This window comes from Microbacterium sp. 10L49 (assembly GCF_056395125.1).
On the sequence record NZ_JBFTIW010000004.1, the window covers coordinates 1 to 110,895 of the forward strand.

Annotated in this window: 106 protein-coding genes and 6 tRNA genes (1 of these 112 only partly in view); 71 read left to right on the forward strand and 41 right to left on the reverse strand. The window is 69.7% G+C overall.

The window, feature by feature from the left end; genetic code table 11:
- Positions 1-1,262, reverse strand: a 1,262-nt coding sequence (locus AC1DCT_RS13030; protein ID WP_477429678.1) for an HNH endonuclease signature motif containing protein, incomplete at its 3' end; no start/stop codon positions are given.
- 207 nt (positions 1,263-1,469) lie between these two features.
- Complete coding sequence (locus tag AC1DCT_RS13035) at positions 1,470-1,868, reverse strand: RidA family protein (protein WP_440734943.1); 399 nt, start codon at positions 1,866-1,868, stop codon at positions 1,470-1,472.
- A gap of 111 nt (positions 1,869-1,979) precedes the next feature.
- Here AC1DCT_RS13035 and AC1DCT_RS13040 point away from each other — a divergent pair, with 111 nt between their 5' ends.
- From AC1DCT_RS13040 to AC1DCT_RS13085, 10 genes are all read left to right on the forward strand, one after another.
- Positions 1,980-2,171 carry a hypothetical protein gene (locus AC1DCT_RS13040; protein ID WP_441978314.1) on the forward strand — a complete coding sequence of 64 codons (192 nt, stop codon included), beginning with the start codon at positions 1,980-1,982 and terminating at the stop codon, positions 2,169-2,171.
- Positions 2,172-2,273: 102 nt separating this feature from the next.
- Entirely contained in the window at positions 2,274-3,485 is a 1,212-nt protein-coding gene (locus AC1DCT_RS13045; RefSeq protein ID WP_477230566.1) for a sensor histidine kinase, read from the forward strand.
- Complete coding sequence (locus AC1DCT_RS13050) at positions 3,482-4,144, forward strand: response regulator (protein WP_477429679.1); 663 nt, start codon at positions 3,482-3,484, stop codon at positions 4,142-4,144. The genes AC1DCT_RS13045 and AC1DCT_RS13050 overlap by 4 nt, the downstream gene beginning before the upstream one ends.
- A 366-nt stretch (positions 4,145-4,510) precedes the next feature.
- Positions 4,511-4,843, forward strand: coding sequence for an SHOCT domain-containing protein (locus AC1DCT_RS13055; protein ID WP_477429681.1), 333 nt, complete (start codon positions 4,511-4,513; stop codon positions 4,841-4,843).
- Positions 4,844-4,973: 130 nt separating this feature from the next.
- Positions 4,974-5,714 carry a GntR family transcriptional regulator gene (locus tag AC1DCT_RS13060; RefSeq protein WP_477429683.1) on the forward strand — a complete coding sequence of 247 codons (741 nt, stop codon included), beginning with the start codon at positions 4,974-4,976 and terminating at the stop codon, positions 5,712-5,714.
- Positions 5,715-6,006: 292 nt separating this feature from the next.
- Positions 6,007-8,193, forward strand: coding sequence for an alkaline phosphatase family protein (locus AC1DCT_RS13065; RefSeq protein WP_477429685.1), 2,187 nt, complete (start codon positions 6,007-6,009; stop codon positions 8,191-8,193).
- A gap of 71 nt (positions 8,194-8,264) precedes the next feature.
- Complete coding sequence (locus AC1DCT_RS13070) at positions 8,265-12,140, forward strand: LamG-like jellyroll fold domain-containing protein (protein WP_477429687.1); 3,876 nt, start codon at positions 8,265-8,267, stop codon at positions 12,138-12,140.
- A gap of 67 nt (positions 12,141-12,207) precedes the next feature.
- Positions 12,208-12,678 carry a hypothetical protein gene (locus AC1DCT_RS13075; protein WP_477429689.1) on the forward strand — a complete coding sequence of 157 codons (471 nt, stop codon included), beginning with the start codon at positions 12,208-12,210 and terminating at the stop codon, positions 12,676-12,678.
- Positions 12,675-13,118, forward strand: coding sequence for a hypothetical protein (locus AC1DCT_RS13080; RefSeq protein ID WP_477429690.1), 444 nt, complete (start codon positions 12,675-12,677; stop codon positions 13,116-13,118). Before AC1DCT_RS13075 ends, AC1DCT_RS13080 begins: the two co-directional genes overlap by 4 nt.
- A 168-nt stretch (positions 13,119-13,286) precedes the next feature.
- A complete protein-coding gene (locus AC1DCT_RS13085; RefSeq protein WP_477429692.1) occupies positions 13,287-15,206 on the forward strand; it encodes a S53 family peptidase in 1,920 nt (639 codons plus the stop codon).
- A gap of 208 nt (positions 15,207-15,414) precedes the next feature.
- Here AC1DCT_RS13085 and AC1DCT_RS13090 read toward each other — a convergent pair whose 3' ends face one another.
- Complete coding sequence (locus AC1DCT_RS13090) at positions 15,415-16,143, reverse strand: response regulator (RefSeq protein WP_477429694.1); 729 nt, start codon at positions 16,141-16,143, stop codon at positions 15,415-15,417.
- The gene (locus AC1DCT_RS13095; RefSeq protein ID WP_477429696.1) at positions 16,140-17,882 is read right to left on the reverse strand and encodes a sensor histidine kinase; all 1,743 of its coding nucleotides are present in this window, start codon (positions 17,880-17,882) and stop codon (positions 16,140-16,142) included. Before AC1DCT_RS13095 ends, AC1DCT_RS13090 begins: the two co-directional genes overlap by 4 nt.
- Before the next feature lie 187 nt (positions 17,883-18,069).
- On the opposite strand from AC1DCT_RS13095, the gene AC1DCT_RS13100 reads away from it, so the two are divergent.
- The 11 genes from AC1DCT_RS13100 to AC1DCT_RS13150 all read left to right on the forward strand — a co-directional run bounded on the left by AC1DCT_RS13100 (position 18,070) and on the right by AC1DCT_RS13150 (position 27,053).
- Entirely contained in the window at positions 18,070-18,927 is an 858-nt protein-coding gene (locus tag AC1DCT_RS13100) for an ABC transporter ATP-binding protein (RefSeq protein ID WP_477429698.1), read from the forward strand.
- Complete coding sequence (locus AC1DCT_RS13105) at positions 18,924-19,835, forward strand: ABC transporter permease (protein WP_477429700.1); 912 nt, start codon at positions 18,924-18,926, stop codon at positions 19,833-19,835. Before AC1DCT_RS13100 ends, AC1DCT_RS13105 begins: the two co-directional genes overlap by 4 nt.
- A 69-nt stretch (positions 19,836-19,904) precedes the next feature.
- On the forward strand, positions 19,905-21,005 hold the full coding sequence (locus tag AC1DCT_RS13110; protein ID WP_477230554.1) for an ABC transporter substrate-binding protein: 1,101 nt from the start codon (positions 19,905-19,907) through the stop codon (positions 21,003-21,005).
- Positions 21,006-21,244: 239 nt separating this feature from the next.
- Complete coding sequence (locus tag AC1DCT_RS13115; RefSeq protein ID WP_477429702.1) at positions 21,245-22,336, forward strand: metallophosphoesterase family protein; 1,092 nt, start codon at positions 21,245-21,247, stop codon at positions 22,334-22,336.
- A 129-nt stretch (positions 22,337-22,465) separates the two neighbouring features.
- Positions 22,466-23,092: a dihydrofolate reductase family protein gene (locus AC1DCT_RS13120; RefSeq protein ID WP_477429704.1), complete on the forward strand. Its 627-nt coding sequence runs from the start codon at positions 22,466-22,468 to the stop codon at positions 23,090-23,092.
- Positions 23,089-24,003 carry an NAD-dependent epimerase/dehydratase family protein gene (locus AC1DCT_RS13125; protein WP_477429706.1) on the forward strand — a complete coding sequence of 305 codons (915 nt, stop codon included), beginning with the start codon at positions 23,089-23,091 and terminating at the stop codon, positions 24,001-24,003. The genes AC1DCT_RS13120 and AC1DCT_RS13125 overlap by 4 nt, the downstream gene beginning before the upstream one ends.
- 53 nt (positions 24,004-24,056) lie before the next feature.
- The gene (locus tag AC1DCT_RS13130) at positions 24,057-24,653 is read left to right on the forward strand and encodes a TetR/AcrR family transcriptional regulator (protein ID WP_477429708.1); all 597 of its coding nucleotides are present in this window, start codon (positions 24,057-24,059) and stop codon (positions 24,651-24,653) included.
- Positions 24,654-24,655: 2 nt separating this feature from the next.
- Positions 24,656-25,078: a hypothetical protein gene (locus tag AC1DCT_RS13135; RefSeq protein WP_440734977.1), complete on the forward strand. Its 423-nt coding sequence runs from the start codon at positions 24,656-24,658 to the stop codon at positions 25,076-25,078.
- A 6-nt stretch (positions 25,079-25,084) separates the two neighbouring features.
- Entirely contained in the window at positions 25,085-25,927 is an 843-nt protein-coding gene (locus tag AC1DCT_RS13140) for a DUF6597 domain-containing transcriptional factor (RefSeq protein WP_441978333.1), read from the forward strand.
- Between the two features lie 44 nt (positions 25,928-25,971).
- Positions 25,972-26,328 carry a metalloregulator ArsR/SmtB family transcription factor gene (locus tag AC1DCT_RS13145; protein WP_441978334.1) on the forward strand — a complete coding sequence of 119 codons (357 nt, stop codon included), beginning with the start codon at positions 25,972-25,974 and terminating at the stop codon, positions 26,326-26,328.
- Positions 26,325-27,053, forward strand: a complete 729-nt coding sequence (locus tag AC1DCT_RS13150) for a DUF2071 domain-containing protein (RefSeq protein ID WP_441978335.1) — start codon at positions 26,325-26,327, stop codon at positions 27,051-27,053. Before AC1DCT_RS13145 ends, AC1DCT_RS13150 begins: the two co-directional genes overlap by 4 nt.
- An 85-nt stretch (positions 27,054-27,138) precedes the next feature.
- On the opposite strand, the gene AC1DCT_RS13155 is transcribed toward AC1DCT_RS13150, so the two are convergent.
- The 3 genes from AC1DCT_RS13155 to AC1DCT_RS13165 all read right to left on the reverse strand — a co-directional run bounded on the left by AC1DCT_RS13155 (position 27,139) and on the right by AC1DCT_RS13165 (position 31,102).
- Entirely contained in the window at positions 27,139-28,509 is a 1,371-nt protein-coding gene (locus AC1DCT_RS13155; protein WP_440734980.1) for an MFS transporter, read from the reverse strand.
- Positions 28,510-28,680: 171 nt separating this feature from the next.
- Positions 28,681-30,015: a DUF222 domain-containing protein gene (locus tag AC1DCT_RS13160; RefSeq protein WP_477429711.1), complete on the reverse strand. Its 1,335-nt coding sequence runs from the start codon at positions 30,013-30,015 to the stop codon at positions 28,681-28,683.
- A gap of 103 nt (positions 30,016-30,118) precedes the next feature.
- Positions 30,119-31,102, reverse strand: a complete 984-nt coding sequence (locus tag AC1DCT_RS13165) for a DMT family transporter (RefSeq protein ID WP_477429713.1) — start codon at positions 31,100-31,102, stop codon at positions 30,119-30,121.
- A gap of 39 nt (positions 31,103-31,141) precedes the next feature.
- On the opposite strand from AC1DCT_RS13165, the gene AC1DCT_RS13170 reads away from it, so the two are divergent.
- Complete coding sequence (locus AC1DCT_RS13170) at positions 31,142-31,645, forward strand: MarR family winged helix-turn-helix transcriptional regulator (protein ID WP_477429715.1); 504 nt, start codon at positions 31,142-31,144, stop codon at positions 31,643-31,645.
- Positions 31,646-31,672: 27 nt separating this feature from the next.
- On the opposite strand, the gene AC1DCT_RS13175 is transcribed toward AC1DCT_RS13170, so the two are convergent.
- Positions 31,673-32,272 (reverse strand): GNAT family N-acetyltransferase, encoded by a 600-nt coding sequence (locus AC1DCT_RS13175; protein ID WP_477429717.1) that lies wholly within the window; start codon positions 32,270-32,272, stop codon positions 31,673-31,675.
- A gap of 153 nt (positions 32,273-32,425) precedes the next feature.
- Between AC1DCT_RS13175 and AC1DCT_RS13180 the strand changes: the two genes are divergently transcribed.
- Positions 32,426-32,677 carry a hypothetical protein gene (locus tag AC1DCT_RS13180; protein WP_477429718.1) on the forward strand — a complete coding sequence of 84 codons (252 nt, stop codon included), beginning with the start codon at positions 32,426-32,428 and terminating at the stop codon, positions 32,675-32,677.
- Between the two features lie 54 nt (positions 32,678-32,731).
- Here AC1DCT_RS13180 and AC1DCT_RS13185 read toward each other — a convergent pair whose 3' ends face one another.
- The 8 genes from AC1DCT_RS13185 to AC1DCT_RS13220 form a co-directional block, all read right to left on the reverse strand.
- Entirely contained in the window at positions 32,732-33,361 is a 630-nt protein-coding gene (locus tag AC1DCT_RS13185) for a dihydrofolate reductase family protein (protein ID WP_477429720.1), read from the reverse strand.
- A gap of 74 nt (positions 33,362-33,435) precedes the next feature.
- Positions 33,436-34,281, reverse strand: a complete 846-nt coding sequence (locus AC1DCT_RS13190; protein WP_477429722.1) for a DUF6597 domain-containing transcriptional factor — start codon at positions 34,279-34,281, stop codon at positions 33,436-33,438.
- A gap of 285 nt (positions 34,282-34,566) precedes the next feature.
- The gene (locus AC1DCT_RS13195) at positions 34,567-35,418 is read right to left on the reverse strand and encodes a hypothetical protein (RefSeq protein ID WP_477429723.1); all 852 of its coding nucleotides are present in this window, start codon (positions 35,416-35,418) and stop codon (positions 34,567-34,569) included.
- A 50-nt stretch (positions 35,419-35,468) separates the two neighbouring features.
- Entirely contained in the window at positions 35,469-36,668 is a 1,200-nt protein-coding gene (locus tag AC1DCT_RS13200) for an AAA family ATPase (RefSeq protein ID WP_477429725.1), read from the reverse strand.
- Positions 36,669-36,871: 203 nt separating this feature from the next.
- Positions 36,872-37,408, reverse strand: a complete 537-nt coding sequence (locus tag AC1DCT_RS13205) for a DUF1643 domain-containing protein (protein WP_477429727.1) — start codon at positions 37,406-37,408, stop codon at positions 36,872-36,874.
- Positions 37,409-37,700: 292 nt separating this feature from the next.
- Positions 37,701-37,773: transfer RNA gene (locus tag AC1DCT_RS13210), tRNA-Phe, on the reverse strand.
- Between the two features lie 78 nt (positions 37,774-37,851).
- Positions 37,852-37,925, reverse strand: a tRNA-Asp gene (locus AC1DCT_RS13215).
- A gap of 27 nt (positions 37,926-37,952) precedes the next feature.
- Positions 37,953-38,025, reverse strand: a tRNA-Glu gene (locus AC1DCT_RS13220).
- A gap of 256 nt (positions 38,026-38,281) precedes the next feature.
- Here AC1DCT_RS13220 and AC1DCT_RS13225 point away from each other — a divergent pair.
- Positions 38,282-39,637, forward strand: a complete 1,356-nt coding sequence (locus AC1DCT_RS13225; protein ID WP_477429729.1) for a peptidoglycan DD-metalloendopeptidase family protein — start codon at positions 38,282-38,284, stop codon at positions 39,635-39,637.
- A gap of 106 nt (positions 39,638-39,743) precedes the next feature.
- Here the strand turns inward: AC1DCT_RS13225 and ppa are convergent, their stop codons facing one another.
- A complete protein-coding gene (gene ppa / locus AC1DCT_RS13230; protein WP_440734989.1) occupies positions 39,744-40,235 on the reverse strand; it encodes an inorganic diphosphatase in 492 nt (163 codons plus the stop codon).
- A 161-nt stretch (positions 40,236-40,396) separates the two neighbouring features.
- Here ppa and tilS point away from each other — a divergent pair, with 161 nt between their 5' ends.
- The gene (tilS, locus tag AC1DCT_RS13235) at positions 40,397-41,386 is read left to right on the forward strand and encodes a tRNA lysidine(34) synthetase TilS (protein WP_477429731.1); all 990 of its coding nucleotides are present in this window, start codon (positions 40,397-40,399) and stop codon (positions 41,384-41,386) included.
- A gap of 67 nt (positions 41,387-41,453) precedes the next feature.
- Here the strand turns inward: tilS and AC1DCT_RS13240 are convergent, their stop codons facing one another.
- Positions 41,454-42,062, reverse strand: coding sequence for a DUF937 domain-containing protein (locus tag AC1DCT_RS13240; protein WP_477429733.1), 609 nt, complete (start codon positions 42,060-42,062; stop codon positions 41,454-41,456).
- A 120-nt stretch (positions 42,063-42,182) separates the two neighbouring features.
- On the opposite strand from AC1DCT_RS13240, the gene hpt reads away from it, so the two are divergent.
- The 11 genes from hpt (at position 42,183) to lysS (ending at position 52,611) form a co-directional block, all read left to right on the forward strand.
- Positions 42,183-42,734 (forward strand): hypoxanthine phosphoribosyltransferase, encoded by a 552-nt coding sequence (gene hpt / locus AC1DCT_RS13245; RefSeq protein ID WP_477429735.1) that lies wholly within the window; start codon positions 42,183-42,185, stop codon positions 42,732-42,734.
- Positions 42,735-42,856: 122 nt separating this feature from the next.
- The gene (ftsH, locus tag AC1DCT_RS13250; RefSeq protein ID WP_477429737.1) at positions 42,857-44,860 is read left to right on the forward strand and encodes an ATP-dependent zinc metalloprotease FtsH; all 2,004 of its coding nucleotides are present in this window, start codon (positions 42,857-42,859) and stop codon (positions 44,858-44,860) included.
- Positions 44,861-44,863: 3 nt separating this feature from the next.
- Positions 44,864-45,472: a GTP cyclohydrolase I gene (folE, locus tag AC1DCT_RS13255; RefSeq protein ID WP_440734994.1), complete on the forward strand. Its 609-nt coding sequence runs from the start codon at positions 44,864-44,866 to the stop codon at positions 45,470-45,472.
- On the forward strand, positions 45,469-46,260 hold the full coding sequence (folP, locus tag AC1DCT_RS13260) for a dihydropteroate synthase (RefSeq protein WP_477429738.1): 792 nt from the start codon (positions 45,469-45,471) through the stop codon (positions 46,258-46,260). Before folE ends, folP begins: the two co-directional genes overlap by 4 nt.
- A gap of 66 nt (positions 46,261-46,326) precedes the next feature.
- Positions 46,327-46,719 carry a dihydroneopterin aldolase gene (gene folB / locus AC1DCT_RS13265; RefSeq protein WP_440734996.1) on the forward strand — a complete coding sequence of 131 codons (393 nt, stop codon included), beginning with the start codon at positions 46,327-46,329 and terminating at the stop codon, positions 46,717-46,719.
- Complete coding sequence (gene folK, locus AC1DCT_RS13270; RefSeq protein WP_477429740.1) at positions 46,716-47,270, forward strand: 2-amino-4-hydroxy-6-hydroxymethyldihydropteridine diphosphokinase; 555 nt, start codon at positions 46,716-46,718, stop codon at positions 47,268-47,270. Before folB ends, folK begins: the two co-directional genes overlap by 4 nt.
- Positions 47,267-47,782, forward strand: a complete 516-nt coding sequence (locus AC1DCT_RS13275) for a DUF3180 domain-containing protein (protein WP_440734998.1) — start codon at positions 47,267-47,269, stop codon at positions 47,780-47,782. The genes folK and AC1DCT_RS13275 overlap by 4 nt, the downstream gene beginning before the upstream one ends.
- Positions 47,783-47,837: 55 nt before the next feature.
- A complete protein-coding gene (locus AC1DCT_RS13280; protein ID WP_477430496.1) occupies positions 47,838-48,443 on the forward strand; it encodes a PH domain-containing protein in 606 nt (201 codons plus the stop codon).
- Positions 48,440-50,296, forward strand: coding sequence for a PH domain-containing protein (locus tag AC1DCT_RS13285; RefSeq protein ID WP_477429742.1), 1,857 nt, complete (start codon positions 48,440-48,442; stop codon positions 50,294-50,296). Before AC1DCT_RS13280 ends, AC1DCT_RS13285 begins: the two co-directional genes overlap by 4 nt.
- Complete coding sequence (locus AC1DCT_RS13290) at positions 50,293-50,982, forward strand: DUF2520 domain-containing protein (protein ID WP_441975470.1); 690 nt, start codon at positions 50,293-50,295, stop codon at positions 50,980-50,982. Before AC1DCT_RS13285 ends, AC1DCT_RS13290 begins: the two co-directional genes overlap by 4 nt.
- 102 nt (positions 50,983-51,084) lie before the next feature.
- Entirely contained in the window at positions 51,085-52,611 is a 1,527-nt protein-coding gene (lysS, locus tag AC1DCT_RS13295; RefSeq protein ID WP_477429744.1) for a lysine--tRNA ligase, read from the forward strand.
- A 93-nt stretch (positions 52,612-52,704) separates the two neighbouring features.
- Here lysS and AC1DCT_RS13300 read toward each other — a convergent pair whose 3' ends face one another.
- Complete coding sequence (locus AC1DCT_RS13300) at positions 52,705-53,976, reverse strand: DUF4192 family protein (RefSeq protein WP_477429746.1); 1,272 nt, start codon at positions 53,974-53,976, stop codon at positions 52,705-52,707.
- 270 nt (positions 53,977-54,246) lie between these two features.
- Positions 54,247-55,101, reverse strand: a complete 855-nt coding sequence (locus tag AC1DCT_RS13305) for an SDR family oxidoreductase (protein ID WP_477429748.1) — start codon at positions 55,099-55,101, stop codon at positions 54,247-54,249.
- A gap of 94 nt (positions 55,102-55,195) precedes the next feature.
- On the opposite strand from AC1DCT_RS13305, the gene AC1DCT_RS13310 reads away from it, so the two are divergent.
- The 4 genes from AC1DCT_RS13310 (at position 55,196) to AC1DCT_RS13325 (ending at position 58,191) form a co-directional block, all read left to right on the forward strand.
- Entirely contained in the window at positions 55,196-55,552 is a 357-nt protein-coding gene (locus AC1DCT_RS13310) for a winged helix-turn-helix transcriptional regulator (protein ID WP_477429749.1), read from the forward strand.
- Positions 55,553-55,656: 104 nt separating this feature from the next.
- A complete protein-coding gene (locus tag AC1DCT_RS13315; RefSeq protein WP_309336988.1) occupies positions 55,657-55,833 on the forward strand; it encodes a hypothetical protein in 177 nt (58 codons plus the stop codon).
- Positions 55,834-55,939: 106 nt separating this feature from the next.
- Positions 55,940-57,400 (forward strand): cardiolipin synthase, encoded by a 1,461-nt coding sequence (gene cls / locus AC1DCT_RS13320; RefSeq protein ID WP_477429751.1) that lies wholly within the window; start codon positions 55,940-55,942, stop codon positions 57,398-57,400.
- Between the two features lie 71 nt (positions 57,401-57,471).
- Positions 57,472-58,191, forward strand: a complete 720-nt coding sequence (locus tag AC1DCT_RS13325; protein WP_477429753.1) for a hypothetical protein — start codon at positions 57,472-57,474, stop codon at positions 58,189-58,191.
- Positions 58,192-58,197: 6 nt separating this feature from the next.
- On the opposite strand, the gene AC1DCT_RS13330 is transcribed toward AC1DCT_RS13325, so the two are convergent.
- On the reverse strand, positions 58,198-59,193 hold the full coding sequence (locus AC1DCT_RS13330; RefSeq protein WP_477429755.1) for a diacylglycerol/lipid kinase family protein: 996 nt from the start codon (positions 59,191-59,193) through the stop codon (positions 58,198-58,200).
- A 133-nt stretch (positions 59,194-59,326) separates the two neighbouring features.
- On the opposite strand from AC1DCT_RS13330, the gene serS reads away from it, so the two are divergent.
- From serS to AC1DCT_RS13360, 6 genes are all read left to right on the forward strand, one after another.
- Positions 59,327-60,664 (forward strand): serine--tRNA ligase, encoded by a 1,338-nt coding sequence (gene serS / locus AC1DCT_RS13335; RefSeq protein ID WP_477429756.1) that lies wholly within the window; start codon positions 59,327-59,329, stop codon positions 60,662-60,664.
- Positions 60,661-61,509, forward strand: coding sequence for an HAD family hydrolase (locus AC1DCT_RS13340; protein WP_477429758.1), 849 nt, complete (start codon positions 60,661-60,663; stop codon positions 61,507-61,509). Before serS ends, AC1DCT_RS13340 begins: the two co-directional genes overlap by 4 nt.
- A 136-nt stretch (positions 61,510-61,645) precedes the next feature.
- Positions 61,646-61,730: transfer RNA gene (locus AC1DCT_RS13345), tRNA-Ser, on the forward strand.
- A 59-nt stretch (positions 61,731-61,789) separates the two neighbouring features.
- Entirely contained in the window at positions 61,790-63,046 is a 1,257-nt protein-coding gene (locus AC1DCT_RS13350) for an LCP family protein (RefSeq protein ID WP_477429760.1), read from the forward strand.
- 27 nt (positions 63,047-63,073) lie between these two features.
- Positions 63,074-64,321, forward strand: coding sequence for an LCP family protein (locus AC1DCT_RS13355; RefSeq protein ID WP_440735011.1), 1,248 nt, complete (start codon positions 63,074-63,076; stop codon positions 64,319-64,321).
- A gap of 64 nt (positions 64,322-64,385) precedes the next feature.
- A tRNA-Ser gene (locus AC1DCT_RS13360) sits at positions 64,386-64,474 on the forward strand.
- Positions 64,475-64,539: 65 nt separating this feature from the next.
- Here AC1DCT_RS13360 and AC1DCT_RS13365 read toward each other — a convergent pair.
- The 3 genes from AC1DCT_RS13365 to AC1DCT_RS13375 all read right to left on the reverse strand — a co-directional run bounded on the left by AC1DCT_RS13365 (position 64,540) and on the right by AC1DCT_RS13375 (position 68,471).
- Positions 64,540-64,923 (reverse strand): MmcQ/YjbR family DNA-binding protein, encoded by a 384-nt coding sequence (locus AC1DCT_RS13365; protein WP_477429762.1) that lies wholly within the window; start codon positions 64,921-64,923, stop codon positions 64,540-64,542.
- Between the two features lie 147 nt (positions 64,924-65,070).
- Positions 65,071-66,747, reverse strand: a complete 1,677-nt coding sequence (locus tag AC1DCT_RS13370) for a purine-cytosine permease family protein (protein ID WP_477430497.1) — start codon at positions 66,745-66,747, stop codon at positions 65,071-65,073.
- A 185-nt stretch (positions 66,748-66,932) separates the two neighbouring features.
- Positions 66,933-68,471, reverse strand: a complete 1,539-nt coding sequence (locus tag AC1DCT_RS13375; protein WP_477230526.1) for an APC family permease — start codon at positions 68,469-68,471, stop codon at positions 66,933-66,935.
- Positions 68,472-68,721: 250 nt separating this feature from the next.
- Between AC1DCT_RS13375 and AC1DCT_RS13380 the strand changes: the two genes are divergently transcribed.
- The 11 genes from AC1DCT_RS13380 (at position 68,722) to AC1DCT_RS13430 (ending at position 81,431) form a co-directional block, all read left to right on the forward strand.
- On the forward strand, positions 68,722-70,371 hold the full coding sequence (locus tag AC1DCT_RS13380) for a circularly permuted type 2 ATP-grasp protein (RefSeq protein WP_477429764.1): 1,650 nt from the start codon (positions 68,722-68,724) through the stop codon (positions 70,369-70,371).
- Positions 70,365-71,294 carry an alpha-E domain-containing protein gene (locus AC1DCT_RS13385; RefSeq protein WP_477429766.1) on the forward strand — a complete coding sequence of 310 codons (930 nt, stop codon included), beginning with the start codon at positions 70,365-70,367 and terminating at the stop codon, positions 71,292-71,294. The genes AC1DCT_RS13380 and AC1DCT_RS13385 overlap by 7 nt, the downstream gene beginning before the upstream one ends.
- Complete coding sequence (locus tag AC1DCT_RS13390) at positions 71,291-72,136, forward strand: transglutaminase family protein (RefSeq protein ID WP_477429768.1); 846 nt, start codon at positions 71,291-71,293, stop codon at positions 72,134-72,136. The genes AC1DCT_RS13385 and AC1DCT_RS13390 overlap by 4 nt, the downstream gene beginning before the upstream one ends.
- Before the next feature lie 170 nt (positions 72,137-72,306).
- Entirely contained in the window at positions 72,307-72,573 is a 267-nt protein-coding gene (locus AC1DCT_RS13395; protein ID WP_441975484.1) for a cupin domain-containing protein, read from the forward strand.
- A 57-nt stretch (positions 72,574-72,630) separates the two neighbouring features.
- The gene (locus tag AC1DCT_RS13400) at positions 72,631-73,083 is read left to right on the forward strand and encodes a hypothetical protein (protein ID WP_441975485.1); all 453 of its coding nucleotides are present in this window, start codon (positions 72,631-72,633) and stop codon (positions 73,081-73,083) included.
- Positions 73,084-73,301: 218 nt separating this feature from the next.
- Entirely contained in the window at positions 73,302-74,561 is a 1,260-nt protein-coding gene (locus tag AC1DCT_RS13405) for an ABC transporter substrate-binding protein (RefSeq protein ID WP_477429770.1), read from the forward strand.
- Positions 74,562-74,612: 51 nt separating this feature from the next.
- Positions 74,613-75,560, forward strand: a complete 948-nt coding sequence (locus tag AC1DCT_RS13410; RefSeq protein WP_441975487.1) for a carbohydrate ABC transporter permease — start codon at positions 74,613-74,615, stop codon at positions 75,558-75,560.
- Positions 75,560-76,456 (forward strand): carbohydrate ABC transporter permease, encoded by an 897-nt coding sequence (locus AC1DCT_RS13415; RefSeq protein ID WP_477429772.1) that lies wholly within the window; start codon positions 75,560-75,562, stop codon positions 76,454-76,456. The genes AC1DCT_RS13410 and AC1DCT_RS13415 overlap by 1 nt, the downstream gene beginning before the upstream one ends.
- Positions 76,453-77,718: a family 1 glycosylhydrolase gene (locus AC1DCT_RS13420; RefSeq protein ID WP_477429774.1), complete on the forward strand. Its 1,266-nt coding sequence runs from the start codon at positions 76,453-76,455 to the stop codon at positions 77,716-77,718. Before AC1DCT_RS13415 ends, AC1DCT_RS13420 begins: the two co-directional genes overlap by 4 nt.
- A 29-nt stretch (positions 77,719-77,747) precedes the next feature.
- On the forward strand, positions 77,748-79,259 hold the full coding sequence (gene arfA / locus AC1DCT_RS13425) for an arabinosylfuranosidase ArfA (protein WP_441975490.1): 1,512 nt from the start codon (positions 77,748-77,750) through the stop codon (positions 79,257-79,259).
- Positions 79,260-79,328: 69 nt separating this feature from the next.
- Positions 79,329-81,431 (forward strand): RICIN domain-containing protein, encoded by a 2,103-nt coding sequence (locus AC1DCT_RS13430; RefSeq protein WP_477429776.1) that lies wholly within the window; start codon positions 79,329-79,331, stop codon positions 81,429-81,431.
- A 97-nt stretch (positions 81,432-81,528) separates the two neighbouring features.
- Here the strand turns inward: AC1DCT_RS13430 and AC1DCT_RS13435 are convergent, their stop codons facing one another.
- A complete protein-coding gene (locus AC1DCT_RS13435) occupies positions 81,529-82,536 on the reverse strand; it encodes a LacI family DNA-binding transcriptional regulator (protein WP_477429778.1) in 1,008 nt (335 codons plus the stop codon).
- A gap of 216 nt (positions 82,537-82,752) precedes the next feature.
- Here AC1DCT_RS13435 and AC1DCT_RS13440 point away from each other — a divergent pair, with 216 nt between their 5' ends.
- Together AC1DCT_RS13440 and AC1DCT_RS13445 are read left to right on the forward strand one after the other, a co-directional pair.
- The gene (locus tag AC1DCT_RS13440; protein WP_441975493.1) at positions 82,753-83,577 is read left to right on the forward strand and encodes a sugar phosphate isomerase/epimerase family protein; all 825 of its coding nucleotides are present in this window, start codon (positions 82,753-82,755) and stop codon (positions 83,575-83,577) included.
- Positions 83,574-84,698: a Gfo/Idh/MocA family protein gene (locus AC1DCT_RS13445; RefSeq protein WP_477429780.1), complete on the forward strand. Its 1,125-nt coding sequence runs from the start codon at positions 83,574-83,576 to the stop codon at positions 84,696-84,698. The genes AC1DCT_RS13440 and AC1DCT_RS13445 overlap by 4 nt, the downstream gene beginning before the upstream one ends.
- A 119-nt stretch (positions 84,699-84,817) precedes the next feature.
- Here the strand turns inward: AC1DCT_RS13445 and AC1DCT_RS13450 are convergent, their stop codons facing one another.
- A complete protein-coding gene (locus AC1DCT_RS13450; RefSeq protein WP_441975495.1) occupies positions 84,818-85,432 on the reverse strand; it encodes a TetR/AcrR family transcriptional regulator in 615 nt (204 codons plus the stop codon).
- A gap of 146 nt (positions 85,433-85,578) precedes the next feature.
- Between AC1DCT_RS13450 and AC1DCT_RS13455 the strand changes: the two genes are divergently transcribed.
- The 3 genes from AC1DCT_RS13455 (at position 85,579) to AC1DCT_RS13465 (ending at position 87,867) form a co-directional block, all read left to right on the forward strand.
- Positions 85,579-85,788 carry a DUF1653 domain-containing protein gene (locus AC1DCT_RS13455; RefSeq protein WP_440735029.1) on the forward strand — a complete coding sequence of 70 codons (210 nt, stop codon included), beginning with the start codon at positions 85,579-85,581 and terminating at the stop codon, positions 85,786-85,788.
- Positions 85,789-85,837: 49 nt separating this feature from the next.
- On the forward strand, positions 85,838-86,947 hold the full coding sequence (locus AC1DCT_RS13460) for an FUSC family protein (RefSeq protein WP_477429782.1): 1,110 nt from the start codon (positions 85,838-85,840) through the stop codon (positions 86,945-86,947).
- Between the two features lie 113 nt (positions 86,948-87,060).
- A complete protein-coding gene (locus AC1DCT_RS13465) occupies positions 87,061-87,867 on the forward strand; it encodes an isocitrate lyase/PEP mutase family protein (protein WP_477429784.1) in 807 nt (268 codons plus the stop codon).
- 64 nt (positions 87,868-87,931) lie between these two features.
- Here the strand turns inward: AC1DCT_RS13465 and AC1DCT_RS13470 are convergent, their stop codons facing one another.
- From AC1DCT_RS13470 to AC1DCT_RS13505, 8 genes are all read right to left on the reverse strand, one after another.
- Positions 87,932-88,900 (reverse strand): aldo/keto reductase, encoded by a 969-nt coding sequence (locus AC1DCT_RS13470; RefSeq protein ID WP_440735032.1) that lies wholly within the window; start codon positions 88,898-88,900, stop codon positions 87,932-87,934.
- Positions 88,897-89,277 (reverse strand): MerR family transcriptional regulator, encoded by a 381-nt coding sequence (locus tag AC1DCT_RS13475; RefSeq protein WP_440735033.1) that lies wholly within the window; start codon positions 89,275-89,277, stop codon positions 88,897-88,899. Before AC1DCT_RS13475 ends, AC1DCT_RS13470 begins: the two co-directional genes overlap by 4 nt.
- Before the next feature lie 51 nt (positions 89,278-89,328).
- Entirely contained in the window at positions 89,329-89,724 is a 396-nt protein-coding gene (locus AC1DCT_RS13480) for a VOC family protein (RefSeq protein ID WP_440735034.1), read from the reverse strand.
- A gap of 76 nt (positions 89,725-89,800) precedes the next feature.
- Positions 89,801-90,517: a DUF624 domain-containing protein gene (locus AC1DCT_RS13485; RefSeq protein ID WP_477429786.1), complete on the reverse strand. Its 717-nt coding sequence runs from the start codon at positions 90,515-90,517 to the stop codon at positions 89,801-89,803.
- Complete coding sequence (locus tag AC1DCT_RS13490; protein WP_477429788.1) at positions 90,514-91,422, reverse strand: carbohydrate ABC transporter permease; 909 nt, start codon at positions 91,420-91,422, stop codon at positions 90,514-90,516. The genes AC1DCT_RS13485 and AC1DCT_RS13490 overlap by 4 nt, the downstream gene beginning before the upstream one ends.
- Positions 91,422-92,348, reverse strand: coding sequence for a carbohydrate ABC transporter permease (locus AC1DCT_RS13495; protein WP_441975501.1), 927 nt, complete (start codon positions 92,346-92,348; stop codon positions 91,422-91,424). Before AC1DCT_RS13495 ends, AC1DCT_RS13490 begins: the two co-directional genes overlap by 1 nt.
- Before the next feature lie 93 nt (positions 92,349-92,441).
- Positions 92,442-93,716, reverse strand: a complete 1,275-nt coding sequence (locus AC1DCT_RS13500; protein ID WP_477429790.1) for an ABC transporter substrate-binding protein — start codon at positions 93,714-93,716, stop codon at positions 92,442-92,444.
- Positions 93,717-93,782: 66 nt separating this feature from the next.
- Positions 93,783-94,802 carry a hydroxyacid dehydrogenase gene (locus AC1DCT_RS13505; protein ID WP_477429792.1) on the reverse strand — a complete coding sequence of 340 codons (1,020 nt, stop codon included), beginning with the start codon at positions 94,800-94,802 and terminating at the stop codon, positions 93,783-93,785.
- A gap of 143 nt (positions 94,803-94,945) precedes the next feature.
- Here AC1DCT_RS13505 and AC1DCT_RS13510 point away from each other — a divergent pair, with 143 nt between their 5' ends.
- The 3 genes from AC1DCT_RS13510 to AC1DCT_RS13520 are packed head-to-tail and all read left to right on the forward strand — an operon-like array spanning position 94,946 to position 100,118.
- Positions 94,946-96,967, forward strand: coding sequence for a heparinase II/III domain-containing protein (locus AC1DCT_RS13510; RefSeq protein WP_477429794.1), 2,022 nt, complete (start codon positions 94,946-94,948; stop codon positions 96,965-96,967).
- Complete coding sequence (locus AC1DCT_RS13515) at positions 96,964-98,136, forward strand: LacI family DNA-binding transcriptional regulator (RefSeq protein ID WP_441975505.1); 1,173 nt, start codon at positions 96,964-96,966, stop codon at positions 98,134-98,136. The genes AC1DCT_RS13510 and AC1DCT_RS13515 overlap by 4 nt, the downstream gene beginning before the upstream one ends.
- Positions 98,133-100,118 (forward strand): DUF2264 domain-containing protein, encoded by a 1,986-nt coding sequence (locus AC1DCT_RS13520; protein ID WP_477429796.1) that lies wholly within the window; start codon positions 98,133-98,135, stop codon positions 100,116-100,118. Before AC1DCT_RS13515 ends, AC1DCT_RS13520 begins: the two co-directional genes overlap by 4 nt.
- A 25-nt stretch (positions 100,119-100,143) precedes the next feature.
- On the opposite strand, the gene AC1DCT_RS13525 is transcribed toward AC1DCT_RS13520, so the two are convergent.
- The 3 genes from AC1DCT_RS13525 to AC1DCT_RS13535 all read right to left on the reverse strand — a co-directional run bounded on the left by AC1DCT_RS13525 (position 100,144) and on the right by AC1DCT_RS13535 (position 103,332).
- Positions 100,144-100,974, reverse strand: coding sequence for a VOC family protein (locus AC1DCT_RS13525; protein WP_477430498.1), 831 nt, complete (start codon positions 100,972-100,974; stop codon positions 100,144-100,146).
- A gap of 111 nt (positions 100,975-101,085) precedes the next feature.
- Positions 101,086-102,369, reverse strand: a complete 1,284-nt coding sequence (locus AC1DCT_RS13530; RefSeq protein WP_441975507.1) for an alpha/beta fold hydrolase — start codon at positions 102,367-102,369, stop codon at positions 101,086-101,088.
- Positions 102,370-102,609: 240 nt separating this feature from the next.
- Positions 102,610-103,332: a FadR/GntR family transcriptional regulator gene (locus AC1DCT_RS13535; protein ID WP_441975508.1), complete on the reverse strand. Its 723-nt coding sequence runs from the start codon at positions 103,330-103,332 to the stop codon at positions 102,610-102,612.
- Positions 103,333-103,475: 143 nt separating this feature from the next.
- Here AC1DCT_RS13535 and AC1DCT_RS13540 point away from each other — a divergent pair, with 143 nt between their 5' ends.
- From AC1DCT_RS13540 to AC1DCT_RS13550, 3 genes are all read left to right on the forward strand, one after another.
- Positions 103,476-104,933, forward strand: a complete 1,458-nt coding sequence (locus AC1DCT_RS13540) for a GntP family permease (protein ID WP_441975700.1) — start codon at positions 103,476-103,478, stop codon at positions 104,931-104,933.
- 15 nt (positions 104,934-104,948) lie between these two features.
- Positions 104,949-105,479, forward strand: a complete 531-nt coding sequence (locus AC1DCT_RS13545; RefSeq protein WP_441975509.1) for a gluconokinase — start codon at positions 104,949-104,951, stop codon at positions 105,477-105,479.
- 89 nt (positions 105,480-105,568) lie between these two features.
- Complete coding sequence (locus AC1DCT_RS13550) at positions 105,569-106,279, forward strand: GntR family transcriptional regulator (RefSeq protein WP_440735046.1); 711 nt, start codon at positions 105,569-105,571, stop codon at positions 106,277-106,279.
- Positions 106,280-106,283: 4 nt separating this feature from the next.
- Here AC1DCT_RS13550 and AC1DCT_RS13555 read toward each other — a convergent pair whose 3' ends face one another.
- Entirely contained in the window at positions 106,284-107,135 is an 852-nt protein-coding gene (locus AC1DCT_RS13555; RefSeq protein WP_441975510.1) for an SDR family NAD(P)-dependent oxidoreductase, read from the reverse strand.
- A gap of 135 nt (positions 107,136-107,270) precedes the next feature.
- Between AC1DCT_RS13555 and AC1DCT_RS13560 the strand changes: the two genes are divergently transcribed.
- Both AC1DCT_RS13560 and AC1DCT_RS13565 read left to right on the forward strand, forming a co-directional pair.
- Positions 107,271-107,924, forward strand: a complete 654-nt coding sequence (locus AC1DCT_RS13560) for an asparagine synthase (protein WP_477429798.1) — start codon at positions 107,271-107,273, stop codon at positions 107,922-107,924.
- A gap of 114 nt (positions 107,925-108,038) precedes the next feature.
- Positions 108,039-108,111 (forward strand) — tRNA-Arg (locus AC1DCT_RS13565).
- A 142-nt stretch (positions 108,112-108,253) separates the two neighbouring features.
- Here the strand turns inward: AC1DCT_RS13565 and AC1DCT_RS13570 are convergent.
- Together AC1DCT_RS13570 and AC1DCT_RS13575 are read right to left on the reverse strand one after the other, a co-directional pair.
- Positions 108,254-108,655: an ester cyclase gene (locus tag AC1DCT_RS13570; protein ID WP_477429800.1), complete on the reverse strand. Its 402-nt coding sequence runs from the start codon at positions 108,653-108,655 to the stop codon at positions 108,254-108,256.
- A 53-nt stretch (positions 108,656-108,708) separates the two neighbouring features.
- Positions 108,709-109,488 carry an SDR family NAD(P)-dependent oxidoreductase gene (locus AC1DCT_RS13575; protein ID WP_440735049.1) on the reverse strand — a complete coding sequence of 260 codons (780 nt, stop codon included), beginning with the start codon at positions 109,486-109,488 and terminating at the stop codon, positions 108,709-108,711.
- Between the two features lie 58 nt (positions 109,489-109,546).
- Here AC1DCT_RS13575 and AC1DCT_RS13580 point away from each other — a divergent pair, with 58 nt between their 5' ends.
- Complete coding sequence (locus tag AC1DCT_RS13580; protein ID WP_477230505.1) at positions 109,547-110,221, forward strand: TetR family transcriptional regulator; 675 nt, start codon at positions 109,547-109,549, stop codon at positions 110,219-110,221.
- 12 nt (positions 110,222-110,233) lie between these two features.
- On the opposite strand, the gene AC1DCT_RS13585 is transcribed toward AC1DCT_RS13580, so the two are convergent.
- Positions 110,234-110,895 carry the 3' portion of a trans-sulfuration enzyme family protein gene (locus tag AC1DCT_RS13585; RefSeq protein ID WP_477429802.1) on the reverse strand. It continues 538 nt past the right edge of the window, so 662 of the gene's 1,200 nt are visible here — the last part of the coding sequence; the start codon falls outside the window, past its right edge; its stop codon occupies positions 110,234-110,236.

Below are 110,895 nucleotides of genomic sequence, written 5' to 3' on the forward strand. Positions count from 1 at the left end.
CACGTGGTCTGGTGTTTGAGGACGTGGTGTCGGCGGCAGAGTCCGCCGAGGTTGCCTTCTTCGGTGGCGCCGCCGTAGGCGGCGTCGATGGTGTGGTCGAGGTCTTGGGCGGTGGGTGGGAGTCCGCAGGTGGGGAATCGGCAGCGGGAGTCGCGGGCGTGCAGGAGCCGGCGCAGGTCGGTGTTGGGCCGGTAGTGGTCGACGGCGAGGATCGCCCCGGTGATCGGGTGCGTGAGCACGCGTTCCCAAGCGACGGCGTTACCGGCGAGGATGCGGGCGGTGTGCGTGTCGATGGGTTGCCCGCCGGCGAGTTCGGCGGGCTGCTCCACCCGGACACCGAACGCGGAGCCAACCGTTGTGCTGGTGGTCATCACCGTGAAGACGGGGACCGTGACTTCGACCCGTGCCTGGATCGCGGACAGCAACCCCGCGGTCGTGTCGTGCCCGGACGCGGCACCCGTGAGGAGGGTGTCGGCGCAGAGGTCCGCGCGGAGCTGGCCGACCGTGCGAACATCTCCCGGGTCGCCGAGCCCGTCCGGATCCGGGGTGAGTCTCGCGGTCTGGTATTTCGACGCGGCCGCGTTCGCCTTCTGCACAATCCGGGCCTGCTGCGTGAGCCGATCGTAGATCCCATCGATCACCGCGGCGGCGTGGATCAACCCGAGCATCTTCTGCCCGTCCGGGAGTTCTTCCCGCCACACGGTGCGCTTCTCCTGCGCCTCCCGATGCCGTTCCGTCAACGACCGCGGCGCGAGCCGTTCCGCAACGCGCTCCACGACCCTCTTCGCCCGGTGCGGGGTCTCACCCTCGCAGGCCGCGACGGCTGCCCGCTCGAACTCGGCACGCACCTCATCGCTGTCCAGGCGCGCCCCGGCGTCTTGGATGAGCCGCACGTGCGCGGCGTTGATCCGCGCGTCCGTGAACGCCTGCATCGTGGCGGGAAACTTCGTCATCAGCTCCGCGGCGCGCACCATCCGCCCCTGCACGACCCGGTCCGACACATGCAGCACCGCCGCCAGCTCCGCGGCCACGCTGCGCGCGGCGAGATCCACCGACTCACCCCGCACCCCGGACGCACCGTCCGCGGCGGCGAGGTCCTCCGCGAGCCGCTGGGCGACCGCGAGGTGTGCTTCCTTCAACGCTTGCAGGCGGGTGATCGTCGCCTCGGTCGTCTGCAGCCCGTCCACGAGCGCGGCCAGCACGAGCACCGGATCCACCGGGTCCACCCCGGGATCCAGAACCGTGCCGGTCGAGCTCGTCATACCCCCATTCAACCCGGGGGCACCGACATTCCAGGCTCGAAAAGAGCCAGATCAGATCTGGAAAAGATCACGAACAGGTCACAAGATCCCAGTCGCCGCTGGCCTCTGTCGCAGAGCCCCTCGAAGAGCCCGACTCGCGGGCCTTTCGTCTCGCCTTCGACTCGTCCACGGCCCGGGCAGCCACCAGAGTTCGCCGGATCCAGCGGCTCAGGGCGCGAGTGCCGCGACGGCGCCGATCTCGACGAGTGCTCCGGGCACGCCGAGTCCTGCCACGCGGGCCGCGGTGACGAGCGGCGGTGCTCCTTCGCGCGCGAGCTTCGGGCCCACCGCGCCGTAGGCCGCGCGCAGATCCGCGTCCTGGTGGATCAGCACGGTCCAGCTCACGACATCGGCGAGGGTGGCTCCGGCGGCGGCCAGCGCGGCGGCGGCGTTGTCGAGGGCTCGTGCGGACTGCACGGCGACGTCGTCCGAGACGACTGCGCCGGTCTCGTCGACGCCGTTCTGGCCGCCGACGTGGATCGTCGTGGAACCCGGCGGGATCACGGCGACGTGGCTGAACGCGGGGCTGTTCACGAGCCCCGGGACGTGCGGGTAGGAGATGCTCATGCCCGCGAGCGTAGTCACGGCATCCGACATCGCGTCAGGCCCCTCCGGAGACGGGTCGAGGCCGCCTGGCGCGGCGCGATAGACTCTAGAGGCTCAACAGGAGGTTGCCCGGTGATCCTTCACTACATCGTGTTCGGAATTCTGTTCCTCGGCGGATTCGCGCTGCTGGGCATCGCCCCCGGCCTGCCCGCCTGGCAGGGCCCGGTCTTCGTCGCGGGCATCCTTGCGATCAGCCTCGCCCTCGCGTACATGATGCGCGAGCCGGGCGGCGCCACCAAGCGCTCGCGCTCCTGGGAGAACTGAGCTCCGCTCCCGCTCGGCTTCGCGGCACTACTCCCTCGGGAGTACTCCGGAAGCACACCGCCGACGGATCCGCCGCGCGCGAGGCGCGATTAGCATCGGAGGATGCCGGATCAGCCGCTCGATGACACCTCGACGGCGTCGGCGGCGTGGTTCGGACCCGACACCGGACGGATCCCGGCCGGACCGCCGCCGCGGGTCCGCCTGATCGCACCCGTCGTGCTGTGCCTGCTCGTGCAGGTGCCGGCCTCCCTCTGGGTTGCCGCGCACGCCGATCACGGACTGCATTGGCGGATCCTGCTGCATCTCGCGCTCGCGGTGGCAGGGCCGCTCGCACTGCTCGCCGCGCGGCGATTCCCCGGCCCGACCGTCGCCGTCGTCTCCGGGCTCGCCCTGCTCGACGTGCTCACGACGCCCGTCTACGGACCGCCCTACCTCGCCCTGGCGTTCGCGATCGCGCTCGCCGTGGCCCGCGGAGCCGCCGTCTGGGCGGCCGCCTCGGTCGCGACGGCGTGGGTCGCCGCGATCCTCGTCGGAGTCATGATCGGCCGGATCTGGCATCCGGGGCTCATCGTCGCGGCGACGCTCGCGCTCGCCGCCAGCTTCGCCGTCGGCGCCTTCGTGCGCACCCGCGGCGCCAGGATGGCCGCGCTGCGCGCCGACGCGCAGCGCCATCGCCGCAGCGCAGAGGAGCGCGAGCGGGTGCGCATCGCGCGTGAGCTGCACGACGTGCTCGGGCATGCGCTGTCGCAGATGAACGTGCAGGCGAGCGTCGGACTGCACCTGTTCGACCGCGATCCGGAGCAGGCGCGCACCGCGCTGCAGAACGTGAAGGACACCTCCAAGCTGGCACTGGAAGAGGTGCGTGGCGTGCTGGGCGTGCTCCGCGACGGTGAAGTGCCGCTCGTCCCGCAGGCCGAGCTCGCCGAGCTCCCCCGGCTCATCGCGGGCCTGACCGCGCCCGGTCTGGACATCGCGCTCGACGACCGCCTCGGCGACCACGCGCCCAGTCGAGCCGTGCAGTTCGCGGCGTACCGCATCGTGCAGGAAGCACTCACAAACGCCGTGCGGCACGCGCACGCCGCGCACGTGCGGGTGGTGCTCGAGCGGCGAGAGGATCCGGATCCCCGCCTCGTCGTCGCGATCGAGGACGACGGCCGCGGCTTCGGAGACGCCGACCCGACCGCGACGGGGCACGGCGGCGTGCTGGGCATGCAGGAGCGAGCGGCGCTGCTCGGCGGCCGCATCGAGCTCGGCTCCGCGGACGGCGGAGGGGCGCGCATCGTCGCGACCCTGCCCTGGGGGCGGGCGTCATGATCCGGGTCGCGCTCGCGGACGACCAGCTGCTCGTGCGTGCGGGATTCCGCGCTCTGCTCGATGCCGAGGACGACATCGAGGTGCTCGTCGAGGCCGCGGGTGGCGAGGAGCTGCTGCGTCGGATCCGCGAGACGCCGGTCGACGTCGTGCTGATGGACATCCGGATGCCGGAGGGCGACGGGCTGTGGGCGACCGAGGAGATCGCCGCGGATCCGCGTCTTGCCGGAGTGCACGTCGTGATCGTGACCACGTTCGAGCTCGACGACTACGTGGCGCGCGCGGTGCGGGCCGGCGCTGCCGGCTTCCTCGTGAAGGACACCGAGCCCGCCGATCTCGTGCGCGCCGTGCGGGTCGTCGCGGCGGGGGATGCGCTGCTCTCGCCCGGCGTGACCCGGCGGCTGCTCGAGCGGCTCGCGGTGGGCCTGCGCGAGGCGCCGGGATCTGCCGCGCTCGACGGGATCACCGAGCGCGAGCGGGAGGTGCTGCGCCTCGTCGGATTGGGGCTGACCAACGACGAGATCGCCGAGCGTCTGTTCCTCAGCCCGCTCACCGCGAAGACCCACGTCTCCCGGATCATGGCGAAGCTGCACGCCCGCGACCGGGTGCACCTCGTCGTGATCGCCTACGAGACCGGCCTCGTGGCTCCCGGCTGGCAGTAGCGGATCCGGATCCGGAGAGCTTCCGGCGACCTTGATCCCGCAGCCCTCTTCTGTTCGGTCGCACTTCTTCTGTTCAGGTCGCACTTCTTCTGTTCAGGTCGCACTTCTTCTGTTCAGGTCGCACTTCTTCTGTTCAGGTCGCACTTTCGGCTCACACAGCAAGGGAGTTGCCGCAGTTTCTGCGACCTGAGTTCCGCTGGCGGCTGGCAGCTGACGGCTGGAAGCAGGTGGCCGGTGCGGATCCGGATCCCTACTCCCTGGGGAGCAGGCGGAATCACTCCCCGGGCCGGATTCGCCGGAGGGTGCGGATCGCGAGGCTGGAGGCATCGGTCGAGATGCGGCCGATCCGATCGAAGGAAGGGCATCATGCTCGCAACCGTCGCGGCCGTCGCCGCGCATCCCGGCCACATGGGGTTCCACCCGTTCTGGCCCGTCTTCATCATCGGCCCGCTGATGTTCCTGATCATCGTGGGCCTGCTCGTCGCCCTCCTCGTGCGCCGGCGCCGCTGGGGCGGGCCGGGTCCGTGGGGCTGGCAGGGTGCTCCGGGAGCAGCCGGCGGGCAGGCCCCGTGGGCGGCCAAGCCTCAGAGCAGCGGTGCGGAGCAGGTGCTCGCGAGCCGCTTCGCGAACGGCGACATCGACGAGACCGAGTACCGCGCGCGGCTCGAGGTGTTGCGCGCGAACCGCCCGGAGGCCTGAGTCGACGACCGGGACGTGAGTCCGATCGGTGGCCCGCCGTGCCTGCGCATGGCGGGCCACCGGCGCGCGTGAGCGAGAATGGGGGCATGCTCCGGCCGCCGATCCCTTCTCCTGTATGCGGGGGCGGGAAGTGACGGAGGGCGCTCGCGAGAGCTCGCGCACGGCGCAGATCTCCGCGGACCTGCGCCGGCGGATCTCCGAGGGCGGCTTCGCCGCCGGCACCCGCCTGCCGAGTGAGGCGATGCTGAGCGCCGAGTACGGCACGACGCGCAGCGTGATCCGCGGGGCGCTCGCCCGTCTCGCCCGCCTCTCGCTGGTCGTCTCCCGGCCGCGCGGCGGATGGATCGTCCAGGCCGCGCACCAGACCCAGGGCTTCGCGCGGATGCAGTCGTTCACGGAGTGGGCGAGCGAGGGAGGGCGCGTCCCAGGCGGTGCGATCACCTCCCGTACCGTGGGGCCTGCGGATGCCCGCGAGGCGCAGCTGTTCCGCATCAGGCTCGGTGAGCCCCTGCACCGGTTCGTGCGGCTGCGCACGCTGGACGGGCTGCCCGTCATGATCGAGCGCTCGGTCTGGGCGCCGTGGGTGGCCGAGGTCATCACACGGGTGCCGGACGACGTGCGCTCGACCACCGTCGCCCTCGCCGAGGCCGGGATCCGCGTCGCATCGACGAACCACCGGATCGAGGCGGCTGCCGCGACCACCGAGGATGCGGCACTGCTCGGCGTGCGCCGCTCCAGCCCGCTGCTGCAGGTCGGGCGCACGACGACGACCCGCGAGGGGCGGCTCGTGGAGCTCGGGGTGGACCGTTACCGTGCCGGTGCGATCGCGTTCGAGATCGAAGCGGGGCAGACGGTCCGCACCGCGCTCTGAGCGGCGGATGAGCGGGGTCGTTGAGCGAGCCCCGAGCGCAGCGAGGAGCGAGACGAAACGCGGTTCCGACGGGCGGCGGCGTTTCGTCTCGGTCGGCTTCGCCGTCCTCGCTCAACGACCCTGGGGTGGGAACGGCGGAAACGGCCCAGTGTGCACGCTCGGCGGCCGGATCCACGGGTGACGGGGCCGATGCCACCGGCTCGTCGTCCGGCGTTCACCCGCTGTTCCCCTCGGCTTGCTCTCCTCGAGGTCGGCGCCCGCTCCGGGGTGCCCCGTCGTCCCGAGGAGCGTCATGTCCAGCGAGCCCGTCCCGTTCAGCCCGGATCCGTACGAGCGCCCGCGAACCGTCCCCGACGAGGTGCTGCACAGCGGCATGACCCGTCGCGGCATGCTGCGCGCTCTCGGCCTGCTGGGCGGTGCCGCCGCCGTGGGCGCCGGATTCGGCGCAGGGGCGGCCGCCCCGTCGGCATCGGCCGCCGAGGGCGCGGGTGCCGTTGCCGCGGGCGCCTCGCGCGTCTACGCGCTGCCGGAGGGGTTCTCCGGCGACATCACCGACATCAAGCACGTGGTGATCCTCATGCAGGAGAACCGCTCGTTCGACCACTACTACGGCGCGCTGCCCGGTGTGCGCGGCTTCGACGACAAGCAGGCCCTGCGCTTCCAGAACGGCACCGACGTCTTCTCCCAGCCGCAGGGCTCCTCCTTCGTCAAGCCCAGCCGGGTGACCACGGTCGCCGGCACCACCACGGGTCTGGACCACTCGTACTCGGGCGGCACGTCGGCGTGGGCCGGCGGACGCTACAACAACTGGATCGGGGCCAAGGGCGCCAACACGATGCACTACGTCTCCGGCGAGGAGATCCCCTGGCAGTACTCGCTCGCGAGCGCGTACACGATCTGCGACAACTGGCACTGCTCGGTCATGGGCCCGACCACGCCGAACCGGCTCTACGCCTGGACCGGCACCTCGGGCGGCGTCGTCGACAACGGCGGCGAGTCCAACGGCAACCGCACCTGGCAGACCTACCCCGAGGCGCTGCAGGCCGCGGGCGTCTCCTGGCGGATCTACGTCGACAACTCGAACAACGGATCCAGCTGGGTCGGCGACTACACCGACAACCCGATCCGCGGCTTCAACACCTTCACGACGTCGGGCTCGTCCGCGCAGGACATCGCGAACCGCAACGACGCCGCCAAGAACGCCCCCGGCACGGGCCTGGTCTGGCGGGCCGGGTCCGCGCCCTACGCCTCCACCGGCGTGACCAACAACGACAGCGACGCCAACCTCAACGGCGTGCTGAAGGACTTCATCGCGGCCTGCAAGCCGGGGGCGCAGTATCCGCTGCCGCAGGTCTCCTGGATCGTCGCGCCGTACAGCTGGTCCGAGCACCCCTCGGCCAACCCCGAACACGGTGCGCACTTCTCGAACCGGGTGATCCAGACGCTGCAGAGCAACCCCGACATCTGGAAGAGCACGCTGCTCATCATGACGTTCGACGAGAACGACGGATACTTCGACCACGTCCTGCCGCCGTTCGCCGAGCCGGGCACTCCGGGCGAGTACAACGGATCCACCCCGATCGGATACGGCGCGCGCATCCCGACCATCCTCGTCTCGCCGTGGACGCGCGGCGGCTGGGTCGGCACCGAGACCTTCGACCACACCTCGCTGATCCGCTTCCTCGAGACGTGGACCACCGCGATCGGCACCCCGGCGCTGTCGACCACGATCACCGCCTGGCGCCGCGGGATCAGCGGCGACCTCACGAGCGCGATGGACTTCGCCCACCCCGTGATCGACGTCCCGTCGCTGCCGGACACGGACGCCCTGGTGCAGATCGCCCGCGCGGGCGGCACGATCGGCACCCAGGTGCCGCCGGCAGACAAATGGTCGAGCACGCCGCTCAAGCACCGGCCGCTGTCGTATCACCCGCACGGGGTGTTCGTGGAGGACCGCAAGACGGGCACCGTCAGCGTGCAGCTCAGCCTGGTCGGAGGCCCGCAGGGCAAGGCGCTGAGCCTGCAGGCCTTCCCCGACAAGTACCTGCCGTTCGCGAACACCCCCTACACGGTCACCGCCGCGAAGCCGGCGGCCCACGTCTGGGACGCGACCGCGCAGGACGGCCGCTACGCGTTCTCGGTGTACGGGCCTGACGGGTTCGTACGCTCACACGCCGGCACGGTCCTGCCGGCGGGCCAGAACGGCAGCGCCGTGCCCCGCATCGACGTCGACCTCGTCGCCGGCGAGACGCCGACCGTCGAGATCACGCTGCATAACGACGGCCGCCAGAGCGTGCACTACGCCCTCACGCCCAACGACCACGCCGGCACCGCGCAGCGCATCTGGGTCAAGCCCGGTGCGACCCAGAAGGTGACCTGGCCCACCTCCGAGGGCTACTACGACGTCGTCGTCACCGCCGATACGAACAGCGGCTGGCGGCACCGCTACGCCGGGCGCGTGGCCCAGCTGCCGGCCTGACTGCTGAGCGCCCGACCACGCCCACACCCGATCCGATGACGCCGCCCGCACCCGATCCGATGGAGCCCCGCATGCACCTCCCGTACCGGCGTCTGCGCCGCCTCGCCCTCGCCACCCTCGTGGGCGCCGTCGTCGTCGTCTCGACGTTCGCGGCGACGCCCGCGGCGGTCGCGGATCCGACCCCCGCACCGTCGTCGACCGCATCCCCGGCGCCCGCGCCCACCCCGGCGCCGTCGTCGGCGCCCACCGCGGATCCTGCGCCGGCACCGACCACGCCCGCCCCCGATCCCACCCCGACCGCGGACGCGCCGACCGCGCCCGCTCTGCGCGCCGCCGTGCCGGGGGCGATCTCGCCGGTCGCCGCGTACACCTTCGACACCGACAGCGGCTCGACCGTGAAGGACGTCTCGGGCAACGGCAACGACGCGAGCTGGGTCGGATCCCCGGGCTATCGCCCCGGCGTCTCGGGATCCGCGGCGACGATCGGCCTCGGCACGAACTACGTGAAGCTGCCGCTGATCGCCGGGAAGACCGACGGATCGGCAAGCTTCTCCTACGAGTTCTGGATGTCGGAGCAGAACCGCACGTCGTACGGCACGCTGATGAGCAACCAGGACTTCGCGTCCTGCAACAACGCGGGTCTGACGCTCTACAACCAGACCACGCAGGGCGTGCTGCAGGCGTGCTGGGGCACCACGGCAGGCGGGACGAAGCGCTACCTCAACGGCGCTTCTCCGAACATCGCCGGATCCTGGCACCATGTCGCCGTCACGGTCGACCGCACCGCGAACGTCATCATCGTCTACACCGACGGAGTCGAGACCAAGCGCTCCGCCGCGGGCGAGGTGACGGCGTCCACGAACCTGAAGAGCGGCTTCGCGTTCAACATCGGCGGCTTCAGCGGCAGCGAGAAGGACGTGAGCGACGGCTACGTGAACGCCGCGATCGACGACCTGCGCTTCTACAACGCCGTGCTGCCCTCGGCACAGGTTGCCGACGACTACGCCGCACTCAAGCCGGACAGCGGCAGCTACACGGTCGCCTTCGACGGAAACGGCGCGACCTCGGGCGCCATGGCGGCGCAGACGTTCACGATCGGCACGGCCTCGACGCTCGCGGCCAACGCCTTCGTCCGTCCCGGCTACCAGTTCCAGGGCTGGGCGCTGAGCGCGAAGGGGCAGGTCGTCTACGCCGACGGGCAGTCGGTCGCCGACCTCACGGTTCGCGCGAACACCACGGTCACCCTCTCCGCGATCTGGAGCCGGCTGCGCGCGCCGGGCGACGCGGTCGCGCCATTCGCCTCCTACGACTTCGAGACCGGAGACGGCACGGCGATCCCCGACTCCTCGGGACGCGGCAACGACGCGATCTGGTCGGGATCCCCCTCGTACGTCGCGGGCACCGCGGGCAAGGCGGCTTATGTCAACGCGCCGGAGGGCAGCACCCGCGGCGTGAACTTCTTCTCCCTGCCCCTCGTGCCGGGCCACACCGACGGCTCCGGCAGCTTCTCGTACACGTTCTGGCTCAAGGAGGCCTCGTCGAGCTCGGACTCGCCGATCGTCTCGAACCAGGACTTCCGGCACTGCTACAACCGCGGCGCGACGCTCTACAACACCGCGGGCAGCCCCGGCATCCTGCGCGGCTGCTTCGGTCAGAACGGCACCTCGATGACGCAGAACTACGTCGCGGATGCGAGCCGCACGTCCGTCATCGGATCCTGGCACCACGTCGCCGTGGTGGTCGACCGGTCCGCGAGCACGATGACCACGTTCGTCGACGGCGAGCAGACCGCGCAGAGCACGAGCCTCGGCTCCGGCTTCTCCCTGGTCAGCGGCTATCCGTTCCGGGTCGGGGCGGAGGGATCGCTGCTCGACGACGGCGACGGCTTCGTGAACGCCACGATCGACACGTTCGACTTCTACGATCGGGCGATCTCGGCCGCGCAGATCCAGAACGACTACATGGCGACGCACTCCGGTGACGTCGTGACGGACGGATCCACGCTCGCGCGCGGATTCGTGTCCGGCGTGCTGCGCGCCCCCTCCGTGCGTGCCGGTGGCGCCGTCTCGCAGACCGTCGCCGGCCTCTGGAACGGCGGATCCGTGACCTCGTACACGAAGGTCGAGGGCGACGACTGGCTGAACGTGGACGCGCAGGGAGTCGTGACCGGCACGGCACCGGCGACGGCGCCCGCGGACCCGGGCTTCCTCACGGTCGAGGCCACCGACGGCAGGACCACCGCGCGCATCGAGGTCGAGGTCCCCGTGGTCGCGGCCGACGCCGCCGCGCCCTTCGACGCGGTGACCTGGAATCTCTGGGATGCCGGCGGGCACGTCAACGACGCCGCGCTGAAGAACCTCGCCGTGATCGCCGAGAACGGCTTCGACGTGATCGGCGTGCAGCAGGACGGCGGCACCGCCGCGACCGCCCTCGCGAAGGCCCTCGGCTGGAACGCGCTCGAGGGACCGGGCGGGGTCGGACTGATCTCGCCGCACCCGCTCAGCGCACGCACCGTCGTCGGCGACCAGCCCGGCCTGGGCGCGACAGTGGACGTGCTCGGGCGCAAGCTGCGGGTGTGGACCATGGGCCTTGACCGCACCGGCTACGGGCCGGATTCCGCGTGCCTGGCCGGCATGACAGACCCGGCGGCCCTCGTCGCGGCGGAGCGCGGCAGCACCCGCTACGCCCAGGCCGATGCGCTCGCCACGGCGATCGCGACGGAGACGGCCGCGGCGACCCCCGTCGTGGTCCTCTCCGACCTGGAGTCGCCCTCGGGCGCGGACTGGACCGCGGCGACCGCCGACGCGCACTGCGGCGTCGGTGCCGTGGACTGGCCCGTGCCCGCCCGCCTGCAGCAGGCCGGACTCGCCGACGCCTATCGCACCGCGAACCCCGACGCGGCCGCCGACCCCGGCGACACCTGGTCGCCGCTCGTCGTGAAGACGCCGTCGGGTGCCGATGAACCGCAGGACCGCATCGACACCGTGCACTACGCCGGCTCGGCGCTGCGCGTGCTCGGCGCGAACACGGTGGTCGCAGGCTGGCCCTCGCCGACCGCGGTGCTGCGCAACGCCTGGGCGAGCAACCACCGCGCCGTGGTGGCCTCGTTCGCGCTCGGCAAGGCCGCTCCGGATCCGTCCTCGCTGCCCGCCGTGGTCGGGAGCGCCGCCGGCCGCACGGTCAGCCTGCACACCGTCCCCGCGGGTGCCGTCGGCATCGAGTACCGCGTCGACGGCGCCGCCTGGCAGGGCTACACCGCGCCGTTCGCCGTGCCGGGCACGGCCGCCGCGCTCGTCGAGTACCGCGCGACCGACCAAGGTGTGAGCGGGCCGGTCTCGAGCCTCTCACTCGCGGCGACCGGTGCCGACGCGGCGCAGGACGTGCAGCCCCTCGGCACCGCGAAGACCGTGCTGCGCGGCGAGGCCATCACCGGCCTCGGCGCGCGGGTGGTCGACGCAGCCGGCAACGGCGTCTCCGGAGTCGATGTGGTGTTCACGATCTCGGGTGGCGCGTTCGCTGGGGGAGCGAGCACGGCGACCGTCTCGAGCAACGCCGCCGGCATCGCCGTCGCACCGGGTGCGACCGCCGCGACGGCCGGAACCGTGACGATCACCGCCGCGTTCCGCGACCGCACGACGACGCTGCCTCAGATCACGGTGGTGGACCCGGTCGCGACGCTGACGGCCGACGTGAAGGTCACGCCGGTCGTGGTCTCGGGCAAGGTCGTGCTCACGGTCGCGGTGACGAACACCGGGTCCACGGCGACCGACGTGAAGATCGCCACGAAGTACGGCACCAGGACGTATCCGGCGGTCGCGCCCGGCGCGACGGTGTCGTACGGGTTCAGCACGATGCTGGCCTCGATCCCCGCGGGTACCGCGACGGTCACCCTGACGAGCGGATCCGGCATGGCCACGATCCCGACGCCCTACCCGGCCGCGCGATGAGCACCGGCACCGGATCCCGTCCGCGGCGCACCCGACGCCGCGGAGACACCCACCAGGAGGCAGCACCATGACGACACAGATCACGACGACGCCCGGAGGCGAGGGCATGCGGGGCGACCGCGGCTGGACCCGGCGACGCACCCTCGTCGCCGGCGCCTGGTCGGTGCCGGTCATCGCGGCGGCGGTCGCGCTGCCGCAGGCCTCGGCCTCGGCCGCGATCACGATCGACCTCCTCGGCGCCGTGGACGACGCGCAGACCTACCCGTTCTCGGCCGCGGGGGACACCGCGCCGCTGATCTTCCAGGTGGCGGGCTCCGGCCCGATCCCGGCGGACGGCACGGCGGAGCTCGTGAACGCCGGCGGGATCGCGTCGTGGGACGAGTCCGTCCTCCTGCAGGGCGCTCTGGCCTCCGCCCCGATCGACACCGACGGCACCCTGATCCTCCCGATCGTGGCGCTCGCCGCGGGCACCTTCCCGGTGCTGGTGCACGTGGGGTCGGTGAGCCGCACTTTCATGGTCACGCTGGAGCAGGCGTGATCCGCACCCGTGCCCGCCGGGCAGAGGTGACCGGGCTCGCGCTGCTGGCGGGGCTCCTTCCGGCGCTGCTGACCGGATGCACCGCGAGCGGTCCTGGCGCGGCGAACCCCTCGTCCTCGTCCTCCGCCGAGGCCGCGGCCGAACAGCACGGCCCGGCGATCCGGCTCGTCTCCCCGGACGGTGCGGTGCACCTCGGCGACGAGGTGCGGGTGGTCATCCGCGCGACCGACGACGGTGCGCCCGTCACGGGCCGCGATGCGACCTTCGAGGTGGTCTCCGGGCCGGCGACGTACCCGGGTGGCTTCGAGACCTCGGCCACGGATTCCGACGGCGTGGCGAGCTCGCTCGGCCTGCACACGGAGGGCGCGGGGCGGGTAACGATCAGGATCGCCGTCGGAGAGGTCAGCAGTGATCTGACGATCGACGTCGCCGGCTCCTGAACCGAACTTCGAACGGCGGGAATGCGCCGGCTGGGAGAACCCGATGCGTGCGCTGTGAGGCTGGCTCCGACGGGCCGGACCCTCTCGCGTCGCTCCGCCGCCCGGGAATAGCATCGCCCTCGGTCAGCGGCGACCGCCGCTGGCCGAACCAGAGTCTGGAGATCCCGGATGCGTAGAAAAGTCCTCGGCGTCACCCTCGCGGTCGTCGCCACCGTCGCCGCCACCTTTGCCGGAGCAGGCGCCGCGAGCGCCGCGCCGCCGCCCCCGAGCCCGATCCCGAACTCGACGCCGGGCTGGCTCAGTCACGCGACCAAGGGCGGGCCGGCGAACGGCGCCGTGAGCGCCCGGGTGTACCTGGCCCCGGCCGGCGGCATGGACGCGCTCTCGGCGCTCGCGACCGCGGTCTCGACGCCCGGATCCGCGCAGTACCGGAAGTTCCTCTCCGCAGATCAGTACCACGCGAAGTTCGACGCTCCTCAGGCGACGGTCGACGCGGTCACATCCTGGCTGCAAGGGGCGGGCCTGAAGACCACGGTCGATCCGAGTCACCGCTATGTGGACGTCAAGGGCGGCGTGGGCAACGCGAACAAGGCGTTCGGCGTGACGATCTCGAACTACACGCACGACGGGCTCACGGTGCAGTCGCCGGACGGTGCCGCGACCACCCCCGGAGCCCTCGCGGGCGCGGTCATCGCCGTGGACGGCCTGGACACGACCCCGTCGCTCGTCGAGCCGAAGACGCAGAAGCCGGCCCCGCCGGACGGCGGATTCCGCAACTCGCCGATCTGCGGCACGACCTACGGATCCGCGAACCCCGGCAACCTCGCGACGCCGGACGGCACGGTGCTCCCGGCCTTCGACGGCAAGACGCTGCCGTACTCGCCGTGCGGTTACACCGGTCCGCAGCTGCGCAATGCCTACGAAGCCGGCCTCACGGGCGGATACGACGGCACCGGCGTGACGGTCGCGATCACCGATGCCTACGCCTCGCCCACGGTCGAGGCCGACGCGAACAAGTACGCGACGGACACGGGTGACAAGCCGTTCGCCGCCGGCCAGTTCTCGCAGAACGTGCCGAACGCGTACACGAACGTGAACAGCAACAAGTCCAACCACCAGTGCGGGATGGCCGGCTGGTACGGCGAGGAGACGCTCGACGTCGAGGCCGTGCACGCCATGGCTCCGGGCGCGAACATCCGCTACTACGCGGGTAAGAGCTGCATGGATCCGGATCTGCTCGACACCTTCACGCGCATCAACGACGAGAACGTCGCGAACATCGTGACGAACTCGTGGGGCGGCGCGGGCGATGTCGTGAAGCCGTCGCTGCTGCTCGCCTACCAGACCGCGTTCCTGCAGGGCGCGACCCAGGGCATCAGCTACGTCTTCTCCAGCGGCGACGACGGCGACGAGGCCGCACGCCTCGGCTCGGCGCAGACCGACTACCCCGCTTCGGATCCGTATGTCACGGCCGTCGGCGGCACGTCGACCGCGATCACGGATGCGGGCCTCACCGGCGAGACCGGCTGGCAGACGTCGAAGTACGTGCTGCAGGACGGCGCCTGGACGCTGAGCACCGACTTCCTGTACGGCGGAGGCGGCGGCTACTCGTCGAACATCGCCGAGCCGCAGTACCAGAAGGACGCCGGTATCGTCAGCCCCAACGGCGGGCGCGCGGTGCCGGACGTCTCGATGGACGGCGACCCCACCACGGGCATGCTCGTCGGTCAGACGCAGACCTTCACCGGCGCTGCCGCGTACGACACGTACCGGATCGGCGGCACGAGCCTCGCGTCGCCGCTGTTCGCCGGCATCACGGCGCTGAAGATCCAGGCGAACGGCGGCATCGGCTTCGGTCTGCTGAACCCGATGATCTACGGCGCCCACGGCCAGGGCTTCCACGACGTCACCGGAGCGGGCATCGACGAGGGTGCGATCCGCGTCGACTACGCGAACGGCCTCGACGCCACGGGCGGCTACGTCTACTCCGTGCGCACGTTCAACGGCGCCACCTCCACCCAGACCGTCGGCACGGGCTGGGACACCGAGACCGGCTGGGGCAGCGCCCGCGCCGGCTGGGTGCAGTAACCCCTCACACCAGAACGCTGAACGAGGCGCGGTTTCCCCCGGGAAGCCGCGCCTCGTCTCTTCCCACAGGGGCGTTGAGCGACACTTCGACTCGCTGCGCTCGCTCAGTGCGGGTCTCCGCGAGACGAAACGCGGCGCCCTTGCGAGAGCACCGCGTTTCGTCTCGGTCGCCTTCGGCGTCCTCGCTCAACGACCGGAAAGCGCGGCCTCAACGACCGCGATTGCTCCGCACCACGTAACGGTGCTCCGGGCGGCCGGTGCTGCCGTAGCGCAGCTCGAGACGCACGAGGCCGGACTGCTCGAGCTGCGTGAGTGCGCGCTGCGCCGTCGTGCGACTGATGCCGATCGCCGTCGCGATCTCCTGCGCAGACACGTCGGTGCGCCGCGCGGCCACCGCGTCGAGCACCGCCTGGAGGGTGGGGGCGAGCCGGCGGCCCTCCTCGGGCGCCGCCGCGGGTGCAGGCGCCGGGCGCAGCAGGTCGAAGAGCCGGTTCACGTCGTCCTGGGTGGCCTCATCGCCGAGCGCGGCGATCCGCTCCTGAGCATGCCGGAACGCGGTGAGGCGCTCGGCCAGCTCGGCGTACCCGAACGGCTTCACGAGGTAGTGCAGCGCGCCGAGCTGCACGGCCCGCCGCACGGTGGCGAGGTCGTTCGCGGCGGAGATCACGATCACCGCGGGCGCGGTCCCTGAGCCCGTCGAAAGATCCGGATCCGCGAGCAGCTGCCGCACGACGTCGAGTCCGTCGCCGTCGGGGAGATAGACGTCCATCAGCACCAGGTCGGGACGCAGCTCCCGCGCCTGCCGCAATGCCTCGGCGGCGGATCCGGCCTGACCCACCACGCGGAAGCCGGGCACGGCCTCGACGAAACCGACGTGCACGCTCGCGACGCGGAAGTCGTCGTCGACGACCAGCACCATGGAGTCAGCGAGCGTCATGGCGTGCTCCCGTCGGTCGTTGAGCGAGCAAAGCGAGACGAAACGCGGTGATCTCGGGGAGGCGACGTTTCGTCTCGGTCTGCGTTTCGTCTCGGTCGCTGCGCGTCCTCGCTCAACGACCGTTCGGCGTCCTCGCTCAACGACCCCGAGGCGGACTCCGCGGAGCGGGGGATCACCACGGTGAACGCGGCGCCGCCATCGCTCGTCACCGACACCGTGCCGCCCAGCCGGGAGGCGGTCGTGTGCACCAGCGACAGGCCCAGCCCGCCGTGCCGGGCCAGCGAGCCGCGCTTGGTCGTGTAGCCGCTCTCGAAGATGCGCGGCACGGAGCCGTCCGGCACACCCGGGCCGTTGTCGGCGACCCGCACGGTCAGCGCCTCCGGGCGCTCGACGATCGCCACGGTCACGCGGCGCGGGGCGGGGGAGTCTGCCAGGGCGTCGAACGCGTTGTCGATGAGGTTGCCCAGGATCGTGACGAGCGCCTGCAGCCGGTCGGACGCGGATCCGAGATCGGTCTCGGGGGCGATCGTCAGATCGATGCCGCGCTCGTTCGCCTCGGCCGCCTTGCCGAGCAGCAGGCCCACGATCATGGGAGCGCCCACGTGCGTGCGCAGGGTGCGGTCGAGGTCGGCCGAGGTGCCGCGGATCTCGTTGAGATACTGCAGCGCCTCTTCGGTGCGCCCCAGCTCGAGCAGCCCCGCCACCGCGTGCATCCGGTTCGAGAACTCATGCTGCTGCGCGCGGATCGACTCGGCGAAGCTGCGCTCGCCGTCGAGCTCCTGGGTGAGCCCGGTCACCTCGGTACGGTCCTGCAGGGTGAGCACCGCGCCGTGCGGCCGCCCGGCCAGCGTGACCGGCATGCGGTTGAGCACGAGCACGCCCGCGTCGGTCACGGCGATCGCGTCCTTCACCTCGGTCGTGCCCGTGAGCGCCTCGCGGATCGGGCTCGCGACGAGCACATCGTCCAGGCGGCGCCCGCGGGCTCCCTCGGGCAGGCGCAGCAGGCGCTGGGCCTCGTCGTTCACGACCGTGATCCGCCCGGCGGGATCGATCGCGATCACGCCCTCCCGGATGCCGTGCAGCGTCGCCTCGCGCTCCTGCAGCAGCCGGGCGATCTCGTCGAGCTCGAGCCCGAACGTGCGGCGCTTCAGCAGCGCCGCGAGCCCGAACGACACCGCCGTGCCGATCGCGAACGCCAGCACGATCCAGGTCGCGTAGATCGGCAGCTGTCCGAGCAGCTCCGCCGCGACGCTCGACTCCCTGATGCCGACCGACACCTCGCCGATGACCGTGCGCGTCGAGCCTTCGAACACCGGCACCCGTGCGTTCGCGGTCGTGCCGGTCGCACCGATGTCGGTGCTGCGATGAACTGCGCCGTCGCGCGCCACGACGTCCTCCGACACCTTCTGCCCCACGAGGCCGGGGTTCGGGTGCGAGTGCCGCACGCGGTCCATGTCGATGACCACGACGTAGGCGGCACCCGTGCGCTGCTCGGTCGCGGTGGCGAGCTGCTGCACGTCGCCGTCGCAGGTGGAGCCTCCGGAGGAGAGGCAGTGCTGCACGGCCGGCATCTCGGCGAAGGTCTGCGCGATGTCCGCGGCGCGGTCCTGGTAGTCGCTGGTGAGGTTGGCGCGCGCGGTGACCGCGAACAGCACGAACCCGATCAGCAGGGAGGCGCTGAGGATCGCGACCTGAGCCAGCAGGATCAGGCTCGACAGTCTTCGGATCCGTCGTCGCATCACACCGGATTCTCTCACCGCCGCCTCGGCGTCGGCCGTGCACAGAACGCCCAAAAGGTGCGGCAACGCCCGAAACGTCGGGCAACGCCCGCAAGCGCGACAGCGAGGCGGGCCGGCGGCGAACATCGATCCATCGCCCGGCGTCGTCGCCGCGGCGAGCAGACACAGACAGAGAGGTCTTCGTGCCATGAGCGATACACGTTCCCCAGGCGCCGGCCGCGCCCCCGATGTCGGCGGACCCGCCGCCGGCATCGAGATCGTCGGCCTCACCAAGCGCTTCCTCACCCCGAAGGGCGACACCTTCACCGCGATCCGCGATGTGACGCTGACGGTCGAGCCGGGTCAGTTCTGCGCGATCGTCGGGCCGACCGGCTGCGGCAAGTCGACCACGCTCGCGCAGGTCTCGGGCCTCGAGAAGCCGTCGGCCGGATCCGTCAGCGTCGGCGGTCGCATCGTCGACGGCATCACGCAGGGCGTCAGCTACATGTTCCAGGCGGACTCGCTGTTCCCGTGGAAGACCGTGCTGAACAACGTCATGGTCGGCCCGGTGCTCACCGGCATGCCGAAGAAGGAGGCCACGGTGCTGGCCCTCGACTGGCTGCGCCGCGTCGGGCTCGCCGGTTTCGAGGACCGCTACCCGCACCAGCTCTCCGGCGGCATGCGCAAGCGCGTCGCGATGGCGGCGGCGCTCATCAACCGGCCGCGGATCCTGCTCATGGACGAGCCGTTCGGCGCGCTGGACGTGCAGACCAAGGCGATCATGCAGACCGAGCTGCTGCAGCTGTGGGAAGAGCTGCGGCCGTCGGTGCTGTTCATCACGCACGACCTGGACGAGGCCGTCGCGCTCGCCGACCGCGTCGTCATCATGACTTCGAGCCCCGGCACCGTGAAGAACGTGTTCGACATCGACCTGCCCCGCCCCCGCGGCGACGTGCAGCAGATCCGCCACGAGGGTCGCTTCCTCGAGCTTCAGGGTCAGATCTGGGAGTCCCTGCGCGAAGAGGTCGACCGTGCGTACGCCCAGACCGCGGCGGTGGCAGCATGACCGCCGCGACCGTGCGGGTGTCCGCGGACGCCGCCGGACGTCCCTACACGAACCCGCTGAGCGCACCCGAGCAGAGCGAGGCCGAACTGCAGGCCGCGGGACGTCGCGCCCGCCGCCGCCACACCGTCTGGGTGTGGGTCGGCCGGATCGGGCTCGCCGTCGTCGTGCTCGGCGGCTGGCAGCTGTTCACGGCCATGGGCTGGGTGGACAAGTTCTTCTTCGGCCAGCCCTCCGCCGTGTGGGACAGCCTGGTGCACCTGTTCACCGTGGGTACGGCTTTCGGATCCATCTGGGAGAACCTCTGGGTCACGGTGCAGGAGGCGCTGCTGGGCTTCGCGGTCGGCACGCTCGCCGGCATGATCGCCGGCATCCTGCTCGGCAGCAACCGGTATCTGGCAGAGGTGTGCGGTCCGTACATCAAGATCATCAACGCGATCCCGCGCATCGTGCTCGGCTCGATCTTCATCGTCGCGTTCGGTCTCGGAATGCCCGCCAAGGTGCTCCTGGCCGCGGTGCTGGTGTTCTTCGCCGTCTTCTTCAACGCCTTCCAGGGCGTGCGGGAAGTGGATCCGAACCTCGTCTCGAACGTGCGGGTGCTCGGGGCATCGCCCCTGCAGGTCGCCCGTCACGTCACGATCCCCTCCGCGATGACGTGGATCATCGCGAGCCTGCACACCGCGTTCGGCTTCGCCATCATCGGCGCGCTGGTGGCAGAGGTGCTCGGCGCGCAGCGCGGCATCGGCCTCATCATCAGCCAGGCGCAGGGATCCTTCGACCCGAACACGGTGTTCGCCTGCATGGTCATCATCGCCGTCTTCACCCTCGTCGCCGAGTACCTGATCTCGCTGCTCGAGAAGCGGGTGCTGCGCTGGCGCCCGCCGACGCGGTCCGAAGCCTCGTCGATCTGAACCCCCTCCCCTCGCAATCCCTCCTCACCAGGAACGCCGGCCCGATCGGCGCAACGAAAGGAAACCCACATGAACAAGCGCGGCATCGTCGCCGTCGCGGCGGCCGGAGCACTGATGCTCGGTCTCGCAGGCTGCAGTGGCGGCACATCCGGATCCTCCGGATCCAGCACCACGGCGGCCGGCAACGGCACCCCTGAGACCGTGAAGATCATGGTCGGCGGCATCGACAAGCAGATCTACCTGCCGTACAAGCTCGCCGACCAGCTCGGCTTCTACAAGAAGTTCGGCGTGAACGTCGAGCTCTCCACGGAGCAGAACGGCGGCGTCGGCGCCGAGGACGCGATGATCTCCGGCCAGGTCGACTTCGCGGGCGCCTGGTACAACCACACGATCGAGCTGCAGCCGAAGGGCAAGGAGGTCATCGACGTCGTGCAACTGTCCGGTGCCCCCGGTGAGCGCCTGATGTGCACCGACAAGAGCGGCGTGAAGAGCGCGTCCGACATCAAGGGCAAGAACATGGGCGTCACCGACTTGGGCTCGGGCACCGACAAGCTCACCCAGTTCATCGCGCACAAGGGCGGGGTGTCCACGAGCGACTACCAGACCGTCGCCGTGCACGCCGGCGCGACGGCGATCGCCGCTCTCAAGCAGGGCTCCGCGGACTGCGCGATGACCACGCAGCCGACCGTGACGGCGCTCACCTCGCAGAACGTCGCGCACTCCGTCGTCGACCTCGCCAGCACCGAGGGCGCGCAGAAGGCGCTCGGCGGGGCGTGGCCTGCAGCCGGCCTCATCGGCAACGCGTCCTACGTGAACAAGCACAAGGACGCCACGCAGCGGGTCGTCAACGCCCTGGTCGCCACGATGCACTGGATCGACGAGCACTCCGCGGCCGACATCGCGAACAAGCTGCCCGCCGAGTACGTCAACAACTCCACGATCACCAAGGACCAGTACATCGCCGGTCTCACCACCGACAAGGGCCAGTTCCTGCCCGACGGCATCATGCCCGCCGGCGGCCCGAAGACGGTGCTCGACATGGAGAAGCAGCTCGGCCTGGACACCTCCAAGATCGACCTGAGCAAGACGTTCACGAACGAGTACGCGCAGAAGGCCAACAAGGACGCCGGCACGAAGGTGACCACCAAGGCGGCCGGTTCCGACGGCTGAGCCGGATCCGACTCCTCCACACGGCTGAACAAGGATGCCGGGCGCTCCCCAAGGGGCGCCCGGCATCCTTGCGTGGAGCGCGGGTCCTCGCGGGATCCGGCCCAGTGCGCACACTCGGCGCGGCGATTCGACTGAACCGGCGGATCGAGGCCGTGATGTCGCCGTCCGTTCACGCGCTGTTCGGGTGTCTTTGCTGATCTCGAAAGCGACAGCCGATCCTCGGACAGCAAAGGACCATCGTGATCTCTCGACGCTCACTCATCACCTCCGGCGCCGCGGCCGGAGCGCTCCTCGCCGTGGAGTCGGCCGCATCGGCCTCGGCGCGGCTGCTGCCCGCCGGTAACGGCAACGGCACGGGGCCGGGCAACGGCAACGGACAGGGCAACAACGGAAACGGAAACGGCAACGGTGGCGGATCCGTCACCACCTTCAACGTCATCAGCGACATCCAGGGCGATCTCGCCGACTTCGCCGTGGCGCTGCAGGACATCGCGCAGATCAACCCGGGCGGCAAGGGCATCGCGATCGCCGGAGACATCACCCCGCGCGGCTACGACTTCGAATACGCGAAGGTGAGCAAGGTGCTCGCCGCGAACCCCGCGCCGAAGTCGCTCGCCTGGGCGATCGGCAACCACGAGTTCTACGTGCCGAAGTACCCCGACCCGAACACGCTGGCCCAGGCCACCTGGCCGAACGGCACCACGGAGGACTCGCTCTTCAAGAGCTTCTACAACTTCGCCGGTCGCAGCACGATCTACAACGAGCAGGTCTTCGGCGACGTGCCCGTGCTGATGATCGGCACCGAGAAGTACATGCACTACCACGACACCACCCTCTGGGATGAGGTGTGGATGAGCGATGCGCAGTTCGCCTGGCTCGAGGACAGGCTCTGGTACTGGCGCGACCGCAAGCGCCCCGTCATGGTGATCAGCCACCACCCGCTGCCGAACACGGTCTCGGGCTCTCGGAACAAGCTCTACATGTCCGACTACCTCCAGACCGACCGTGTGCTTGATCTGCTGGGTCGCCACCCCGACGTGTTCCTGTTCACCGGGCACACGCACTGGGATCTGGCGCTCTCCGACTGGTACGCGCGCCGGATCGTCGCGGGCACGGGCAACCTCGACGGCTTCAACGTGGTGAACACCGGCGCCATCCAGACCGGCTGGACCGACAACGGCTCGGGTGGCGAGTCCGTCGTGCCCGGCGGGTTCAACCAGGGTCTCCAGGTCGAGGTCGGCGCCACCTCCGTGACGATCAAGGCGCGCGACTTCCAGCGCAAAGAGTGGATGAAGCAGATCCGGATCCCGCTGTCCACGCAGTGGTCCTGACGCGTCGCTGACGAAGGGCCGGATGATCCCCACGCGGATCTCCGGCCCTTCCTCATGCGCGTTCTGTTCAATCGCCTGCCCGGTGGTCCTTTCTATCGTCGGAGTCATCCACGAGCAGGAGGTTCGATCATGAGCAAGGTCATCTGCGGTCTGTCCGTCTCCGTCGACGGATTCATCACGGGCCGCGATCCGCGCCCCGGGCACGGACTCGGCGACGGCGGGGTGCTGTTCGACTGGTACGGCAGCGGCGACGTGCCGAGCACCGTGTTCGCCGGGTTCCGGCTGTCCGCCCCGAGCGCGCGGGTGTTCGATGCGCTCGCGTCGCGCGTCGGCGCGAGCCTGGCCGGGCGCACCACGTACGCCGACTCCGATGACTTCGCCGGCGGGGCGCCGCATCCCACCGCTCCGCTCGTCGTGCTCTCGCATGAGGCGTTCCCGCCGGCGAACGCGCGTCAGACCATCGTGAGCACGGGGCTCGCCGACGCGGTGGACACGGCGAAGGCCCTCGCCGACGGCAAGGACGTGGGGCTCATGGGCGGCGTCCTCGCCACGGAGGCGCTCAAGGCGGGGCTCGTCGACGAGCTCATCCTGCACCAGGTGCCCGTGCTGCTGGGCGCCGGCCGTCGGTTCTTCCACGAGCTTCCGCAGCACATCGCGCTGCGGATCCACGAGGTGGTGGCCGCACCCGACGTCACGCACTTGCACTATCTCGTCGAGCACGCCGGAGGCGCCGCGGTGGGGGAGGGCGCACGATGATCCTCGTCACGGGCGGTCTCGGGATGATCGGCGCGCACACCGCGGCCGCGCTGGCCGACCTGGGCGAGGAGGTGGTGATCACCGCGCATCGGCGCTCCGACGTGCCCTCGTTCCTCGCCGGCCGGGTCATCGTCGAGACCGTGGACGTGGCCGACCGCGATGCGTTCCTCGCGCTCGGCGACCGGTACAGCATCGGCGGCGTCGTGCATCTCGCCGGCAGCATTCCGGAACCGGATCCGATCCCGTACTTCCGGCGCGATTCGGCGGCATTGTTCGCCGCGCTCGAGGCCGCGCGGACCTGGGGCGTCAACCGGTTCGCGGTCGCCGGCAGCATCAGCTCCTACGAGGGGCGCGAGGAGCGACCGTGGACGGAGGGCCTCGCATTGCCGCTCGCCGTCCCGCCGCATCCGATCGCGGCCTTCAAGAAGGCGGTCGAGCCGCTGACCCTGTTCGCTCTGTCGGGCACGGGTGTGCAGCCGGTGCTGCTGCGGATCGGCAGCACCTGGGGGCCGCTGATGGATCCGGAATCGCCGTTCAATCCGGTGCCGTCGACGGTGAGCGCCGTGCTGCGCGGCGAGCGTCCGCGCCCGCTGCCCGCCGGCGCCGGGGACTTCGGTTACGCGCCGGATTCTGGTCGCGCGATCGCGCTGCTCATGACGGCGCCCTCGCTCGCGCACACCGCGTACAACGTGTCGAGCGGCGTTCCGTTCACCGCTCGCCAGCTCGTCGACGCGCTGAACGCCGCGCTGCCCGGAGCGGGGATCGAGTCGACCGCACCGACGGCGACAGTGGAGGACGCGCCGTACCTCGACGTCACCCGGATGCGCACGGAGACCGGCTTCGAGCCTGCGTTCGATCTGTCCGGCGCGGTTGCGCACTACGTCGAGTGGCGGCGCGAGAACGCCCGCTGACCGGGGATCCATTGATCCTTGCTTAAATTACTCAATTGAGTAATTATGGACCCATGACACCGACGCGCAGTTACCGCACGACGCAGGAGCGCCGCGCCGAGATCATCGAGGCGACGATGCGGGTGCTCGCGGAGCAGGGGTTCGCGGCCGCGTCGTTCGCCCGGATCCGGGAGGTCGCCGAGCTCAGCAGTACTCGCATGATCTCGTATCACTTCGCCGACAAGGCCGCGCTCATGGGCGCGCTCGTCGAGCACGTCGTGCAGCAGGCTGCCGCCGTCATGGTCCCCGCGATGGAGGCGGAGCCGACGTGGGCGGGCAAGCTCGCGGGGTACCTCAGGTCCAACCTGCGCTTCCTCGCCGACAACCGGCTGGCCGCGCGCGCCGTGATCGAGGTCATCCGCAACGCCCCGCGGGCGGACAACGGCCTTCGTGAGGACACGTCGGCGCTGCTGCTCTCGCTGCTTCTCGCGCAGGGGCAGGAGGCGGGCGAGTTCCGCGTCTTCGACACGCTGGTGATGGCGCGCTCCATCCGCGCCACCATCGACGCATTCGCGATGACCATGCCGTCGGGGGAGGCGGCGACCGCGGTGGCGATCGACGAGATCGTCGCCCTGTATCACCGGGCCACTCGCCCGGAAGGAGGAGCTTGATCATGACTCTCACCGTCGACCGCCTCGCTGCGGTCCGCCCGACGCTCGACACCGTGCGCCGGCTGTGGTGGCTGTGCGCCGCGGTGTCGGTGATCGCTCTGGCCGCCGCGGCGGTCCTTGCGATCGTCGACCCCGCCGAGGTGAACTGGGTGGTGTGGCTGCGCGGATCGGTCGTCGCGGTGGCGAGCCTCGTGTTCGTCGTCGTGACGAGGGCGGCGGCGCGCGGCAGCCGTCGGGCCTTCACGCGGATGCGGTGGATCTCGATCATCGCGCCGATCGGGATCGGCCTGATCATCGTCTCGCCGGACTCGGGGTACCCGATCTGGATGAAGATCGAGCAGGGGCTCATCGGGATCCTGATCGTCGCGATCGCCGTTCTGCTGAACCGCCGCCAGACGCGAGCGGCGTTCCCCAAGGAGAACTGAGGCGCGATGGCCGACACCTACCGCGAGCGGGCGCCGAGTGCGGCGCTCGCCGGGGTGGTGCGCACGATCTGGGTGCAGCACGTCGGCGACGCGCCCGCCGTCCACCGTCATCTGCCCACCGGTGGGGTGGAGATCCACGTGGCGGTCGGCGGGCCGGCGCGGCTGCTCGGCCCGCTCACGGGGCATCGGCTCGAGGTCATCCCGCCGGGCACCACGATCCTCGGCGTGCGGTTCCGCCCGGGCGGTGCACCGCCGTTGCCGATGCCGCTCGAGGAGCTCGTCGACCAGAGCGTGCCCCTTGTGGAGGTGTGGGGCGACCTTGCCGAACGTCTGCTCGACGATGTCGCCGCGTCCGGCGCCGTCGACCGAGGGATCGCTCTGCTCGAGGCGTTCCTGCTGCAGCGATTCCGGGTCGGCAGGGCGGCTGATCCTCTGCTGCGCGCCGCGGTCGAGGCGCTGATGCCCTGGCGTCCGGTCGAGGTCGGCGCGGTCGCCGCAGACGTGGGGCTGTCGGAGAGTCAGCTGCGGCGGCGATCGCTGAGCGTGGTCGGGCTCAGCCCCAAGGTGCTGCAGCGCACCCTTCGGTTCCAGGGGTTCCTCGCCCTCGCCCAGGCTGGCGCGACGCCCAGCGGACGCGTCGGCGTCGACGGCATCGCCGGCCTGGCGGTGGACGCCGGGTATGCGGACCAGGCGCATTTGAGCCGAGAGTGCTTTCGCCTCACCGGGCAGACGCCCCGCGAGCTGCTGCACGGCGACGTCGAACGCTGCGCCTGCGGACACGACCACTCCGCGTCGTACCGTCCGTTCCTCGCCGGGCGGTTCGGCGGTGTCCGTGCGGTGGATGCGTGAGCAGTGCATTGTTCGCTATTTAGCTCAGGTGCTAGATTGCGCTCATGAGCGAAGCGGAGAACAGCGCGTTCGAGGCACTGGCCCATCCGACCCGGCGGCAGATCCTGCAGGATCTGAAGGACGGGGAGCAGGCGGCAGGGGAGATCGCGGCGCGGTTCGCGGTGAGCGGTCCGACGATCTCCCGGCATCTGCGGATCCTCCGTGGTGCCGGCCTGATCGTCGAGCGGCGTGACGCGAACCGGATCCTCTACTCCCTCGCCGGCGACCGGCTCGCCCTGTCGATCGGCGACTTCCTGTCCACGGTCTGCCCCGAACAGATCGTGCTGCGGGAGGTGCGAAAGCGGCGCCCGTCCGATGGTGATCCCGGCGGCACCGGCGAGCACTCGGCGGTGACGGCGTGAGTGTCGTGCCCGGAGTGAAGGCGCACCTGCGCCGCCGCCTGCTCGTGAGCTACCGGCTCGATCCCGACATCGCACGGACGCTCGTGCCCGCACCGCTGCGCCCGCAGCTGATCGACGGGCAGGCCATCGGAGGCTTCTGCGTGCTCGGGCTCGACGCGATCCGGCCTCGCTGGTTCTCGGCACGTCTCGGTCTGCGTTCCGAGAACGCTGCGCATCGGATCGCGGTGGAGTGGGATGAGGGCGACACCGTGCGCACGGGCGTGTTCATCCTGGAGCGCCACAGCTCGGCCTGGCATCCGGTGCTGTTCGGAGGCCGGCTGTTCCCCGGGGTGCACCGCCGCGCGCGATTCGCCGTCGACGAGCACGGTGGCCGCTACGCCATGGGCATGGACGCCTCGGGGGAGCATCTCGATGCGGACGTCGAGGTCGGCGGTGCCTGGACGAGCGCCTTCTTCGGCTCGGTGGACGAGGCGTCGGCGTTCTACCGCTCCGGGCGGATCGGCTGGTCGCTCGGTCACGACGGTCGCACCCTGGAGGCGGTCGCGCTCGCCGCGGAGGAATGGGCGGTGGAGGCGGCCCAGGCGCACAGCGTGCACTCGTCGTTCTTCGATGCGCTGCCGCGAGGGTCGGCCGTGCTCGATCACGTCGTGGTCATGCGCGATCTCGACATCACGATGGAGGCTCCGGCGACCGCCGTCGGAGCGTCGCGGCCGCTCGCGGTCTGAGCCGTTCCCTCCGGACGTCGCCCGCGGGACGCTCATGCGAAAGGCCGCCGGCATCGCAGCGCCGGCGGCCTTTCGCGTTTTGCTCTCAGTGTCGTGAGACGGCGGGATCCACGGATCTGGTCTGCTGTGCTAGGCGCGAGCGGTCGTCCGCGTCGAGGGCGCGCAGATCCGCCCCCTTCGTCTCGCGGGCGGCGGCCACGGCGACCAGCGTGATCGCGCAGGCGATCGCCACGTAGATCGCGACCGGCACGCTCGACTTGTACTGCGCGAGCAGGCTCGTTGCGATGATCGGCGCCAGCGAACCGGCGAAGATCGACGTGACCTGGTAGCCGAGGCTGACGCCGGAGTACCGCATCCGGGTGGGGAACATCTCCGCCATGATCGCGGGCTGACCCGCGTACATCGCGGCGTGGAAGACGAGGCCGAGAGCGATGGCCGCCCAGATGACGATCGGGTTGGCGGTGGCCATCATCGGGAAGGCGAAGAAGCCCCAGGCGGCTCCGAGCACGGCGCCTGCCGCGTACACCGGCTTGCGACCCCAGCGGTCGGAAAGCCGCCCGAACAGCGGGATCACGAGGAAATGAACGACGTGCGCTCCGGCCAGGATGAGCAGCGTCGCCGACGTCGCCTCCTTGACGGTCTGCGTGAGGTAGACGATCGAGAAGGTGACCACCACGTAGTAGAGGATGTTCTCCGCGACGCGCAGTCCCATCGCCACGAGCACGCCGCGGGGGTAGCGGCGCACGACCTCGAGGGGTCCGAAGCTCTGGGAGGCCTCCTGCTCCTGCGCCGCCTTCATCTCCAGGAAGATGGGGGCCTCGGTGACCTTGGTACGGATGTACCAGCCGATGAGCACGATCACGGCCGAGAGCCAGAACGCGATGCGCCAGCCCCAACCGAGGAATGCGTCCTGCGGCAGCGTCGCGGACAGTGCGAAGAGCACGAGCGTGGCGAGCAGGTTGCCGACCGGCACCGCGGCCTGCGGCCAGCTCGCCCAGAAACCGCGCCGCTCGCGCGGGCTGTGCTCGGCGACGAGCAGCACGGCGCCGCCCCATTCGCCGCCGATCGCGAAGCCCTGCGCGAATCGGAGCAGCACCAGCAGGACCGGTGCGAGGTACCCGACCTGGGCGAAGCCCGGCAGGCAGCCGATGAGGAACGTCGCGGCGCCGATGATCAGGATGCTGGCCTGCAGCAGCTTCTTGCGCCCGTACTTGTCGCCGAGGTGGCCGAACACGATGCCGCCGAGCGGGCGGGCGATGAAGCCGATCGCGTAAGTGACGAACGCCGCGATGATGCCGCTGAACGGGTCGTCCGACGGCGGGAAGAAGACGGTGCCCAGCACGAGCGTCGACGCCGAGGCGTAGAGGAAGAACTCGTACCATTCGACGACCGTGCCCGCCATGGAGGCGGCCACGACCCGGCGCAGGCCGGTGGGGGAGGCGGTCTCGTACGCCATGTGTGCTCCTTTGCACGATCAGAGAGGTCTGTCGGTTCTCCAGCCTGAGACGACTTCGCCATTGCGACAATGCCCATATGCGGCGGACGGAGTGTGCACGAATGCACATCGATCCGTTCTAGCGCAGAGCAGGATCGGGTCGGGGCCGACGACGACGCCGGGGGTCGCCGATCAGGCGACGTATTCGGTGCGGGCGCGTCCGCCGAGGCGGGGTGGACTGTTGGTGCCGGGTGGTGGCAGGAACCAGACGTTGGCTCTGATCCCGGTGCCGTCGATGCGGATGGTCCAGTCGTTGTCGTGGATGAGGTGATGGCAGGTCGCGCACAGCAGGACCCCGTTACTGAGGTCGGTTTTGCCGTGGTCGCGTTTCCACCAGGCGATGTGGTGGGCCTTCGTCATCCCGGGTGGGAGTCCGCAGAACGCGCATCCGCCGTCGCGTTCTCGCAGGGCGAGTTTCTGTGGGTCGGTGAACAGGCGTCGGCGTCGTCCCCAGTGCAGGATCTCCCCGTTGCGCCCGCAGAGCCAGTCCTGCACGACCCCGCCGGCGCCCATGCGGCGCACGGTGTCTATGCCGACGGGCTGGTCGATTCCGTCGATGAGCCCGTACCCGGTCCCGTTCGCGAGGTCGGCGGCGTTCACGCGGACGATCACAGTCGCCCCGTTCAACGTCTTGCTCTTCAGACAGGTGAGGGCGTGCTCGGCGAAGTGCACGAGCGCGTCGGCCTGGATCTGCCCCACGGTGCGCCGATCCGTCTCGGCCAGGGCCGGGTCGCGGTCGCGCCTCGCGGCGAATTCGGCAGACACGTATCCTTCGATCGCGGTCTTCACCGCCCCGGCCCGGGCGGGCTCCAGGACGGCGTTCAGATGCAGCATCCCGTCCCGTTCGAACATGCTCAGCGACGCCCGCGCCCGCGCCTCGTCTTCGCGCGGTGCGACACCATCCGGATCCAGGTACGCCTCCATCCGGGTGATCATGCGCCGGACCTCGTCCAATGACAGCCCGGGCGCCTTGGCGGCGAGCAGGCCTTCCGCCTCCGCGGCGATCGCCCGGCCGACTTTCGGGATCATCCGATCCAGGAACCCGACCAGCATGCCCGCGGCGACCGCCCCGATCCGCCCCGCCCCCAGCGCCTCCCGCACGGCGGGGAACTTCGCCGGCAGCACCTCCCCGATCAGATTCGTCCGCGGCGCGGTCGCCTCCCCGACCTTCACCAGCCGGACCGCATCCCCGGTCGATGCGCCCGTGGTCGTGGCAATCAGCTGCGCCGGGCTCCGGTATCCCTGCTGCTTCGCCAGGCTGTCCGGACCCAACTCGCGCCGGGACTCGTACGCGATCCCCGCCGCGACCTCCGCATGCACGCCGTCCGCGGTTCGCTTCACCAGGCCCAGCGCGTCGTTCACCGCCACCAGCTGCGCCCGCGACAACTCCGACCCAGACACTGCCTCACCCCACGCCGCCGCCAGAAGCCGGGTGGCTTCCAGAAGCGGATCGAGGGTGCTGGTCATGCTCCGATTCTACCAAGAATCGAACATTTCTTCTATGTTTTCGAATATCGATTTCACCCCAGATCTGGGGATTCTCTGTGCGGCTCGCGTCTTGATGGTGCGTCTATCTCCCCCGGGGCGGGGGCGCGAACTCCTTCACGCCTCGAGTCGTCCCTGTCAACAGATCCCAGAGCGAGCTGACGAGGGACGACGTGGCGGACGGGAGCGCTGCTGCGGCGCGCGCTCGCCGTCGTCGCGCCGCGAACCCGTCCAGCACGAGTGGCGCGGCGATGCCGATCAGGACCAGCGCCAGTCCGGCGAGCTGCCGCCCCTCGAGCACCTCGCCGGCCACGAGCACGCCGAGCAGCACGCCGGTGACCGGGTTGAGCAGACCGACGAGACCGACGGTGCCGGAGGGCAGGTGCTTGAGCGCTGCGAACCACGCGACGTTGGCGACGGCGGTCGCGACCAGGGTCAGGTAGCCGTACGCGGCCAGACCCGCGCCGTCGACCACGGGCGGCGGGCCCTCGACGACGGCCGCGAACGGGATGAGTGCGAGGCCTCCGAAGACGAGCTGCCAGGCGGTGGACGGGAGGATCCCGACCTCGGCGTTCCAGCGCTTGGCGAGGATGAACCCGATCGACGACATCGCCATCGCGGCGATCGAGGCGATCACGCCGCGAGGGTCGACGGAGTTCGTGGTGCCGAGCAGCATCAGCGCGACGCCGCCGATGCCGACGAAGGCGCCGAGCAGGCGCAGGATTCCCGGTCGTTCACGCAGGATCGCCCAGGCCGCGAGGGCGATCGCGACGGAGGAGGTCGCCATGATCGTCGACGCGATGCTCGTGGGCAGCAGCTGCGCCGCGGCGTAGACGAGCACGAAGAAGGCCCCGACGTTGAGGGTGCCCAGCACGGCGGACTTCCACCACCAGGAGCCCCGGGGGAGCCGTCGGACCAGGGCCAGGAGCAGCAGCCCGGCGGGCAGCGCGCGGATGGCGGCACCCCAGATCGGCGAGTCGGGGAGCCATTCGCGCGTGACGAAGTAGGTGCTGCCCCAGGCGATCGGAGCGATCATCGCGACGACGAACCAGCGCCAATTAGTTTCCATGGAAGACACTATAGCTTCCACGGAAGATATAGTGAAGGGATGACGGAGATCGACGACCAGGTGACGCGGATCCAGCAGGCGTGGCGGCGGGAGCGCCCCGATCTCGACGTGACCCCGATCGGCACGATCGGGCGCCTGCACCGGCTGGCGCTGGCGCTGACCGAGGAGCTCGTCGCCGTCTATCGCGAATACGGGCTGTCGGAGGGCGACTTCGACGTGATGGCCGCGCTGCGCCGTTCCGGCCGGCCGTACGAGGCGAGCCCCACGGACCTGGCGGCCTCGACCATGATCACGAGCGGCGGGATGTCGAAGCGCCTGGACCGGCTGGAGGGCGCCGGGCTCGTCACTCGGCGGGCCGGATCCGGAGACGGACGCGGCCGGGTCGTGGCGCTGACGACGAAGGGCAGGGAGCTGATCGACGCCGCCTTCGCCGATCACGTCGCGAACGAGCAGCGGCTGCTGGCGATGGTGCCGGCCTCGGAGCGGAAGGCGCTGGAGGCGACCCTGGCCGGCTGGCTTGCGCATTTCGAAGCCCGGGACTGACCCCGGCGGTAGGTGCCACCCGCGGGATCAAGTGGTCTCGACGATCCGAGCGACCACGCACCGGTGCGGTGAGATGGCGCGCACGCGGCGGAATCCGTGCTTCTCGAACGTCGGCATGGTCCCGGTGTGCAGGAAGGATCCGGAGACGCGACGGTCGTCGGTCTCCTCGGGGTAGCCCTCCACGGTGCCGCCGCCGAGATCCGCGATGGCCGTCAGCGCGCCGCCGAGGGCAGCCGACGCGACGCCTCGCTTGCGGTGGCCCTTGCCCGTGAAGAAGCAGGTGACCCGCCACTCGGGGAGTGTCGTGAGGCCCTTCTCGTATGCGCGGCTGCTCTTGATTCGCGGCACCTCGGCCGGGCTGCCGAACTGGCACCACCCCACGCAGGCGTCGCGGTCGAACACCAGCGCCGCGTGGGTGGTGCCCGCGGCGACCCGTTCTCGCTTCTCAGCGCGGTTCCGCTCCGCGGTGCGCGCGGGGTCGTTGACGTTCACGTGGAACCCCATGCACCAGCATCCGCCCCAGACGCCGCCGTTGGCCTCGACGAGGGCCGCGAACGCGTCCCACGTGTCCTGGCCGAGCAGCCGGACGGCCAGCCCGTCGGAGGTCTCGTGGAGGACGTCGCTCATCGTCCCATTCTGAGACCGCGGCCACGGCGGGATCCAGTGCGGCGTCAGGGGGCCGGCGCCGTGCCCGAACGGACCCGAACGGTTGTCAAGGGGGTGACGGTGCACTGGTCCCGGACCTACCGTGGCGAAGAGGGGAGCAGGTGAGGAGGAACCATGGACAGTGAAGCGCTGCGGGGAGACGGCAATGGCGACCCGAACGAGCAGAATGAGGGACGGTACACGGACAGCGACGGAAAGCCCGTGACACGTCGCTCCCTGCGCGGCCGCTACACACGGACCGAGCAGGGCGGCCCGGACCGCGAGACCAAGGGCGCTTACACGGACGCGGACCACGCAGACCGCAGCGCCCCGCCGCCTCATTCGGTGCAGGATCGTCCGGGAAAGTACACCCGCCACGACCAGTAGGAGTCGGAAGACCGCCCGCCGATGCGACCCCGGCGGCGCGATCCAGCGCGGTGTTCAGGGACGGTCTGCCGGCACCGTATAGAGGGTGTGCAGCACTCCATCGCCCTGCACGACGACCGTCGGGCCCTCCAGCAGGTGCGGGCCGTCGATCTCTCCGAAGTACGGCCTGCCGGATCCGAAGACGGCGGGGACGACGTCCATCGCGACCTGGTCGACGAGCCCGGCTGCGAACACCTGGCCGCCGACGCGGCCGGCGTTGACGGCGACGATGCGATCGCCTGCCAGATCCTGCGCCACGGCGATCGCATCGGTGATGTTGTCGACGAAGTGATACGAGGCTTCGGGATGCCAGCCGTCCGGCTTGGGGCGGTGGGAGACGACGACCACGTGCTCGCCGGCGGGCGGGCGACCCTCCCAGCCGTCGACGAGGTCGAACAGATGCCGCCCCATCACGATGCAGCCGATCGACTGCCAGAATCCGCGGACGTACTCGGCCGACGCCGGCGACACGCGAAAGCCGCTCCCGGATCCCGAGTGGTCGTGATCTCCCTCTGCGATATCCGGCTCCGAGAGGATCGGGGTGTCCCCGTTGAAGTACCAATCGTGGAGCGGACCGACGCCGTCGTGATCGTCGGCGATGTAGCCGTCGAGGCTCGTCACGCTGTGCATGATCACCGTGCCCATAGTGGGTTCCCTTCGTCGTGCCGGACGCTGACGTCATGATCCTCGCCTGGCGTCTGACGCAGGGCTTGGAAAAATCACTCCGCGGGCATCGGGCCCATGTCGGGCGGGAACGCCGGCTCTTGCGGGAAGCGGCGCCGCAGCGCCAGGTAGTCGGTCGGCGTGCGGCCGGTGAAGTCGCGGAATTCGTTGATCAGGTGCGGCTGATCGAAGTAGCCGGCGGTCTGCGCGAGCTCGGCCCAGGTCGGCGGGGACGACGCGTCGACGGAGAGCACCACTCGGGCGAAGCGGTAGATGCGGGCGAGGCGCTTTGGGGTGACGCCGACCACGGACGTGAATCGGGAGGCGAGGCGGTTGCTGCTGAGGCCGGTCTCGCTCGTCAGGGCGGCGACGGTGCCGGATCCCCAGGACGACTCGAGACGTCGAGCCGCATGCTGGGCTGGCTCCCGCTCGTCCGGAGCGGCATCGACGAGTCGCGACAGCAGTTCTGTCTCGACCAGAGTGAGCCGCGCCGACGGGGAGTCGGCTTCCGCTAGCCGATCGCGGAGCTCGGACAGGCGCGATCCCCACAGCGCGTCGGCGGGCACGCAGCGATCCCGCAGCTCGCCCATCGGTGCGTCCACGAACGGTGCGAGGCCCCAGGGCTTGAGGTGCACGCCGACGACGTTCACCTCACGGCCGTACTCGATCACGTACCGGCGGGTCCAGATCCCGAGGAACCACGCGTCCACCAGCGGCTCGGGTGGGTGTGCACCCGACGGATCATGGAGCACGATCGGATCGCCGAGGTTGATCATGAGGTGGGCGGACGGCATCGGCGGCACCAGCAGCCGGTGCCGGTGGCCCGGGTCGCCGAAGAGGCAGTAGAGGTCATCGACGTAGCGGTCGAGCGGCGGAGCCGGCTTCCTGCCTACGTAGCGCACGCTGCCAGTCTTGCGCGCGGACGGGCTCGGGGACAGCCCTCTGTCGCCGAGGCCAGGTAAGACGAAACCCCCGCGAGGTAGAAGCCACGCGGGGGTTCCTGGAACTCGACCGGTATCGATCCAGTGAGCTTTCGAATGTCAGTTGGATGCTGCGGGGTAGCGGGTGCTCGTTGGTCGCCGTTTGCCGCGTGATTCTGCGGAAACAACCGGTGGTTGGCCGCGGCTGCTTGAGGATGGTTTCAGCGGGGTTCCCGGCACAGAACCGGCACATGGTGAGCGCGAGAGCTAGGCGTTGATTAGATCCCGAAGGCGCTCCGTGTAGGGTGCGGCCCAATCCGCTTCGAAGTCGACCGTGGCGAGGCAGACGCCAATCACATTGCGGTCGGTCGCCGGCGGCAAGGGGCGGGGTGTAGTGCCCTTTTGGACCAGCCATGAGAGGTAATGCGGGAGCCACTTTCCCTTAACAAGTTGGCCTTGGGAGCCCGATTCCTCCGCGTTCTTGACATACGCGTCAGCGGCGGTGAGATACTCGCTCCAGCCGTCGATCATCTGTGCGGGTCGGGCGCAAATGGCCTCAATCAGACTCGGTTCAACTGCTCCGTACTTGTCGACGTTCACAGTGGATCGTTGGGCGAATCGCTGGTCGCCCCAGGCGCAACGGGATGCGGCGAGGCGGAGCACGATCCAGTCGCGCCAGATTTGCGCGAGGGAGATCTCGGGATGCGAGATATCTAACTTTCGAATGAGTTGGCTTGGGAGCCCGAAAATCATTGGTAGAGCACGGTCGAGATCTGCATGCGCGATGATCTCTGCCTCGACGTCGGCGTGCTCTGTGTAGAACACGTGCGCGTCCTCGATTAGATTTTCGCCGAAGCGATCATCGTCGGAATCCATAAAGAAGATGACGTCAACCGTGGTGAATTTATTGGACTGGCGAAGCGCGTCACGTTGCGAAGCCAATTCGTACAGTTTACGAACGTGAGATTTCCCTCCTGCGGTCTTCCCGTCCACGCTGATCAACTCAGCCAGTACGATCTCGACCATAGCGTCGGGCGCGGCCTGCGAAAGTAGGGCTTCGTAGAACGGCGTGTCGAAATCTTTGCCTTCGACTACGGCCCATGCGCGAGTGCGCCCCATTTTTACTCGCTGCAGCCATGACGCGGCGTCGCGAACTAGCTTCCGTCCCATCAGAGCTCAAAGACGCAATGATCGTCTACGTCGATCATTAGTTCGGGGGAGTGCGTCGCGAGTATGAGCTGTGCTTGCGGGTTTACTCGTCGCATTGATGCCACAAGTCGCTTCTGCCAATCAACGTGCAACGACAGTTCTGGCTCGTCAATCATGATTGTGGAGACATCGATAGCGAGAGTCTCAAGAAGAATATGAAGTAGTTGCTTCTCTCCCGAAGAGAGAGCAGATACGGCGATCGACTTGTCGTCGATCATGACAGAAAGTGGATTGCTCGCGTGAAGCACATTGGATAGCTGCAGGTGCTTATTGCCAATATACATTTCGTCAACAACAGATTGGAGTTCTCTTTGGGGCCGCAATACATCATCGACTAGCTTCATGACCGCCTTGATCTTCGCAACGACATGGCGGTTTGGTTCGCTACTATAGCGACTCACGAAGTCACTGCGTCCTAGTGGGAGCTCAAGGCTTTGTTCATTGAGGAAATGTGCAACCAATTCGTAAGCGGCGTCAGGAGTCGTGGGATCGTCCTCGCCAACGGCTCCGTCGATGACGCCTGAGGACTTCCCTCCGAAAAGAATCGCCAGAACTTCTGCCAGCCCTTGCTGCTGGATATCGCGGATCTGCGCAAGGCTTTGACTGCTGTAACGTGTCCACACCGAGTTAACATGACGCGCGAATCGCTCCTCTGTCGACAGGCGTGAGCCCTTTTCAATCCTTGGCTGCTCGACGATGCGCGAGATCGGGAGATAGCGATGAGCGTAGTTGACCAATTTTGCTCGTTGGCTGTCAGGGGCTCGCTTTGAGAGTGTAGTGGGCCATGGGTTTTTGCTCTCCATCGACCTGGCGATTTGGCGAGCGAGGTCCTCATCAAAGTCGAGATGGGATAGCAAGTTCCAGTCCAGTTCAGGTTCGCTTGGCGCTGGAGATTGCTTTTGCTGCTTACCCCGTTCGTAGCGTCGCGTGACGTCGAGATCGCGGCTCTCGGAATGGAATACTACCTCGGCGGATTCGAACGGTAACTTGTCGAGCTCAGCGGTTGAATTCGACAGCGCGGCATCGAGGATGCGAAGGAGCGTTGTCTTTCCCGTTCCGTTTAGGCCCCAGAAAACGTTGACGCTTCGATCGAGGACGTGGTGAATTGTCCCTTTGTGGCCAGCAAGATTCGCAATCTGGAACTCTTTGATGTAAGTCACAAGTGGGTCTCTCTGCAGAGGAAGGCAGGCTTTGAAGCGATCATAGGGGGGTCTTCGGCGCTGAGGAGCGCCCGGACCGCAGCGCCGCGAGGACCGGACGCGCCGCAGGCGGCGCAGCCGGCCGCTAGGCCGGCCTTGAAGGAGCAAAGAAAGTTCTCACAGCTTGGTTGGTGCGCATCACCGGACAAGGCTCAAGCGATGATCTACCTAAGTCCCCGAAGGTACTGGTCCATGTCGAAGCGCTGGAGCGGCGTCCCTCCCCTCACGTAAAGCGGGTGGCGAGGATGCATCTTCAGAGTGGGGGCTCCGAGAGAAACCCAATCGCACCCCGCAGCAGCAGAGATTTTCACGAGATCCTGAAGCAGTGATCGCAAATAGACCCTCTTGGTGATCAAGTTGCCCCAGGCTGCGAGGAGCGTCAGCGGTCGTCCGGCGAGCAGCGCAGCGATATGACGCTCGTTCTCTGACTTCAGGTCTAGACGATGCTCCTCATCCATATCGTCCGGGTTTGTGGCTATCTGCGGGTAGATGTTCAGCATCGTCCAGCTGTCGTAGCCGTTGGCTGCCGCGAAGCTCATCACTCGCTTCACGGTGGGATCCGGAACGCCCGGCACGGCGGTGCTCGGGTTGATGCCGAAGCAGACAAGCGGGTTCCGACCCTGCGTACCTAGAACGAAGCGCGCCGAGTTGTCGGGTGTGCGCTCCCATACCCAAGGGCTCTGCGTTGTCTGCTGCTGCACGCTCCCATCCTCTCCCTGAATGCCGACATCACAACCGCGTTGCGGTGCAAGGGACGCCTACCGGGCGTTAGGCGCATGAGCTACCGGCACCAAACCGGCACAAGCCTCGTGGGCCGGCGCGTTTCGTCTCGCTGCGCTCACTCAACGACCGGAGCGTCGTGCGCTCAACGATCGGACGAGAACGGCCACAGGGGAGCGGCTCAGAAACCGGCTCTCACCGGGGAAAAGACGAAACCCCCGCGATGTAGAAGCTACGCGAGGGTTTCTGGGGTGATTGTAACGATCACCCGTGTGGCTCCGACCGGCATCGATCCGGTGACCTTTCGATTTTCAGTCGAACGCTCTACCAACTGAGCTACAGAGCCGCACAAGCCTGAAGGTGGAAGCTTCTGACCTGCGCCCTATACGACAGGCCTTTCCGAGGAAAGGCCTGTCGCTTGGAGCGACCCTGACGGGACTTGAACCCGCGACCTCCGCCGTGACAGGGCGGCACGCTAACCAACTGCGCTACAGGGCCAGAACTATGAAATTGTATCGGAAAGAGTGACCCCAACGGGATTCGAACCCGTGCTACCGCCGTGAAAGGGCGGCGTCCTAGGCCGCTAAACGATGGGGCCGGAGGCGAACCTCGGGGGTTCCCTTGCCGACGCTCAAGCATAAGGGGTTCTTGAGGGAAAACACCAATCGAGAGCGCGTCGCTCTGGATCCCGGGCGTGTCAAGGCGCACAATGGGAGTTGGTCCCGTCCCGTCCCCGAACGCTCGACCACCAGCCGTCGACCCGAAGAATTCCCGATCCCGAGCGGGATCCGAAGGTTGCTATTGAGGCTGATGTTGTTAGTGTGACATGAGTGAAACCGGCGAAAGGGAGCCGCGTGAACCATCCGAACATCGAAGACGCCCGTCGACCCGGACAGGCGTCGCTCGTTCGGCGTGCCCGCGCGGCGCGCCACGGACGCCGCCGCAGCGGTGTCGCGCTGAGCATCGCCACCGTGGGTGCGCTGATCCTCGGCCTTCTCATGGGTGCTCCGGCCGCCTACGCCGACGACTACCCCAGCTGGGATGACGTGCAGGCGGCGAAGGCCAACGAGGACGCCACCGCGAACGAGGTCGGCCGGATCCAGGGGCTCATCGCCACTCTCACGCAGAACGTGGCAACGACCAAGGCCGCTGCCGATGCTGCGAGCAACGAGGCGTTCGCTGCGCAGCAGGCCGCGAACGAGCAGGCCCGTCGTACCGACGATCTGCAGGCCCAGGCCGACGCGCAGAAGAAGATCGCCGACGACAGCGCCAGCAAGGCCGGCCAGATCGCCGCGCAGTTGTCGCGCGACGGCGGCGACACCACGGCCTTGCAGTTGTTCTTCTCGAAGTCCACGACCAAGACCGACGAGCTGCTGCAGCGCCTCGGCCAGATGGACCGTGTGCTCTCCGGCACGCAGGCCATCTATGACAAGGCCGTGGTGGCCAAGAACACCGCGCAGTCGCTGACGGATCAGGCCACCGCGGCACGCGCCGAGCGCGACCGCCTGTCCCAGGTCGCGCAGGACAAGCTCAAGGCGGCGCAAGCGGCGGCGGAAGCCGCCCAGGCTGCGCTCAACGATCAGCAGACTCACCTCGGCCAGCTGCAGGCGCAGCTCGCCTCGCTGCAGGACACGACAGCCAAGACGGTCGCGGGCTACCAGGCGGGCGAAGCCGCTCGTGCGGCTGCAGAGGCCGCGGCGGAGGCGGCTCGCCAGGCCGCCGCAGAGGCTGCTCGCCAGAACGGTGGCGGCGGTGGCGGCGGGAGCCCATCGGCCGGCAGTGGCGGCTGGGTGCGTCCGTTCGGCGGCTACCAGTCCTCCGGCTACGGTCCCCGCGTGCCCGACTGCAACTCCAACGGCTGCTCGTCGAGCTTCCACGAGGGCGTCGACCTCGCCGACGGCAGTTGCGGCTCGCCGATCTACGCCGCGCACTCGGGCAGTGTGTCGATGGCCTGGTACTACGGCGGCTACGGCAACTACATCCGGATCGAGAACAACGACGGCTCCGGGATGGGAACGGGTTACGGTCACATCGAGTACGGCGGGTTCAACGTCTATCCCGGCGAGTGGGTCAATGCCGGCGACGTGATCGCCTACGCAGGCAACACCGGCGGATCCTTCGGCTGCCACCTGCATTTCGAGGTGTACCAGGACGACTATCCGATCAACCCGATCAGCTTCATGGAGGGCCAGGGCGTCTACATGGGCTGATCCTCGGATCCTCACGCAAGAAGACCCCCGGGCCGCTGAGCGGCGCCGGGGGTCTTCTGCGTATCTGGCGTTCGGTCCCTTCGAGAACCTCAGGGACCGGAACGGGTCAGTGGCCTTCGTTGGCGAAGCGCTCGATGGCCTCGTCGAGGATCCGCTGCGCCTCGGAGGCGTCGCCCCACGCGTCGACCTTGACCCACTTGTTGGGCTCGAGGTCCTTGTAGTGCTCGAAGAAGTGCGAGATCTCCTTCTTCGTGTACTCGGCCAGGTCGTCGACGTCCTGGATGTGCGACCAGCGCGGGTCCTTGCTCAGCACGGCCACGAGCTTGTCGTCGCCACCGGCCTCGTCGCTCATCTTCAGCACGGCGACGGGGCGCACGTTCACGACCACACCGGGGAAGATGGCCTGGTCGAGCAGCACCAGCACGTCCAGCGGGTCGCCGTCCTCGCCGAGGGTGTTGTCGAAGTAGCCGTAGTCGGCCGGGTAGCCGAAGGTCGTGTAGAGCACGCGGTCGAGGTGCACTCGTCCGGTCTCGTGGTCGACCTCGTACTTCACGCGGCTGCCGCGCGGGATCTCGATGACGGCGTCGTGTGCGCCCATGCGTGTGCTCCTCAGAAAAGACGGTTGGATGCCGCGCACAAGCCTACTTCGCGTAAGGATCCTCGCGCGTGGGCCCCGCGCTCACCGGCGTCGCGCGCAGCGGTGCGCGACCGTCGCCCGTGCAGAGGGCGGCCGAGAACCGGTCCGGGTAGCGTGGGAGCGTGCCCTCCCTCTCTCCCGCCGTCGCCGAGATCCGACGTGCTGTGCGCACTGCGCTGGCGGCGCTGCCCGAACGACCGAGCACCGTGATCGTGGCGCTCTCCGGGGGCGCCGACTCCCTGGCGCTCGCCGCGGCGACCGCGTTCGAGGCGCGCGCCGCGGGGATCAGCGTGCGCAGCGTGACGGTCGATCACGGTCTGCAGGACGGATCCGACCGCGTCGCGGCCGAGGCGGCGGCGAAGGCGGCGGCGCTCGGCATCGAGGCACGTGTCGAACGCGTCGTCGTGGCCGAGGCAGGCGAGGGGCCGGAGGCCGGCGCGCGGACCGTTCGCTACGCCGCGCTGCGCCGGATCGCGCGGCGCGAGGAGGCGCCGGTGCTGCTCGGGCACACGCTCGACGACCAGGCGGAGACGGTGCTGCTGGGCCTGGCGCGGGGATCCGGCGCCGGCAGTCTGCAGGGCATGGCTCCCGTGCGGGTCGATGAAGACGGCACCGCGTGGATCCGCCCGCTGCTCGCCGTGCGCCGCGAGACGACGCGGACCGCCTGCGCAGCGGAGGGGCTCGAGCCCTGGGATGATCCGCACAACGCCGATCCCCGCTACCTGCGGGTGCGGGCGCGCGAGCGCGTGCTGCCCGTGCTCGAGGCCGAGCTCGGGCCCGGCATCGCCGAGGCGCTCGCCCGCACGGCCGAGCAGCTGCGCGAGGACGCGGAGGCGTTCGACGAGATGATCCACGAGACCATCGAGGACATCGTGGAACATGCCGAGGCGGGCATCTCCGTCAGCGCTGCCGCCCTCGCCGCGAATCCTGCGGCGCTGCGCAACCGCGTGATCCGCCTTGTCGTGCAGAGCGAGTTCGGGGTCGGCCTGACTCGCACCCAGACCGTGGAGGTCGCGCGCCTCGCGACGGACTGGTCGGGCCAGGGGCCGCTCGACCTGCCCGGCTGCACGGCCGCCCGTGTCGGCGGCCGTATCGTCTTCGCCGCCCGCTAAGAGCCGGAGACGACGGAACGCGACGCCCGGAGGACGCCGCGTTCCGAGGAACGGTCTTGCCGTCGCGTTACTTCTTGCCGCCGAGGAGGCCGCCGATCAGGCCGCCGATGTCGATGCCGCCCGCGCCGCCCGCCGCAGAACCCTGCTGGCCGCCGCCGAACAGACCGCCGAGGCCGCCCAGGACGCTGCCGAGTCCGCCACCACCCGCGGAGGAGCCCTGCTGCTGGCCGCCGCCGAGCAGGCCGCCCAGGATGTCGCCGAGGCCGCCGCCACTGCCGCCCGCGGAGGAGCCCTTCTGGCTGTTCGCGATGAGGCCCATCACGATCGGGGCGAGGATCGGGAGCAGCTTGCCGAAGTCGATGCCGGCCGTCTTCTGGTCGTTCGTCAGGGTCTGCGCGACCTGGTCGGCGTTGTCGCCGAACACGTGCGAGACGATCTTCTGGCCGTCGGCCTCGTCGATGTCGTCCACCGACGCCGCACCGGAGAACCCGTCGTGCTTGGCGAGGGCCGCCTCGATCGCGGAGGAGCCCTCCTGGGTCTCGGCGTTCTTGGCAAGGCCTCCCAGCAGTGCGGCGCCGCCCTCCTGCACCGCCTGGCGTGCGACGTCCTCACTGACGCCGAGTTTCTGGGCGATGTCGCCGATCGGCACCTGGTTGAGGATCTCGTCGATGTCCATGGGACTCCTTCCGTCCGCGACGGGGGCTCGGTTCCCCCAAGCGCAACCCCGCCTCTCCGCTCACAGTAGCGGGCGTGGCACGCCTGCGGGAGAACGGATCCGGTCGCGTAAAATCGATGCATGCGCGCTGCGGACATCCCCGACGATCTGACCGACATCCTCGTCACAGAGGAGGAGATCCGCGCCAAGCTCGATGAGCTCGCGGCGCGCGTCGCCGAAGACTACGCGGGCAAGGATCTGCTGCTGATCGGAGTGCTCAAGGGAGCGGTCATGGTCATGGCCGACTTCGCCCGGGCGCTGCCCTTCTCGGCGCCGATGGACTGGATGGCAGTGTCGAGCTACGGCGCGAGCACGAAGTCGAGCGGCGTCGTGCAGATCCGCAAGGACCTCGACACCGATCTGCACGGTAAGCACGTGCTCATCGTCGAAGACGTCATCGACTCGGGTCTGACGCTGAGCTGGCTTCTGGAGAACTTCGCCTCGCGCGGCGCCGAGTCGATCGAGGTGCTCGCCCTGCTGCGCAAGCCCGAGGCCGCGAAGGTCGAGATCGACTGCAAGTACGTCGGCTTCGACATCCCGCCGGAGTTCGTCGTCGGCTACGGCCTCGACTACGCCGAGCGCTACCGCAACCTGCGCGACGTCGCCGTGCTGGCGCCGCACGTGTACGCGTAAGGTCCTGCCCCTCAGGGGCCGAACGGCAGGCGCCGTCCTGAGCGAGCGGAGCGAGACGAAGGGTACGCCGTGGGCGAATCCCCAGGAGGGCCCCAAGTCTCTCGCGCTACGCTGATCTGATCATGGATGTCAAGAAGATCACGCGCAGTTGGCTGACCTATGTGGTGCTGATCGGCCTGTTCTTGGTCGGCGGTTTTCTGCTGATCAGCAACCTCGGATCCTCCTCGCAGGTCTCGACTCAAGAGGGTCTGGATCTGCTGAAGAAGGGGAGCGTCACGAAGGTCGTCAACACCGACGGCGACCAGCGCGTGGACATGACGCTGTCTGAGGAGTACAAGGGCTCCAAGACGGTGCAGTTCTACTACGTGCAGGCCCGCGCGGCCGACGTGGTGAAGGCGATCGACTCCGCCGATCCCAAGGACGGCTTCAACGACGCCGTGCCGAAGGCGAGCTGGTTCGACGGCTTCCTGTCGATCCTGATCCCCATGGTGCTGCTCGGCCTGCTCTTCTGGTGGCTGCTGTCCAGCGCCCAGGGCGGCAACAGCAAGATCATGCAGTTCGGCAAGTCCCGCGCGAAGCTCGTGAACAAGGAGAACCCGACCGTCACGTTCGCTGACGTCGCGGGCGCCGACGAGGCCATCGAGGAGCTCCACGAGATCAAGGAGTTCCTGCAGGATCCGGGCAAGTTCCAGGCGATCGGCGCGCGGATCCCGAAGGGCGTGCTGCTGTACGGCCCTCCCGGAACAGGCAAGACCCTGCTCGCCCGCGCCGTCGCCGGTGAGGCCGGCGCCCCGTTCTACTCGATCTCCGGATCCGACTTCGTCGAGATGTTCGTCGGCGTCGGCGCCTCCCGCGTGCGTGACCTGTTCACGCAGGCCAAGGAGAACGCCCCCGCGATCATCTTCATCGACGAGATCGACGCCGTCGGCCGGCACCGCGGTGCGGGCCTCGGTGGCGGCAACGACGAGCGCGAGCAGACGCTGAACCAGATGCTCGTCGAGATGGACGGCTTCGACCCGAACGCGAACGTCATCGTGATCGCGGCGACGAACCGCCCCGACATCCTCGACCCCGCGCTGCTTCGCCCCGGCCGCTTCGACCGGCAGATCGGCGTGGACGCGCCCGACCTCAAGGGCCGCCAGCACATCCTCGAGGTGCACGCGAAGGGCAAGCCGCTCGCGAATGGCGTCGACCTCGAGGTCGTCGCCCGCAAGACGCCTGGCTTCACCGGCGCCGACCTGGCGAACGTGCTGAACGAGGCCGCGCTGCTGACGGCGCGCTCGAACGCGCAGCTGATCGACAACCGCGCTCTCGACGAGGCCATCGACCGCGTCATCGCCGGCCCGCAGCGCCGCACCCGCGTGATGAAGGACAAGGAGAAGCTCATCACGGCTTACCACGAGGGCGGCCACGCGCTCGCGGCGGCGGCGATGAACTACACCGACCCGGTCACCAAGATCACGATCCTGCCGCGCGGAAAGGCCCTCGGCTACACGATGGTGCTGCCGTTGGACGACAAGTACTCGGTGACCCGCAACGAGCTGCAGGACCAGCTCACCTACGCGATGGGCGGCCGCGTCGCCGAGGAGATCGTGTTCCACGACCCGACCACGGGCGCGTCGAACGACATCGAGAAGGCCACGTCCATCGCCCGCAAGATGGTGCTGGAGTACGGCATGACCACCGACCTCGGTCCGGTCAAGCTCGGCACCGAGGGCGGCGAGCCGTTCGCCGGCCGCGACATGGGCCGAGGGCGCGAATACTCCGAGACGATCGCCGAGCGGGTGGACACGCAGGTGCGCGCGCTCATCGAGCAGGCGCACAACGAGGCGTACGAGGTGATCAGCGCCAACCGCGACATCCTCGACAAGCTCGCCCGCGAGCTGCTCGAGAAGGAGACCCTGGATCACAACCAGATCGCGGAGATCTTCACCGAGATCCGCAAGCTCCCCGAGCGTCCGCAGTGGCTGTCCAGCGAGGACCGTCCGGTGTCGCTGCTGCCCCCGATCGAGATGCCGCAGCGCGGTGTCGAGGTCGGTGCGGCGGCGGCCGAGGCGGCGCAGCCGTCGACGGAGCGCCGGCCGGGCACCGCGGGCGGCGGGAAGCCGCGCCCCGCGACGGCCTGAGCGATGGCCGTCGATCGGGATCGCGTCGCGAGCCTGACCCGTGAGCTGCTGCTCGCGATCGGTGAGGATCCGGAGCGCCCGGGGCTGAAGCAGACCCCGGCGCGGATGGCCGACCTCTACGTCGAGTTCTTCGCCGGACTCGGTGAGGATCCGGGGGCTCCCCTCGCACACACGATCAGCGTCTCGCACGGCCCCGCCCCCGACACGCTGCCGTCGGGCGCCGTGCTGCTGCGCGGGATCCGGTTCCGTTCGGTGTGCGAGCATCATCTGCTCCCGTTCGCCGGGCACGCGCACATCGCGTACCTGCCGGGCGAGCACGTGGTGGGGCTCGGCGCCCTCGTGAAGGTGGTCGAGATCCTCGCGTCGCGTCCGCAGGTGCAGGAGCGGCTCGGCGAGCAGGTCGCGGATGCGATCGCCTCCCACCTCGATGCGCAGGGTGTGCTCGTGGTGATGGACGCGGTGCACGGCTGCGTCACCATGCGCGGTGGACGTCAGACCGAGGCGTCGACTCTCACGATCGCGGCCCGCGGTGTATACACGGATCCGGTCGCGCGCGCCGAATTGATCGCGCTGATCGGCTCTTCGACGGCCTCAGGGCTCGGCGGCGCATGACCGCGATCTGGGGGATCGTCAACACCACCCCCGACTCGTTCAGCGACGGCGGGCGCTATGCCGTGCCCGACCGTGCGGTCGGGCACGGCGTGCTGCTGCGCGCGCAGGGGGCCGACGTGCTCGACATCGGCGGGGAGTCCACCCGGCCCGGTGCGGTGCGGGTGTCCGTCGCCGAGGAGCAGCGCCGCGTGCTGCCGGTCATCGAGCGCCTCGCCGCGGAGGGGATCCCGGTGAGCGTGGACACCCTGAACGCCGCCACCGCGGTCGCGGCGGTGCGCGCGGGAGCACGCATCGTCAACGACGTTTCGGGTGGACTCGCGGATCCGGAGATGCTCGCGGCCGTCGCCGAAACGGGCGCCGACATCGCGCTGGGGCACTGGCGCGGTCCCTCGTCGGACATGTACGCACGCGCCGAGTACTCCCGGGTGGGACGCGAGGTGGCGACCGAGTTGCGCGAGCGCGTCGAGGCGGCGGCATCTGCGGGCATCGCGCCCTCGCGGATCATCGTGGACCCCGGGGTGGGCTTCGCGAAGACCGCCGGCCAGAACTGGGAGCTGCTGCGCGAGCTTGCCGACGTCGTCGCGCTCGGGCCGCGCGTGCTCGTGGGCACCTCGCGCAAGCGTTTCCTCGCCGACGCGCTGGGCGCTGACGCCGAAGAGGCGCGCAAGGATCTCGCGACGGCCGTGACGAGTGTGCTCGCGGCGCGCGCCGGGGCCTGGGCCGTGCGGGTGCACGACGTCGCCGGGACGCGCGACGCGCTCGCCGTGCTCGGCGCCTGGGACGGCTGAGCGCCCGCGCTTCGCCTGCCGCGGACATCCGCGAGCCTTGTCGTCCCGCCGCCGTAGGCTGGGGGCATGGACTTCCTCGACACGATCACGCTGACCGGGTTGACCGTGTTCGGGCGGCACGGCGTGTTCGACCATGAGCGCGAGAACGGCCAGGACTTCATCGTCGACCTGAGTCTGCACCTGTCGGTGCGTCAGGCCGCGATCAGCGACGACGTCGCCGACACCGTGCATTACGGCGAGCTCGCCGAGCGGGTCGCTGCCGTCGTCGCAGGCGAGCCGGTCAACCTGCTGGAGACGCTCGCCACTCGCATCGCGGACGTGGTGATGGAGGACGAGCGGATCCACGGCGTCGAGGTCACCGTGCACAAGCCGCACGCGCCGATCCCGCTGACCTTCGCCGACGTGTCGGTGACGGTGCAGCGCGTGAGCCACGCGCAGCGCGAATGGAGCGAAGGATGACGCCGACGCACCCGATCCCGCCCGTCCCGCGCGGCCGCAGGCTACCTGTCATCGATCCGAGCCCCGAGGAGGAGCCGGTCGAAGCCGTCGTCGCTCTCGGCTCCAACCTCGGCGACACCACCTCGACCATCGATGAGGCGGTGCGCGCGATCCGCCGGCTGCCCCTCGTGGACGACGTACGCGTCTCGAAGGTCTTCCGCACGGTCGCGGTGCGGCTGGAGGGACCGGATCCGGATGCTCCGGAGTTCGCGAACGCCGTCGCGATCGTCACCACTCGGCTCGCCCCGCAGGTGCTGCTCGGCATGCTGCACGCGATCGAGGAGGAGCACGGTCGCATCCGCGCCGAGCGCTGGGGCGACCGCACTCTCGACCTCGACCTGATCGCGTACGGCGACGTCCGCAGCGACGACGAGCACCTGCTGCTGCCGCACCCGCGCGCGTTCGAGCGCGCGTTCGTGCTGGCGCCGTGGCTCGACGTGGATCCTGATGCGGTGCTGCCGGGACGCGGGCGGGTCTCCGACCTGCTGGCTGCGCTCGAGGACGACTCATGAAGCGGATCTCCCCGGTGGTGCTGTTGGTGCTCGCGCTCGCCGGTGCGGCGGCCGGGTTCCTGCTCGACCACGCGCTGACCACCGCCGGCAGAGCCACCTTCGCCCCGGCCATCCTGCTGCCGATCTTCCTCGTGCTGCTGGCCATCGCCGTGCTCGCGCTGGCGTGGCCGATCCGGCGCAGTACACGGTCGGCGTCGCTGCCACGCGTCAACCCGTTCCACGCTGTGCGGATCGCGATGCTCGCGAGGGCCTCGAGCCTGGTCGGAGCAGGGATCACCGGCTTCGCCGTCGGCCTGGGGGCCTATCTGCTCTCGCGTCCGATCACCCCGCCGATAGGCTCGATCATCGCGACAGCCGTCGCCGCGCTCGTGCTCACGATCGCGGCGGTGATCGCGGAGAGCTTCTGCCTGCTGCCCGGAAACGGGCCCCACGACCCCGACGGCCACGACGGGCCGCGCCTGGAGGACGACGATGACGACCATCCCCGAACCGCCGCAGAACCCGGGCTCTGACGCCGCCGCGCCGCCGACGCGTGCACAGGCGCGCGCCCAGGCCGCCGCCGCGCCCATGGTGCAGGCCGGATCCGCTCCCGCACCGGCCGGGATCCCGGTGCCCGTGCACGCGGCACCCGCCGCTGCCCCGGTGCTCGACGACGGCACCTATCCGGCCCTGCGCACGCCGACGGCCCGCGGCGCGCTCGCGCTGGACGGCGTATGGCACCAGATCTCGCCGAAGTACGTGATCGCCGAGGTGCTGCTGCGCATCCTCCTGCTCGCGGTGATCGCGGTCGGCGCGTACGCCGCCACGACCCTGCTCGCCCAGCCCTGGCCGTGGGCCTGGACGGTGGCGGGCGTGATCGCTGTCGTGGTCCTGTTCGAGCTCGTGATCCTGCCGCGGCAGGCGAGGGCGATCGGCTACATGCTGCGCGCCGACGACATCGTCTTCCGGCGCGGGATCCTGTGGCAGCGCATGATCGCGGTGCCGTACGGACGCATGCAGCTCGTCGACATCACCCGCGGGCCGGTCGACCGGGCGTTCGGGATCGCCAAGCTCAAGCTCGTCACGGCCGCCGCGACCACCGGCGTCGAGATCCCCGGCATGACCGAGGACGCGGCGGAGTCGCTGCGCGACACTCTCATCGACGTCGCCGAGATGCGCCGGACGGGCCTGTGAGCGCGCCCGAGCAGCCGCCGTACGGCTCGCCCCCCGCGCCGGGGCAGGTCGCTTCCTGGGGGAGCCCGCCCGCGCAGGCGCCCGCACAGGCGCCCGGCACGCCCTCGCTGGCCGATGGCGACTGGCACCGGATGCACCCGCTCACGCCGCTCATGAAGGGCGGCCTGGTACTGGTGATCGTGATCGGATACCTGATCGCGAACCTGCGCGAGAAGATCGTGTACTGGTTCATCTCGATGTTCACGCCGGCGCGGGTGCCCGAGTTCGGGGGCGACCCCGTCGATTGGGTGCTGAACAACAACCTGGTGCTGGTGGTGCTGCTGGGCGTGCTCGCCCTGGCGGTGCTGCTCGTGGCGATGTTCTGGCTGATGTGGCGCTTCCACGACTTCCGCATCACCGAGGCGCACGTCGAGGTGCGCAAGGGCGTGATCTTCCGCTCGCACCGCCGTGCGCCGCTCGACCGGGTGCAGGGCGTGAACCTCACCCGCCCGTTCCCCGCGCGCCTGATCGGGCTGGCCAAGCTCGAGGTCGACGGTGCGGGCAACGATGCGAACGTGCCGCTGGAGTACCTCTCCACGGCGAAGGCCGAGTCCGTGCGCGCCGACATCCTGCGCCTCGCCTCCGGGGCACGGCACGCCCGCGACGCGACGCGCGGAGGGGATCCGGCAGCTGCGCGCACGATGCGCGCGCAGCTCGCGGCGTCGATGGACGCCGGCGTCACCGGGCTGATCGCCGGCGTCGACCTCGATGACGTCGCACCGGAGCACGTGCTGCGGATCCCCACCGGGCGTCTCGTGGGTTCGCACGTGCTGTCCGGACTCACGTGGCTCGCACTGTTCGCGGTGATCGTGGGCGGCATGATCGGCACCCTGCCCGCGGTGCTCGCCGATGCGGGGCCGGCCGGCGGCGCGGTCGCGATCGGCATCGCGCTGGCGATGGGCATCCCGCTGCTGCTCGGTGCCATCGCGGTCACCTGGAGCAGGATCGCGCGAGCGCTTCGTTACTCGATCGCCCCCACACCGGACGGCGTGCGCATCACGTTCGGCCTGTTCACGACGGTGACGGAGACCATCCCGCCCGGGCGCATCTTCGCCGTCGAGGTGATGCAGCCGCTGCTGTGGCGGCCGTTCGGCTGGTGGTCGGTGCGGATCAACCGGATGAGCGGCAAGGCCGCGTCCCAGCAGCAGTCCAGCCAGGCGCAGCAGTTCAACATCGTGCTGCCGGTGGGTGCCCGCGCGGATGTGGAGCGCGTGCTCGGGCTGATCCTGCCCGACGTCCCCGCCGACGTGCTGCCGCTGATCTGGGAGCAGGGCGTGCTCGGCCCCGTCGCCGACGACCCGTACACGACGATCCCGCCGCGCGCCTGGTGGCGGCGACCACTGTCCTGGCGCCGGCACGGCGCCGCCCTCACCGACTTCGCGCTGCTGCTGCGCCGCGGCCGGATCTGGCGGCAGCTGGCCGTGTTCCCGCTCGCACGGCTGCAGGGCTTCTCGCTGCACCAGGGCCCGATCGACCGGGCGCAGGGCGTCGCCAAGGCTCAGGCGCACTCCGCCGTCGGCCCTGTGCGGGGCGATGTCTCGGGGCTGGACAGCCAGGCGCTGCTCGGCATGCTGAACACGCTGTCGGTGGAGGCCGCGCGCGCGGCCGCCGCGGACCGGGCGCACCGCTGGGCCGAAGAGCACGACCTGGCGCCCGCAAGCCACGGTCTTCCCGCCGGATATGGCCCCGCCGGCGACAGCCTGCCGGCCGGAGACAGTCTCCCGGCCGGGCACGGCATCCCCGCTGGGCTGGGCGGATCCGCTGGGTCGGGCGGATCTTCAAGCCTGGGCGGATCCGCGGACGGTGCCGCATGACCCGCGCGGGGCGCCTCAACGTCGGCATCATCGGTGCGGGCCATGTGGGGCCGGTGATCGGTGCCGCTCTGGGCGGTGCCGGCCACGCCCTCGTCGGCATCACCGCGGGGTCCGACCCGGACCGGGCGACCGCGGTGCTCCCGGGTGTTGCCGTGATGGGCGCACCCGACCTCGTGCGTGCGTCGCAGCTCGTCGTGATCGCGGTGCCGCACGACCAACTGCCCGGACTGGTGGCGGGCCTCGCCGAGGTCGGCGCCTGGCAGCCGGGGCAGCTCGTGCTGCACACCGACCCCGCCTACGGCACGGATGTGCTGGAGCCGGCGGTGCGCAGCGGTGCGATCCCGCTCGCCGTGCATCCGGCGATCTCGTTCACGGGCACCACGCTCGATCTGCGCCAGCTGCACGCCTCGTACGCCGCGGTGACGGCGCCGGCGATGGTGCTGCCGATCGCCCAGGCGCTCGCGGTCGAGCTCGGCTGCGAGCCGGTGGTCATCGAGGAAGCGGATCGGCCGGCCTATGCCGAGGCCATCTCGACGGCCTCGGAGTTCGCACGCTCGATCGTCGGGCAGGCGACCGGGATCCTGCGCGGGATCGGTGTGGAGAACCCAGGCGGATACCTGTCGGCTCTCGTCTCCTCGACCTTCGACAGGGCGCTGCGCGAAGTCTCCACGGGCGATCCGCTCTGACGCTGCGCTGCGTATGTCCCGGCGTGCAGCCCCGCACTGCACTCGACGGGCGCGAAGGCGCACGCCGGTAGACTTGGCGGCGACTTCCGAGGAGCCCTGCACATGACCGACGCGCCCGTCACCGCGCCCACCGACGACACCGCTGCGGCGGACGACACCTTTGAGCAGCGCGAGGTGCGCCTCGCCAAGCGCGAGCGGCTGATCGCCGATCGTGCGGATGCCGCGGGCGGTGCCTTCCCGGTGGCGGTGCCGGTCTCGCACACGATCCCGCAGCTGCGCGCCGAGTACGGCGAGCTCGAGCCGGGTGCCGAGACGGGAGTGCTCGTCGGCGTCGCCGGACGCGTGGTGTTCAGCCGCAACACCGGCAAGCTCTGCTTCGCCTCGCTGCAGGCCGGTGACGGATCCCGGATCCAGGCGATGATCTCGCTCGCCAACGTGGGGGAGGAGTCCCTCGCGCAGTGGAAGGAGCTCGTCGACCTCGGCGACCACGTGTTCGTGCACGGCGAGGTGATCTCCAGCCGCCGTGGCGAGTTGTCGATCATGGCCGACAGCTGGACGATCGCGTCCAAGGCGATCCTGCCGCTGCCCAACGCCTACGGTGAGCTCAGCGAGGAGGGCCGCGTGCGCAGCCGCTTCCTCGACCTGATCCTGCGCGACCAGGCCCGGAGCACCGTCCGCGCCCGCGCCGCGGTCAACGCCAGCCTGCGCCAGACCTTCACGAGCCACGACTTCCTCGAGGTGGAGACCCCGATGCTGCAGGTGCAGCACGGCGGCGCCTCGGCCCGCCCGTTCATCACGCACTCGAACGCCTTCGACACCGAGCTCTACCTGCGCATCGCGCCGGAGCTCTACCTGAAGCGCGCCGTCGTCGGCGGGATCGAGCGCGTGTACGAGATCAACCGCAACTTCCGCAACGAGGGCGCCGACTCCACGCACAGCCCCGAGTTCGCCATGCTCGAGGCCTACCAGGCGTACTCCGACTACAACGGCATCGCCGACCTCACGCAGGAGCTGATCCAGAACGCGGCGATCGCGGTGGCCGGATCCACCCTGGTCACCTGGGCCGACGGCACCGAGTACGACCTCGGCGGGCAGTGGGCGCGCATCTCGATGTACGACTCCCTGTCCGAGGCGGCGGGGCGCATGTTCACCCCGTCCGACCCGGTCTCCGACCTCATCGCGTTCGCCGAGGCGAACGGGGTCGACATCCCGCCGCATGCCACCCACGGCAAGCTCATCGAGGAGCTGTGGGAGCACTTCGTCAAGGGCGGCCTGGAGCGGCCGACGTTCGTCATGGACTTCCCCGTCGACACCTCCCCGCTCGTGCGTGAGCACCGCTCGATCCCGGGTGTCGTGGAGAAGTGGGACCTCTACGTGCGCGGCTTCGAGCTCGCCACGGGGTACTCCGAGCTCGTCGACCCCGTCATTCAGCGCGAGCGCTTCGTCGAGCAGGCGAAGCTCGCCGCGGGCGGCGACCTCGAGGCGATGCGCGTGGACGACGAGTTCCTGCGCGCGCTCGAGCACGGCATGCCGCCGACCGGCGGAATGGGCATGGGCATCGACCGCCTCCTCATGGCCGTGACGGGTCTGGGCATCCGCGAGACGATCCTGTTCCCGCTGGTGAAGTAGCCGCGACGAGCCTGGCGAAGCAGCCGCGACGACGAGCCTGGTGAAGTAGCACGTCCGCCGCGGGCCTGATCTCGCCGGCCTGATCCGTAGGCGTCACGCTGCGGCGGCGCGGAAGGACCAGTCCGGCAGCATGCCGGCGTCGACCACCGTGCGCAGCAGCTGCGCGAAGGTGAGCTCGGGATCGATGGCCTGAGCCTGATCGAGGTACTGCGCGGCGTGCGTCGAGCGGCCGATCGCCCACGACAACCACGCGGCGGCCGCGAGCGGGCCGCCCCGCACCAGGCGTGGGGCGAGCGTGATCGTGCGGCGGACCAGGGCCAGAGCCACGCCCAGGCGATCGCAATCCGGACGCGGGCCGTGCCCGATCAGGATGCCGGCGATGTCCGGCGGCACGGCGGATCCGCTCAGGCCGTGGCCCAGCTGCGCGGCCAGCGCCTGGTCGCCGCGGTCGATGCTGCTGGCCCACTGCACGAGTGCGACATCCCGCAGTGCCGGACGGTTCAGGATCCACACGAGCGCGGCCGTCGCGAACGGCGACAGCGCCTCGGGTGAATCCAGCACCTCCTCCAGGAACGACGGCAGATCGTCCAGCAGCAGCGCCGTCTCCTGCGTCCTCGGATCCGTTCGCTCCACGGCTGCCGGCGGTGTGCGCCCGGGGGCGGCGGAGCCGAGCACGCGTTCGAGGGCGAGGAGCGCGCGGCCGACGGATTCCGCGGCGAACAGTCCGGGGGACGGCAGGTCGGTGCCGCTGAACTGGTCCGGGGCGGGCCCGGCGAAGCCCGGCACCGAGGGCGGGGCCGGCACTTCGGCCAGCGGATGCGGCGCGGCCTGCGGGTCGCGGTAGTCGGCCCAGGAACCGGGCCCGACGAACAGCGCCTCGACCACGTGCAGACCGCACGCCTCGGCGCGACGGACCAGTCCCTCCACGAGCGACGCGGCGGGCAGCCCTGTGTCAGAGAGCGATGCGTCGCCGCCGGACGCAGCCACGGACGCAAGCCCCGCGCCGGGCGCCGTTCGCGGCCTGGGAGCCGTCTCGTCGGCGTGCACCGCGATCGCCAGCGCATCCGTATCGGGGACGCGGCAGGCCAGTCCGATCGCCGTCGCGGCGAACTCCTCCGCGGTGGGGGCGGGCGTCGAGGCGGCGGGTTCTGTGCCGCCGTGAGCCCGAGTCGACGAGGGTGACGGCTGCCCGGTGGGAGGAGCGGATCCGACGGACCCCGCCGGCAGGTCGAAGCGGAGCGCGCCGGCGGTGCGCGATCCGCGGAAGGGCAGCAGCACCACGGAGTTGCGCGGAGTGAAGCCGGTGAGCACGGGGATGGCGGCGAGCAGCTCGGCGGCGCCCGCGGCATGGACGATCGTTGTCATGGATACACGATGGGCATCCGGCCGGACCCGGTTCCGCGTCAGGAACGGAACAGGGGACAGGATCCGCTCGGCTCCGATTGTGCGGACCGATCGAGTGCTCCTGAGGGCACCAGCGGAAACGAGGGCGGGGAAGTCAGGCCGTCCTGCGCGGCCGGCGTTCGCCCCTTGTCGAACTCGACGAGGGGCGAACGCCGTCTCCGCGGGCCTCCACGGTTCCTTTGGGATCCGTCATGGCGCAGCGGCCCCTATGCGGGCCGGGACCACCGCCGTTCAGATCGCGGCGCGCAAGCCGTCGACGAGGGGGGTCGTGGGGCGTCCGATGAGGCGCGCGAGGGTACCGTCGGACTCCGCGAGCGCGCCGGCACGGATGCCCGCGTCGAGCGTGGTGACGAACCAGACCGTCCCGGAGTCCAGCCCTGCGTCCTCCAGCGCGGCCGCGTGCTCCTCGGCGCTCAGCGGCGTGTACCGGACCTCGCGGCCGGTGATCTCGGTCGCCGCGGCGGCGAGGTCGTCGAAGTTCCAGGCGATGTCGCCGGCGAGCTCGTAGACCTGGCCGAGGTGGCCGTCCTCCGTGAGCACCACGGCGGCCGCTTCCGCGAAGTCGGCGCGGCTGGCAGAGGCGATCCGGCCGTCGCCGACGCTGGCGGCGATGACGCCGGTGTCCTTCGCCCGCGCGACGTCTGCGGCGTAGTTCTCGGTGTACCAGTTGTTGCGGAGGATCACGGCGGGGAGTCCGGAGGCCGTGATCGCCTCCTCGGTGGCCTTGTGCTCCGGGGCGAGCACCAGATCACTGGTCGTCGCCTTCGGGGCGCTCGTGTAGACGAGCTTCGCGACGCCCGCGTTCTTCGCTGCGTCGATCACGGCCTGGTGCTGCGGGGCACGCTTGCCCACCTCGCTGCCCGAGACGAGCATCACGGCATCCGCACCGTCCGCCGCCGCCGCGACGGTCTCCGGCGCGTCGTAGTCGAGAGCGACGACCTGCACGCCCCGCGCCGCGAGGTCGGATGCCTTGGCGATGTCGCGCGCGCCTGCTCGGATGCTCGACGCGTCGACGCCGCGGGCGAGGAGGCTGTCGATGATGAGGCGGCCGAGGTGGCCGGTGGCACCAGTGACGAGGATGGTCATGGCGTTCCTTTCCTAGAGGGTTCGCACGTCGCAACGCATCCCGGAACGGACACCTTCCCGAAGATCGGTACCCACTTTGAGGTAAGGTACCCACATGGTCGTTAGTTTTGCGCAGATCCGCTCCACGCAGGATCGGCTTTTCGATGACGGGTGTCAGACGCGTGTCGTTCTGGACCACATCATGAGCAAGTGGGGCGTCCTGGTGCTCTCGGCGCTGTCGGACGACACCCTGCGCTGGGGCGAGCTGCGCCGTCGGGTCGACGGCATCAGCGAGAAGATGCTCGCGTCCACCCTGCGCACGCTCGCTTCGGACGGCCTCGTGCACCGGGAGTCGCTCCCCACCGTCCCGCCCCACGTGGAGTACAGCCTGACCCCGCTCGGCCACGACCTCATGGAGAGGATGCTCCCGCTCGTCGCCTGGGTCGCCGAGCATGCCGAGGAGATGGTGTAGCGCGCCGGGCACCCGACCGCCGACGTGCACTCCTCGTGCCTCGCGGGCGGAGCGGCGACGGCCGCTCCCAGCGGGCCCACCGGAGCCCCGGGTAGGATCGCAGCATGGACGAATTCTGGGTGGCCGCCGCGTGGTCGGTGATCCCCACGATCGTCGTCTGCGTCGTGTTCTGGTTCGTGCTCCGCGGGATCCTGCGCTTCGACCGCACCGAGCGGCAGACGCATGCGCGGATCGAGGCCGAGGAACGCGCCGCCCGCGGCCTGCCGCCGCGCTCCTCCTGAGCCGCGACTGAACTGCCACTGAGCCGCCTCCGGGCGTTGTCCGCTCCAGCCGCTACTGTGGGACGAAGTCGCCGATCGGCGACTCTTCCCGGGTCAGGAGTGGCGCATGGACCCCAACGTGTGGGCCCTGATCATCGCGGTTGCGGCTCTTCTGATCGACCTCACGATCCGCATCATCGCGATCATCGTCGTGCCGCGCAACCGCCGCCCCACGGCCGCGACGGCGTGGTTGCTGGCGATCTACTTCATCCCGTACATCGGCGTGCTGCTGTTCCTGCTGATCGGGAATCCGCGGCTGCCCCGCGCGAGGCGCAAGAAGCAGGACCTCATCAACGAGACCATCGCCGAGGTCACGAAGGACCTGCATCTGGGGCGCTCCGATGCGGAGATGCCGGAGAGCCTCGCCTCCCTGGTGCGCATGAACCAGCGCCTCGGGGCCCTGCCGCTGTTCGGGGACAACGGCGCGCACCTGATCTCCGACTACCAGGCCTCGTTCGACGCCATGGCCGATGCGATCCGGGACGCGACCGAGTTCGTGCACGTCGAGTTCTACATCCTGCAGTCGGATGCCTCGACGGACAACTTCTTCCGCGCGATGGAGGAGACGGCCGCCCGCGGAGTGCCGGTGCGGGTGCTGCTGGATCACTGGGCGAACCGGTGGAAGCCGCGCTACAAGCAGACCATCGCCCGACTGGACGCGATGGGTGCCGATTGGCACCTGATGCTGCCGGTGCAGCCGTTCAAGGGGCGCACGCAGCGCCCGGACTTGCGCAATCACCGCAAGCTGCTCGTCGTCGACAATGAGGTGGCGTTCCTCGGATCGCAGAACGTCACCGACTCGACCTACAACCTGCCCAAGAACATCAAGCGCGGTCTGCACTGGGTCGACCTGATGGTGCGCGTCGACGGTCCCGTGGTCGGAAGCGTGAACGCGGTCTTCCTGTCCGACTGGTACAGCGAGACCGACGACGTGCCGGACTCGGTCGCTTTCGCGCCGACGGAGAGCGGCAGCGGCGACCTGGACTGCCAGATCGTGCCCTCGGGCCCCGGCTTCGAGGCGGAGAACAACCTCCGGCTGTTCCTCGGCCTGCTGTACGCCGCTGAGCGCAAGATCATGATCGTGAGCCCCTACTTCGTGCCGGACGAGGCGCTGCTGCTCGCGGTCTCGACGGCGTGCGACCGCGGGCTCCAGGTCGAGCTGTTCGTCTCGGAGGAGGGCGATCAGGCGATCGTCTACCATGCGCAGCGCAGTTACTACGAGGCGCTGCTGCGTGCCGGCGTGCGGATCTGGATGTATCGCAAGCCGTACATCCTGCACACCAAGAGCCTCACGATCGACGACGATGTCGCGGTCATCGGATCCAGCAACATGGACATGCGCTCGTTCGGTCTGAACCTCGAGATCTCGATGCTCGTGCGCGGCGAGGAGTTCGTGCGGGAGCTGCGCGAGGTCGAGGACCGCTACCGCTCGCTCAGCCGCGAGCTGACGCTCGAGGAGTGGATGCAGCAGCCGCTGCGTTCCACGGTGCTGGACAACCTCGCTCGGCTCACCTCGTCGCTGCAGTAGCGTGCGGCGCGGGTGATCCCGGGACCGCCCGAGGCATGGTGGCCCGAATCCGCGCTGGATAGCATGAGCGCATGAGGATCCGCACCGCTCTGGCCATCGCGGCGCTCGCCGCGTCCGCGACGATCGCCCTGGCGGGCTGCGCGCAGCTCGAGCCGGTGAGCCCACCCGTGCCGACGGCAGAGTCGACCACAGCACCGGAGCCGTCCACGGATCCGGCGGCGGCCTGGCTGGACGGCGGGCGCGGGATCGGGCTCGTCACCTACGGGTCCTCCTCGCTCGCCTGCACCCCCGTCGCCGAGGACGTGAAGGCCGACGGGCAGACGGTCATGGTGACGCTCGCCGAACCGGATCCGAAGGCCGTGTGCACGGCCGACTTCGCGCCGCGGGCGACGTACATCGGCGTCCCCGAAGGCATCGACGCGTCCAAGGACGTGACCCTGTCGTTCCAGGGCGGCGGCTTCCAGGGGCGGCTTCCCCTCGAGGGGAGCAGCGCGCTCAGCACCGGCGGCAGCAGTGACGGCAAACCCAGTGCCGGTTGGTTCTCCGACAACGGCATCATGCTCCTGACCTGGGGATCCTCGACGTGCCGGCCGGTCGTGACCGATCTGACCGAGAATCAGGACAAGACCGGAGCGACCGTGACCTTCCAGACCGACGCCACCCAGGTCTGCACCATGGACTTCGTGCCCCGGATCACGATGCTCGGCGTGAACGCGCCCGCCGATCCTGCCGGCTACACGTTGACGCTCAAGGGCGACCACCTGGACGGGACGGTCACCGTCATCGGCTGACGTCGGTCAGGCCGGGCTGATCACGTGCCCGGCCGGCACGGCCACCAGCAGCGCGCCCGGGTCGATCCGGCAATGGATCCGCACGGCCTCGCCGAACTCGTCGCCGTCCAGTTCGACGGGGGCGGGCTCGGTGGTGGCGGCATCCGCGTCGCTGCCCTGGAGGTAGCGGATCGAGCCGCCGGATCCGGTGAGCTCGATCATGCGCCTCCCGGCCTTGCTGCGACGCAGCACCGAGTTCTGCCACCACACGGTGCGCCACACCGCCAGCCATCCGAACGGACCGCGCGCCTGGATGACCGCGACGTCGAGGGTGCCGTCGGTGATCGAGGCGTCGGGGATGAGCGCGATGCCCGCGGGCAGCGCCCCGCAGTTCGCGAACAGCATGCTGTGCACCTTGACCGAGTGCAGCTTGAGGTCGTCCACCGCGTACATGATGCGGAACGGCTTCGCGCCGGGCAGGGAGCGCGCGGCGCCGTCGACGTAGGCCACCCAGCCCACGGACTTCTTGAGGCCCGGACGGGTGTTCGCGATCATGTGCGCGTCCAGTCCGATGCCGGCGAGCACGACGAACCCGTGCCTCTGCACGTTCCCGTCCGCGCGGGTCAGTTCCGCCCAGCCGATGTCGACCGGATGGCGGTCGCCGTGGAACACCGCGTCGATCACGGTCGACGGGGTGTCCAGCGCCAGGCCCAGATTGCGGGCGAGGAGGTTGCCCGTGCCGCTGGGAACGATCGCCAGAGGCACGCCCGTGCCCGCCATCGTCTCGGACACGGCGCGGACGGTGCCATCACCGCCGGCAACCAGCACGGCGGCGGCCCCGTCGGCGAGAGCGATGCGAGTGGCCTCCTGGCCGGGATCCTGCACGGAGGTCTCGATGATGAGCGGGGCGTCCCAGCCCGCCTCGGCCGACAGCGTGCGCAGCAGCTCGACGAGCTTCGGCGCATCGGCCTTGACCGGGTTGACGACGAGTGCGGCGCGCGGGCGTCCGGCCTCGTCAGTCATGCGCTCAGCCTAGCCCGCGGCCTCCCGCGCTTCTCTCGATCGAGTCGTCCCCCCGAGCGCGACCTATAGCCCGTGCTCAGGGGGACGACTCGACGCAGGGAGAGGCTCGAAGACGACGCCCTAGACTTGTCAGGTGATCGACCTCGCCCTTCTCCGCGACGAGCCCGAGCTCGTCCGTCAGTCCCAGGCCGCGCGCGGCAACGCGCCGGAGACCGTCGATGCGGCGATCGAGGCCGACCGATCGCGCCGTGCGGCCCTCTCCGCGTTCGAGGAGCTGCGCGCCGAGCAGAACGCGTTCGGCAAGCAGGTCGCGAAGGCGCCCAAGGACGAGAAGGCCGCGCTCGTCGCGCAGGCGAAGGACCTCGCCGAGCGGGTGAAGCAGGCGCAGGCCGCGTCGAACGAGGCCGCGGAGGTCGCGGCGGACGCGCTCGCCGCGATCGAGAACGTCGTCATCGACGGAGTCCCCGCCGGCGGCGAGGACGACTTCGTCGAGCTGCGCCGGGTCGGCGAGACCCCGACGTTCGACTTCGAGGCGCGCGACCACCTCGCGATCGGCGAGCTCCTCGGCGCCATCGACATGGAGCGCGGCGCGAAGGTCTCGGGGGCTCGCTTCTACTTCCTCACCGGCATCGGTGCGCGGCTCGAGATCGCGCTCATGAACCTCGCGCTGGACAAGGCCCTGGCGGCGGGGTTCACCCCGATGATCGTGCCCACGCTGGTGCGTCCGGAGATCATGCAGGGGACCGGCTTCCTCGGCAAGCACGCCGACGAGGTCTACCACCTCGACAAGGACGACGACCTCTACCTCGTCGGCACCAGCGAGGTGGCCCTGGCCGGCTATCACTCCGGGGAGATCGTCGACCTGTCCCGCGGCGCCCTGCGCTACGCCGGCTGGTCCACCTGCTACCGCCGCGAGGCCGGTTCGTACGGCAAGGACACCCGCGGCATCATCCGCGTGCACCAGTTCAACAAGCTGGAGATGTTCGTCTACACGACCCCCGAGGACGCCGAGGCCGAGCACCTTCGCCTCGTCGGCCTGCAGGAGGAGATGCTCACGGCGCTCGGCCTGTCCTACCGGGTGATCGACGTGGCGGCAGGGGATCTCGGATCCAGTGCCGCGCGCAAGTACGACATCGAGGCGTGGGTGCCCACGCAGGGCGCGTTCCGCGAGCTCACCTCCACGTCGAACTGCACCACGTATCAGGCGCGCCGCCTCGACATCCGGCACCGGCCGGACGCGGTGGAGGGCACGGCGAAGACCCAGCACGTGGCGACCCTGAACGGCACGCTCGCGACCACGCGCTGGATCGTCGCGATCCTCGAGACGCACCAGCAGGAGGACGGATCCGTGCGGGTGCCGGAGGTCCTGCGTCCCTATCTCGGCGGGCTCGAAGTGCTCCGCCCGCTCGGCTCCGCATCGGTCCCTGAGCCTGTCGAAGGGGCCGTGGAGGCCGAGGGCTCGAACGCATGACGAACGCCTGGTTCATCGCCCTCGACATCGACGGCACCATCCTGCTGCAGGACGAGACGATGAGCCCGGGCGTCCCCGACGCCGTGGCTCGCGCGCGCGACGCAGGCCACGTGGTCATGCTCGCGACCGGCCGCAGCTGGATGGGCACGCACCGCTTCCTCGACCAGCTCGAGATCCGCCCCGAGTTCGTGGTGTGCTCGAACGGTGCGGTCACCGTGCGACGCATCGGGTCGGCCGCGGAGGCCGCAGCAGGCCTCGCCGTAGACGGCTATGAGCGCTGGAACGTGGAGACCTTCGACCCCTCCGCCGTGCTCGCGCTGCTGCACGACCGTCTGCCCGATGCGCGGTACATGGTGGAGCTCGGATCCGGCCAGCGCCTGTACACGGCCGAGCTCGACGACTGGACGCTCGACGGCGGACGCCAGGTCTCCTTCGCCGAGCTGAGCGCCCAGGAGGTGTCACGCGTGGTCGTGGTCTCGCCGGGCCACGACGAGGACGACTTCCACCGGCTCGTGCAGGACGCCGGGCTCAACGAGGTGTCGTACGCGATCGGCTGGACCGCGTGGCTCGACATCGCGCCCCGCGGCGTGGACAAGGGCACCGCTCTGGCTCGCGTGCGGGAGACGCTCGGCGGCGAGGGCGACCTCGTGATGGTCGCGGGAGATGGCCGCAACGACCTCGGCATGTTCGCCTGGGCGCGCGGTTTCGGAGGTCGCGCGGTGGCGATGGGGCAGGCGCCTGAGGAGGTCAAGGCCGCGGCCGGTGAGGTCACCGGCGACGTCGAGGACGGCGGACTCGCCACGGCCATCGAGCGGATCGTGCTCACCGTTCCCGCGGCCTCCTGATCCTCTTCTGCGCCGCCATCAGGCTTTCACTCAGCGGCCGCCCAGCCGCGTCCGGGCACAATGGAGAAGCGCTCGCAGGGCGCTACCCGGTTCTCCGTTAGACTCGACCCCTGTTCGGCGTGCGCATGCGCGCCGAGGAGAGTTGTCCGAGCGGCCGAAGGACCTGGTCTTGAAAACCAGTGGGCAGCAATGTCCCGTGGGTTCGAATCCCACACTCTCCGCTGAGTGAGCGCAGGGTGGCGCGGTTCACCCCGCTGAACGTGAAAGGCACCGTGTGAGCGTGACGCCCCGATCCCGACGCCCCGTCGCCGGACACGGCCAGCTGCGCCGTCCGAGCGCCTGGAGCCAGCTGATGAAGATCCTCGGCATCGCCATGGCCGTGGTGCTCGTCTCGGGTGTCTCCGTCGCGGCATACGTCGCCTACGACCTGGGCCACACGTTCAGTGCGAATGCGGTCGCCCTGGACGGCGAAGCGTCCGTGCCGCCGGATATCGGTGCGATCAAGGGCGGCGTGAACATGCTGCTCGTCGGAAGCGACATCTGCGAGGCGAAGTTCTCGGCGGAGTTCGGCGATCGCTGCTCGGATCCGGGCAACGAGGGCGAGCGCAACGACACGAACCTGGTGCTGCACATCTCCGACAGTCCGCGCCGGGTGACCGTCATCACCTTCCCGCGCGACCTCATGGTCCCGATCCCGTCGTGCACCGATGCGCAGGGCAATGCGACCAGCGAGATGTCCAAGCAGCCGATCAACGTCACGCTCGAGACGGGCGGGCTGAACTGCGTCGCCCGCACGATCAGCAAGGTCTCCGGTCTCGACATCCAGTTCGCCGCGAAGATCACCTGGGGCGGCGTGATCGAGATCACGAACGCGATCGGCGGCGTCGACGTCTGCATCGCGAACGGCATCGACGATCCCGACACCGCCCTCAAGCTCACGCCGGGCACGCACACGCTGCAGGGCTATGAGGCGCTGCAGTTCCTGCGCACGAGGCACGGCGTCGGCGACGGCAGTGACCTCGGCCGAGGCAGCAACCAGCAGGTGTACATGTCGTCGCTGGCCCGCAAGATGGTGTCCGCCCAGGTGCTCGGCAACCCCGGCACGCTGCTCAAGCTCGCGAACACGGTGATGTCGAACGTCACCCCCAGCACCACCCTGACCAGCCCGACGCTGCTCGTGCAGATCGCGCTGGCGATGAAGGACGTGCCGCTGGACCAGATCAACTTCGTGAACTATCCGGTGCTCACCGACCCGGACAACCCGAACAAGGTCGTGCCGGACACCGACAGCGCGGACCAGCTCTGGGCGGCCCTCGCGGCGAACCAGCCGATCCAGGTCGCCGGTCAGCGCGACGACGCGGTCGTCTCCGCGACGCCGGCGCCGACGGATCCCGCGACGACCGATCCCGCGACGACGGTTCCGTCCGCGACCCCGACGCCCGGCGCGACCAGCGGCCCCGTCGAGCTGCCGAAGAACGTCTCCGGCCAGTCCGCGGCACAGCAGACCTGCTCCAACGGCAACGGCTTCGAAGGCTGAGCAGCTTCCCGACGGTAGCGTGTGGGGATGACTCCCCGCACGCGACGGCCGGTTACCGGGCACGGCCAGCTGAGCCGCCCGAGCGCGGGGAGCCAGCTCCTGAAGATCGTCGGCATCGTCCTGGCGGTGATGCTGGTCTCCGGCGTCGGCGTCGCGGCATACGTCGCGTACGACCTGAGCCGCACCTTCGGAGAGGGTGCGGTCGCCCTCGACGGCGAGGAGTCGGTGCCGCCGGACATCGGCGCGATCAAGGGCGGCGTGAACATGCTGCTCGTCGGCAGCGACGTCTGCGAGGACGACTTCAAAGCGCAGTTCGGCGACCGGTGCTCGGATCCCGAGGCCGGCGGTGAGCGCAACGACACGAACCTTCTGCTGCACATCTCGGACAACCCGCGACGGGTGACCGTCATCACGTTCCCGCGCGACCTGATGGTGCCGATCCCGTCGTGCGTCGACTCGGAGGGGAACGACACGAGCCCCAGGGAGAAGGCGCCGCTCAACGAGGCCATCGGCATCGGCGGCCCGAAGAACGGCCTTGCGTGCGTGCACCGCACGATCAGCGAGGTGTCGGGCCTCGACATCCAGTTCGCCGCGAAGGTGACGTGGGGCGGCGTGATGAAGATCACGGACGCGATCGGCGGAGTCGACGTGTGCGTCGCCAACGGCATCAGCGACCCGGACAACACCGGCCTCGAGCTGGGTCCGGGCACGCACACGCTGCAGGGCTACTGGGCGCTGCAGTTCCTGCGCGTGCGGCACGGCGTCGGCGACGGGGGAGACCTGAGCCGGGGCAGCAACCAGCAGGTGTACATGTCGTCACTTGCGCGCAAGATGGTCTCCGCCGAGGTGCTCGGCAACCCCGGCACGCTGCTGAAGCTCGCGAACACCGTGATGTCCAACGTGACGCCGAGTACCACGCTGACCAGCCCCAGCTTGCTGGTGCAGATCGCGCTGGCGATGAAGGACGTGCCGCTCGACGAGATCAACTTCGTCAACTATCCGGTGTTCGACGACCCGGACAACCCCGGCGTCAAGGTCATCCCGGACCGCGACAGCGCCGACCTGCTGTGGGCGGCGCTCGCCGCGAACGAGCGGATCCAGGTGACCGGTCAGCGCGATGCTGTCGTGCCGGCCACGCCCGCGCCCACCGACCCGACGACGCCGGATGGGGCGACGCCGGCGCCCGGCGAGACGGCCGGTCCCGTCACGCTGCCCGAGAACATCACGGGTCAGTCGGCGAACCAGGAGACCTGCTCGAACGGCGGCGACTCCTAGCCGGTTCGCACCGCCCTCGCGGACCCGTTAGGATGGTCCCTGGTGTTCGGCATGCCGGACATCTGGAGACGTCGCATAGTCAGGCCTAGTGCACCACCCTGCTAAGGTGGAGTCCTCGCAAGGGGACCGAGGGTTCAAATCCCTCCGTCTCCGCAACGAAAATCCTGAGCAGAGACATCTTCAGGGTTTCCTCCCGCCGCCCTCTTTCTGACGAGGATCTACCCGTCGTCGAACTCCCGGCGCAGGTACTGGGGCGCCTGCACCCGCCATGCCTCGGTCACGAGTTCGGCGAGATGATCGTCGTCGATCGCCCGCATCCGGAACGCGATCTTCGGCTCGCCCCACCGTGTCGTCTGGCGGAGGAACACGTCCGGCGCCATTTCCCGCAACGCGAGCGCATCGAGCGCGTCGGCGACCTTCACGCCGACCACAAGCTCCGACGCGATGACCTCACGGAGGTCTTCCGGGATGCTCGGCCACGGCGAGCACTCCCACGCGAAGAGCTTGTTGCGGACGAACCAGGCAGCACCGCCGGTCATCGCGCGCTCCTCGCTGCCGCGCAGGCGGGCGGCGACACGTCGCAGATCATCGAGCGTGGCCATGCGTCGAGACTAGGCATCCCCTCGGACACGAACGGAATCGCCCTGGGGCTTCGCCGGGGCCTCCGCGGCATTCGGCGTGATCACTCGCGCTGCAGACGGATGCGGGGTGCGCGGAGACAACCGCGCACCCCGCATCTATCGCCGGGGTCACTGGGCCGGCAGTACGTGCTCCCCGGTGCGGTCGGTCGCGAGCGACAGCGACGAGATGTACTGCTTCTCGCCATTCGGGCCCGGCACTGCCGCGGCGAGCATGTCCGGCCGTTCGAAGGAGATGCCGGTGGCGACGTCGAGCAGCTTCTCCGCGCTCGGGTTGCCGTCCGCATCGAGCAGGGGCAGGTCGATGCCGTCGTCCGTGCGGCGCAGGTAGTAGCGGCCGCGAGTGAGGATCGCCATGACCGGGGTCGCGACGAACGCGATCAGCACGGCGAACACGGGTGAGAAAGGCTGCACGGCCGGTCCGAACGCACCGAAGAACATCGCGATGGAGATGCCGCCGCTCAGCAGCAGGGCGACGATCCCGACCGGGTTCCAGGCGTAGAGCATGCCGCGGCGGAACTCTGGCTGCTTCGGCGAGAGCTTCAGGACGTACTTGTTGATCGCGATGTCGGTCGCGACCGTGACGATCCACGCCATGCCGAGGTTGGCGTAGAACCCGAGCACGGTGTTGAGGAAGGCGAACATGTTGGCCTCCATCAGCACGAGCGCGATGGCCACGTTCACGACGACGAAGACCACGCGTCCGGGATAACTCTTCGTGATGCGGGTGTATGCGTTCGTCCACGCGAGCGATCCGGAGTACGCGTTCGTGACGTTGATCTTGATCTGCGAGATCACCACGAGCACCACGGCGAGCGTCATGGCCAGCCATCCGGGCACCATCTGCTGGTAGATGCCGAGGAACTGGTGCACCGGCTCGTTCGCGCTCGCAGACGCATGCGGATCCAGCGTCGAGATCAGGTAGACCGCGAGAAACAGACCGACGGCCTGCTTGATCGCGCCGAACACGACCCATCCCGGACCGGCGATGATCACAGCGGCCCACCAGCGGCGCCGGTTCGCCGACGTCTTCGGAGGCATGAACCGGAGGTAGTCGATCTGCTCGGCGATCTGCCCGATCAGCGACAGGCACACGCCGGCGGCGAGCATGACGGACGAGAAGGACACGGATCCGTCGCCCTGGCCGTGGAACGAGAAGAAGTCGCCGACCGAGGACGGGTGCGTGATCACCAGGTATGCGAAGGGCAGCACCATGAGCACCAGCCACAGCGGTGTCGTCCACACCTGCAGCTTGGACAGCGCCTTCATGCCGTAGATCACCAGCGGGATCACCATGACGGTGGACACGAAATAGCCCGCCCACAGCGGGATCCCGAGGCCGAGCTGAAGGCCCTGCGCCATGATCGAGCCCTCGAGGGCGAAGAAGATGAAGGTGAAGGTCGCGAAGATCACGTTGGTGATGACGGATCCGTAGTATCCGAAACCGGATCCGCGGGTGATGAGGTCGAGATCGAGGTTGTAGCGCGCGGCGTAGTACGCGAGCGGGATGCCGGTCACGAAGATCACCACGGCGGCGACGGCGATGCCCAGCAGCGCATTCACGGTGCCGTGCGTGATGCCGATGTTGGCGCCGATCGAGAAGTCGGCGAGGTAGGCGATTCCGCCCAGGGCGCTGGTCGCGACGACGCCGGGCGCCCATTTGCGGTAGCTGCGCGGCGCGAAGCGCAGCGTGTAGTCCTCGAGGCTCTCCTTGGTCGCGGCGCGCGCATCGGTCGTCTCACCGCCCTCGCCCGTCGTTGTGGGGCCGGCGTCCTCGGGGCGGGTCATTTCGATGGTCATGCGGATCCGTTCGTCGGGGGATGGACACGGAGCGAGCGGTGCAGGTGAGCCCGCGCCGCTCGTGGGCCCATCCTGTTCCCCCGGGAGCCGCCGACGATGTCAGCCGTGTTGCGATCCTGTTAAGTCGCGTTCCGAGAAACCCGGCTCGAAGTCCCGTTCTGGGAGCTCCGGCCTCAGATGCCTCCGTCGATCGACCGGGGGAACTCGGTCGGGTTCTCCGGGACCATGACCTGGGTGTCGACATTCAGGCTCTCGCCCTGGAAGAACCTCTTCGATCGGGGGAACAGGTACCAGACGAACATCAGCACGAGTCCGATAGCGAGCGAGCCGATGCCGACCACGAAGGTGCCGCCGATGCCGAAGAGCACCGAGTAGCCGTAATCGACATCCCACATGTCGATCGCCGACTGCACGAAGGCGGCCGCGAGCATGAGCCCGCCGAGCAGGGGGAACAGTCCCTTGAAGAAGAAGCTGCGCGGCGAGGTGAAGATGTCCCTGCGGAAGTACCAGACGCACGCGAAGCCGGTGATCGCGTAGTAGAACGCGATGGCCAGGCCGAGCGAGAGGATCGAGTCCTGCAGGATGTTGTCGCTGATCAGCGTCATGCCGACGTAGTACGCGACCGCGACGATGCCCATGATGATCGTCGAGAACGACGGGGTCTTGTAGACCGGGTGCACCTCCTTGAACCTCGCGGGAAGTGCGCGATAGACGCCCATCGCGAGCGTTCCCCGGGCGGTCGGGAGGATCGTGGTCTGTGTGGAGGAGATCGCCGAGATGATGACGGCCACCACCAGCACCCAGCCGAACGGGCCGAGCAGCCCGTCCTTGATCGCGAGGAAGAAGTCATCCGCGTGCTCCTCGTTGCCGAGGCCGGTCCCGGTCTTGCCGAGACCCGCGTACATCATGGCGGCGATCGTCACCGCGACATAGGTGAGGAGCAGGATGACGCAGGTCAGCAGCGCGGCCCGGCCGGGGATGCGCTTCGGATCCTTCGTCTCCTCGTTCAGGGCCAGGCAGGTGTCCCATCCCCAGTAGATGAAGAGGGCGAGGAGGATCGCCTCGGTGAATCCCGACCACGAGGTGAACGCGAACGGGTTCATCCACTCCCAGGAGAAGTCGATCGCGTGCGGAGCGTTGCCGCTGGCGATCTGCCAGAAGACGGCGACGATGAAGACGACGAGAGCGAGGTACTGGATGCCGAGCAGCACGTTCTGGATGCGCTCGCCGATCTCGACGCCGCGCCAGCTGACCCAGGTCATCGCGGCGATGAAGACGACCGCGGCGAGGATGACGCGCCAGTCGCTGTTCTCGAGATCGAAGCCGATCAGGGACCAGAAGTACACGGAGGCGATCTGCGCGAGGTTGGCGAGGACGACCATGCCGGCGACCGCGACGCCCCAGCCGCCCATCCAGCCCACCCAGGGACCGAATGCCTTGGTGGCCCAGGTGAAGGTGGTGCCGCAGTCGGGAACCGCGTTGTTCAGCTCCCGATAGGCGAAGGCGATCAGAAGCATCGGCACGAAGGCGAGCACGAACGCGATGGGCGCCTGGGCTCCGACCGCGATGACCACCCATCCGAGGGAGGCGACGAGGGAGTACACCGGTGCCGTGGACGCCAGGCCGATGACGGTCGAGCCCCAGAGGCCCAGCGTTCCGGCCGCCAGCCCCTTGCCTTCGGGGCGTTCCAGCTGGATGGGTGTTGTTGACATGAACAGAACCGTATGCGGGATACGGTTTCGAGTCAATGTCCGCGCAATAGCAACGAATTACGTATCTGTTACGGGTGCATCACGATGAAATCCGCACACTTACCAACTTTCAACAGTCAGGGTGCCTGATTTGCGGACGAGGTGGCCGGCCGGATCCGTGCGGCGGACCGCCCCGGAGCGCGCTCGCCATGTTGCATCGCGGACTTCCGCCGGAAATCCCCGCGAAATGCGCGGGTGGAAAGGTCCAGTCATGGAAACGTCCTTCGCCGGCTACTGGAGTCGACAGATCGCGGGATCCCGATCCGGTTCGCCCTGGGATGAGATGTTCGACGCGCACGATGCGGGCGCGGAACTCGCCGCCAGGGATCCGTACCGATCCATCCACCGTGCCCTCAGCGACATGTCGGCGGACGATCTCCAAGGACGGGTCGAGGCGCTCGCCGGGGCGTATCTGTCACAGGGTGTGACCTTCGACTTCGCCGGCGAGGAGCGTCCGTTCCCGCTCGACGTCGTCCCCCGGGTGATCGCGTCCGACGAGTGGCGCGAGGTCGACCTCGGCGTCGCGCAGCGGGTGCGGGCGCTGGAGGCGTTTCTCGCAGACGTGTACGGCGCACGCCGGTGCGTCACGGACGGCGTGGTGCCGGCTCCGCTGATCGCCTCCTCGAGCCACTTCCACCGGCAGGCGGCGGGGATCGTGGCCGCGAACGGAGTGCGGATCCAGGTCGCCGGGATCGACGTCATCCGGGACGAGTCGGGTGGGTGGCGCGTGCTGGAGGACAACGTCCGGGTGCCGAGCGGGGTGAGCTACGTGCTCGCCAACCGGCGGGCGCTGGCGCAGATGGTGCCGGAGATGTTCGCGGACATGCGCGTGCTGCCCGTGGTCGACTATCCGAACCGCCTGCTCGGCGCCCTGCGCGCGGCGGCTCCGTCGGCCGCCGACGATCCGACGGTCGTGGTGCTCACACCTGGCGTGTTCAACTCGGCGTACTACGAGCACACGCTGCTGGCGCGGCTGATGGGCGTCGAGCTGGTGGAGGGCCGCGATCTGTTCTGCTCCGGCGGGCGGGTCTGGATGCACACCACCACCGGCCCGCGCCGGGTGGACGTGATCTACCGCCGTGTGGATGACGAGTACCTGGATCCGCAGCAGTTCCGCCCCGACTCGATGCTGGGGGCGGCCGGGATCCTGAACGCGGCCCGGCTCGGCAACGTCACGATCGCGAACGCGGTGGGCAACGGCGTCGCCGACGACAAGCTCGTCTACACCTACGTGCCCGACCTGATCCGCTATTACCTCTCCGAGGAGCCGATCCTGGCGAACGTCGACACCTGGCGGCTGGAGGATCCTGGCGCCCTCGAAGAGGTGCTCGACCGGCTGGACGAACTGGTCGTGAAGCCGGTCGACGGGTCCGGGGGCAAGGGTCTGATCATGGGTCCCGCCGCGTCGCGTGCCGAGCTCGATGCGGCGCGGAAGACGCTCGCCGCCGATCCGCGAGGGTGGATCGCGCAACCGGTCGTGCAGCTGTCCACGATCCCCACGCTCGTGGACGACGGCTTCCGACCCCGGCACTCCGATCTCCGACCGTTCGCGGTCAACGACGGTGAGGACATCTGGGTGCTGCCGGGCGGCCTCACCCGCGTGGCGCTCCCGGAGGGGCAGCTCGTCGTGAACTCGAGCCAGGGCGGCGGCTCGAAGGACACCTGGGTGCTGGAGGATCCGGCGATGCCGCGGGCGTCGGCGACGATCCGCGCCGCCAGGGTCGCCGCGCCGACCGCTGCCGGGCTCTCCGGGGCAGCGGTCCTGCCGCTGCCGGTGCCGCCGCTGGATGATCCGCAGCAGCAGCAGCAGCAGCAGCAGCAACAACAACAGCAACAGCGGCAGGAGGAGGCATCATGCTGAGCCGGATCGCCGAGGCGCTGTTCTGGATCGGGCGATATGTCGAACGCGCTAACGGCACCGCGCGCATCCTCGACGTGCACCTGCAGCTGCTGCTCGAGGATCCGTGGGCCGACGAGGAGTCGGTGTGCCGCACCGTGCTGTCCGTCATGGGCATGCCGGATGCGGCCGGGGGCAACCCGCGTCGCGGTGACGCGCTCCGCGCGCTCGCGACGGATCGGACCAGGGCCATCTCCGTCGCGCATTCGCTGTCCTCCGCCCGTGAGAAAGCCCGCCGCGCCCGCGAGGTGATCTCCCAGGACCTCTGGGAGGTGTTGAACACGACCAACGCCCGCCTGCCGCTGCGCGTCGACTTCGAGCGGTCCCACTCCTTCTTCCAATGGGTGCGCGAGCGCGCGGCGCTGACCTATGGCGTCGCCGAGACGTCGATGAGCCGTGATGAGGCCTGGTACTTCTTCGTGCTCGGGCGTGCGCTGGAGGCCGCCGACATGACCGCGCGGCTGCTGGTCTCCGCCGCGCGCACCGACGGCGGGGGTGCGATCAACTGGATGACGCTGCTGCGCAGCTGCGATGCGTACGACGCCCATCTACGGGTGCATCGGTCCATGCCGACCGCGACCTCGGCGACGGAGTTCCTCCTGGTCGACCGGCATTTCCCGCGATCGGTGCTGTCGAGCGTGATCCGCGCCGAGGAGAGCCTGCAGCGCATCGGACAGAGTTCGCCGCTGCTGCCACCCGACGCCGTGGGACGGGCGATCGGACGACTCCGATCGGATCTGGAGTACCGTCCCGTGGCGGATCTCGTGCTCGTGCTGGAGAGCAGCATGCATCACGTGCAGGAGAGCGTCTCCACGATCAGCAACGCCGTGCAGGACCAGTACTTCCCATCGATCGCCGCACCCGTCTGGACCGAGGAGACGCTATGACCAGGCTCAGGATCGTGCACCGCACCGGCTTCCAGTACGCCTCGCCCGCGACAGCCTCGTACAACGAGGCCCGCATGCTGCCGCGCACGCAGGATCGTCAGCTCGTGCTGCAGGCCCGCGTCGAGACTCAACCGGCGACGCATCCGAACACCTACAACGACCATTGGGGAACTCCGGTGACGGCCTTCGAGGTGCTCACTCCGCACGAAGAGCTCTCCGTCGTGGCGACGAGCATCGTCGAGACGCGGACGGTTCCTGCCCGGGGCCGGGAGATCGGCTGGGCGCAGATCGCGCACGCCGCGGCGACGTCGCTCGACGTCGCGGAGATGCTGATCCAGACGCACGCCACCGATCCGGACGAGCAGATGCGCGAAATCGCGGCCGAGACCGGGGCCTCGCACGACGGCATCGATGACGCGGCGACGGCCATCTGCCGGATCGTCGGCGAGGCGATGACCTACCGCCGCGGGGTGACGGGCGTGAACTCGACGGCCCGCGACGCATGGCCCGCGCGCGCAGGGGTCTGCCAGGACATCGCTCATGTGACGCTCGGGATGCTCCGCGCCGCAGGCATTCCGTCCCGGTACGTTTCGGGCTATCTGCATCCGGACGCGGATCCGAAGGTGGGGGAGACCGTCGTGGGCGAGTCGCACGCCTGGGTGGAGTGGTTCTCGGGCCGGTGGTGCGGGTACGACCCCACCAACCTCGTCGAGATCGGCCCGTCGCATGTGTTCGTGGGTGTCGGCCGCGACTATTCCGACATCGCGCCTCTTCGCGGGGTCTACGCCGGATCCGGCGCGTCGGAGCTGTTCGTCTCGGTCGACATCACACGGCTGGAGTGACGCGGCCGCCGTGACCTGACGGATCCCGCCCCGGGCGAAGCCCTCGCGTTCGCGCGCCGCGGCGAGGATCCTCTTGCGGGCGGCGAACCATCCGACGATGAGCGCTCTCTACGATCGGCGAGCATTGGCAGCCGGATCGACTCGCGAGCATCAACGACTACGACCTCAAGGTGGTCAAGCTGCAGGGCGAGTTCGTCTGGCACACGCACCCCGAGACCGATGAGCTCTTCATGGTGGTGAGTGGACAGCTCACGATCCAGCTCCGAGATCGGGATGTCGTGTTGAACCCGAACGACCTCTTCGTCGTGCCGCGGGGCGTCGAACACTGCCCGAAGGCAGAGGGAGAAGTCCAGGCGATCCTGTTCGAGCCCCAGGGGACGCTCAACACCGGGGACGCGGGTGGAGATCGGACGGCGGAACTGTGCGAGCTCAGTTAGCAGCGGGCGTCGCCGCGCGTTGGTACTGTCAGCCGACAGCACTCCAGAGGGGGAGCCATGACGCGCGATGAACGGGACGAGGCGACCGGGATCCAGACTTGGTCGCTGCCGGTCGTGTGGGTGGGGTTCCAACTGCTCATCATGTCGATCCTCGTCGTCGCGGGCGTGTTCATCCTGGTACGGACAGCGACCGGTCACGCCGGGCCGCCGTTGTGGTTCCTCGCGCTCTGGTTCGGTGCCCTCGGATGGAACATCTACTGGTGGCTGTTCCGAACTGCGTATCGAGTCGAGCTCGTCGGTGAGACGCTGCGGTGGAAAGCACCGTTCGCCAGCGGTGCGTTGCCTGTGAGCGCGATCACCGGTGCGGGCAGGTTCCTGGGCACTCCCGCCACCTGCGTCCTTCGAGCATCGGGTCATCGGTCATTGGTCCTCTTCACGCAGCTCCGCACGTTCGATCCGATGTTCACCGCGCTGAACCGGCTCAACCCGGCCGTGCCTTCCCGCCGGTAGCCACTGGCGCCGTTATCGCTTAGGCATCACGCCGCTCAGCTGTGCCGGAACGTCGCGAAGGAGGGCCGCAGCGCCGCGGGTGATCCCGTCGTGTCGAAGTCGTGACAAGCAGGCGTTGACGTACCAGATCCGCGTGTCTAAACTCGGGTTTACAACGTTGAAGTACAACGTTGTAAACCCGACCGATCAGAGGCGATCGGAATCACGAGAGGCATTCAATGAAGAAACTGCTTGCGGCCGCCGTGGTCGCCGCCGGCGTCACCGCAGCGTTGACCGGGTGCTCCGGATCAACCGGATCCGCTTCCTCGGCACCCGTGACGCTCACCTTCTGGCACGGCTACACCGAGGCCGACGGCAAGGTGCTCGACCAGATCGTCCAGGACTTCAACAAGTCCCAGAAGGGCATCACGATCAAGACCGAGACCAAGACCTGGGCCGTCATCGGCGACACCCTGCTGCCCGCGCTGTCCGCCAAGACCGGGCCGGACATCGTCGCTCTGCCCGCGGAGAACCTTCCGGTCTACGCCGGCAAGGGAGCATTCGCCAAGCTCGACGACTTCTATGCGAGCGACGCCGTGACAAGTGCCTCGCTCAACAAGAGCGCGGTCGAGATGGAGAAGGTCGACGGCTCGTACTACGGAATCCCCACCGGCTTCGTGCCGCTCTCGGTCATCTACAACAAGGCCCTCTTCGACAAGGCCGGCATCACGTCCTTCCCGAAGTCGTGGGACGAATGGGTCGCCGACGCCAAGAAGCTCACGGTCGACGCCGACGGTGACGGCACGCCAGAGCAGTACGGCCTCGCGCTGCCCGATCACGCCACCGTCGGAAACGGCGTGTGGCCCACCCTGTTCTACGGCAACGGCGGCGGGATCGTGGACAACGGGAAGTCCGTGCTCGACTCGAGCGCGAACGCCGAAACACTCTCCTACTGGGCAACCGCGGTGAAGGACGGCAAGATCTCTCCGACCGGTCTCGACGGCGTCGCCGCCGACAAGCTGTTCTCGTCCGGCAAGGCGGCCATGGAGGTCGGAGGTCCGTGGATGGCTTCCGTGGCCACGGAGAACAAGATCGACTACGGCATCGCCGGCGTCCCCGCCGGCCCGAAGGCCGATGCCGTGTCGGCGATCGGCATCTCCGCCGCCGTGACGGCGCAGGCGGATCCCGCCAAGAAGGCGGCAGCCGAGAAGTTCTTCGCCTACTTCTTCACGAAAGACGTGGCGACGAAGTGGTCGCTGGGATCCGGCTGGCCGCCGCTGCGCTCCGACATCCCGTCTTCGGCCGTCTCGTCGAACCCGGTGGTCGCGTCCCTCACCGAGCTCGCCGGTACGGCCCGCCCGCTCCTGCCCGGCGTCGCCGACAGCACCGACGTGCTCGCCGCGGTCGACGAAGCCACGCAGAAGTCTCTGACCGGCGGCGATCCCTCGGCCCTCCTCAAGTCTGCCTCTGCGCAGGTTGCTCAGACGCTCGGCAAATGACCCACTCCGGACGGCCGCCCGCAGGCGGCCGTCCGGCCCACGAAAGCGATCATGACCTCTCCCACCCGCCCCGTCGTGCGCAGACGCGCCTACCGTCCGCCGGCTCCTCTCGGCGGCCGCCCCCGGACTGCGCGGCGCAGCCCGATCGCACTCCTCTTCCTGCTCCCCGCCCTCGTCGTCCTCATCGCCTTCGTCGGGTGGCCGATGCTGTCCGCTCTCCGCCTGTCGTTCACGAACGCGAGCGGCTTCGGAGTCGAGGAGTGGGTCGGCCTCGAGAACTATGTGCGCGTCTTCACGGATCCGCGCATCCTGTCGTCGCTGGGCAATACGGCCTTCTACACCGTGCTGTTCACTCCGACGGCGCTGGTCGCCGCGCTTCTGCTGGCCTTGCTCCTCGGCAACAGGGGGCTCATCGGCCGGGGCTTCTTCCGCACTGCCTTCTTCCTCCCGTTCATCGTCTCCCTCGCCGTCGCGGCGTTCGCATGGACCTACCTGCTGGATCCGCAGGTCGGTCTCCTCAACCATTGGTTGCGTTCGATCGGCGTCCAGCTCGGCAATGTCCTTCAGGATCCGACCCTCGCGATGCCGGCCGTCGTGCTCGTCGCGATCTGGAAGAGCTTCGGCTTCTACATGGTCATCTTCATCGCCGGCCTGCAGGAGATCCCCGAATCGCTGTACGAGGCCGCCAAGATCGACGGCGCGGGCGCCTGGCGGCGATTCACCAACGTGACCCTCCCGCAACTCAGCAACACCCTGGCGTTCGTCGTGACGTTCGCCATGATCGCCGCTCTTCAGGCCTTCGACCAGATCTACGTGATGACCGGGGGAGGCCCCTACCGCTCGACGCAGACGGTCGTGATGGAGATCTATCAGGAGGGCTTCAAGAAGCTCGACCTCGGTGGCGCGACCGCGTTGTCGTACGTCCTCCTCGCAGCAACCCTGATCCTCAGCCTGGTGCAGTTCCGCTTCTTCGGGCGCCGAGAGAAGGACAACCTCTGATGACCGCGCACACCGCATCCGCCACCCGCCTCGCCACCGTGTCCGGATCTCAGGCACGTGCTCCCCGCCGCCGCCTCGGCCGCATCGTTGAGCGCTGGTTGCTGTTCCTGGCTGTGCTGGTGCTGGCTGCTCTCGTGCTGCTGCCGGTGCTGGTCATCGTCTTCACGGCCTTCAAACCCGCCGCGGAGATCAACGCCTACCCGCCGACGCTGCTGCCGGGCGCCTGGACGCTCGACAACTTCACCCGCATCTTCCACGATCTGCCCTTCGGGCGCCTGTTCCTGAACAGCCTGCTGTTCGCAGGCGGGGTGACCGTGTTCGCCCTCGTCTTCGACTCGCTCGCCGCCTATGCGCTGGCGCGTCTCGACTTCCGCGGCAACAGGGTGCTGCTGGTCGTGATCGTCGCGAGCCTGATGATCCCGTTCCAGGCGACGCTCATCCCGGTCTACCAGCTGGTCGCTCAGCTGGGCTGGGTGAACACGTTCGCCGGACTCATCATCCCCCGCGCCGCCGACGCGTTCGGGATCTTCTTCCTCCGCCAGTTCTTCATCTCCCTGCCCCGCGACCTCGACAACGCGGCCCGCATCGACGGCGCAGGGGAGTTCCGGATCTTCCGCAGCATCGTGCTACCCAACGCGGTGCCGGCGATGCTCACCCTGGCGATCTTCACCTTCGTGAACAACTGGAACGACCTGCTCTGGCCGCTCGTGTTCACGACTTCGCCGGAGATGGGGACGATCACCTCGGGCCTCACCCTCCTGACCGGTCCGAGCGGGATCATCCCCTACGGCACCATGATGGCCGGCGCGCTCATCGCGGTGCTCCCGCTGGCCGTGATGTTCCTCATCATGCAGAGGCGCTTCATCGAGAGCGTCGCGACGACAGGACTCAAATGACGACGACGCAACCGCGCCGCTGGTTCCAGGACGGGCGCCTCCATCTCGGCCTCGGCATCGAGGACACCTTCGTACCGCAGAGCCGTCCCGGCGAGCGCGCGATCGACGAATACGAGCTCACCGAGCACTACGAGCGCTTCGCGGAGGACTTCGCGCTCGCCGCCGGAGTCGGAGCCTCGGTGCTGCGCTGGGGCGTCCCCTGGTATCGCGTCGCGCCCGCCGAAGGCGAGTGGGACTGGGCCTGGACGGATCGCGCGATCGAGGCGCTGCTCGCCCAAGGGCTGCGACCCATCGTGGATCTGCTGCACTACGGCACGCCGCTCTGGCTCGAGGACCAGTTCGCGAACCCGGCGTATCCGCGCCACGTCGAGGAGTACGCGCGCCGGTTCGCGGAGCGCTACGGCGACCGAGTGTTCGACTACACGCCGGTGAACGAGCCGGTGATCCACGCGCTGTTCTGCGGCGAGTACGGGTACTGGCCGCCCTACCTGGAGGGCGCCGAGGGCTTCGCCCGGATCGCCGCGAACCTCGCGCGCGGCTTCGTGCGCAGCCAGCGTGCGATCGCCGAGGTCGTCGGGGAGCGTGCCGTGTTCGTGCACGTGGACGCCGCCGTGAGCTTCGTCGGCGACGATGACGCCCCCGAGCACCGTGCGGAGGCCGAGCGCCTGCGTCACCAGGTGCACCTTGTGGAGGATCTGGTGACGGGCCGCGTCGATGCCGACCATCCGCTGCGCGACCGGCTGGCCTCGGCCGTCACGGATGAGGAGCTGGAGTGGTTCCGCGCCCACGCAGTGCGGCCCGACGTCATGGGCGTCAACTACTACCCGCGCCACTCGACCGAGCTGTTCGAGGCGGGGGTGCACCACGGCGGCGGTTTCGCCGATCCTCGACCCAGCATCGACCGCGGCATCGCCGGGCTCCGGGAAGCGCTCGAGTCCTTCGCTCGCCGATACGGGGCGCCCGTCATGGTCACCGAGACCTGCGTGACCGGATCCGTCGAGGAGCGCGTCGCGTGGCTCGAGGACTCGCTCGGCCTCGTCGCCCGCATGCGGGCGGAGGGCGCCGACGTCGTCGGCTACGTCTGGTGGCCGCTCTTCGACATGTACGAGTGGACCTGGCGCCACACCGATGCGCCCCGTGCCGACCACCTGCTGACCATGGGGCTGCACGACCTCGTCGAGTCGCCCGCAGGGCTCCTGCGAGCGGCCAATCCCGTCGCGGACCGATTCCGACGCTTCGCCGCCGACGCGGCTTCGCTCTGACCCCTCTCACCCTTCTCACGGAAGCACGCATGAACAAGGCAAGCCTCTCCCTCCGTCCCTCCGCCGTGATCGGCGCCGTTGCTCCCCGCCTCTACGGTTCCTTCCTGGAGCATCTCGGCCGCGCCGTGTACGACGGCATCTACGAGCCCGGGCACCCGAGCGCAGATGCCGACGGATTCCGCACGGATGTGATCGAGCTGGTGAAGGAGCTCGGCGTCTCCGCCATCCGCTACCCGGGCGGCAACTTCGTCTCGGGCTTCAAATGGGAGGACTCGGTCGGTCCGCGCGCGGAGCGCCCGCGCCGCCTCGACCTCGCCTGGCACTCCACTGAGACGAACGAGATCGGCCTGCACGAGTTCCAGAGCTGGCTCGACAAGGTCGGCAGCGAGCTGATGCTCGCGGTCAACCTGGGCACCCGCGGCACCGCCGAAGCCCTCGAGCTCCTCGAGTACGCGAACCACCGCAGCGGAACCGCCCTGGCCGAGCAGCGCATCGCCAACGGACGCACCCAGCCGTTCGACGTGCGCATGTGGTGCCTCGGCAACGAGATGGACGGCCCCTGGCAGGTCGGCCACAGCACGGCGGAGGCCTACGGGACGCTCGCGGCCAAGACCGCCCAGGCCATGAAGATGGTGGATCCGGATCTCGAGCTGGTGGTGTGCGGATCGTCCAGTTCGTCGATGCCCACGTTCGGCGAGTGGGAGAGGGTCACGCTCACCCACGCCTACGACGACGTGGACTACATCTCCTGCCATGCCTACTACGAGAACACCGGCGACCTCGGCAGCTTCCTCGCCTCGGGCGTCGACATGGACCATTTCATCCGCAGCGTCGTCGCCACCGCGGACCACGTGAAGGCCGTCAAGGGCAGCGACAAGAGCATCGACATCTCGTTCGACGAGTGGAACATCTGGTACAACACCCGGTTCGAGCAGGTCGACCGGATCGCGGGCGTCGACAACTGGCCGATCGCGCCGCGGTTGCTCGAGGACGTGTACACGGTCTCGGACGCCGTCGTCTTCGGCAGCCTCCTCATCACCCTGCTCAAGCACGCCGACCGGGTCACGAGCGCCTCGCTCGCCCAGCTGGTGAACGTGATCGCGCCGATCATGACCGAGCCCGGGGGCCCGGCCTGGCGGCAGACGACGTTCTTCCCCTTCGCGGCCACCTCCGCGCACGGTCGCGGCGTCGCCCTCGACGTCGACGTCACGAGCGGCACGTACACGACGGAGAGGTTCGGCGAGGTCGCGCTCGTCGACGCTGTCGCCACGCACGACGCGGAAGCGGGCCGGTTCGCCGTCTACGCCGTGAACCGCGCCATGGATGCGCCCACCGAGCTCGCGATCGACCTCTCGGAGCTCGGCGACGCGTCCGCGCTCGAAGTGACCGCCCGGGTGCTCGCCGATGCCGACCTCGACGCGGCGAACACGCTCGACGACCCCGATCGCGTCGCCCTGACCGCGTTGCCGTTCACCCGGGACGGCTCGATCCTGCGCCTCGCGCTTCCGGCCGTGTCCTGGGCCGAGGTTCTGATCGGCTGAGCCCGCACGGCGAGTCATCGTCGTGCCCGCCCGCGCCCGCGGCCGGGTCAGCTGGAGAGAGGAAAGAGCATGAGCATCTCCCCCCTCGGGGACAGGTCCCGCGCACGTCGGGCACGCATCGTGATGATCGCGGCGGCCGCCGCCCTCATCGCCGGAGCGCTCGCCGCCGCACCCGCACAGGCGGTGACGACGGGGAACGGGTCTCTCGTGTACTCGCCGGCCGCGGGAACCTCCTTCAATCCGGAAGGAGGCCGCGCGGCCGGCACCACCTACGCGAAGAACATCGTGCTGAAGAACAGCGGAACGGCGAACGGCACCCAGATCGTGACGTTCGACCAGCTGGTGCTGGTCGGAGGTAGGCAGGTCTATCCGATCTACCGCAGCACCGATGACGGCGCCACCTGGACGCACGTGACGGACGTCGTGCCCAGCGCCACGTTCCCCACCCTGACGAGGACCGCGCAGCCGTTCCTCTACGAGGTGCCGCAGGCGACCGGATCGCTCGCCGCGGGCACGTTGCTGCTCGCGGGCATGGTCATGCCGGAGGACCGGTCGAGCAGTCGCCTCGTGGTGTACAAAAGCGCCGATCACGGGCTGTCCTGGTCGTACCTGAGCACGATCGACACGGGCGGCCCCGCCGTCTACGACCCTTCGCCCTCGTCCACGACCAGCACGGTGTGGGAGCCGTCGCTCATCGTCGACGGGCAGGGCGGTCTCGCCGCCTACTTCTCGGACGAGCGGCAGAAGTCCAGCGGCGTGCTGCAGGCGGTCTCGTACCGGCGCTCGACCGACGGCGGCCAGACCTGGGGATCCCTCGTCAACGTCTCGGCGCCGACCAACCAGTCGGATCGTCCCGGCATGATCACCGTCACCAAGCTGCCGGACGGCCGATACCTCGCCACCTATGAGGTCGTGAATCGCCCTTCGCAGACGAAGAACACCGCACCCGTGTATTTCAAGACCTCGCCGGACGGGCTCAACTGGGCTCCGACGTCGAGCATCGGCACGGCGATCGCGCTCGCGAACGGCCGGGGGATCGGATCCTCGCCCTACGTCAAGTGGGTGCCCGCGGGAGGCCCGAAGGGCATGGTCGTCGTGGCGTCGAAGTGGTCGCTCGATGCGACGGGCACCATCGACGGCGGGCAGAACTTCTACGTCAACTACAACCTGGGCGAGGGGCCCTGGGAGCGGCTGCCGATGGCGGTCACCTACGACGGACCCGATGCCGAGGGCGGCACGTTCAGCGGATTCGCGCAGAGCATCGACTCCTCGGTCGACGGGCGCACGCTCTACCAGGCGACGAACGTCGAGAACCCGGCGACCACGTACAACGACATCCGGGTGGGATCCATCCCGCTCGACGCCCAGCAGTACGAGGCGGAGAAGGCCGCGCGCACCTCGGACACGTCGCTCGTGACCGACCCCGACGCCTCGAACGGCGGCAAGGTCGGCAACATCAACAACGCCACCAGCACGGTGACCTTCACGGTGCACGTGCCGACCGCGGGCTCGTACGTCATGAACGTGCGCTACGACAACGGCACCGGCGCGGCATCGACGCACGGCGTGCGTGTGAACGGCGGTTCGTCGACGGCGCTGAACTACCCGGCGACCGTCAACTGGGGTCGGTACGGATGGGCGCAGATGCCGGTCACGCTGAACGCCGGCGCCAACACCATCGCGTTCGCCAAGGGCACCTCGTACGCCGAGCTCGATGCGATCCAGCTCGCGCAGGCCGGCGGACTGGACCCCCAGTTCCGGATCGCGAGCCGCACCAGCGGCAAGTACCTCGAGATCGCCAGTGCGCTGACGACCGACGGGGCAGGGGCGGGGCAGTGGGGCGACACCGGCAACGCCACGCAGGTCTGGAACGTGCGCACGGTGCCCAACGGGCTCCAGCTCCTCAACGCCAACAGCGGCAAGCTGCTCGAGATCCCCGGCGCGCAGACAGCCGACGGCGTGCGCGCCGCCCAATGGGGTCCGACCGGGAACGCCACCCAGGTCTGGGCGCCGAGCACGTCGGGCGGCTACTGGACCCTGACCAACGCCAATTCGGGGAAGCCGCTGGAGATCGCAGGTGGATCGACGGCGGACGGAGCATACGCGCAGCAGCGGACCGCGGACGGATCGGCGCAGCAGCAGTGGCGCCTGCTCCGCGAGGGCATCCAGTAGCGCGCGGGCGTGAGGAGGGCGGCGCGTTCGCCATTGCCCTCCTCACGTCGCGGTCGATCCTGCACCGCTGCGGACGAAGCGCCCGCGCGGTGCGCGATCAGGCCGGGGCGGACTCCCGCTCACGGATCCTGAAGTCGGCCAGCAGAAGCCGCGGCGCCTGATCCAACTCGCCCGAGATGCGCTCGAGCAGGGCGTCCACCGCCGTCTTCGCGATCCATTCGCGACCGGGATCGACCGTGGTCAGCGACGGGATCGAGTACTCCGCCTCGTCCAGGTCGTCGAAGCCGATCACGGCGACGTCGTCCGGCACGCGCCGGCCGGCCTCCTGGAGCACGCGCATGGCGCCGAGCGCGAGCGTGTCGTTGAGCCCGAACACGGCGTCGAACGCCACGCCGCGCGCGAGCACGTCGCGCATCGTGAGTGCGCCGTTGGCGCGGTGCCAGAACGTCGTGTACCCGATCAGATCCTCGTCGAACCCGATCCCCGCCTCCTCCAGCGCCTCGCGATAGCCCTGGAGGCGGAGTGCGGCGGATCCGACGACCTCGCCCTCGTGCGCGCCGACCACCGCGATGCGGCGCCGACCGGACGCGAGCAGATACGCCGTCGCCGCCCGTGCGGCCTCCACATTGCGCATCGTCACGTGGTCGGTGGGCCCGTCGAAGATGCGCTCGCCGAGCAGCACCATCGGGTAGGGGACCTGGAGGGCGGCTGCGTCCTCCTGGCCGAGGCCCAGGGGACTGAAAATGAGCCCGTCGGTCAGCTTCAGGCGGGGGCTGCGCAGCAATTCGCGCTCGCGGGCCGGATCCGCCCCGGTCTGCTCCACCAGCACCGAGACCCCCGAGGCCTCCGCGGCGGCGATCACGGAGGCTGCCAGCTCTGCGAAGTAGGCCAGGCCCAGGTCGGGCAGAGCGAGCGCGATCGCACCGGTGCGTCCCGATCGGAGGTTGCGCGCCGTGAGGTTCGGGGTGTAGCCCAGCTCGGCGATCGCGTCCTCGACCCGCTGCTTCGTGGCGGGGCGGATGTGCGGGTAGTCGTTGATGACGTTCGACACCGTCTTGATGGAGACGCCGGCGATCCGCGCCACGTCGTGCAGCGTCACCGCCATGTGCACCCCCCTGTCCCGAGCCACTCTACAACGTTGCAGAGGGTCGGGCCCCCGTCATGCATGCCGCGGAAGCCCTGTCGACCACGGTATCGCGGGCGAAGCGGGATTCGACGTGGCGAACTCCGGCGAATTCCTATTACCTCCACTTGGAGGTTTCTGCTACGCTGACCGGACGGGCCGCGTGCGCCCGTCCCCTCTCAGAGAAGGAAGGTCGACGTGGCCCTGCCGGAAACCTCGGTTCAGCTGTACACACTCGCGGGGGAGTTCTCCGCCGACATGTCGGGCTCGCTCGACAAGCTCGCCGCCATCGGACTGCGCAACGTGGAGGCGTTCGACTTCGTGCGCCGCCCGGACGAGATCCGCGCCGCGCTCGATGCCTCGGGCCTCGCCTCGCCCACCGGGCACGCGCCGCTGCTCTCCGACGAACTGTGGACTCCGGACGGATCCATCCCCACGCCGGCCCCCGAAGTCGTCTTCGAGGCTGCCGCGAAGCTCGGCATGACCACCGTCATCGACCCGTTCGTGGCCCCTGAGCGCTGGTTCACGCTGGACGGGGTCACCGAGATCGCCGACCGGCTCAACGCCCTCGCCGACACCGCGGCGGGCTTCGGGCTCGCCGTCGGCTATCACAACCACGCACAGGAGTTCGTGGCCGACTTCGACGGTCAGAGCGCTTACGAGCGTTTCGTGGCGCTCACCGACGCGCGAGTCGCGCTCGAGCTCGACCTGTACTGGGCGCTCGTCGGCGGGCAGGACGTCCCCGCCCTCGTCTCCCGCCTGGGCGACCGCCTCGTCGCGGTGCACGTCAAGGACGGCATCGCTCCCGAGAGCAACCCGTTCGCCCCGGGCGCCGGCGAGTTCGGCTCGGACAGCCTCGACCAGCGCCACGCGGGCAGTGGCGATGTGCCGCTCGCCGACGCCCTGCGTGCGGCGTCGGCGGTGCAGTACGCCATCATCGAGTACGACAACGCGCCCGGCGACGTCTTCGCGGACATCGCCGCCAGCTACGCCTTCCTCACCGAGGGCGGATTCGCCCGATGAGCGCGGTCGGGATCGGCGTCATCGGCGGCGGCGTCATCAGCGACACCTACCTGCAGAACCTCGCACGGTTCCCCGACACCGAGGTGCTCATCGTCGGGGATCTGCTGCTCGACCGCGCCCAGGCGCAGGCCGAGAAGTACGGTGTCGCGGCCTTCGGATCCGCCGAGGACGTCCTCGCGCACCCCGGGGTGGACCTCGTGATCAACCTCACCATCCCCGCCGTGCACGTGGAGGTCTCGCGGGCCGCGATCGCCGCGGGCAAGCACGTGTGGACGGAGAAGCCGCTCGGACTCGACCGCGAGGGCGCTGCGGAGCTGCTGCGCGAGGCCGCGGCCGCGGGGCTGCGCGTCGGCTCCGCTCCCGACACCCTGCTCGGTCCCGGCTTCCAGGCCGCGCGCCGGGCGATCGAGAGCGGCGTGATCGGGCGCCCGCTGTTCGCGCAGACCGCATTCCAGACGCAGGGGCCGGACCTCTGGCACCCCAGCCCCGCATTCCTCTTCGCCGAGGGCGCCGGCCCGCTGCTGGACATGGGGCCGTACTACTTCTCGGCCCTCGTGAGCCTGCTCGGCCCGGTCGCGAGCGTCGCGGCGGTCGGCAGCAAGGCGCGTGAGGAGCGCGAGATCCGCACGGGCCCGAACGCCGGAGCCCTGTTCCCGGTCGAGGTGCCCTCGACGATCCAGATCGTCACGGCCTTCGAGCAGGGCGCCCAGGCGCAGAGTCTGCTGAGCTTCGACTCCGCGCTGGAGCGCCACGGCATCGTCGAGATCCACGGCACCGAAGGCACGATCGTGATCCCGGATCCCAACATGTTCGCCGGGCGGATCGCCTACGTGAAGCCTCTCGGTGTGCTGCGCGACGGCATGTCGTTCGAGCAGGAGTGGGTCGAGATCACCCACGAGGACATCGAGATCGGCCGCGGGCTGGGCGCACTCGACATGGTGCGCGCGATCGCCGCGAACCGGCCGCACGTCGCCTCCGGCGAGCTCGGCTTCCACGTGCTGGACGTGCTGCTGTCCGCTCAGGAGTCGGCTCGCACCGGGCAGGCCATCGAGGTCCAGAGCACGGTGGCTCCTGTGCCGCTGCTGCCCGAGGGCTTCGACCCCTTCGTCGCCACGCTCTGAACCGCGCGCGGTGATGACCAGGGGAGGAACGTTTCCCTCCCCTGGTCAGGTTTCCCTTCGCGTGTTCGCGCGTTTGCGGGGAGGGAAACGTGGTGCGGGGAGGGAAACAGGATCCCGGCTCAGTCGGTGCTGTCGTCGCGGGAGAGCAGCCGGTCCAGCATCTCGAGGGCGGCCTCATGGTCGACGGTGTCATCGAGCAGCCACTGCGTCTGCAGGCCGTCGGAGGCTGCGATGACGAGGGCGGCGACGAGATCCGGGTCGAGGTCGGCGCGCACCTCACCCGAGGCCTGCAACTGCCGCACCTGTGCGGCCATCCCGGTGCGGATGCGGCTGAAGCGCTGCGTGATGAACTCCTGCGCGGCGGCGTGCGAATCCTCGAGCGCCGTCGACACCAGCGTCGAATACAGCTGGACGAGACCGGGGATGCGGCGGTTGCGCTCCGCGGCGGTGCGCATCGACAGCGCGGGGCGGACGTCCGCGGGAACCGGATGGGCGGTGTCGGTCGCGCTCTCGGACGCGCGGTAGACCTCGACCAGCAGCTCCTCGAGGGATCCGAAGTAGTGCGTCAGCGCCGCATGGGTGACGCCGACCTCCTGCGCGATCGCGCGCAGGCTCGTCTTCTGCGATCCGCGGCGTGCGAACACCTCGATGGCCTTGTCGAGGATCTCCTGCCGCCGGGCGATGCCCTTGCGATAGCGGCCGGTGCTGCGGGGCGCTGCGGAGGAATCGGCCATCACTCGATGATAGCGAGGCGGCCTGTCGGCGTCGGCGGAGATGCCGCGGGCATGGGAGGCTCTTCGATCGAGGAGTCGACGGACGTCGGCACCAGGATCGCGTCGCCGCGCGGACGGCGGACGGACCACGGGAGAGGATGCAGGGCATGGCGGTCGAACCAGGGATCTACCAGCACTTCAAGGGCGCCCGCTACGAGGTGATCGCGGTGGGCCGGCACAGTGAGACCGAGGAGCAGCTGGTCTTCTACCGCAAGCTCTACGACGACTACAGCCACTGGGCGCGCCCGCTCGCCATGTTCGAGGAGCGCGTCGAGCGCGACGGATACAGCGGCCCGAGGTTCACGCGCGTCGCCTGAGCGAGGCGCGTAGTCTGGCTTCCGGCCGTGTGCGGGAGGAGGTGGGCGGATGACCGGATCCGATCCGCGTTCTCCTGATCCGTCGTCCTCGCGCCCGCCGACCGCCCTGATCCGGGTGTGGGCGCGAAGCCATTTCACGCTCGCGCCGGCTCCGAGCCCTCGATGGCCGGTCGCCCTGCAGGCGGCACTGTCGATGTTCCTGCCCGTGGCCCTGTTCACGCTGCTGGGGCAGCCGGCCGTCGGGGTGATGGCGGCGAGCGGCGCCTTCACGGCGATCTACCTGGTCGGCGCCGCCCCGCTCGTGCGTCTTCGTCTGCTGCCCGTCGTGGGCGTCGCGATCCTCCTGTGCGCGGCGATCGGCGCAGTGCTCGCCCCGTACCCCGCGGCCGCCGCGATCGGCCTGGTCGTGGTCTCGCTCGCCACCGCCGCGTTGCACTACGGCTTCCGGCTGGGTCCGCCCGGACCGGTGTTCTTCGTGCTGGTCTACGGGCTCGCCACGCACGTCACCGGGATCTCCGGCGGCCGGCGGATCGTGGATCCGTTGCTCTTCCTCGGCGCGCTCGCCGTGGGCGCCCTCACCGCCTACGTGATCGCCGTGGCGGCCTTCCTGATCGCGCGCGCCCGGGGCGTCGTCGCCCCGCCGCCGCGGACGCAGATCGCCCGTCGTCCGCGGCTGGACCGCGACGCCCGGGCGCTGCTGCTGCGGGTGGCGGTCGTCGCGATCGCCGGAACGCTGCTCAGCGTGCTGCTCGTCGACCCCCAGCGCGCGTACTGGACGGTGTGCGCCGGAATCGCCGTGATCGGCGTCAACGTCGGCCGGCGGGTCGCCTTCATCCGGGGCAGCCAGCGCTTCCTCGGCACCGTCGTCGGGGCGGGGCTCTTCGCGCTGCTGGGATCTCTTCCGATCCCGGTGATCGTGCTGCCGTTCCTGCTGGCGGGCCTCCAGTTCACCGTCGAGATCTTCGTGGTGCGCAACTATGCGCTCGCGCTCGTCTTCATCACGCCGCTCGTGCTGTTCATCATCACCTCCACGGCGGGCGCCGGCGGCGGGATCCCCTGGGATCTGATCCTGGAGCGCATCGTCGACACCCTGATCGGCGCCGTGCTGGGTGCCGCCACGGGGATCTTCCATCCCCGCGCGGCCCTGCGCCGCTCGTGACGTTCGCGGCCGGGCGGGGCCTCCACCGTGCTCCGAACCTCCTGCGGCCTCGCTCGACGCACCCCGGACGCGGCAGAGTAGAGCCAGAGCACGATCCCGACCTGGAGGTCACCATGACCGACGACCGCGCGTCAGCTTTCCTCGCCCTGCACCACGGCGGCGGCTTCGTGCTGCCGAACGCGTGGGATCCGGGATCCGCGCGAATGCTCGCGCAGCTCGGCTTCCCCGCGATCGCGACGACGAGCGCCGGCATCGCGTGGTCGCTCGGCGTGCCGGACGGTGGCGCGCTGGACCTCGACACCATGCTCGAGAAGGTCGCGGCGATCGTCGCCGCCGTCGACGTGCCGGTGACCGCCGACCTCGAGGCGGGATACGGCGATGATCCGCAGGACGTCGCGCGCACGGTCCTGCGTGCGATCGAGATCGGAGCGGTCGGCGGCAACCTCGAGGACACCGCCGACGGCCTGCTGTTCGACGCAGACGAGGCGGCTGAGCGGATCGCGGCCGCGCGTGCGGTGGCGCCGCGCGGCGCGTTCGTGCTGAACGCGCGCACCGACGCCTACTTCTTCCCCGGCGCGGCCGATCCCTTCGCCGAGACGGTGGCGCGGGCGCAGCGCTATGTCGAGGCGGGGGCGGACTGCGTCTTCGTCCCGGGCGTGAACGACGAGGAGACGATCCGGCGCCTGGCCGCGGAGATCCCGGTCCCGCTCAACATCGTGGCCGGCCTCGCCGCGCACGTCATCCCCGCGCCGCAGCTCTTCGCGCTCGGTGTGAAGCGGGTGAGCCTCGGCGGCAGCCTCGCCCGCGTCGCGCTCACCGCGCTCGAACGCGCCGGCCGCGAACTGCTCGACACGGGCACGCTCGGCTTCCTCGACGGCGCGCTGCCGTACGCGGAAGTGCAGCGCCGGTTCGCCGGCTGAGGGCGAACCGGCGCGGCGACCGACGCGGGCGGCCCGATTCGAGACCGACCCGCGCCGGGCCCGATCAGCGTCCGACGCTCGACATGTCGGCGTAGCGGTCGCCGGCGGCGGACGGGAGCGCCTCGAGCGCGGCGAGCTGCTCCGCCGTCAGCACGAGCGCGTCTGCCGCGACGTTCTCCTCGAGACGCGAGACCCGCTTCGTGCCGGGGATCGGCGCGATGTCATCGCCCTGCGCGAGCACCCACGCCAGGGCGACCTGGGCGGGTGTCGCATCGAGCTCAATGGCGACTTGTTCGACGGCATCGACGATGCGCAGGTTCGCGTCGAGGTTCTCTCCGACGAAGCGCGGGTTGCTCCGGCGGAAGTCGCCGGCGTCCAGAGAATCGGCGGAGCGGATCGCGCCGGTGAGGAAGCCGCGGCCCAGCGGCGAGTACGGCACGAGGCCGATGCCCAGCTCGCGCAGCACCGGCAGCAGCTGCTCGGCGGGCTCCCTGGTCCACAGCGAGTACTCGGTCTCCAGCGCGGTCACGGGATGCACCGCGTGAGCACGGCGCAGCGTCTCCTCGCCGGCTTCGGAGAGTCCGTAGTGCAGGATCTTCCCCTCCGCGACCAGCTCGGCGAGCGCCCCGACGGTCTCCTCGATCGGCGTCTCGGGATCCATCCGGTGCTGATAGTAGAGATCGATCCGGTCGGTGCCGAGGCGCTGCAGCGACCCCTCGACCGAGCGGCGCACGTTCTCCGGGGTGCCGTCCAGCCGGCGGCCGCCATCCGATCCCGCGAGGATGCCGAACTTCGTGGCGATCACGACGCCGTCGCGTCGCCCCGCCAGCGCCCGGCCGACCAGCTCCTCGTTCGTGTGCGGGCCGTACATCTCAGCGGTGTCGAGCATGGTGACGCCGAGATCGAGTGCACGGTGGATCGTGCGGATGGACTCGGCCTCGTCCGTGTTCGCACCGGAGTAGAAGGCCGACATGCCCATGCAGCCGAGTCCGAGCCGGCCGACGGAGAGGGTGCCGAGAGTCGCGTGCTTCATGAGGAGAGCCTTTCGGAGTAGAGAGCGATCTTGATGTCGATGGCGCCGAGGGCGTCGTCCAGCTCCGCCCGCCGGGTCAGCACGGTCTGGCGGTGCTCGCGGAGGAGGGCCAGCCGGTCCGCGCTGGTGCCGTCGCCGGCCCGCGCGAGCTCGACGTAGCGCCGGAGCGTCGCGATCGGCATGGCGGTGGAGCGGAGCTTGCGGAGGAAGCCGAGCCAGGCGATGTCGCCGTCGGTGTACCGGCGGCGGTCGGACGACTCCCGGTCGAGGGGCGTCAGCAGAAGCCCCTCCCGCTCGTAGTAGCGCAGGGTGTGCGCGGTCAGCCCGAGCTCGTGCGCCGCCTCGGAGATCGAGCGCGTCGTGGTGGTTTCCAGCATGCGCCCCACGCTACGACTTCGAGCGCACTCTAAGTCAAGGCGAGAAGGAGATCACACGGCGGCGAGCACGGACAGCACGTTGCCGGCCGGGTCGGTGAACCAGGCGATGTCCGGTCCGCGGCCCGGCCCGCCGTGCGCGATGCCCTTCTCGTCGGTGCCGAAGTCCGGATCCGTGTAGATCTTCGTCACGACGCCGCGGGCGTTGAGGTCGTCCACGGCCGCCTCGACGTCCTCGACGGGGAAGTTCAGGATCGTGAAGCTCGCAGGGGTGTGGTTCGGCTTCGCGTAGACGAGAACGGATCCGCCCTCAGGCAGCCGGATGTCGAGGAACCCCATCGGATTGGTCGAGACGTCCATGCCGAGGATCTCGCCGTAGAAGGTCCGGGCGGCATCGATGTCATCGACGCTGAACCCGCTGAACGCGTGCGTGGTCTGGAAGCCGGTCATGCCCTCAGCATGCGCTCCTCGGGCCGTCCCGTCCAGGGGCGCGGCGTGCCGTCCGCATCGTGGCCGGGCGTGATGGTCAGCCCGCAGCGGTGCGCTCCGCCTGCAGCGCGCGGAACGAGAAGTCGGCGTTCGCGAAGACGACGTACAGGAGCAGCCCCGGCACGAGAGCGCCGAGCACCGGCTGGACGATCACCGCGGCCGCAGAGAGCCCGAGCAGCACGAGCGCGAAGACGCTGAAGTACCAGCGCCGCACGGACAGGTAGACCGCGGCCTTCACGATGGCGCGCGCCGACGCCTGCGGAAACAGCACGAGCCCGGCGAGCGACGAGGTGCACGCGACGAGAGCCCAGGCGGCGACCACCGCGAGCGTCGGAGCGAGCAGGGGCGCCCAGACGGTGCCCGTGAGGACCGCGCCGTCGTAGAGCACGAACCCGACGACGAGTCCTGTGGCGAGGCCCATCAGCGCGGCCGCCGCACCGCGAGTGCGGTAGCCGTGCCAGAACGCCGCGAACGGACGCGGGGGCTCGTCACCGCGCATCCGGCGGAACACCTCGAACGCGCCGGCCAGCGACGGGGCGAGCGTGAGCGAGAGCAGCAGCACGGTCGGCCAGGCCTGCAGCGCATCGCGCGCGACGAACAGCAGCAGGGCCAGGGGCAGGTTCGCGAGCACGAGCAGCAGATCCGTCATCAGGATCGCGTACGCGTACGCGAACATCGACTCCATGGTCTCGTGCCGCAGGTGCAGGATCCGCCGCCGCGGCGGCACGGTGAGATCGTCGGTCACGGTGCTCACCCCTTCATCCCGCTCGTCGCGATGCCGCTGATGAAGTAGCGCTGCCCGGCGAGGAAGATGACCAGGATCGGGACGATCGAGATCACGGATCCGGTCATGATCAGCGCGTACTGCGCGGAGTACTGGCCGATGAACGACTTCAGCCCGATCTGCACCGTCCACAGCTCGTTGCTGGAGAGGTAGATGAACGGCCCCATGTAGTCGTTCCAGGTGTTCACGAACGTGAGCAGGGCGAGCGAGGCGAGCGCGGGCTTCGACAGCGGCAGGATGATCCGCGCCCAGATGCCGTAGTCGCTGAGGCCGTCGATCCGCGCGGCCTCGTTGAGCTCGTCGGGGATGGTCATGTAGTACTGCCGCATCAGGAACACCCCGAACGCGCCGAACGCCTGCAGCAGGATGAGCGCCGTGAACGTGTTCGTCAGGCCCGCCTTCTGCATCATCATGTACTGCGGGATCATGTACGCCTGCCACGGCACCGCGATCGTCGCGATGTAGGCGAGGAACAGGGCATCCCGCCCGGGGAAGCGCACCCTGGCGAAGCCGTAGGCGGCGAAGCTGCCGGTGAGCACTTGCAGGATCGTGATGACGATCGCGAGGAAGGCGGAGTTCGCGAGGTAGCCGGCCATCGGGATCTGGGTCCAGATCTGCGCGTAGTTGCTCCACACGAAGCTCGTCGGCAGCCACTGCACGGGCACCGTGAGCACTTCGTCGTCGTGCTTGAACGACGAGGACAGCATCCACAGGAACGGCAGCAGCACGACGGTCAGCAGCAGGACCAGCAGCACGTACATCGCGATGCGGCCGAGACGCGAGCGGATCCGCCGGCTGCCGCGTCGCGCCGGGACGGGCGGCAGTGCGCGCCCGCCGTCGAGCTCCTGGGCGAGGTCGGAGGTGAGGGTCGACATCAGCGCTCCCTTCTCTGCTGGATCCGGAACTGGAATACGGTCACGACCAGGACGATCAGGAACAGGACGAGCGAGATCGCCGAGGAGTATCCGAACTGGCCGTTCAGGATTCCGTCCTGATAGATGAGCTGCGAGAGCACGAGCGTCGCGCGCCCCGGCCCGCCGCCGGTCATCACGAAGATGAGATCGAAGACCTTGAAGCTCGACACGCTCAGCAGCACGAGCACGAGGAAGGTCGTGGGCCGCAGCGACGGCAGCGTGATGTTCCAGAAGGTGCGCCAGCGCCCGGCGCCGTCCATGGCCGCCGCCTCGTAGTACTCCTGCGGGATCGCCTGCAGGCCCGCGAGGAACAGCACCATGTAGTAGCCCATGTCGCGCCACACGCTGGTGATGATCACCGCGGGCAGCGCCCACCCGGTGCTCGAGGTCCATCCCGGAGGGTTCGCGATGCCGAGCAGATGCAGGAACTGGTTGATCGGCCCGTTCACCGGGTCGAAGAGCATGTTCCACACGATCGCGATGGCGACCAGCGAGGTGATGTACGGGAAGAAGATCGCCACGCGGAAGAACGCGATGCCACGCAGCTTCTGGTTGAGCAGGATCGCGAGACCGAGCGAGCACACCAGGGTGAGCGGCACATGGCCGATCGCGTAGATCAGGGTGTTGCCCAGCGCCACGTGGAAGTTCTGGTCGCCGAAGAGGCGGGTGAAGTTCTTGATCCCGGCGAACGTGGGCGGGTTGTACGCGTCCCAGTTCATGAACGCCAGCACGAACGCGGCGAGCACGGGCACCAGGGTGAACAGCGCGAACCCGAGGAAGTTCGGCAGGATGAAGCTCCAGCCGATGAGGATGCTGCGTCGGCGCATCCGGCGGCTCGCCACCGAGCGCGGCGGGGCCGCGGACGGCCGGTCGGTGAGGGTGGTCATGATCTTCCTTGATCCGGTGCGGGGAGGGATGCCTGGTGCGCCGGATCCGACCCCTTCGACGAGCTCAGGGGCCGGATCCGGCGCGGACCGGAGCTACTGGTTCAGCACCTCGGAGGTGACGCGGCTCTCCATCTCGGCGATGCCGTCGTCCACCGACTTGCTGCCGGTCATGATGAGCTGGTGCTCCTGGTCGAGCACGCCCTGCAGCTGCGCAGCGAGGGTGCCGGTCGCGCCGTCGGGGCGGATCGTGTCGGGCGTGAAGGCCTTCTTCGAGGTCGCGTCCTGCGGCATGCCCTTCAGGCCGAAGTACTGCTTCGTGATCTCGTCGCTGTGGTACGCGGGCACGATGCCGATCGACGCGACGGCCTTCGCGCCGTCTGCTCCCGCCGCGAACGACAGGAACTTCTTCGCCGCATCCTGGTTCTTCGAGTTCTTGCTGATGCCGAAGCCGGTCGGGCCGCCCATCGTGGTCACCTTCGATCCGCTCTTGATCTGCGGGATCGGAGCGATGCCCCAGTCCACCGACGTGGTGCCGGCGGCCGCATCGGCGAGCAGCGGCGAGATGAGCCAGGTGCCCATCGGCACCATGGCGGCCTTGCCGGTCTCGAAGACCGTCTTGTATTGGGCCTGCTGGCTCTTCGCGGTGCCCCAGTCGAGGATCGTGCCGTCCTTCTGCATGCCGAGGGTGAGGTCGTACTGGTCCTTCATCCAGGCGTAGTCGGGCTTGTCGAAGCCCTTGTCCTGCTGTGCGGACGCGTAGCCCTGCACCATCGAGTTCCAGGTGTGGATGTAGGCGCCGTGCACCTTGTCCGCTCCATCACCCTTCGTGAGCTTCTTCGCGTCGGCGGCGAATTCGTCCCAGGTGAGACTGGAAGGATCGGCGACGCCGGCGTCCTTGAACATCTGCTTGTTGTAGAAGAGCACGCTGAAGTCCTGGCGATACGGGACCGCGTAGTAAGTGCCGCCGGCCTTGTACTCGTCGAGTGCCGGGATCTTGTCGGCGGGCAGCGCCTTGACCAGGTCGTTCACCCCGACGAACTGCTTCTTCTGCGCGTAGCCGCCGAAGTCGGTGAGGTTCTTGACCGTGATGATGTCGGTCGTGTCACCACCGGCGAGCATCGTCGTGACCTTGTCCTCGTAGTTCGCGGCCAGGATATCGACGGGCTCGATCGTGATGTCAGGGTTCGCCTCGTGGAACGCGTCGAAGAGCGCCTTGAACTCGGGCGTCTGCGCGTAGTTCCACACCGAGATGCGCAGCGTCGTCTTTCCGCCCGAGGGCGTGGAGGCCGGCGTTGACGTGCCGGCGCAGCCGGCGAGGGCGAGGGCCGCCGCGGCGACGGTGCCGACGGCGATGAGGGATCGCTTCATGCGAGGTTCTCCTTTGAATGTGGATGAAGGGTGGGTGCGGGTCGGGCGGAGGAGTGCGAGGGCGGGTCAGGCGCTGAGCTGCAGGGCGTCGACGGTGACCTCTTCGAGCAGGGGCAGGCCGGCGGTGAGGCGTTCGAGCTCGTCCAGCGCGGCGTCGGTCATGCGGTACAGCTCAGAGCCGAGCGAGCCGGCCAGATGCGGCGTGATCATGACGTTCGGCAGGCGGTACAGCGGCGAGTCCGCGGGGAGCGGCTCGGGGTCGGTCACGTCGAGCATCGCGTTCAGGCGACCGCTCGCGCACTCGCGCTCGAGCGCTGCGGTGTCGATCACACTGCCGCGCGCGGTGTTGATCACGGTCGTGTGATCCTGCAGAGCGTCCAGCTGCGCCGGGCCGATCATGTGCCGGGTGGACGGCAGCTCCGGTGCGTGCAGCGACAGCACGTCGACGCGGGGGAGCAGGTCTTCGAGGGTGGTGTGCACGCCACCCGCCGCAGCGATCTCGGCCGGATCCGCGTAGGGATCCGCGACGAGGACGGTGACGTCCGCGAGCTGCTGCAGGATGTCGACGACGCGGCGGCCCACGCGACTGAATCCGACGACGCCGATCGTGAGGCCGAGGTTGCCGAGCCGGCCGAACCGCTCCGCGCGCAGCCCGTTCTGGCGGCGGGTCTCGGGGTCGGCGGCGATGAACGGCGCCTTCTTGCCGGCGAAGACGACCGCCGCGAGGGTGAACTCCGCCACGGGCACCGCGTTGACCTCCGCGACGGACGCGGCACGGATGCCGCGCCGCCAGAACTCGTCGCTCACCTGCGCGCGGATGGACCCGGCGCAGTGCAGCATCGCGCGGAGGTTCGGCATCCGATCGAGCCGGGCCGCGTCGAGGCGCGGCGCACCCCAGCCGGTCAGGAGCACCTCGACATCGGCCAGCCGCTCGGCGAGGGCCGGGTCGTCGAGGTCGTCCGTGAAGACCGGTTCCGGCACGGTCGCGAGGCGGCGCAGGCGGGCGATTCGAGCAGCATCGAACTGCCGCTCGAATACCTCGCGCGACATGACGACGAGAGCGTTGGGGGTGGTCGTTGCGGTCATTCCCAGGGGGTTCCGTCCTTCGTCAGATCCCGACGAAGCAGGGCATTGCGTCGTCGCTGAACTCAGTAGATACTCGGACTCGTTCGAGACGAAACCAAACGTTCAGAGTCGAACAGATACAAGCACAAGCGAAGGTTGAAATCATGACGCGCAGCCCCGACATGGACGCCCTCTCCCGGGTCAGCGCGCACGCCGTGCCGCCGTACGGCACGGCCGTGCGGACCGCGGAATTCCGCGGTCCGCTGTATGCGGAGTGGGGTCCGGCGATGCGCGCAGAGGCGTTGCGCGGGAGTGTCGGTGAGCTCACTGCCGAGGCACTGCGCGAACGAGTCGGAATCCCCTCGATCGAGCGCCGCGACGTGTGGGAGGACGTGGATCCGATCACGATCGAACGCATCAGCGTCGCGGCCGCGGAGACCCACAGCCGCCCCTGGGCCGATGCGCTCGGCTCTCTGTTCGCGCGCTACGTGCGGGACGGCGATCGCGCGACGTACGAGCGTGCGGTGTCGGAGCGGCAGGAGCGACTCACCCGTGCGGTGATCGCCGCCGCGGTGACCGATGACCCGATGTGGATCGACGAGGCGGCCGACGGTGCCGTGGTGCTCTGCGAGCAGAGCACCTGGTCGCTTCCGGCGCACGACGACGCGCACGCCCGGCGCGGCTTCGTGCTGCCCGACGTCGCCGCGCCCTATCTGGACCTCGTCGCGGGTGAGATCGTGGCGCAGTTGGCGGTCGCGGACCGGGTGCTCGGCCCGTGCTGGGACGAGAGCTGGCCCGGGCTGCGTGAGCGCATCCGGCACGAGGCCGAGGCGCGCGTGTTCACCCCGTTCGAGACCCGCGACGACCTGTGGTGGTTGGGGTACTGGCGCGAGGTCAACAACTGGAACCCGTGGATCCTCGGCAACGTGCTGCTCGCCGCCGTGCTGCTGCTCGACGACCCCGAGCGCGTGGCGTGCATCCTCGCGCGGGCTCTGGACAGCCTCGACCGCTACGTCGCCGAGCTGCCCGCTGACGGGGCCATCGACGAGGGCGTCGCGTACTGGTGGAACGGCGCGGGGCGCATGCTCGAGATGCTCGACACCGTGGCCGCGATCACCGACGGCGGGCTCGACGCCACCCGGATCCCCGTCGTCGGCGAGACGCTGCGGTTCCCGACGCGCATGCACCTCGGCGGGGACTGGTACGTGAACGTGGCCGACGGCTGGGCGCGCTCCCGCGGGCACGAGCCGTGGCAGCTCCCGTTCCGCTGGGGGACTCTCACCGGCGACGCGAGGGTGACCGCGTGGGCGCGGGCCGCACGCCGGCCGGGGCAGCCGGTGGCGGAGGTCGCAGGCGGGCTGCCGCGACTGGTCCGCGCGCTCGTCGACACCGCGTGGCGGGACGCCGTGCCCGCTGCCGCACCGCTTCCGGCCGCGGTCTGGCTCGGGTCCGTGCAGGTGCTGGTGCGCCGTGCCGAGGCCGGTTCGGCCGCCGGGCTCGCGCTTGCCGCGAAGGGCGGCACGAATGACGAGAACCACAACCACAAGGACCTCGGATCCTTCCTCGTCGCCGCGGGCGGCCGGCAACTGCTCGTCGACGTCGGCAAACCCACCTACACCGCGCAGACCTTCAGCGCCGAGCGGTACCGGGTCCGCGCGATGCAGAGCGGCTGGCACAGCGCGCCCGCCCCCTACGGCCTGGAGCAGGGTGAGGGGCCGGCGTTCACAGCGCAGGTGATCACCGCGCCGCAGGGTGAACCGGGCCCGATCCCGCCCGTGGGCGAGGCCACCGTGCTCGAACTGGAGCTCGCGGGCGCCTACCCGCTCGCAGCGGGCGACTCCTGGCGGCGGACGTTCCGCTTCGACGCATCAGGATCCGCCGGCGGGACGGAGCGCATCGAGGTCGCCGACCGGTGGCGGCTGAGCGAGGACGGCGCGCACCGGATCCACGTCATCGCGGCGGGAGTGGTCACGCCGTCCGGCGACGCCGTCGAGGTCGCCGCCGACGGACACCGGATCCGCATCGCCGCGGACGACGGGAACGCACCGGTCGCGCCCTCGCTCGAGGTATGGGAGCTGGACGATCCCGAGCTCATCGCCGTGTGGGGTCCGTGGCTGACCCGCCTCGTCTACGACGTCGGCGGACGGGCCGGCTCGTTCACGACCGTGATCGAGGAGCTGTCGTGAGCGGGCGGGATCCGCTGTTCGCGCTGCAGCGCCGGGAGCGGATCATGGACGAGATCCGCGAGCACGGCTCCGTCAGCGTCTCCACGATCGCGGCGCACCTGGGTGTGAGCGAGCTCACGATCCGGCGCGACATCAACACCCTCGCCCAGCAGGGCCTCGTCACGCGCGTGCACGGCGGAGCGACCCTGCGCAGCAGCCTCGAACCCGGGCTCAGCCCCGTGCTCGCCGGACACGACCCGGCCGTCACCCGCTACACGATCGGCATGGTCGTGCCCTCTCTCGACTACTACTGGCCGCCCATCGTGCACGGCGCGAGGGCCCAGGCCGCACAGCTGCGTGCCCGGCTGCTCCTGCGCGCATCGACGTACGAGCTGCGCGACAACCGCCGCCAGGTCGAGGCGCTGCTGAACACCCCGGGCCTGCACGGGCTCATCGTCGCCCCCGATACGTTCGGGGAGCAGGCGATCGAGATGCTGGAGTGGCTCGACGCGCTGCCGGTGCCCGTCGTGCTCGCGGAGCGCCGAGTGCGCTCCGCGGCCGCGGCGCCGCATCTGGACTCGGTCGTGTCGGACCACACCGCGGGCGCCGCGCTCGCCGTGCGGCACCTGCACGAGCAGGGCCACGAGCGGATCGGGCTGATCACCGAGACCGAACGCCCCACCGGCCGCTACGTGCGGCGCGGGTGGGAGAGCACCCTGCGTTCGCTGGGGCTGCCGACCGATGCCGCCTGCATCAACGGCGTGCGGTTCGACACCGCGGGCCGTGAGCGCGCGATGGACGACGCACTGCAGGTCATCACGGACACCGGCACCACGGCCGTCATCGTGCTTCCGGATCCGCAGGCCCTCGCCCTCGAGCAGCATGCGCTGGACCGGGGGATCCGGGTGCCGCACGACCTGGCGATCGTGGCCTACGACGACGATGTGGCCCGCTTCGGCGACCCCGCGATCACTGCCGTGCGTCCGCCCAAGCAGCACGTCGGTCGCGAGGCCGTGAACCTGCTCATCGCCCGGCTCGAGGCCGGGAGCGGCCGTCCCGCTTTCCGGGTGAAGCTCAGCCCTGAACTGCATGTGCGCGAGTCCTCGCTGCGGCCGAGCATCGCGGCGCCGGCAGATCCCGTCCCGCTCGCACCCGCACCGACCGCCGCCCGCACGAAGGAGACCTTGTGACCGCGTTCGACCCCGCCCGCCTGATCCTGCCGCCCGAGGACCGCGCGCTGTCGCCGCGCACCGGCTGGACGCGCGATCACTGGGCGGCCATCGCCGACCATCTGCTGCTGTCGCTGCGGCCGTACTTCACGCCCACACGCAGCCAGGTGCGCCTGCCAGGGCAGACCAGCAGCAGCGGCGCGGACAGCGACGGCCTGGAGGGCTTCGCGCGCTCGTTCATGCTCTTCGCCTTCCGCCTCACCGGGGAGCGCGGGGAGGATCCGCACGGCTTCCTGGACTGGTACCGCGACGGGCTGGTCGCCGGCACCGACCCGTCGAATCCGGAGCGCTGGATCCTGCCCGCCGAGCAGGCGCAGGCCGAGGTCGAGGCGGCCTCGATCGCGCTCGGACTGCAGCTCACCCGGCAGTGGCTGTGGGACACGCTCGACGCCACCGCACAGCAGCGCATCATCGACTGGCTGGCCCTCAACCCGGTGGGCTGGTACCCGGACAACAACTGGCTGTGGTTCCGGATCACGGTCGAGACGTTCCTCGCCTCGGTCGGCGGACCGCACGAGCCCGCGCGCATCGCGGCCGACCTCGCCCGCATCGAGGACTACTACCAGGCCGACGGGTGGTGGGCCGATGGCACGTGGCGCGCCTACGACTACTACTGCGGCTGGGCGATGCATCTGTATCCGCTGCTCTGGGCGGGATCCGAAGGGTCTGACAGGTTCGGATCCGGCGCGCTCGCGCCCGTCTTCAAGGCCCGGCTCACCGAATTCCTCGACGACTACGCGGCGCTCATCGGGGCGGACGGGATGCCGGTGCTGCAGGGACGCAGCCTCATCTACCGGTTCGCGACCGCCGCGCCGCTGTGGATGGGCGCGTTCTCCGGCGCCACCCGGCTGCCGCTCGGGATGCTGCGCCGGGCGGCCTCGGGTGAGCTGCGCACCTTCGTGGAGCGCGGGGCGGTCGATGAGCGCGGCCTGCTCACGATGGGGCTGTTCGGCGAATGGCCCGCGATGGCGCAGACGTACTCCGGCGCGGGGTCGCCGTATTGGGCGTCGAAGGGCTTCCTCGGACTGGCCCTGCCCGCGGACCACGAGGTCTGGACGGCCGTGGAGGAGCCGCTGCCGATCGAGCAGGGCGACGTGCGCCGCGTGATCCGGCCGGCCGGCTGGCTGGTCAGCGGCACCGCGGCCGACGGTATCGTGCGCCTGATCAACCATGGCGCGGACCATGCCTTCGAGGGGGACCGCACCGGCGACTCGGCGCTGTACGCCCGGTTCGGCTACTCCAGCGCGACGCTGCCGCCGCTCACCGGCGCGACCATCGACGACCCCGCCGACAACATGGTGGGCGCCCTCGATGCCGCAGGGCGCTCCACGCATCGCACCGGGTTCGCCCGCGGTGCGATCGGCGACGACGGCATCGCGGCGTTCGCGACGTCCGTGGCTGACACGCACTGGGTGGACTCGAGCGCCGACGGCGCCGGGTACGACCACGGATCCGGGCGCGCGGGGGTCGTCACCGACGGACCGCTGCTCGCGACGGCGAGCGCGGTCCGCGGCTCGTGGGAGGTGCGCGCGACCCGGCGGCTGCCGCGCGAGGGCGTCGCTGCGGCGCCGCTCCCGGTGCGCGTGAGCGGCTGGCCGCTGACCGGTTCGACCGAGGCGGTCGTGGAGCGGGACGACGCCGCGATCGCGCTCGACCTGGACGGGCTGCGCTCCGAGCTGTGGCCGCTCGCGGGGATCGGCGGCGGTGCGGTCGCCGCGTCGGTGCGCACGGAGACCGGCGTCTCACCGATCGGCGAAGTCGTGTCGATCCCGCGGCTCGACTTCGGGGTGGTGGGCGAGGGTGACGTCGTGATCGTGGCGGTCCGCCTGGGTCGCGGATCAGAGCAGGCGCCCTCGGCGCGTGCGGTCGCGACCGACGGCGGCGACGCGATCCTCGAGGTGAGCTGGCCCGACGGCGCGGTGAGCGCAGTGCGGATCGGCTGAGAGCCCGCGGCGGTCGACGGTCCGGTCAGCCCGCGGTCGTGAGGCGGATCGCGTTCGCCCAGGGATCCTCGAAGGCGAGCGTGCGCCCGTCGTCGCGCGCGGCGACACCGAAGTGCGTCATTCGCTCGGCGACGGATCCGAGGTCGTCCGCGGTGGGCAGCACGATGTCCACGCGTGCGAGGCCCAAGGCCCGGGAGCGCCGGCCGGCACCCGCGCTGTTCCACGTGTTCATCGCCATGTGGTGGTGGTAGCCGCCGGCGCTCACGAACAGTGCGGATCCGCCGAGCTCCGCCGTCGTCTCGAACCCGAGCCGCTGCACATAGAACTCGCGTGCGGAGGTCACGTCGCCGACCGAGAGGTGCACGTGGCCCACGGTCGCGCCGCCGATCACCGGATCCTCGGCGGCGGACTCGGTGAGGTGCTCACTCAGGAAGGCGTTCGGATCCAGGTACAGGGTGTCCATCTCGATCCGGCCGTGCGCCCAGCTCCATTGCGTGCGATCGCGATCCCAGTACAGCTCGACGCCGTTGCCCTCGGGATCCGTGAAGTAGAAGGCCTGGCTCACCAGATGATCGGCGCTGCCGGTGAAGGTCCCGGGGGCGCGCTGCGCGACCGAGTACAGCGCAGCGGCCAGTGCCGCCTGCGTCTCGAACAGGATCGCGGTATGGAACAGTCCGGCGGCGCGCGGTGCCGCGTGCCTCAGTTCGGGGCTGTGCTGCAGGATCACCACCGGCGTGGTTCCGCGACCCAGCACCACTCGGTCGCCTTCGGCCGACAGCACCCGCAGCGTGACCGCGTCGCGGTAGTACGCGGTCATGGCGTCGAGGTCGGCGACGAGCAGGGTCACGGCGCCCATCGCGGTGTCGGCGGCGAGGAGATCGGAGCGGGAGGAGGTCACTGTCTATGCAACCGAATGGACCGGGGATCCATTCCGGTATGGACCGATCACCGGGCGCGCACCGCGCGGTCACGACCGGAGCGCGGCCTCCCAGCGCGTGCCCGTGGCGAGCAGCCGGGGCAGGCCGGCCACGAACCCGCGGCGGGGGAGCGCGCTCATCATCGCGCTCTCGGCGGGCAGGCGCCGCTGCTCGCCACGGCTCAGCCGCTGCAGCGCGTGCAGCAGGGCGAGCGGGTGCGATTCGAGGGCGCTGTGCCCGTTCTCGATCTCGACGAGCACCGTGTCCGGCGCGGCCTCGGCCACGCGCTGCGCCACGGCGGCCGGGGTGCGCAGGTCACGGGATCCAGTCAGCAGCACGGTCGGCCAGTCGAAGTCCGCCGCCGCGGCGGTCAGGTCGAAGGGCTCGCCGGTGAACCGGGGGAACTGGTCGGCGATCGACGCGTAGGTGAGGGAGGGGTCGAGGACGGATCCGTCCGGATCCGGACCGAATCCCAGCTCGCGGAACGCGATCGCGCCGACGAGATCGAACTCGTAGAACCCGGGCACGTGCGCCTCGGACTCGCCCTTGTCGACGTACGCCTCGAGCGCAGACCACACCGAGCCGCGTCCGGAGGAGCCTCGACCGGGCCGACCACCGCTGTCGCCGGCGCGCCGTGCGCCGCGCACGCGCTGACGCAGCAGCGGCTCGAGCAGCCCCTCGCCGCCCAGCTCGTAGGCCGCGCGCAGCACGCCGAGGAGGATCCGCGGATCCGATCCGTCGTCCAGCAGCTCGCGCACCGACGCGGCGATCCGGGCGTCCCCGTCGACGAACAGCTCGCGGATCATCGCCCGCTCGGCATCGCGATCCGCGACCGACTGCAGGGCGGAGTCCAGCAGCATCCCGGCCACGTGCTCCGGGTGACGGGCGCCGAACCCGGCCGCGACGTAGCTGCCGTAGGAGGATCCCGAGATGTAGGCGCGGCGCACGCCCTCCGCATCCAGCACGGCGGCGAGGTCGTCGATCACGTCGACCATGCGCATCGCCGACAGCGGCAGGCTGTGCCCGTCGAGGTCGGCGCGGGACAGCCCCACGCCACGGTGCTCCATCATGATGACGTCGAGCCCGAGAGCCGCGGCCCGCCGCCGGAAGCGTCGATAGGGGAGCACGGATCCGAGCCCGGGTCCGCCCGGGATCACGACGATCGGCAGGGACGAACGCGGTCCGGTGCGCACATACGCCAGGTCGAATGCGGGCGCGGTCGGCGTCGCGGGGCGGCGCACGCGGTGCACTTCTCGCATCGAGGCGGCGAGCAGGCGCGGCAGCGCGCTGGGAGCCCGCGTCCTGCGCCCCGCCTCGTTCTTCACCGTCGCCATGCCTCGATTATGCGCGGGTGTGTGTAGGCGGGCGCTGGCCGGAACCTATCCGTGGGCTAAGGCAACCCTCGGGGCGGACACGGGCCGACGCGAGGATCCGTCCCCGAGGAGGACGTTCCCGACGCGCTCAGTGGTCGCAGATTGCGGTTCCCCGAGTGCAATAACCGCAATACGCGACCACCGAGCGGGACGCGACCGAGGCGACCGGGCGCTTCGACAGGCTCAGCGACCGGGCGTGACTCAGGCTCCGGGCTTCCCCATCGCCTCCACGGCGTCGTCGGCCTCGGTCACGATCGCGGCCATCGCCGTCGCTGCAGCCTCGGGGTCGCGTGAGGTGATCGCGGCCGCGACGTCCTGATGCAGCCGCAGGGCGGTCTCGTCCGCGCGGTGCGGCATCAGCGCGTGCGCGGTGCGTCCGTGCAGCAGCTCGGCGACGACGTCGGCGAGACCGGCGAGGTAGGGGTTGCCCGAGCCGCGCAGCACAGCCGCATGGAAGTCGATGTCGTGTTGCAGGTAGACGGGCTCGTCGGCCCTGTCGCCGTGCTCGACCATCCCGAGCACCGCCTTCACGAGCGCGGCACGGTGCTCCGGACCGGCCTGGGCGGCGGCGAGTCGGGCGGCGAGCGGCTCGATCGCGGAGCGCAGCTGGCTGAGCTCGTGCAGGGCGCGGAGCCGGCCGGATCCGTCCAGCCGCCAGCGGATCACCTCGGGGGCGTACGGGCTCCACCGATCGGCGGGCAGCACCTCTACCCCGGCGCGGCGGCGCACCTCGACCATGCCCATGGTCTCGAGCACGCGCACCACCTCGCGCATCGCGGACCGGGACGCGCCGAACTCGGCGGCGACCTCTGCGGTCAGCAGCCGGGCGCCGGGCGCCAGGTGTCCCTCCACGATGCGCGCACCGATCGTGTCGAGCAGCCGGCGGTGCTGCGCGGAGGCCGCCTCGCGGGTCCCTTCTGCCATGAAGCCCATTATGGCGATAGCCCGGCAAGATGACGTGCGAATGAACTGTAGAAGGGCTTATTGAGGACCTCTGCTTGATTAAGTCCTACTTATCATTTACGCTGAAGCGAAATCTCTCCGCCAGACCAAGGAAGCTCATGGCCATGTCATCGAACCTGCTCGCCGCCGTCCCCGGGACTCTCCTCTCGGCCGCCGATCCCGTTCCCCCCACCACGACCGCCCCGGAGTGGGTGCTGATCCTCGCTGCGCTCATCGGCATCGCGACGATCGTGGTGCTCATCACCTGGGTCAAGCTGCATCCGTTCCTCTCCCTCGTGATCGGCGCACTCGTCACCGGTCTCGTCGCGGGCATGTCCGCCACGCAAACGGTGCTGAGCTTCACCAACGGCTTCGGATCCACCGCCGGAGGCGTCGGCGTGCTGATCGCCCTCGGTGCGATCTACGGCAAGCTGCTGGCCGACTCGGGTGGCGCGGATCGGATCGTGGACACCCTGATCTCGAAGGCGAGCGCCGCGGCGCTGCCCTGGGTCATGGGTCTGGTGGGTGCGCTGATCGGCCTGCCGATGTTCTTCGAGGTCGGCCTCGTGCTGCTCGTGCCGGTCATCATCCTGGTCGCCCGCCGCTCCGGCGTCTCGCTCATGAAGATCGCGATCCCGACGCTCGCGGGCCTGTCCGCCATGCACGGTCTGGTGCCGCCGCACCCCGGGCCGCTCGCCGCGATCGGCCTGATCGGCGCGAACCTCGGCGTCACCCTCGCGTTCGGCGTGCTCATCGCGATCCCGACCGTGATCATCGCCGGCCCGCTGTTCGGCCGCCTCGCCGCCCGCTGGGTGGATGTGCCCGTGCCGGCGCTGTTCGAGACGGCGGAGGACACCGCGCAGCCCGGTGACACCGCGGCGGTCCAGGCCCGCAGGCGGCCCAGCTTCGGTGCGACGCTGTTCAGCATCCTGCTGCCGGTGATCCTGATGCTGCTCGCCGCGATCGTCGACATCGTCGCTCCGACCGACACCTCGGCCGTGAAGGGCATCATCGACTTCCTCGGCAAACCCATCATCGCGCTGCTCATCGCCGTGCTCGTCGGCATGGTCGTGCTGGGTCGCGGCGGCGGCATGAGCTCCAAGGAGGTCGGCGCCTCGGTGTCGTCCTCGCTGCCGGCGATCGCGGGAATCCTGCTCATCGTGGGTGCGGGCGGCGGCTTCAAGCAGGTGCTCGTCGACTCCACGATCGGCACGGTGATCGCACACGCGATCTCGGACGTCGGCGGCGCGCTGCCGGTGGTGCTGTTCTTCGCCTGGCTGGTCGCGGTGCTGATCCGCGTCGCCACCGGATCCGCCACCGTCGCGACGATCACCGCCGCCGGGATCATGCAGCCGCTGGTGCACGACCTGCACATGTCGGCGGGCGGATCCGCTCTTCTGGTCCTGGCGATCGGAGCCGGTTCGCTGTTCCTCTCGCACGTCAACGATGCAGGCTTCTGGCTGATCAAGGAATACTTCGGCCTGAGCATCCCGCAGACGCTGAAGTCGTGGTCGATCATGGAGTGCCTGATCTCGGTCACGGGCCTCGTCGGCGTCCTGATCATCGGCGCCTTCGTAGGCTGACCGGAGGAGTCGCTGATGTCGCAGAACACACCGCCGACGATCCTCGTGGTCATGGGGGTCTCCGGATCCGGCAAGAGCACGCTGGCCGGAGTGCTGGCCGGGCGCCTGGGCTGGGCGCTGCAGGAGGGGGATGACCTGCATCCCGCGGCGAACGTCGCGAAGATGGAGGCCGGCATCCCGCTCACCGACGAGGACCGCCGCCCATGGCTCGAACTGATCCGTGACTGGATCGTGGCGAAGCAGGAGGCGGGGCAGCCCGGCGTGGTGACCTGTTCGGCGCTGCGACGCAGCTATCGCGAGATCCTGGCCCGGCCCGGAGTGGAGTTCGTGCACCTGAAGGGCACCAAGCACGACCTCGCGGAGCGCCTCGGGCGCCGGCTCGGGCACTTCATGCCGGCGTCGCTGCTGGATTCGCAGCTGGACACCCTGGAGCCGCTCGCGTCCGGTGAAGCCGGCTTCGTCGTGGACGCGGCGCTGCCGGTGCAGGACGCGGCGCAGCAGGTGCTCGACTGGCTCGACGAGCACGGGACGCCGACCCGGCCCTGACCCGGTCGGCACGCGTGTCGGGCCGGGTCGGTGTTGATGGACCCGGTCCGACAAAGCGCAGCCGGCTCCGACGGTGCCACAATGGCCCCATGGGGAACGCGGGCAGCGTGGAGCTCGAGTCGGCCAGGGTGGTCCGGCTCCTGCGCGACTCGATCCTGTCCGGGCAGCGCCGATCCGGCGACCGGCTCATCGAACGGGACATCGCCGAGGAGCTCGCCGTGAGCCGGCTGCCGGTGCGCGAGGCGATCCGGCAACTGCTCGCCGAGGGGATGCTCACCGCACGCCCGCGCTCCTGGGCCGTGGTCCGTCAGTTCACCGAGGACGACGTGCGCGACATCGCGCAGGTGCGTGACGTGCTGGAGGTCCTCGTGTTCGAGATCGCGGCGCTCCGGCACACGTCGGACGGGATCGCGAAGGTCGAGGCGGCGCTCAAGCGCGAGTACGCCGCCGCGGGGGTCGGCGACGCCGAGGCGGCGCATGCCGCAGCGGCGGAGTTCCACCTGATCATGGCGGAGCTCGCCGACAACGCCACGGTCAACGAGATCCTGAGCATGATGCGCGGGCGCCTGCTGCTGCTGTTCCGCGACCACGACGACCTGATCGCCATGGCGGAGGACCACGCGCGCATCTTCGAGTCGTTCGCGGCGCGCGACACGGCGACGCTGCGACTGCGCGTGCAGCGTCATCTGAGGGCGGGCACCGAGACGGCCCTGCGCAAGCTCGCCGAGTACAACGCAGAGACGGCCGCGATCCGTGCGCGCGCCGCGGCCCGCCAGGAGGCCTCCGTCGCCGGCGAGTGACCGATCAGCGCGGCGACATCGGGGTCGTCGTGTCGATCGCCTCGCGCAGCGGGTGCCGCATCGGCCCCCAGTAGCGCACCGGTGCGAGCCGCACCAGCGCATCCACGAGGCGGGTCTCCCGCCCGATCAGCGTGCGAGCCCTGCGCCGCAGCGTGGCGCGCACGATGCGCTCGGCCGCGTCCGCGGGCTCCATGTGGTACATCGCGGCCTGTGCGGCGGCGGCGCGACCGGCCACCCCGGGGTCGATCGACGAGGCGTAGCGCCCGTGCAGGATGATGCCCGTGCGCACCCCCGAGGGGTAGATCGCACCGACCGTGACCGTCGATCCCTCGAGCTCGTGCATGAGCGCCTCGGAGAACGCGCGCACCGCGAACTTCGTCATGGAGTAGGGGATCCGCCCGCCGGGCGAGGCGATCGCGTAGATGCTGGCGATGTGCGTGATGTGCGCAGCGGGGGCGCGACGCAGGGCCGGCAGCAGCGCCTTGGTGATCGAGACCGTGCCCCAGAGGTTCACATCCATCAGCCAGCGCATCTCCTCCATGGAGAGTTGGTCGAGGGATCCGAGCATCGAGGATCCGGCGCACGTGATGAGCGTCTGCAGCTCGGGGTGCGCGGCTTCGACGTCTTCGCCGACGGCGGCCACGGCGTCGTCGTCGCGCAGGTCGACCGGATGCACCGTCACGGTGGTGCCGGTGGCGCGCAATTCATCCGCGATGCGGGCCAGGCCGACCCGGTCCCGGTCGATGAGGGCCAAAGCCGCGCCGCGGCGCGCGAGCGCTCGCGCGGTGTCGGCGCCGATGCCGTTGGCGGCGCCGGTGATGGCACTGCTGCGCCCTGATGCGTCGAGAACGGGCAACGCTCCTCCTACCGCTGCGCCCTCGCACGCTTCGTCGCATGCGTCGGGTGGGCGCAGACGCTTGTCCCATCCTGCCGCATCGCCCTGCTGTTGCGGAACGGGAACCGGTACGGTGGATGCGAGGAGGAGGTCGGAGTGGGAAAGAGCGCGGACGTCATTGCCGAGGGCGTGGCGATCGCCACATCCGCCGCCCGGCTGACCGTCAAGAACCACATCCTCGTGGGCACGATCGCGCAGGGCGGATCCTTCGACGTCGCCAAGTACATGAACGACGCGCACGAGGCGCTGCTCGCACTCGCCGCGGAGTCGGAAGAGGCGGCGGAGCTCGCCAACAAGCTGCGCAAGCGCGCCCACGGCCGGTACTCCGATCCGCACGGCACGCACGACTACCGCGACCGCGACGTGCGAAACCTCAAGAAGCGCGCCAAGCAGTCCTCCGCCGTGGCCGACCGGCTGCGCGAGATGGCCGACGACCCCGAGACGCTGCGGTTCCTCGTGGAGGCGGCGCGTGCCGCCGCCTGGAGCGACGTCGCAGGGAACCTGCAGAGCCGGCTCACGGTCGAGGCGATGCGGCCGGACGAGGATCCGGACTACGCCACGATGCGTGAGGCGCGGATGCAAGCGCTGCGGCTCGTCGACCTGCAGGCGCTCGCCTCGGACCAGCGCGCGCGCCGCAAGAACCGCGAGAAGGCCGACAAGGCTGCGGAGAAGGCCGCGGAGAAGGCCGGCAAAGCGGCCGCGAAGGCGGCGGAGCGCGAGGAGAAGCGCGCCGCTCGCCAGATGCTCTGATCCCCGCCACGCCCGGCGGTACCGTTCGCGGCGCTCTCGATTCGCGTTCCGCCCCGCCTCTGGGGTATTGTTGACGAGGCCCGCGAGAGCGGGCGGTCTTGTGAAAGACCGGATGCGCCTGTAGCTCAATGGATAGAGCATCTGACTACGGATCAGAAGGTTGGGGGTTCGAGTCCCTCCAGGCGCACACTGTGTTGAGACAGTAAGAAACGGCCCGCTTCGGCGGGCCGTTTCGCTTTTCCCGGGTCGAGCCGGCTGGTCGATCGCTGACCGTCTCGCTTGAATCAGCGGACCGGAACGTCAGCGGGTATTCGGATACGCCCGCGCCATCAGACTTGCCCCAGCTGCGCCGCGATGTCGGCGGTGTCAATGAAGATGCGTTCGGAGACGACGCGATCGTCGTCTCCGAACGTGATGACGGCGATCATCTCGAGGGCGATGGCGCGGCCGGTGGGGGCCAGGCCCGCGTATGAGCCGTCGTGCGTTCCCTCGAACCGCACGAGCATCGAACCCGTGTCACCCTCCTGCCCGAGCGGATCGATCGTCGCCCGCAGGTCGCTGAAGCCCTCGAAGAGGGCCTTCTCGCGTTCGAACAGAGCATCGAGTCCCTTCTGGGGACCGGTGAGGGGCGAGTCGTATTCGGCGGGTTCGGCCCAGAGGGCGATGATCGCCGCGGGGTCGTGCGCGTTGACAGCCGAGGCGGCACGCTGGGCGAAGTCGTGGATCTGCATGGTGTGATCTCCTCTGATCAGATGGGGTGAAGCGTGATGGTGCGGGTCTGGGTTCAGGGACGGACGGAGCGTTCGGCAATGTCCAGCGCCAGGCGTTCGGGCAGTCGCGGTGCGAGCCAGGAGACGAACGCGTTGGCACGTCCGTCGACCACCGAGGGGCGGCCGCGCCGGAGGGCGCGCAGCCCCGTCTCGACGACCTGCTCCGGCGTACGCCTGTTGCCGACGGAGGCGGCGTCTCCGGCGGTAGCGAAGAACGCGGTATCGGTCGCGCCGGGGCAGAGCGCGAGCACGTCGACTCCGGTACCGCGCGTTTCTCGCCAGAGCGCACGCGTGAAGGTGAGCACGAACGCCTTCGACGCCGAGTACACCGACATGTGCGGCACGGGCTGGAACCCCGCGGTGCTCGCTACGTTGATGACTGCTCCACGCCCGCGGGCCAGCATCGCCGGCAGCAGGAGCGCGGTGAGCGCCGTGAGACTGCTCACATTCACGGCGATCTGTGTCATCGCAGTCTCCAGACCGGCCGTGCCCACGTCTCCGTGGATGCCGAGACCGGCGTTGTTGATGAGCGCATCGACGACGATCCCCTCCTCGGCGAGCCGGGCCACCAACGTCGCAGCAGCGCCCGGGGAGTCGAGGTCATGGGAGATCGCGGTGACCTGCACCCGATGGTGCGCGGTCAGTTCGCGGGCCAGCTCTTCGAGAACATCCCGGCGACGTGCAACGAGAATCAGGTCGCTGCCGGCGGCGGCCATGCGCTGGGCGAAGGCGCGACCGATGCCCGATGATGCGCCCGTGATCAGTGTGGTGCTGCCTGCGGCGATGGTGCGCACGATACTCCCTTAATTAAACAAACCAGTCGGTCTATTTAAGCGAGAATATACTATGAGGGTGTCTCAGCGTCCAGATGTTCTCGACGAGCCCGCTCCGCGCGCGGGACGGGTCGGTCGACCGGCCGGCCCCACCGCCCAGGGCGCGGCCTCGCGGGAGGCGATCGTCAATGCCGCTGCCGGCGTGTTCGCCCGGCTGGGATACGACAAGGCCCGGATGGCCGACATCATCGATGCGAGCGGCCTGTCCAAGGGCTCTGTGTACTTCCATTTCGACAGCAAGGAGACCCTCGCCGTCGTCGTCCTGGAAGCACGTCAGGCGCGGTGGCTCCGTGACGTCGAGAACCTCCTCGAGGCTGCCGCACCAGGCGTGCCGCGCCTGCGGCGGCTGCTGCCCGCGATGCTCGAGCTGCACCGCGCCGATCCTGACGCCTGGGTGATCTCCCGGCTCATTTCCAATCTCGCGGCGGTCGAATCGACGCGAGAACTCGCGGCGGAGATGACTCAGCGATGGATCGACCTCGTCGCCGGTCTCATCGAGGACGCGACGACGGGCTCGGAGGAGCAGGGCGCCGCCATTCTCGCGACTGTCCTCGTCGGCGCATTCGACGGGTTGAAGATCACCATCGATGTCACGGCGCGGGGCGACCGGGACGCCGCCGCGGAGGCCCTGGCCGAGGGCGGTGCCATCCTGGAACGGATGCTGCTGTCCGCCCTCGGCCTCCCACCGAGCTGAGCTCCGCAGACTTCAGCCGAACGTCTCGTCCAGCGCGGCCCGCAGGTCGGCCAGCAGGTCGTCCGTGTCCTCGAGACCGACCGAGAGGCGCAGGTGACCCAACCTGCGGAACGGCTCGGGGTAGGCGGCGACCCGCCCTCCCTCGGTGCCGGTGTGCACGATCAGCGAGTCGTCATGGCCCAGGGAGAAGCCCGAGGTGATCAGGCGCAGGTTCGCCACGAACCGGTTCTGCGTCGCCGGGTCGCCGTCGACGGCGAACGACATCATCCCGCCGAAGCCGCGATCGAACTGGCGGACGGCGAGGTCGTGCTGCGGGTGCGACGGAAGCCCCGGATAGCAGACGTACGCGACGCGCGGATCCGCGTCGAGGAACTCGGCGATCGCCTGCGCCGACTCTCCGTGCTGGCGCATGCGCATCGGCAGCGTCACGGAGCCGCGCGTGATCAGCCAGGCGTTGAAGGGCGAGATGATGCCGCCGACGTCGACCATGGCGTCGGCCTTGATCGGATCGATGAGCTCGCGACGCCCGACGACCGCGCCGGCCATGGCGTCGCCGTGACCGTTGATGTACTTGGAGAGCGAGTGCACGACGAGGTCGGCCCCGTCCCGCAGCGGGCGGTACACGGGCGGCGGGGTGAAGGTGGAGTCGACCATGAGGAGGGCGCCCGCCTCGT

What these genes read in the sequence shown, in the direction of transcription:
- AC1DCT_RS13400 (WP_441975485.1), top strand. Translation starts at nt 72,631, where the DNA reads ATGACGCGCGATGAACGGGACGAGGCGACCGGGATCCAGACTTGGTCG.
- AC1DCT_RS13195 (WP_477429723.1), bottom strand. Translation starts at nt 35,418, where the DNA reads ATGGGGCGCACTCGCGCATGGGCCGTAGTCGAAGGCAAAGATTTCGAC.
- AC1DCT_RS13500 (WP_477429790.1), bottom strand. Translation starts at nt 93,716, where the DNA reads ATGAAGCGATCCCTCATCGCCGTCGGCACCGTCGCCGCGGCGGCCCTC.
- AC1DCT_RS13550 (WP_440735046.1), top strand. Translation starts at nt 105,569, where the DNA reads ATGGGGAACGCGGGCAGCGTGGAGCTCGAGTCGGCCAGGGTGGTCCGG.
- AC1DCT_RS13170 (WP_477429715.1), top strand. Translation starts at nt 31,142, where the DNA reads ATGACGGAGATCGACGACCAGGTGACGCGGATCCAGCAGGCGTGGCGG.
- AC1DCT_RS13180 (WP_477429718.1), top strand. Translation starts at nt 32,426, where the DNA reads ATGGACAGTGAAGCGCTGCGGGGAGACGGCAATGGCGACCCGAACGAG.
- AC1DCT_RS13385 (WP_477429766.1), top strand. Translation starts at nt 70,365, where the DNA reads ATGCTGAGCCGGATCGCCGAGGCGCTGTTCTGGATCGGGCGATATGTC.
- AC1DCT_RS13155 (WP_440734980.1), bottom strand. Translation starts at nt 28,509, where the DNA reads ATGGCGTACGAGACCGCCTCCCCCACCGGCCTGCGCCGGGTCGTGGCC.
- arfA (WP_441975490.1), top strand. Translation starts at nt 77,748, where the DNA reads ATGAACAAGGCAAGCCTCTCCCTCCGTCCCTCCGCCGTGATCGGCGCC.
- AC1DCT_RS13455 (WP_440735029.1), top strand. Translation starts at nt 85,579, where the DNA reads ATGGCGGTCGAACCAGGGATCTACCAGCACTTCAAGGGCGCCCGCTAC.
- AC1DCT_RS13365 (WP_477429762.1), bottom strand. Translation starts at nt 64,923, where the DNA reads ATGGCCACGCTCGATGATCTGCGACGTGTCGCCGCCCGCCTGCGCGGC.
- AC1DCT_RS13505 (WP_477429792.1), bottom strand. Translation starts at nt 94,802, where the DNA reads ATGACCGCAACGACCACCCCCAACGCTCTCGTCGTCATGTCGCGCGAG.
- AC1DCT_RS13435 (WP_477429778.1), bottom strand. Translation starts at nt 82,536, where the DNA reads ATGGCGGTGACGCTGCACGACGTGGCGCGGATCGCCGGCGTCTCCATC.
- AC1DCT_RS13460 (WP_477429782.1), top strand. Translation starts at nt 85,838, where the DNA reads ATGACCGGATCCGATCCGCGTTCTCCTGATCCGTCGTCCTCGCGCCCG.
- AC1DCT_RS13085 (WP_477429692.1), top strand. Translation starts at nt 13,287, where the DNA reads ATGCGTAGAAAAGTCCTCGGCGTCACCCTCGCGGTCGTCGCCACCGTC.
- AC1DCT_RS13570 (WP_477429800.1), bottom strand. Translation starts at nt 108,655, where the DNA reads ATGCAGATCCACGACTTCGCCCAGCGTGCCGCCTCGGCTGTCAACGCG.
- AC1DCT_RS13105 (WP_477429700.1), top strand. Translation starts at nt 18,924, where the DNA reads ATGACCGCCGCGACCGTGCGGGTGTCCGCGGACGCCGCCGGACGTCCC.
- AC1DCT_RS13445 (WP_477429780.1), top strand. Translation starts at nt 83,574, where the DNA reads ATGAGCGCGGTCGGGATCGGCGTCATCGGCGGCGGCGTCATCAGCGAC.
- AC1DCT_RS13495 (WP_441975501.1), bottom strand. Translation starts at nt 92,348, where the DNA reads ATGACCACCCTCACCGACCGGCCGTCCGCGGCCCCGCCGCGCTCGGTG.
- AC1DCT_RS13090 (WP_477429694.1), bottom strand. Translation starts at nt 16,143, where the DNA reads ATGACGCTCGCTGACTCCATGGTGCTGGTCGTCGACGACGACTTCCGC.
- AC1DCT_RS13125 (WP_477429706.1), top strand. Translation starts at nt 23,089, where the DNA reads ATGATCCTCGTCACGGGCGGTCTCGGGATGATCGGCGCGCACACCGCG.
- AC1DCT_RS13410 (WP_441975487.1), top strand. Translation starts at nt 74,613, where the DNA reads ATGACCTCTCCCACCCGCCCCGTCGTGCGCAGACGCGCCTACCGTCCG.
- AC1DCT_RS13470 (WP_440735032.1), bottom strand. Translation starts at nt 88,900, where the DNA reads ATGAAGCACGCGACTCTCGGCACCCTCTCCGTCGGCCGGCTCGGACTC.
- AC1DCT_RS13135 (WP_440734977.1), top strand. Translation starts at nt 24,656, where the DNA reads ATGACTCTCACCGTCGACCGCCTCGCTGCGGTCCGCCCGACGCTCGAC.
- AC1DCT_RS13140 (WP_441978333.1), top strand. Translation starts at nt 25,085, where the DNA reads ATGGCCGACACCTACCGCGAGCGGGCGCCGAGTGCGGCGCTCGCCGGG.
- AC1DCT_RS13035 (WP_440734943.1), bottom strand. Translation starts at nt 1,868, where the DNA reads ATGAGCATCTCCTACCCGCACGTCCCGGGGCTCGTGAACAGCCCCGCG.
- AC1DCT_RS13480 (WP_440735034.1), bottom strand. Translation starts at nt 89,724, where the DNA reads ATGACCGGCTTCCAGACCACGCACGCGTTCAGCGGGTTCAGCGTCGAT.
- AC1DCT_RS13510 (WP_477429794.1), top strand. Translation starts at nt 94,946, where the DNA reads ATGACGCGCAGCCCCGACATGGACGCCCTCTCCCGGGTCAGCGCGCAC.
- folB (WP_440734996.1), top strand. Translation starts at nt 46,327, where the DNA reads ATGGACTTCCTCGACACGATCACGCTGACCGGGTTGACCGTGTTCGGG.
- AC1DCT_RS13280 (WP_477430496.1), top strand. Translation starts at nt 47,838, where the DNA reads ATGGTGCAGGCCGGATCCGCTCCCGCACCGGCCGGGATCCCGGTGCCC.
- AC1DCT_RS13540 (WP_441975700.1), top strand. Translation starts at nt 103,476, where the DNA reads ATGTCATCGAACCTGCTCGCCGCCGTCCCCGGGACTCTCCTCTCGGCC.
- ftsH (WP_477429737.1), top strand. Translation starts at nt 42,857, where the DNA reads ATGGATGTCAAGAAGATCACGCGCAGTTGGCTGACCTATGTGGTGCTG.
- AC1DCT_RS13420 (WP_477429774.1), top strand. Translation starts at nt 76,453, where the DNA reads ATGACGACGACGCAACCGCGCCGCTGGTTCCAGGACGGGCGCCTCCAT.
- AC1DCT_RS13095 (WP_477429696.1), bottom strand. Translation starts at nt 17,882, where the DNA reads ATGCGACGACGGATCCGAAGACTGTCGAGCCTGATCCTGCTGGCTCAG.
- AC1DCT_RS13240 (WP_477429733.1), bottom strand. Translation starts at nt 42,062, where the DNA reads ATGGACATCGACGAGATCCTCAACCAGGTGCCGATCGGCGACATCGCC.
- AC1DCT_RS13380 (WP_477429764.1), top strand. Translation starts at nt 68,722, where the DNA reads ATGGAAACGTCCTTCGCCGGCTACTGGAGTCGACAGATCGCGGGATCC.
- folP (WP_477429738.1), top strand. Translation starts at nt 45,469, where the DNA reads ATGACCGCGATCTGGGGGATCGTCAACACCACCCCCGACTCGTTCAGC.
- AC1DCT_RS13430 (WP_477429776.1), top strand. Translation starts at nt 79,329, where the DNA reads ATGAGCATCTCCCCCCTCGGGGACAGGTCCCGCGCACGTCGGGCACGC.
- AC1DCT_RS13405 (WP_477429770.1), top strand. Translation starts at nt 73,302, where the DNA reads ATGAAGAAACTGCTTGCGGCCGCCGTGGTCGCCGCCGGCGTCACCGCA.
- AC1DCT_RS13145 (WP_441978334.1), top strand. Translation starts at nt 25,972, where the DNA reads ATGAGCGAAGCGGAGAACAGCGCGTTCGAGGCACTGGCCCATCCGACC.
- AC1DCT_RS13545 (WP_441975509.1), top strand. Translation starts at nt 104,949, where the DNA reads ATGTCGCAGAACACACCGCCGACGATCCTCGTGGTCATGGGGGTCTCC.
- folK (WP_477429740.1), top strand. Translation starts at nt 46,716, where the DNA reads ATGACGCCGACGCACCCGATCCCGCCCGTCCCGCGCGGCCGCAGGCTA.
- AC1DCT_RS13465 (WP_477429784.1), top strand. Translation starts at nt 87,061, where the DNA reads ATGACCGACGACCGCGCGTCAGCTTTCCTCGCCCTGCACCACGGCGGC.
- AC1DCT_RS13305 (WP_477429748.1), bottom strand. Translation starts at nt 55,101, where the DNA reads ATGACCATCCTCGTCACTGGTGCCACCGGCCACCTCGGCCGCCTCATC.
- AC1DCT_RS13290 (WP_441975470.1), top strand. Translation starts at nt 50,293, where the DNA reads ATGACCCGCGCGGGGCGCCTCAACGTCGGCATCATCGGTGCGGGCCAT.
- AC1DCT_RS13275 (WP_440734998.1), top strand. Translation starts at nt 47,267, where the DNA reads ATGAAGCGGATCTCCCCGGTGGTGCTGTTGGTGCTCGCGCTCGCCGGT.
- AC1DCT_RS13315 (WP_309336988.1), top strand. Translation starts at nt 55,657, where the DNA reads ATGGACGAATTCTGGGTGGCCGCCGCGTGGTCGGTGATCCCCACGATC.
- AC1DCT_RS13160 (WP_477429711.1), bottom strand. Translation starts at nt 30,015, where the DNA reads ATGACCAGCACCCTCGATCCGCTTCTGGAAGCCACCCGGCTTCTGGCG.
- AC1DCT_RS13050 (WP_477429679.1), top strand. Translation starts at nt 3,482, where the DNA reads ATGATCCGGGTCGCGCTCGCGGACGACCAGCTGCTCGTGCGTGCGGGA.
- AC1DCT_RS13535 (WP_441975508.1), bottom strand. Translation starts at nt 103,332, where the DNA reads ATGGCAGAAGGGACCCGCGAGGCGGCCTCCGCGCAGCACCGCCGGCTG.
- AC1DCT_RS13475 (WP_440735033.1), bottom strand. Translation starts at nt 89,277, where the DNA reads ATGCTGGAAACCACCACGACGCGCTCGATCTCCGAGGCGGCGCACGAG.
- AC1DCT_RS13075 (WP_477429689.1), top strand. Translation starts at nt 12,208, where the DNA reads ATGACGACACAGATCACGACGACGCCCGGAGGCGAGGGCATGCGGGGC.
- AC1DCT_RS13330 (WP_477429755.1), bottom strand. Translation starts at nt 59,193, where the DNA reads ATGACTGACGAGGCCGGACGCCCGCGCGCCGCACTCGTCGTCAACCCG.
- AC1DCT_RS13375 (WP_477230526.1), bottom strand. Translation starts at nt 68,471, where the DNA reads ATGTCAACAACACCCATCCAGCTGGAACGCCCCGAAGGCAAGGGGCTG.
- hpt (WP_477429735.1), top strand. Translation starts at nt 42,183, where the DNA reads ATGCGCGCTGCGGACATCCCCGACGATCTGACCGACATCCTCGTCACA.
- AC1DCT_RS13370 (WP_477430497.1), bottom strand. Translation starts at nt 66,747, where the DNA reads ATGACCCGCCCCGAGGACGCCGGCCCCACAACGACGGGCGAGGGCGGT.
- ppa (WP_440734989.1), bottom strand. Translation starts at nt 40,235, where the DNA reads ATGGGCGCACACGACGCCGTCATCGAGATCCCGCGCGGCAGCCGCGTG.
- AC1DCT_RS13340 (WP_477429758.1), top strand. Translation starts at nt 60,661, where the DNA reads ATGACGAACGCCTGGTTCATCGCCCTCGACATCGACGGCACCATCCTG.
- AC1DCT_RS13525 (WP_477430498.1), bottom strand. Translation starts at nt 100,974, where the DNA reads ATGGGCGCCGTGACCCTGCTCGTCGCCGACCTCGACGCCATGACCGCG.
- AC1DCT_RS13165 (WP_477429713.1), bottom strand. Translation starts at nt 31,102, where the DNA reads ATGGAAACTAATTGGCGCTGGTTCGTCGTCGCGATGATCGCTCCGATC.
- AC1DCT_RS13185 (WP_477429720.1), bottom strand. Translation starts at nt 33,361, where the DNA reads ATGGGCACGGTGATCATGCACAGCGTGACGAGCCTCGACGGCTACATC.
- AC1DCT_RS13490 (WP_477429788.1), bottom strand. Translation starts at nt 91,422, where the DNA reads ATGTCGACCCTCACCTCCGACCTCGCCCAGGAGCTCGACGGCGGGCGC.
- AC1DCT_RS13175 (WP_477429717.1), bottom strand. Translation starts at nt 32,272, where the DNA reads ATGAGCGACGTCCTCCACGAGACCTCCGACGGGCTGGCCGTCCGGCTG.
- AC1DCT_RS13310 (WP_477429749.1), top strand. Translation starts at nt 55,196, where the DNA reads ATGGTCGTTAGTTTTGCGCAGATCCGCTCCACGCAGGATCGGCTTTTC.
- AC1DCT_RS13055 (WP_477429681.1), top strand. Translation starts at nt 4,511, where the DNA reads ATGCTCGCAACCGTCGCGGCCGTCGCCGCGCATCCCGGCCACATGGGG.
- AC1DCT_RS13415 (WP_477429772.1), top strand. Translation starts at nt 75,560, where the DNA reads ATGACCGCGCACACCGCATCCGCCACCCGCCTCGCCACCGTGTCCGGA.
- AC1DCT_RS13100 (WP_477429698.1), top strand. Translation starts at nt 18,070, where the DNA reads ATGAGCGATACACGTTCCCCAGGCGCCGGCCGCGCCCCCGATGTCGGC.
- AC1DCT_RS13390 (WP_477429768.1), top strand. Translation starts at nt 71,291, where the DNA reads ATGACCAGGCTCAGGATCGTGCACCGCACCGGCTTCCAGTACGCCTCG.
- AC1DCT_RS13450 (WP_441975495.1), bottom strand. Translation starts at nt 85,432, where the DNA reads ATGGCCGATTCCTCCGCAGCGCCCCGCAGCACCGGCCGCTATCGCAAG.
- AC1DCT_RS13300 (WP_477429746.1), bottom strand. Translation starts at nt 53,976, where the DNA reads ATGACAACGATCGTCCATGCCGCGGGCGCCGCCGAGCTGCTCGCCGCC.
- AC1DCT_RS13045 (WP_477230566.1), top strand. Translation starts at nt 2,274, where the DNA reads ATGCCGGATCAGCCGCTCGATGACACCTCGACGGCGTCGGCGGCGTGG.
- AC1DCT_RS13070 (WP_477429687.1), top strand. Translation starts at nt 8,265, where the DNA reads ATGCACCTCCCGTACCGGCGTCTGCGCCGCCTCGCCCTCGCCACCCTC.
- AC1DCT_RS13110 (WP_477230554.1), top strand. Translation starts at nt 19,905, where the DNA reads ATGAACAAGCGCGGCATCGTCGCCGTCGCGGCGGCCGGAGCACTGATG.
- folE (WP_440734994.1), top strand. Translation starts at nt 44,864, where the DNA reads ATGGCCGTCGATCGGGATCGCGTCGCGAGCCTGACCCGTGAGCTGCTG.
- cls (WP_477429751.1), top strand. Translation starts at nt 55,940, where the DNA reads ATGGACCCCAACGTGTGGGCCCTGATCATCGCGGTTGCGGCTCTTCTG.
- AC1DCT_RS13355 (WP_440735011.1), top strand. Translation starts at nt 63,074, where the DNA reads ATGACTCCCCGCACGCGACGGCCGGTTACCGGGCACGGCCAGCTGAGC.
- AC1DCT_RS13325 (WP_477429753.1), top strand. Translation starts at nt 57,472, where the DNA reads ATGAGGATCCGCACCGCTCTGGCCATCGCGGCGCTCGCCGCGTCCGCG.
- lysS (WP_477429744.1), top strand. Translation starts at nt 51,085, where the DNA reads ATGACCGACGCGCCCGTCACCGCGCCCACCGACGACACCGCTGCGGCG.
- AC1DCT_RS13065 (WP_477429685.1), top strand. Translation starts at nt 6,007, where the DNA reads ATGTCCAGCGAGCCCGTCCCGTTCAGCCCGGATCCGTACGAGCGCCCG.
- AC1DCT_RS13120 (WP_477429704.1), top strand. Translation starts at nt 22,466, where the DNA reads ATGAGCAAGGTCATCTGCGGTCTGTCCGTCTCCGTCGACGGATTCATC.
- AC1DCT_RS13530 (WP_441975507.1), bottom strand. Translation starts at nt 102,369, where the DNA reads ATGGCGACGGTGAAGAACGAGGCGGGGCGCAGGACGCGGGCTCCCAGC.
- AC1DCT_RS13130 (WP_477429708.1), top strand. Translation starts at nt 24,057, where the DNA reads ATGACACCGACGCGCAGTTACCGCACGACGCAGGAGCGCCGCGCCGAG.